The organism is Acinetobacter sp. YH12076, assembly GCF_013419525.1.
GTDB classification, from domain to species: Bacteria; Pseudomonadota; Gammaproteobacteria; order Pseudomonadales; family Moraxellaceae; genus Acinetobacter; species Acinetobacter amyesii.
In genome coordinates this window covers 57,672-173,014 of the sequence record NZ_VOZY01000001.1, presented here as the reverse complement: position 1 = coordinate 173,014, position 115,343 = coordinate 57,672, and the positions used below count along the sequence as shown (strand labels likewise).

The following is a 115,343-nucleotide window of genomic DNA, read 5'->3' as shown; positions in this document are numbered from 1 at the left end:
TATCAGGTGATATATTATCTGCCAGTGTTGAATAATGTAAAGGCAGAATATCTAAATGATGGTTCTTTGCCAAATTACGATTACTGCCAGCACCGCAATAACTTGAGAAATCGATTTTTTCAGCATGTACTGGCTGACACGTGGTGTAGTTACTGATGCCTAAAAATACACGGAATTTTGGCAATTCAGATAACTTTTGCATTAAATCCTGTGTTAAAGAAATAGGTTCAGCTTGAGCTTGCCCCCAGACAATTAAGTCATTTTCTTTAATGATGTTTTTCCAGTCGACAGTCATTACTTTGTTCATCATATTCATTCATTTATACATAAGAACAAAAAAAGGGCTCGTCCTGTTGAGCCCTATTATTTTTAAGATGCTTCGCGAATCATGTTACGGGCAATAATGATTTGCTGAATTTGTGTTGTACCTTCATATAAACGGAATAAGCGTACATCACGGTAGAAGCGTTCAATAGGGTATTCGCTGATATAGCCTGATCCACCTAAAATTTGTACACCGCGGTCTGCTACTCGGCCGCACATTTCAGTGGCAAACATTTTTGCACAAGAGGATTCCGTGCTGACATTTTGTCCCGCATCACGTTTTCTTGCTGCATCTAAAACCATACATTTTGATGCATAAATTTCAGCTTTAGAGTCTGCAAGCATGGCTTGAATCAATTGGAAATTAGCAATTGGCTCGCCAAATTGGGTACGTTCCATTGCATAGCGTAAAGAGTCTTCGAGGATACGCGTTGCTGCACCCGCACTAAGTGCTGCAATATGCAGACGGCCTTTGTCGAGCACTTTCATGGCAGTTTTAAAACCGACCCCTTCAACACCGCCAATCAGGCTTGATGCAGGAATGCGGCAGTTTTCAAAAATAACGTCACAGGTATGCGCGCCTTTTTGCCCCATTTTTTTATCACGCTTACCAAGTGAAATGCCTGGTAATTTACTGTCGATGATAAAAGCCGAAATACCTCCTGCACCTTTAATATCTGGATTAGTACGTGCCATTACTGTAAAGACACCGGCATGCGGGGCATTGGTAATAAATCGCTTCGTACCATTTAAAATATATTCATCACCATCTTTTACTGCTGTTGTTTTTAATGAAGCCGCATCAGAACCCGAGTTAGGTTCAGTCAAACAAAAAGAACCAATGATTTCGCCTGAAGCAAATTTAGGTAAAAATTGCTGTTTTTGTTCTTCTGTGCCATCAATGATTAAACCCGCAGCTCCAATACCGTTATTTGTGCCAATGTACGAACGGAAGGCTGGAGAGGTGCGTCCAAGCTCAAATGCAATGATGACTTCTTCTTCCATGGTTAAGCCAAGACCTTCATATTGATCTGGAATTGTTAAACCAAATAGTCCTAACTCTTTCATTTGCTGAACGACATGCGGTGGCATTTCATCTGTTTCAGCCATTAACTCTTCATTCGGAATTAATACGCCATCAACGAATTGACGAATTGTATCTACCAATTGATCTAATGTTTCTTGATCGCGGATCATGACAGTGGCTCCTTGTGTCATTTATGAACTGTTCTCGTCTGAACAGCTATTCAATTTTGTTTAATTATTTCTCACTTTATACAGTGTCAATGTTATCACTTCAATCAGATTTTAAGATTAAACAGTGAAATTTATATGTTAATTTTTGATCAAAATAATCAAAAATTAATATCCACTTTTAGTCTATTTTTAAAGGTTTCATCATTCCTTTTAAAAATAATCATCTGTATATTGACTTTAAAATTCGCTGTACGGAATACAAAAGAACGGTATGGATATACTTAAAATAGCTGTTAAGAAAGATGGGGTTGCAATTGTTGAATTGCATCGCCCTGAAGCGCGAAATGCTTTAAATTTAGCGCTTAGAGAGGCCTTGGCAAATGCCTTTGATGCTTTAGATGCCGATAAAAATGTAAAAGTGATTGTGTTGACTGGCGGTGAAAAAATCTTTGCTGCTGGTGCTGATGTTAACGATTTTCTAACGGCTACAACTAGCCAAATGTATTTGCGCCACACTGAAAAATACTGGAAAAGTATATCAAATTGCAGCAAGCCTATTATTGCTGCTGTAAATGGCTATGCATTGGGTGGCGGCTGTGAGCTTGCCATGCATGCAGACATTATTATTGCGAGCGAAACAGCAACTTTTGGACAGCCAGAAGTCAAGCTCGGTCTTATGCCGGGAGCAGGCGGTACGCAGCGTTTATTACGTGCTATTGGCAAATATCAAACCATGCTGTTGGTGTTGACAGGAAAATTAATTCCTGCTCAGGAAGCATTGCAAATGGGTTTGGTTTCAGAAGTAACAGCAGGTGATGCGACGCCAAAAGCAATTGAAATAGCAAATACGATTGCTGGTTTTTCAACGATTGCTGTACAGCAGATTAAGGAAGTGACCAATTTAGGACAGGATATGTCTTTAGATGGCGCACTTGCGCTAGAGCGTAAAGCTTTGCAAATTTTATTTGATACGAAGGATCAAAAAGAGGGTGCAAAAGCCTTTTTAGAAAAACGACCAGCTGTGTATCAAGGAGAGTAACACAATGAAAATTGAGAAAATGGCGCTAGTGGGTACTGGCGTAATGGGTATGGGTATTGCGCAAATTGCAGCACAGGCAGGTCTTGAGGTTCGTTTATTTGATGCAAAAGAAGGTGCGGCTCAAGTAGGTTTAAATAAACTTAAAGCTACTTTGGAAAAATTGGTAGCGAAAGGGAAAATTTCTCCAGCTGCTTTTGAGCAAACTATTTCCCGTTTTATTGTGGTTGATCAGTTAGAGCAAGTAGCTGGTGTTGACTTGGTTGTTGAAGCAATTATTGAAAACTTAGAAATTAAACAGACTTTGTTTAAGCATCTGGAAGAAATTGTTTCTGAGTCGGCTATTTTAGTTTCAAATACTTCGTCATTGGTCGTTACAGAAATTGCTGCAAGCTGTAAGCATAAAGAACGCATAGCAGGATTCCATTTTTTCAATCCTGTCCCGCTGATGAAAATTGTAGAAGTGGTCAAAGGTTTATTTACTTCGGATGAAGTCGTTGATTCTTTATTAGAATTGGCAGAGCGCATGGGCCACTTTGGTGTGAAAACTAAGGATACACCAGGATTTTTGGTGAATCATGCAGGACGTGCTTTTGGAACAGAGTCACTTAAAATTTTAGGTGAAGGTGTTGCAACTGTCAGTGAAATGGACCGCATTTTACGTGAGTCTGCAGGTTTTAAAATGGGGCCGTTTGAACTGTATGATTTAACAGGGCTAGATGTTTCTCATCGTGTGATGGAATCCATTTTCAATCAGTATTATCAAGAAGACCGTTACCGTCCAAGTACACTTACTCGTTTAATGCTTTCTGGCAATACAGTAGGCAAAAAAGTTGGGCAAGGTTTCTACCGTTATGATCAAGATACACGTTTAGATCAAGAGCCGCCGCAAGCTGTGCCGAATGTAAAAGAGTTTAATGCAGTTTGGTTGGGTACAGACTTTGAAACGGACCGTGAAATTTTAGCGCAATATGTTCAATCACAAGGCTTAACTTTAGATACTGCAGAAAGTCCTGCTGCTGATAGCCTAATTGTATTGGCTACTTATGGCGAAGACACGACAACTGCAAGCCAGCGTTTTAATGTGGATGCTGCTCGAAGTGTCAGCATTGATATGCTGACTGACTTTAATATGCGTCGCGTATTAATGCCGTCGATTATTACAGATAAAAAATATATTGATCAAGCGCATGCATTATTTGCAAAAAATAATCATGGTGTCAGCGTGATTGAAGAAAGTGTGGGCTTTGTCAGTCAGCGTGTGATTTCAATGATCATTAATTTGGCATGTGATATTGCTCAGCAGCGTATCGCTTCTGCTTCAGATATTGATAAAGCTGTACGTTTAGGTCTCGGTTATCCGCATGGCCCGATCAGCTGGGGCAATGTTCTTGGCGCACATCGTATTTTATTGGTACTTGATCGTATTTACGCAATTACCGGTGATCAGCGTTATCGTCCGAGCCCATGGCTGCAGCGCCGCGCAAAACTTAAATTGGATTTGCTGCACACAGCATCGATTTAACGGATTTATTGATCAATTTTTTAAGAACGAAACAATATTCTGAACGGATTTAGAGGTGATTTATTATGGGTACTTTAGATGGTATTCGCGTACTGGATTTAAGCCGTATTTTAGCAGGCCCTTGGTGTGGTCAAATATTGGCTGACCTTGGCGCTGAAGTGATTAAGGTTGAACGTCCGAGTGTTGGTGATGATACTCGTATGTGGGGGCCGCCTTGGATGAAAAATGACGCTGGGGAAGAGACACGTGAAGGTGCGTATTTCCAAGCTGCAAACCGCAATAAGCATTCAATTACCATTGATATTTCTAAGCCAGAAGGACAGGAGATTATCCGTCAGCTTGCTAAGGATTCAGACGTAGTTATTGAAAACTATAAGGCGGGTTCGTTAAAAAATTACGGTTTAGACTATGAGAGCTTAAAAGAAATTAATCCGGGCTTAGTGTACTGTTCTATTACAGGTTTCGGTCAAGATGGACCGCGTGCAGAAGAGCCGGGTTATGACTACATCATTCAGGGTATTGGCGGTTTGATGTCAGTTACAGGTGATAAAGAGCCGTTAAAAACCAGCGTTGCATTTGCTGACTTAAATACAGGTTTATATTCTGCTATTGCCATTCAAGCGGCAATTATTAACCGCTTTAAGACAGGACAAGGTCAGCATATTGATATGGCGTTGCTGGATGTACAAGTTGCATGTTTAGCCAATATTGGCATGAACTATATTACCTCAGGTGAAATTCCTAAGCGTTATGGCAACCAGCATGCCAATGTTGTTCCATATCAAGTGTTTAAAGCTTCTGATCAAGACTTTATTGTTGCTTGCGGTAATGACAAGCAATATGTGGTGCTGTGTGAAGCCATCGGCTTGCCTGAATTAGCAACAGATCCGCGTTTTGTGACAAACGCACTTCGACTTAAAAACCGTGATGAAATTGTTGAAATTTTAAGTCAGCATTTCTTAACCAATACAGGTAAATACTGGGTAGAAACTATTCAGAAAGTTAAAGTTCCTGTAGGCGTCATCAATAACCTTGAACAGACTTTTGCTGAACCTCAAGTGATTGCCCGCAAAATGCTCGTTGAAATGAAGCATCCAATGAAAGAAAAATTGAAAGTTATTGCTTCGCCAATGAAATTCTCACGCACTCCAGTGCAATACCGTAAGGCACCGCCAACTTTGGGTGAAGACACCGATGCTGTTTTAGAACGATACCTTGGAGCTGAAGAAATTTCTCAGCTGCGTACGAAGGGTATTGTCGGTTAATAAAAAAGTGTTATTTCGCTTAAATTGCCAATTTAAGCGAAAACTAAGTGTTTAAGTTCCCCTGCAATAAAGGCATCAAATTTTTTTATGAAATTTGAAGGGGACATTTGTTTCATGAAATTGAAATAAAAATAAAATTTCATAATAAATTCAAATAAATGGATGTTTAAAAATCACAGGGAGGGCACTATGTTGCCATTTTTAAAATCAAGTTTAGTTGCAGCGCTGAGCAGCTGTTTATTTATTCCAATGACGTATGCAAATACCGATATTCATCAAAAAATTGATGCATTGTATAAAGAAATAGATCAATTAAAAGCAATGGTTGCGCAGCAAAATGCACAACTGCAGCAAAATCAAAATACCACAGCAACACTTGTAGCCAATACAGAAAAAGCCGATAAATCACTTGTTAAAGCAACCTCTAAAGGTGGTGCGGAAGTCACGCTTTATGGTTTTGTCCGTGCGGATGCTGCATATCAATTTGAAGGCGGCAACGGTATTTTTAACCGTATTAACAACGTAACGTTGGATGGTGATGCCAATAAGAAACAAACCGAAAACCGCTTCGATAGCACATTGACTTCATCACGCATTGGGATGGATTTAAAGACTAAACTGGCAGAAAAAGATATTAATGCCAAAGTGGAAGTCGATTTTCGCGGTGGTGATAAAAACGATACCATTCGTATTCGTCATGCTTATTTGGCTTGGGATAATTGGCTGGTTGGTCAAACCACTTCTTCATTTTTATCGACTGAAACGCTGCCAGAACTTTTAGATTTTAATGGTGTTTTGGGTGGTGGTGTTTATCGAACGCCAATGGTTCGCTATAGCCATGCGCTGTCACCAGATACACAGCTTTTGGTCGGAATAGAAAAATCCAGTGATGCCAATGAATTCCCAGCACTGACGGCAAAAGTGAGTCAAAAACTGGCTAATAACAAACTTTTAATTAATGGTCGAATTTTGGCGCAAGAAGTCAGGAATCGTTCCCAACAGAAAGATCTTAATGAATTTGGTTGGGGTGTCGCAGCAGGTCTGCAATATCAACCCGCGAATAATGTGACAGTGAATGCAAACTACTCTCATGTTGTTGGTGATGATAAGTATTTTTTATATAACTCTACAAACAGCTATATTCAAAACAATGATTTGAAATTAGTTGAGTTTGATGCAGTGAGTGCAGGTCTCACGTATCGTATTAATCCTAAATTAAGAAGTAGCTTGGGTTATGGCGCATTGTTTTATGATGAAAATACCATGACTGGAAATGAGAGTTTACAGCAAGCTTGGCTAAACTTAATGTATAACCCATTTAAACCAGTGACTTTTGGTATGGAGTATATTTATGGTGAGCGTGAAACGATGGACAATAAACAAGGTAAAGATAGCCGTTTAGAGTTTATGGCTAAATATGAATTTTAATTAGGTAGTTTTTAAATATCAGGCTATATATTCATATGGCCTGATATTATTTTATTTAAATTATCGTTTGATAATCATTAATGTTGCTGTTCCGTGCGCAAAAACTTTATTATTTTCGTCAACAATTCTTCCTTCTGTCATGACCAAAGTTTTACCTTTATTTATAATGGTTCCAATTCCTCTATAGGTTTTATTTATTTGCATTGGGCGGATCATTTTAATATTGAGGTCAGTTGTGGCAAAGCGGACACCTTTTTCCATAACAGTATGTGCTGCAGCACCAGTGACACTGTCTAATACCGTTGCACAAAAACCACCATGAACACCGCCTTGAAGGTTTATATGTTGTTGATTTGGTTTAACTTCGTAAACAATATACTCGGTTTTTACTTCAACTAATTTCATTGGGATAGTGCTTGCCATTGGAGCATGAGAAATTTCCCCATCTTTGACTGCAGTTAAAAATTCTAAGCCTGTAAGTTGATCTGTAGACATTTTAAATCCTGAATATATTGCTGGTCTAAAAAATATTTAATTTATTTATAGCATAGTTTTTTTTCAATTAAATACAACTTTGTTATTAGGTTGTTTTTTATATAGTGAAAAACTATTGTTGACCGAATAAAATTTTATTATACCTGTGTTGGTGATTTCTGTAGATTTAAGTCTAGAGTTGTTTTATTTAAATTAAAAATTCATTTTATTTTTATGATTTTTAAAAATTAAAACATTGCATTGTGATTTATTTCCAATGTACATCTTCTCTTCATTCTTAATCAGTAGAAATAATATGCGCCAAATTCATAAAATATTAGTTGCGAACCGTGGTGAAATTGCGATTCGTGTCATGCGGGCAGCATCTGAAATGGGTATTCGAACGGTTGCGATTTATGCAGAAGAAGATAAATTTGCAATGCACCGTTTCAAATCAGATGAAGCATACAGAGTCGGAGCTGGTAAGAAACCAATTGCGGCTTACTTAGATATCAAAGATATTATTAGAATTGCAGTAGAAAATAATGTGGATGCCATTCATCCTGGTTATGGGTTTTTATCAGAAAATCCAGATTTTGCAGAAGCTTGTAAAGAAGCTGGAATACTATTTATTGGGCCAGGTGCAGATGTGATGAGACAGCTTGGCAACAAAGTTATGGCGCGTAATGTCGCAGTTATAGCAGGTGTGCCAGTGGTACCCGCAACAAATGCACTGCCAGATTCGATTACAGAATGCCGAGAGATTGCTGCTAAAGTGGGTTATCCATTAATGCTGAAGGCAAGTTGGGGCGGCGGTGGCCGTGGCATGCGGGCAATTGAGCATGAAGGTGAGCTTGAAGATGCTATTCACATTGCACGCCGTGAAGCAAAATCTGCTTTTGGCAATGATGAAATTTATTTAGAGAAGCTGATTCGCCAAGCACGTCATGTTGAGGTGCAGATCCTCGGTGATACGCATAACAATATTGTTCATTTGTTTGAGCGTGATTGTACGGTACAGCGACGCAATCAAAAAGTTGTAGAGCGTGCGCCTGCCCCATATTTGAATGAAGAACAGCGTGAAAAACTCTGTGCAGCAGCCTTAAGGCTTTCAAAGGCGGTGAATTATACGCATGCTGGTACAGTTGAATTTTTAATGGATGCTGAAACAAGTGAGTTTTACTTCATTGAAGTCAATCCGCGTATTCAGGTTGAGCATACAGTCACTGAGGAAATCACAGGCATCGATATTGTTAAAGCTCAGATTCGTATTACTGAAGGGGCGAAGATCGGTGAGAAAGAAAGCTTTGTTCCTGTCCAAGAGCAAATCAAAATGCTTGGTCATGCCGTTCAATGCCGTCTGACTACTGAAGACCCTAAAAATGCTTTTATGCCAGATTATGGCAAGCTGACAGCATATCGTGCAGGGACTGGTTTTGGGGTTCGGGTCGATAGCGGGACAGCTTATACGGGTGCTGTCATCAGTCCATATTATGATTCGCTGCTTGCAAAAGTGACGGTACGTGGTTCATCTATGGATGAAGCCAATTCCCGTATGTTGAGAACCTTAAAAGAATTTAGAATCCGCGGTGTTGCGAATAATTTGGCCTTTTTGGAAAATGTGATTACCCATCCATTATTTAGTTCGGGCCAATGTACGACTAAATTTATTGATACAACACCTGAGCTGTTGAACTTTCCAATTAAACAAGACCGTGCAACAAAGCTCTTAGAGTTTTTAGGTGATATCACAGTTAATGGTCAGCCAGAGTTGAAAGGGCGACAATTATCTCAAATACAGACTTTTTCAGCACCGTTGCCGTCTTGGGAACTTAGCAATGATTCAGGTTTAACAGGTTCTAGAGAGCAATTTAAATTGCTTGGTGCAGATGGTTTCAGTCAATGGATGTTAGATCAGAAACGCGTCTTGATCACCGATACGACCATGCGTGATGCACATCAGTCATTGTTTGCGACGCGAATGCGCAGTGCAGATATGCTTGCCATTGCGCCATATTATTCAAAAATGGCAGATCAGCTATTTTCACTCGAATGCTGGGGCGGGGCGACCTTTGATGTATCGATGCGTTTCCTAAAAGAAGACCCTTGGGAGCGTTTGGAAAAACTGCGAGAAGCCGTACCAAATATTTTATTCCAAATGCTGCTTAGATCTTCAAATGCGGTGGGTTACACCAATTATCCTGATAATGTCGTACGTCATTTTATTCAGCAAGCCGCGCAGTCTGGTATTGATTTATTCCGTGTTTTTGACTCTTTAAATGCAGTGGATAATATGCGCGCAGCGATAGATGCTGTACGTGAAACAGGTATGCTTTGTGAAACCGCGATTTGCTATACCGGCGATATTTTTGATAGCAGTCGCCGCTATGATTTGAAATATTATGTCAATATGGCGAAACAGCTGGAAAAGGCTGGAGCAAATATCCTAGCAATTAAAGATATGGCCGGTATTTGTAAGCCTAAAGCTGCCTTTGAATTGATTAAAACCTTAAAAGAAGAGACAGGTTTGCCAGTTCATTTCCATACACATGATACAAGCGGGATCGCCTCAGCTAGCATTTTAGCTGCAATTGATGCGGGAGTTGATGCTGTAGATACGGCCATGGATGCAATGAGCGGTTTGACCTCACAGCCAAGTATGGGCTCCATCGTTTCGGCATTGCAAAATACTGAGCGTGATACAGGTTTAAATCAGAAAAATCTGCAAGCGTTATCTAGCTATTGGGAAGGCGTACGTAATATTTATACACCATTTGAAGCAGATATGCGTGCAGGTACAGCAGATGTTTATCATCATGAGATGCCAGGCGGTCAATATACTAACCTACGTGAACAGGCGCGCTCTTTAGGCTTAGAAGAGCAATGGTCAGATATCTCAGATGCGTATGCCCAAGTCAATTTACTGTTCGGTGATATCGTTAAAGTCACGCCGACCTCTAAAGTTGTAGGGGATATGGCTTTGTTTATGGTGTCGAATAAGTTGACGACCGAAAATGTAAAAAGCACAGACTATGCAATTGATTTCCCTGAATCTGTGATTTCGCTGTTTAAGGGTGAATTAGGTGTGCCAGCGCATGGTTTTCCTGAAGATTTGCAACGAAAAATTTTAAAAGGTGAACAGCCTTTAAGCGACCGTCCTGGTGCACTTTTGCCTGCAGTTGATTTAGAGGAGGAAAAGAAAAATGTTGAAAAACTTTTAGGCCAACCTATTCGTGAGCAAGAATTTGCTTCTTATTTGATGTATCCAAAAGTATTTATGGAATTTATGCAGCATAAGCAGAAATATGGTGCAGTATCCAATATACCTTCGACTGCATTCTTTTATGGCTTAAAGGAAAATGAAGCTGTTGAAGTTCCGCTTGAAAAAGGCAAAATGCTAGAAATTGAACTTCTAGCGCAATCCCAAGCGAAGAATGGAAACGTTGATTTATTTATTGAATTAAATGGTCAGTTGAGGTTGCTGCAAATTCAGCAAACTGGACAAGTGTCAGAGCAGAGCCGTACTCAAGCTGAATCAGGAAATGCGCAGCATGTTGGAGCACCAATGCCGGGTATGATTAGTACTGTTGCTGTGAAACAAGGGCAGAAAGTAGAGAAAGGAGAAACTTTATTTACTGTTGAGGCAATGAAAATGGAGTTGGCGGTTAAAGCGGAAGTGGATTGTATTATTCAAGACATTTTATTGAATTCGGGTCAATCTGTAAAAACCATGGATTTGGTGATGACATTATCCTAAGAGAAAATAAATTCAAGAAAGCCCAGATTTGCAATCTGGGTTTTCGTTTATACTAATTTATTAATTGAGCCATGTTGTCATTCAATAAGGTGTAATCAGGTGGGGTAGTAGTAGCACCTGAAATAAGCATGTTTTGCTGTCTGTAACATCCAGCATTGTCATTATCAATATTTTTAAGAATTAGTTGATGGATGTTCTGGACTTGCCATTCAGAAAAAGGCTCTTCTTTACGAATAAAGCCTTCTACATAGTAAATCGCATTTCTACGGTTAATTGCCTCGAAATGTGCTCGTAATGCTTTCCCGCCAACAGTAATACCTTCCAACACAACTTTTGTTTCTAGCAATGTCAGTGTATTGGCTGCAATTGCATTTGAATGGTATGTCCAGCGAACAATAAGATTTTTTTTACAATTGCAGGAGAAAGGGGACGATGCTGATCTAATTTTGTTTTTAAAGTATCTATAATGTCAAACATAACTTTTTATCTACAGTTGAATTTTTAAATGATACATATTAAAAGAAATGTTATAACATTTCTTTTAATATTAAATGTATACGTGTTAAAATCAGTACACCATTTCAAATCCTGTTAATGGATTTGAACAAAATAAATTTTGTGATTCAATGCGCTAAATCTAATTTGGGTAAAAAATGGGTACAGGTAAAATGCTATTGACTTTATGGTTCACTAAATCAATAGTTTAGGAGTTGAGTTCAATTGACGCCATCTCCACCAAATTCCTAAAAAAGCCTTTAAGCTTAATGTTTAAAGGCTTTTTTTATTGGCTGTATTGCCTGTCGCTTGAGCAGTGCACCCCAATTTTTGCCTTTTACGGGTAATTATTGGAACAATTTATCCATTTAATTTTTAGTCTAGATAATGGGTATATAGATCAACTCATTGATACGAAATACAGAAAAGCATAGGCCCAAGATAAGTATTACCGCCTTTCAAATAAAAATGGCTTATCACCATTAGTCACAACCATTGGACAAAAATAAAGAAATGTATGCTATACCGTTCAAGGTGAACGCAATTCTGAGTCATTCAGTCTATATCCTGAGGGGGAGTTTAAAGAAAGCAAGAGAGCTTGCCATTGAACTGAAATAAATGTATTACAAGTCAGTCTATTACAAATATATCAAGCTATTTTTTAAAGTGGTCGTTGAGAATCAAAGAATAAATAGTCATGATCTAAAAATGATAATTTGCTTTATTCAACTCTTTTGAGACAACAGTGTAATCTTTAATCCCTTAGGAAAATTCGGCTCAAATTGGATGGTATAAGCATATTGTTTCAGCATTATTTTGACCAAAGATAAGCCCAGTCCATGACCTTTCTGCTGAGCCGATTTACGCCAAAAACGTTGCCCTAAGTAACGAATGTCTTCGGTATTTAAATGTGGACCATTATCTTGAATGCAAAACGTATTTTCCTGCATGCTCACCTCAATCCCATCAGCGTTTGCATGCAATAAGGCATTTTCAAGTAGGTTTTTAACAACGGTATATAAGACAAATTCAGGTAATGCTAAATCACCAAGACTGTGCCAATCGACTTGAATTTTAGAGGTTGCTTCAGGATAAATGAGCGCTAAATCATGAATTACCTGAGCAACAACAGGTTTAATTTGAATGCTTGCTGTGATTTGTTCAAAAGATTGATCGGTATTCGACAGCATCAGTAATTGTTCAAGTAATTCAGAATAACGATGAATACTTTGATTGGCTTGATCCAAGCTATATTGCAATTTCATATTGCCGTCCGTTTTCGCCATCAGTTGTGCCAATTGCACATTGGTTTTAATTGCGGTTAAAGGACTCCGTAATTCATGCGCAGCGTATGCACTAAAGACTTTTTCATTTTCAAGACTTTGATGCAGTTTATGGACTAAGCGATTCGAATTTTGCACAAAAGGGTAGACCTCTGAGGGCATGGTATTGGCATCTAAGCTCGTTAAATATTGGCTTGCCTCATTGAGCGATAAATTTGACTGACTTAAATCGCTTGCAACCTGATCCAAGGCTTTAAATTCTCGACGAATAATCAAAACAATTAAGCCGATACACAACAATAATGACAAGATCAGCGGAATTAAGACCGATTGCAAAATCTGTTTTAGCAAAGACTCCCGCAAAAACATACGCTCTGCAGCCACCACTTGAATCTCACCACGGCGTAACACATAACTGCGCCATTGCGTCTCACCTTGTTGCCAAGTACTAAAACCAACTGCTTGCTGACTTAAATCTTTAGGTGCACCGCGTGTTTTGGCAATCACATGCTGTCCTACACTGATGTCAGAGCTAAATAAAGATACTTCGCAAGCGATCAATGGTTCTTGATCTGTGGAATCAAGTTGTTGGGCTAAGGCAGACTCATCCAAACTTTGCAGTGGTAATTGTTGAATCAGTCGTGCGACCATTTGTGCGGAGGCATGCAAACGTTGATCTAAGGTGTCCTGAAGACGCTTTTGTAAGTCGATATACAGCCAAACAAATACTACACTCCATAAGCCGATCATCAAGGCAAAAAGACTACTGACCAAGCGCCATTTTAAGCTGTGTGATTTTTGCATGGAATTGACTCAGGAATTTTAAACATATAACCGACGCCCCGAATGGTCTGAATATAGTCCGCATTCAATTTTTGCCGTAAATGATAAATATGGACATTCAAGGCATTACTTTCGATAGTGTCTTGAAAGCCGTATAACTTATCTAACAGCACTTCGTTTTTAAGTACTTGATTTGGATGGCTCATCAAGGTTTCAAGCAAACTGTATTCACGTCGTGAAAGCTGAATCATTTGATCTTGATAATGGACTTCTTGAGTGTCTTTATTGAGCTTTAAGTGGTCAAATTGAATGACATTCGATGAAAAACCGCGGTGACGTCGGGTGAGTGCATGAACCCGTGCAATTAGTTCATCCAGTTCAAAAGGCTTGGTTAAATAGTCATCGGCACCGACATTTAATGCCTCAACACATTGTTGGGTCTGTAACCGTGCGGTTAAAACCAAAACAGGGATATGGATCTGATCTCTGCGCCATGATCGCAGTAAGTCTAAACCATCTTGGTCAGGTAAGCCTAAATCCAGCAAACATAGATCGACCGCACTGTGGCGGATAAAATAATCTGCATCACGCGCATGACTCACATGTTCTACTGAAATATTTAAAAAATCCAATGTGGCACAAATACTTGAGGCAATATATGGATCATCTTCAACCAAAACAACAAACATAGCGTTTTCCTGACTTCCTGCCTGTATTTTATAAATGATTTATCTTGTTAATGCTCCCTTAATTTATGCTTTTGCATAATCAACCAAAATAGATTTATGTCGGGTATTAAAGTCATCTATGCGTATAGGGTTAGTAAGGTTGTGTGGAATATTCAGCATTTTGAGTATGCAAAGCGCATTGGCTGATTTTTTACCCCCTGATCAAGCATTTGCTTTTCAGGCTGTATCGACAGCGCAAGACCAAGCCAGCTTCACGTGGCGTATTGCTGATGGTTATTATCTGTATCATGATCAGCTTAAAGTCATTGAAAATGGCAAAGCATTATCACTGCAACTGCCTCGTCCACAGCAAAAAGATGACCCCAATTTCGGCATGACCGACGTACATTATGGGCAAGTGCAAGCGACTGTCGCCATGCAACCGAAGCAAAGCTATAAAATTGAATGGCAAGGCTGTGCCGAAAGTGGCTTATGTTATCCAGTACAGCGTACAACCATTCACACCGATGCCGATGGATTATTGCCTGAAAGCAAGCTGAGTCAGCAAAGTATAACGCAAAAGAAATTATTAGATGCAGTCACATCGTCGTCATTACCCAATACTGCAATGCCTGCAGATCCACAGGCGAAAAACACTGAAACTGTAACAGTTGTAACGCCAGCAAATACAGCAGAAGTCAAAGCGGATGAAAATGGTTTAAGTCCCTCTTCTGAAGTGACTGCTTTAACAGAACCTAGCGAAGCCAGTGCGCCAGAGCTAGATGATTCCTTGATGATGCAGGCAAGTTCTGAATCTGTGACTACAACGAATGGTGAACAGCGTACGAAGCAGGTCGATTGGAACAACGACCAGTACTTCTTTTATTTACTTTCAACAGACAATATTGCACTGAATCTGATCATTTTTTTAGGTTTAGGTGTATTGCTCGCATTCTTACCATGTTCCTTACCACTGATTCCGATCTTATCCAGTATTTTAGTGCAACGTCATCGTGGCTATCGTGCCGGCATGATTGCAGGTGTCTTTGTGGTCGGAATGGCATTGATTTATGCCTTGATGGGTTTAGCTGTGGCAGGACTCGGCTATAACTTCCAACGTTGGTTACAAAGTCCCATATTTATTGGGTTATTTGCCGTGATGTTCGTGCTGTTTGCATTGAATTTATTTGGCGTATTCCAGTTGTCTTTACCACAAGGTGTATTACAGCGTTTAGATCAATGGCAACAACGACAAAAAGATGGAACCTTATGGGGTTCATTCATTATGGGCATGATCTCTGCGCTAATTGTCGGACCCTGTATGAGTGCGCCATTGGCAGGGGCTTTGCTGTTTGTTGCGCAATTGCCTGAACCGTGGATGGGGGCTAGTTACCTGTTTATTCTAGGTCTAGGTGTGGGCTTACCATTGTTGATTGCCTGTGTGTTTGGTGCACAGTACTTACCCAAACCAGGCGTGTGGATGGATCGTCTGAAATTCACTTTCGGTTTTGTCATGCTGTTGTTGGCGGTGTATTTCCTGCGTCCTTTACTGCCGAGCGTGGTTTATTTGACGTTGATGGGACTCTTATTCATCAGTATCACCGTTTACATTTTATGGAAGATACGTCCGCATATTTCGCAGATGCCGACGCAACTACTGTTGATTGCTATGAGCTTAGCTACTGCAATATCGGGTGGATGGTATGTCACGCAAGCATGGTCACAACTGAATACGACACAAGCCACAACATTAGTCGCATGGCAAAAAGTACGTACCCAAGCTGAGCTTGAACAGGCACTCAATCAAGTCAAAGGACAAGCAGTGCTCATAGATGTGTATGCCGATTGGTGTGTGGCTTGTCAGCCGATTGAAAAAGAGGTGTTGCCTCGTGCCGATGTACAAACAGCTTTAGATACTGTTGCTCGAATCAAACTCGATTTAACTGAATATGAAGCAAGTCAAGATATTGTCCTGAAAGACTGGCAGATTTTAGGACCTCCAACCATGATTTTCTTAGATGTACAGCATCAAGAGCAGCGCAATCTACGTTTGACGGGTACCTTTAGTGCAGCGCAAATCTTGAGCCGATTAAACCGAGGTACACCGCCATGATCTCAAGCGAAGCACTGCATCTTGGACCATTCATGTTGCCATGGGGATTGTTATGTTTGGTGTTGGCTTTGCTGATCACTGCCATGGTTGGACGAAAAATCGGGCAACAAGCACAGTGGTCAACCGAAATCCAACAGCGTTTTCAAGATTCGATTTGGAGCAGTGTTTGGATCGGATTAATAGGTGCACGCCTAGTCTTTATTGCATTGAATCTGGAATCTTATCTCGCATCGCCCATTGATATGCTGAAAATTCAAGACAAAGGGTTTCATCTGATTGGCGGGATAATTATTGGAAGTGCATGGTTTTGGTGGCGAAATTCGGCCATTGCGAACAAAGCAAAGGCCACATTATTGCTGATCTTTGTCATGCTCGTGGGGGCAGGATGGACAGCACAAAAAATCACGCATCAAGACAGCCATTATCCAAGTTTAAGTTTTCCAAGTCTGAACCTAGCCAGTCAAGGTCGGTCAGAAATGATTGCGCTAAAACAATTTCAAGGTCAGCCCACGGTTGTGAATTTATGGGCGAGTTGGTGTCCGCCGTGTCATCGTGAAATGCCTGTATTACAGCGTGCGCAGGATCAATATCCTGAGGTGCATTTTGTCATGCTCAATCAAGGTGAAGAGGTCGATACCGTCCGTGCTTATCTCACAAAACATCACTTCAGTTTTAAACACGTTCTGCTAGATGTGCAGGGTGAAATGCCACAAGCAGTGAACAGTTTAGGTTTACCCACTACCTTATTTTTTAATGCACAAGGTCAGTTAATTGAGCGTCATCAAGGCGAACTCAGTCAAGCGATGTTGCAACAATACTTAAAGAAAATGAATCCATAAATTAATCATAGGATATGCGTCATGAATACTTTACTTAAAACCAGTTTATTCATCGGAACACTGTTGACGGTAGCATGTGGTGTCAGTGCTAATCCGAATACTATTAAAAAACAACTCGAAAAAGAAGGCTTTCAATTTGTAAAACAAATTCCTGCACCCGAAGGTTTAACAGGTTGGGTAGGGCATGAAGATCAATATTCCAATACCATTTTTATTTCTAAAGATGGTAAATATTATATAAAAGGTGAGTTGTTTGATGCCCAAGGCAATAATCTTTCAAACACCCAAATTGAAACCCATATGAAAAAAGCCATTTTGGATGATGTATGGAAAACATTAGAAGACTCAACCTGGATTCAAGATGGCAAAACCGATGCGCCACGTATTGTCTATGTATTCTCAGATCCGAATTGCACGTATTGCCATAAATTTTGGCAAGAAGCACGTCCTTGGGTAAAGGCAGGTAAGGTACAATTACGTCATATTCAGGTCGGCATTATTCGTGAAGAAAGTCGTGCTCAGGTGGCAACTTTGCTGATGTCAAAAAATCCAACAGCCGTATTTAATGATATCAATGTCAATCGTGGCAAAAAGCGCCTTAAACCAGCAGAAAATATTCCTTTAGAGATTGCAGAAAAAATTGATTTTAACCAAAGCTTAATGGGCAAATATGGTTTCTTCTCAACACCATCCATTGCTTGGCGTGACAGCAAGGGGAACTTCCAGTCTGCACAAGGGATGCCGAGTGATCTCAAAGAAATATTTGAAAAATAAGGAAAATAGATGCTCACCAAGCCAACACAACAGCGCGTCTAAGATCATGCTAAGCTCAACGTCAACGACTTAAACATCAGGGGGCGCAATGTCAAATTTACAAGATCCACGCGTATTGTTCGCTTTGGAACGTACAGCATTGGCATGGAACCGCAGTGGTTTAGCCCTGATAGCCTTTGGTTTTGTGATTGAAAAATCAAATGTATTGCTACAACTACTGCACCCTGAGGAATATCAGCACAAAATTATCTATGGACAGTGGCTTGGCATTGCCGTGATTGTGTTTGGTTTATTGGTGAACTTTGCCTCAATTTTGCAATATCGTCGAGGATTAAGCTCATTAACCGAACAGGAATTTATTGAGGATTATCATACACAACATCCCGTGTGGCTGAATTTATTGACCATGCTGACTGGGTTTTTGCTGATCATCTCATTTTGGATTTACTAAACTTGGCTGAGCTTCCATACAAAAGCATGCACAAAAATGTTTATTCCTGACAGTACAATTGATACAGCGTTTGCATAATACCCAGCACTTTAGGGTCTGCCAATTGATAAAAAATTTGTTTGCCTTCACGACGTGTCGAGACAATTTTATTGTTCCGTAAAACGGTCAATTGTTGTGATAGGGTCGGCTGATGAATATCAGTACATTCCTCAATTTGCTGAACATTTAATTCGCCATTGATCAACACACATAAAATTTTTAAACGGTCAGGATTTGATAACACTTTCAAACAATTGGAAACGGTATCAACCTGCGTAAATTCAATTTTTAAGTTATCGAATGCGATGTTCATAACGTCTAACCTGAATCATAAAAAGCAAAAGGAGCAAAGTATATCGAGATAATAACATAAAATGACTTGATTAATATATAATATTATATAATATAAGTTTAAATATTGTTTATGGCGCGTTAACTATGCATGATTTTGTGACAGCGTTTCTTGGTGGTGCTCTGTTGGGTATAGCAGTGGTGGGTTATTTGTATGTCCATGGGCGTATTGCAGGCATCAGTGGCTTGATTGCGCAGGTACTGAATCCACAGACGATTTTTAAAACGCCTGCAGTGTGGTTTCTTTCAGGCTTGATCATCACGCCATTTATTTATGGTCTTTTTGTACAACCAGAGATTATCGTGTCTGCTAGCCCAATAATGATGATTATTGCTGGTTTACTAGTGGGTTTTGGTACCCGCTTAGGTTCTGGTTGTACCAGTGGTCACGGTATTTGTGGGATTAGCCGATTATCTAAACGTTCCATCATTGCAACTATGACCTTTATGTTTGCAGGCTTTATTGCTGTATATGTCGTTCGTCACTTGATTGGAGCATTCTAAAATGAAAAACTTTTTAGCTTTTGTATTTGGTTCGCTTTTTTCAGTAGGTTTGATGTTCTCTGGCATGTCTAATCCGCAAAAAGTGATCGATTTTTTAGATATATTTGGTAATTGGGATGCAAGCCTTGCCTTTGTCATGATGGGGGCAATTGCTGTGGCATTTATTCCATTCCAAAAAGCGGTACGTAGCAGTGCACCAACCACAGTATTTAATGAGCAGATTGATTTACCAAGTAACAATAAAATTGATTCAAAGCTTATTATCGGTGCCTTAATATTTGGTGCAGGATGGGGGATTGCCGGCATTTGCCCAGCGCCAAGTTTCACCTTAATTGGCTTAGGACATTATCAAGTTTTATATTTTATAGGGGCGATGCTTGCAGGCGTGTTGATTCACCGTAAATGGTCAGGAGCTTAACTATGCAACAACCGATTGTTCAGGATTTTTTTGATCAAGCGACCAATACATTTAGTTATGTGGTGAGTGATCCGGTAACCAAGCGCTGCGCTATCATTGACAGTGTTTTGGACTATGATGCGGCTTCGGCAACCACCTCGACCACCCATGCTGATGCAATCATTGCATATGTCAAAGTACAAGATTTAAAAGTAGATTGGATTTTGGAAACCCATGTGCATGCCGATCATTTGACTGCAGCACAGTATTTAAAATCTGTACTCGGTGGCAAAATTGCCATGAGTCATCACATTGCCTTGGTGCAAGAAGCCTTTAGTGCCATTTATAATTTAGATATCAAGCAGTTTAATGCTCAACAACCATTTGATTATTTATTTGATGATCATGAGCATTTTCATATTGGTGAGCTAGAGGCATATAACATCCCGACACCAGGTCATACGCCTGCATGTTTAAGTTATGTAGTGGGTGATGCAGTTTTTGTGGGTGATACTTTATTTATGCCAGATTATGGCACAGCACGTTGTGATTTTCCGCGTGGTAGTGCAGATTCCTTATTTGATTCGGTGCAAAAACTGTATCAATTGCCAGCGTCCACCCGGGTGTTCTTGTGCCATGACTATTTGCCAAAAACGCGTGATGAATATCACTGCCAAACCGATATTAAAACGCAAAAAGAGCACAATATTCATATTCATGAGGGAACTACAAAATCTGAATTTGTGCAGATGCGTCATGAGCGGGATGCAACATTAAGTATGCCTAAACTGATTTTGCCGTCGATTCAAATCAATATGAAAGCGGGTCAATTTCCCGAACCTGAAGAAAATGGGGTGTCGTATTTAAAGTTACCGCTTAATTTTTTTAAAACCTAAAAATATTGTATTTCAAATTATTAAAGACTTATTTATGTCTTTATCTTAAAAATTCATATTTATATCTTTAAAGTGAATATTCACTTTAAAGATCTTGGTATTTTAGGTATATTATATTCTATAAAGCTGACTTGTATGATCGGATTTCAAGGAAGCACTGCCTTTTAAGTATTTTTGCTTTCGTTGGCATCTGTTGAGAGAATATGTTGCTAAGACAGAGTGGACTGTTTTTTGCAATTTTAACTTTAGTTTTGCAAATCGCAGTATATTTACAACCACTATTACCCGAAGAATTTCAAATTGCTCCGGTATGTCTCTCTATTACACATAATTTACTGTCCCCAGAAAAGCACAAACACGTACATGAGACGTATAACGAACTTGTTCATCATCTGACCCACGATCATAATCACGACGATCACAATGGACATAACCATCAATGCCAATACTGTACCGTCTATGGTGATGTTGTCCTACCTTTTGATTTTGAGATAGTTGAGATCATCGATAAGATTCAAGTCCGTCTAAGTTTCTATAAAGATGCTTTCCGACATGTATATTTCTCACTGCAAAGGCTTTACTTACTTCCACAAGGTAGGGCACCTCCACACACACTTTAAATCCTAATCAGACCAACAATTTGAATTGTTGATTTACCTTGGTATTTAAAGAGTGATTTTATGAAACTTTATATTTTTGCACCGTTTAGCGGATGCGAACAGAATCGGTTCGCCTATACCATTAGGCTAAAACAATTGATCAAATCCCAACAGATTCACAACAGTCTGCGTCATCGTACTGGTCTATCTTTCCTAAAGCAGTCCCGAAATTATGGGCCGTTTGTGGTTCACCGCATAATTCCACAATAAGGTGATAGACATGGATTTAGGTTTGACAGCACTTGAATTGGCGCGAATTCAATTCGCTTTTACAGTTTCTTTTCATATTATTTTCCCTGCAATTTCCATTGGGCTAGCAAGTTTTCTTGCGGTCTTAGAATGGCGTTGGCTTAAAACACAAGATCCCGTTTACCGTGATCTGTTCCAATTTTGGATCAAGGTGTTTGCATTGTCTTTCGGAATGGGAGTGGTTTCAGGGGTAGTCATGAGCTACCAATTTGGCACCAACTGGAGTGAATTCTCTCGTATTGCGGGTAGTGTCACTGGCCCCTTACTCAGTTATGAGGTCTTGAGTGCCTTCTTCTTAGAAGCGGGTTTCCTAGGCATTATGCTGTTTGGGTGGGGAAGAGTGGGTCCTAAAACCCATTTCTTTGCCACACTGATGGTGGCAATTGGCACCTGTATTTCCATGTTTTGGATTTTATCTTCCAATAGCTGGATGCAAACTCCACAAGGCTTTAGCTTTGAAAATGGCATTATAGTGCCGCAAGATTGGTTTGCTATCGTTTTTAACCCATCATTCCCATATCGCTTAGCGCATATGGCTCTAGCAGCATTCCTTGTATCTGGCTTATTGGTCGCTGCTACTGCAGCATGGCACTTACTTAAAGGTCGCCGTGATGCCTTAGTAAAAAAATCATTTTCTATGGCGATGTGGATGATTCTCGCACTTGCACCTTTACAGGTATTTGTGGGGGATATGCATGGTCTAAATACTTTAGAACATCAACCTGCGAAACTTGCTGCAATTGAAGGACATTGGGAAACTAATAAAGATCATGGCATGCCGTTATATTTGTTCGGTATTCCTGATATGGAGGCGGAAGAAACCAAGTATGCAATTGGCATTCCGAACCTCGGTAGTCTGATCATGACGCACACCTTAGAGGGAGAGGTGAAAGGCTTAAAAGAATTTGCCCCTGAAGATCGACCAAACTCGCTCATAGTATTTTGGAGCTTCCGCATTATGGTCGGTATGGGAGTCTTGATGATTTTGCTTGCTCTGATGGGTGCATGGTTGCGTAAAACTGGGAAATTTTATGAGTCAAAATGGCTCCACAAATTTGCCTTATGTATGGGACCTTCAGGCTTTATTGCCTTGCTTGCTGGTTGGTTTACCACAGAAGTCGGTCGTCAACCTTGGGTCGTGTATGGCGTACTGCGTACCAAAGACGCCTTGTCACCAGTATCGGCAGAACAAGTCGGTTTAACCTTAATAATCTTTGTGATCGTGTACTGCATCGTATTTGGTATTGGGATTTATTACATGCTCAAATTGATGGTTAAAGGACCACAGTTCATTCATTCTCAAGCCCATAGCGATGGTGAGGTCATTCGTGCATCAAATCGTCCAATGAGTACGATTGATGAGTCGCTTGAAGTACAACCACAGGAGAAAAACCATGATTGATTTATCCTTAATTTGGGTAGTAATCATTGCTGTAGGTGTGCTGATTTATGTGGTACTCGATGGCTTTGATTTAGGGATTGGTATCCTTTTTCCTTTAGTAAAAGATCGCCAAGAACGCGATGTGATGATGAATACCGTTGCACCAGTTTGGGATGGCAATGAAACATGGATGGTTTTAGGTGGTGCAGGCTTATTTGCGGCATTTCCATTGGTGTATTCGACTGTACTCTCTGCGCTGTATATGCCGATTATCTTAATGGTCATCTCGCTGATTTTCCGTGGAGTCGCCTTTGAGTTTCGTTTTAAAGCGAACCGCACCAAACATTTATGGGATCAAGCGTTTATTTGGGGCTCGATCTTGGCATCATTTTTCCAAGGTATGATTTTAGGTGCTTATATCCAAGGGATTGAAACCACCAATGGTATTTATAGTGGTGGCGGATTGGATTGGCTGACCCCATTTTCAACTTTTACTGGGATTGCTGTAGTGGTGCTGTATGCCACCTTAGGCTGTGGTTGGCTGATTTTTAAAACGGATGCACGTGTTCAAAATCATATGTTTAGCCTCATGCCAAAACTGATTATCGCCTTATTTGTGATTTTTGCTGCAGTGAGTATTTACACCCCATTGGTACATGCAGAGATTGCAAATCGTTGGTTTAGCTTGCCGCAACTGTACTATTTTAGCCCTGTGCCGATTTTAGTATTGATCTTCACATTATTGGCTTTACGTGCCTGTAAAAGACGTCAGGAATTTGCGCCATTTATTTATACACTTGTCTTAGTTGTGCTGGCATATACAGGGTTCTTAATCAGTCTATGGCCAAATATCATCCCACCATCCGTCACCATTTGGCAGGCAGCAGCACCGCAAAGCAGTCAATTGTTCGCCTTGATTGGAGCATTGGTGCTGATACCAATTATTTTGTTCTATACCGCACTATCGTATTGGGTGTTCCGTGACAAAGTTCGTGTCGGCGATGATGGCTATCATTAAGGAGAATCATCATGAAACTGAATCAAGCAGGCTGGTTTATTGTGCTATGGCTAGGTGGTGTCTTGAGTTTGGCGCTTGTCGCAGGGTTCTTTAGACTGCTGGTGCAGTGGGCTTACTAGAACCTATTCCTTAAATCTGAATCCACTATCTTGCCGGGTAAGATAGTGGATTTTTTTGAGGGACTAAAGGTGAATTGAGTAGGTAGAATATGACAAGTTAAAGTGTCGAAATACATAAAATATATTTTTTTATATTCAATACTTCTTTTGAATGATTTTTCTGTTTTTTTAGCTTCTATATTGTTAAAACTAACATGATGCATTGAAAAAAACTTAAGGAGCGTGAGTGGAACTTAAACAGCTCAAATATTTCATCACCATTGTAGAGTCTGGAAGTTTAGGCAAAGCTGCACAAAAACTTGAGGTTGGCACATCGGCACTCAGTCAACAAATTGCCAAACTTGAAGATGAACTTTGTACACGTTTATTACAGCGAAATTCTACAGGTGTGACGCCCACGCCAGCGGGTTTAGCATTTTTTAAGCAAGCTCAACTTTCTCTACGTCATGTGCAATATGCCATTGAGGCGGCGCACTCATCTCGTCTGACGGGTCATGTCAGCGTTGGATTTTCACCAAGTATAGCGTCAGTTCTGGGCATACCATTTATGCAGCTCATGTCAGAGCGTTATCCTGATATTAAAATTCATTTAGTTGAAAGTCTCTCGGGAAATTTAACCAATTTAGTCAACTCAAGACAGCTCGACATTGCCATTATTTTTACCCAAGATGTCGATGCCAATTGGGCAGTACAACCGTTATTAAAAGAACAAATGTTTCTTATGGCAAATCGTTCTTTACTGAAAGAGTATGGCTTTGAACACTGCATTGAAAATGGAAAAATTGATTTAGAAAATGTGAATCGTTTGCCTCTGGTATTACCAAGCCAACGACATGGTCTACGTAAATTCATAGATCAAAAGGTTGAGGGGCTGGACGTAAATTATGAAGTTGATGGTTTACACTTACTCATGAACTGTGTCAGCAACTTAAATATGGCGACCATTCAACCTGTCAGTGCACATTTTGATTATCTCAAATCAGATATTTGTTTACTCAAAGTAGTCGAACCAGTGCTGGATCGAATTAATTATCTTATTAGTATTGCTGAAGAAGAGCTTTCTCCTGCAAGTCTCGCCACCAAAGTAGCAATTAAAATTTGTGTTAAGCAGCTGATCAATAAAGGATTATGGTCAAGTGCAGAGCTATTAGACTTTTAGCCTATTTAATTTTACTAAACACCTATTTAAAAGTTGCCTATCACAGCGCTAGGCAGTTTTGGTCTTAAATTACATCAAATTCGAAAGGGAAGACATCGAATGCATGATGTAATTGTAATTGGCGGTGGGAATGCCGCTTTATGTGCAGCATTGACAGCAAGGGAGGCTTGCGCTTCAGTTTTATTGTTAGAAGCAGCACCAAAGGAATGGCGCGGTGGAAATTCACAACATACCCGTAACCTGCGTTGTATGCATGATGAACCTCAAGATGTGTTAGTCGATGCCTATCCAGAAGAAGAATATTGGCAGGACTTACTCAAAGTAACTGCAGGTAAAACCAATGAGCATTTAGCGCGTTTAGTGATTCGCACCACGGCAACTTGCCGTAATTGGATGCGTCAACATGGGGTAAATTTTCAACCACCGTTATCAGGTGCATTACATGTTGCACGGACCAATGCTTTTTTTATGGGCGGTGGTAAAGCTTTGGTGAATGCCTATTTTAGAAGTGCAAAAGATTTAGGGGTCGAGATTCGCTACAACACAAAAATCAATGAACTGATTATTGAAGATGGGACATTTATTGCGGCTATCGCTGAAGATGGCACGCGTTTCGAAGGCGCTTCATGTGTATTGGCTGCAGGTGGATTTGAATCCAATCGTGAATGGTTAAAAGAAGCGTGGGGACAAAATGAAAATGGCGAATGGCCTGCAGATCATTTCATTATACGAGGCACACGTTTTAACCAAGGCAACTTATTAAAGTTCATGATTGATCAGGGTGCAGATATTATTGGCGACCCATCTCAATCACATTGTGTCGCAGTTGATGCCCGCGCACCGCTCTACGATGGTGGCATTTGCACCCGTATTGACTGTGTTTCGCTTGGCATCGTGGTTAATAAAAATGCGCAACGTTTTTATGATGAAGGCGAAGATTTCTGGCCGAAACGTTATGCCATTTGGGGGCGTTTAGTTGCAAAACAGCCCAGTCAGATTGCGTATTCAATTATTGATTCAAAATCAGTTGGGCGTTTTATGCCACCTGTTTTTGAAGGTACTAGGGCAGATACGATCGAAGAATTGGCAGAAAAATTAAATCTAGATGTTGCGACTTTAGTTCAAACCGTGAAGGACTATAACCAAGCCTGTGTGGCGGGTGAGTTTAATCACACGGTACTGGATAATTGTCATACCGAAAATTTAACCCCCGCAAAAACACATTGGGCTGTTCCTTTAAACCAACCGCCATATTATGCCTACGCATTACGTCCAGGCATTACTTTCACCTATCTGGGCTTAAAAGTCGAAGATGATGCCGCTGTACGCTTTAAAAATGTCGCGAGTCCAAATCTATTTGTTGCAGGCGAAATGATGGCAGGCAATGTACTTGGGCAAGGCTATACAGCCGGTGTAGGTATGTCGATTGGAACGACATTTGGTCGAATTGCAGGAAAAAATGCGGCTCAAGCTGCGTTTAAACTGGGAGTTTAAAGAATGAATGCAAATGTTAAAAACTTAATTCCAGTTGTACAGCTCACGGATCATGAACAGCAAGTAAAACAGGCTTTACAGATTTGTAATGCATGTCGTTACTGCGAAACATTCTGTGCGGTTTTCCCTGCAATGACCAAAAGACTAGAGTTTACTCAAGCCGATATTCATTACATGGCAAATTTATGTCACAACTGTGGCGCATGTTTACATGCCTGTCAGTATGCGCCTCCGCATGAATTTGGCGTCAATATTCCTCAAGCCATGGCACAAGTTCGCCTAGAAACCTATCAAGAATTTGCAGTTCCTGCATCTTTTGGTGCGATTTATAAAAAGACCGGAATTCCTTTGGTTTCGGCGATGTCAGTATTTTTTGCATTACTGATGCTCTTGGGTGTTTGGCTCAATGGCACCAATATCTTTGGTCAATATCAAGGGGATTTTTATGCAATTTTTCCGCATAACTTTCTTGCCGTGTTATTTGGCTCTGTATTTATCTTAGCTTTTATGCTTTTGGGCTTGGGAATTGCAAAATTTTGGAAACAAACCTCAAAAATTATTCCAGAGGGCGTTGCACAACCTGATATTTTTCAAGCGTCAAAAAATGTCCTGACCTTAAAATATTTAGATGGTGGACATGGTAAAGGTTGTAATGAGGAAGATGATCGTTATACGCAGATCCGCCGAGTTTTGCATCACTTCACCATGTATGGATTTTTACTTTGCTTTATGGCAACTAGTGTCGCGACGATGTATCACTACTTTTTAGGTTTAGAAGCACCGTATGCCTACACCAGTTTACCGGTGATTTTAGGTACATTGGGCGGTATTGGTCTGATCATTGGACCGATCGGGCTGCTACATCTCAATATTAAACGACATCCGATGCATGGGGATGCAAAACAAAAACCTATGGACCGTGGTTTTATCTTCCTTTTATTGCTGATCAGCATTACAGGTCTGGCGCTATTGGCATTTCGCGATAGTTCCGCAATGGCTCTCTTGCTGATTGTTCATCTTGCAACCGTTATGACTTTCTTCTTGACGATCCCTTTTGGTAAGTTTGCGCACGGCTTTTACCGAAGTGCCGCATTACTAAAATTTGCCGTCGAAGAACGTGTCGCAAAACTTAAAACGAATTCAAAAACCAAGTAAGCACCCAAACCACAACCGGACCATGGAGGTCGATGATGGCTATAGGTAAGAAAATTGAATTTTTAAATGGACTACAACGTTATAAGGATATTTTAACAATGAAGAAATTAAAATGGTTAGCCGTCGCTTGCACCAGTATTGCAGTCGTTGGCTGTGGCACAGGCAATGCCTCAAAAGATCCTGGTCATCCAAAACGTGCAGAATGTATTGCACCTGCAAAGCCGGGTGGTGGTTTTGATATGACCTGTAAGCTGATCCAATCCGGCTTTAAAGAAACAGAAGTATTAAAAGATCCGATGCGTGTGACCTATATGCCAGGCGGCGTTGGGGCCGTTGCTTACAATAAAATCGTGAATAATGATCCAGCAAATAACAATGCGGTCATCGCATTTTCAACTGGTTCTTTACTGAATTTGGCTCAAGGTAAATTTGGTAATTTTACTGAGAAGGATGTGAAGTGGCTTTCGGGTGTAGCTGTTGATTACGGTTTAGTGGCAGTGCATAAGGATTCGCCATTAAAAACACTGGATGATCTGATGAAGGCGCTAAAAGAAAATCCAAAAGGGATCAGTTTTGGTGGTGCTGGCAGTGTGGGTGGTCAAGATTGGATGCAAACGGCAATTTTGGCTAAAAAGGCTGGGGTAAATCCTGCCAACTTGAGTTTTGTAGCTCTCGAAGGCGGTGGCGAAGTATTAACAGCCTTGTTAGGTCAACATATTCAAGTGGGCGTGGGGAATGTGAGTGAAATTGGCTCGCATCTCGAAGCGGGTAATATCCGTGTTCTAGCAGTGTTTTCTGATAAACGTTTAGCGGGTAAATTTTCTAAGTTATTAACTGCGAAGGAACAAGGCTACGACTTGGAATGGCCTGTGATTCGTGGTTTCTACATGGGACCAAAGGTCAGTGATGAGGCATATGCATGGTGGAAAAATGCCTTTGATAAAATGATGACTAATCAAAAATTTGATGCCGTTCGAGAAAATCAGGATCTGTTGCCATTTGAATTAACAGGTGAAGAAATTAGTGCTTATGTCTATAAGCAAACGGCTGAAATGCGCCAATTATCAGAAGAATATAAATTATCAAAATAACAAATACGCTGAGTTGAATGCCTTTTCAACTCAGTTTTTTGTTTTCGAGGATAGATGATGAAATCTGAACGGATTCTTACGGCCATCATTGCGGTCTGCGGCTTTTTCTTATTAATTTACGCATGCAATTTTGAAGCGCCTATTTCCTACGATCCTGTAGGACCGAAAGCCTTTCCAATTTTACTGATGGGTTTAATTACAGTGAGTGCCATTTATTTGACTGTGCGCCCAGCCATGATGTTTGAACCTGTTGAACTAGGTTGGACTAAGCATTTAATCGGCAAACTTGTTCTATGCACATTGGCATTATCACTGTATGCGCTTTGCTTCGAATGGTTGGGATTTATCGCAGCAACGCTACTGATGACCATCGCGGTTGGGAAACTTTTTAACGGGAAAACAGTACCAGTTGTTATTACAGGTTTGGTGCTGAGTATGAGTACCTACTATCTGTTTGACCGTGTTTTGGATGTGCCATTGCCACTAGGCTTCTTGGGTTAGGGATGACAACGACATGGACATATTTAATTTCTTAATGACAGGTTTTGAAGTTGCCTTACAACCACAAAACTTACTCATTGCTTTTATTGGTGCATTTATTGGAACGATTGTCGGACTGTTGCCGGGATTGGGTCCAATCAATGGTGTTGCCATCTTATTACCTTTTGCCTATGCCTTAGGATTACCCGTTGATAGTGCCTTAATTTTATTGGCAGCTGTTTATCTCGGTTGTGAGTATGGTGGACGAATTTCCGCAATTTTGCTGAATGTGCCGGGCGATGCGGGTGCAATTATGACCACTTTAGATGGTTATCCTTTGGCTCAGCAAGGTAAGGCAGGTATTGCTTTATCCCTTTCATCTGTTAGCTCATTTATAGGTAGTACGATTGCCTTTATTGGGATTGTTTTATTTGCTCCGATTTTGGCACGATGGGCGGTTTCCTTTGGACCAGCGGAATACTTTGCCTTGATGGTTTTTGCAATTGTGTGCTTGACCGGTTTAGTCAGCACGCAACCATTTAAAACGTTAATCATGGCGCTGATCGGTCTGGCAATTTCGACCGTGGGTATGGATGCGATTACTGGTGTTTATCGTTTTACATTTGATAGTGTGGGTTTAAGTGACGGCATTGCCTTTACAACTGTGGTGATTGGTTTATTTAGTATCAGTGAAATTTTACTGCTGCTTGAACGGACCACGATGGGCAAAGTGGTTTTAGAACAAGGAAAACGCTCATTATTTAATGTTAAAGAGTTTCTGAGTGCCTTAGCCACCATGATTCGTGGATCCTTGATTGGGTTTTTCTCAGGGATTTTACCGGGTGCGGGTGCCAGTGTAGCGAGTGCCATGGCGTATACCACTGAACGTAAAATGGCGGGGGATAGTAGTCAATTTGGTAAAGGTGATCTACGTGGTTTGGCCGCGCCAGAAAGTGCTAATAACGCGGCAGCATGTGGTTCTTTTGTCCCAATGTTGACTTTAGGTGTGCCGGGTTCTGGAACAACTGCGGTCATGATGGGGGCTTTGACCATGTATAACATTACTCCAGGTCCGCAGTTATTTACAGAGCAGCCTGTATTGGTTTGGGCATTGATTGCATCCTTAATGGTGGGGAATATTATCTTATTGGTATTGAACTTACCTTTAGTTGGCTTCTTTGCGCGTTTACTTTCGATTCCAAGCTATATTTTGATTCCTATTATTGCAACCGTCAGCTTTGTTGGGGTATTTGCAATTCATAGCACTGTTTTCGATCTTGTACTTTGTATGGGGCTCGGTATTGTTGGATATATCCTTCGAAAATTTGATTTTCCATTGGCACCTCTGATTCTTGGTTTTGTACTGGGTGAATTGATGGAGTCAAATCTACGACGTGCACTCTCCATTTCTCAAGGTGAGCTCAGTATTCTGTGGAGCAGTAACATCAGTATGGGACTATGGGTCATGTCAGCACTGTTGTTGATCTTGCCAATCGTCCGTAAATATCTATTCATTAAGAAGCAAAAAGCTTAAATGGAGAAGCAATGGTCAGCGAGTCTGACCATTGCTGTTAGATCATATGGAAATCATAAAATTAAATGCCAAAGGATTGGTATGCGCACTGATCGGTGCGCTCATCGCAAATTTACTTCATCTCCCTTTACCGTGGTTGCTCGGGCCATTACTCGCGGCTTTATTGTTTGGTTGTATAGGCCAACCACTCACATGTTCACCGCATTGGCGTAAAGTGGGACAAGTCATTATTGGTATGGTTTTGGGACTATATTTTACCCCAGCGCTAGTCCATGCTATTTCTGCCTATTGGATATTTATCGTACTCGGCATCTTATGGTCATTGATTTTGGGAACACTTATCGCAGGATTACAATATCGTATCAATGGTTTAGATTGGGCAACGGCGTGGTTTTCTTCTGCAATCGGCAGTGCCAGTGAAATGGTGAATATCGCAGAACATCACCATGCGCAAGTAGATAAAGTCGTTGCTGCACATAGTTTGAGAATCGTGGCACTTGTGGTGCTTGTACCAATCGTTTTAGCAGCATTATTTGATATTCATTGGGTGAGTCTAGACCCACACATCATTGATCACTTTGGAATTGTGCAAATTCTTCTTTTATTTGCTCTAGCCTGCTTGATTGCGCAAATATTTCAAAAATTCAATGTATTAAATGCGTGGGTTCTCGGACCATTAGTTATGGTGGGATTTCTTTCATTTTTCGGAGCATTGGAATTAAAATTTCCGACGTGGTTTACGGCCTTTGGACAAATATGTATAGGTTGGTCATTAGGCACAAAGTTTCCTTTTGGCTTTTTAAAAAGCCATAAAAAATTCATCGCCATCACGACCATTTTGAATTTGTTGGCATTAGGATTATCCATCCTGTTTGCATTGTTCTTGATGTATATCAGTCATGCTAATGGGAAGATTTTAGTTTTAGGCTTATCTCCCGGCGGCATTGCAGAAATGTCTTTAATGGCAAAAGCCCTTGGATTAGCTGTGCCTATCGTGGTTGCGTTTCAACTATCACGGCTGATTTTTGTGATATTGACCACCAATTATTTCTATCAATTGAGCAAAAAAATATTTTTTAAAACAACAGATAAGCCTTAATCGTCCACTCAATTCGATCTTTGATTCAGATGAATTAAATAGAACACTTTCTATAGATTGCATTTGAAATAAAGGGGAGTAGAAGTTAGAAAAAAATGAGATTAATGAAAGATAGTTGAGAAAAGGGTCTTAAATGATGGTTTGAAAGTGAAGATGAGCAAGAGGGATCAATTTGATTCAGGACTGCTCTCGTCAGTCCCTTATTATTTTAATGCCGTTTTAGATCAGTAAATTTTAAATTTCATTATTATGCAAAATTCGAAGATTTAAAGATTTAACGTCAAAATTAAATTTCGCGCCAAACTTCATTCTTATCTTTGAATGAAATCATAAAGTTAAATTTGTCATCATTACTTACCAAAAGGCCTTCTGGCGTTTGCATAATCACTTTCAGAACGGTACCAGTTTCAAAAACCAAAGGACTGCAATTTTCTTTATTTAATGTAATTGGTTTGAGTAATTCAACAATTGCACTTTCCATTTTACTTCCCCAAGCATCGGTTGTTAATTGAACTTAGCATATTATTGGTGAAGAAACATGTTTTGTAAATGACGTGAGCTCCATCGCAGAAAATATTTTAGAGATTTCCATAGCTTAAGTTTAAATAATGGTTGAATAAATTATGGTTTTTAATCTGTTGATATCAAAAAAAATTTTAAAATATGACAAACTTTTTAACTCTAATTATATGTCCTAAGATGTGTTTTTTGTTCCACAAACAATGACCAGATCATCAAAAGGGCATGATCAATAATGAATTTAAGGTGAACTTCAGTTTTCATCCTTAAGCTAACCGAAAGATGTGTCGTCTTGTATTTGATTGTTAAATTTCAGATTAAACAGCGTTAAATCTTCAATCTGAACAAGAAAATTAATGAAATAAAACTTATTATCAGCAACTCAATCTAAAAACAAAGATTCAGGGAAATGTAGGACCAATGTTTAAATCTTTTTTTCCAAATCCAAAATGGTTTTTTGGATCATTCCTTATATGGTTCGTCATCAATATTGTCTTGTGGTATAGCGGTGGCAATCGTTGGGGTACGATGTTTGGTTTAGCTGCAAATTATCATCAAGCAGAGCTGCCTATTGGTATTAGCCGATTTTGGAGCCCCAAATTTTTATGGTTCTATACTTGGTTTTTTGTAGCAACGGCGCTTTTTGCAGCCTTTTGGAAGATTAAATCAGATAATCCTTGGCAACGATGGTCTGTGTGGGGAACCGCATTTATCCTGTTTAATGTTTGGTTTAGTGTGGAATGTAATGTCGTAATCAATGCTTGGTATAACCCATTCTATGATCTGATCCAGAAGATGCTTTCAGGTGGTGGGGGTGAAGTGGCGACGCTATATTCAGAGACGCTGACTTTTCTCTATGTGGCCATGGTATATGTCACACTGGCGGTATTGAACCTGTTTTTCGTTAGTCATTATGTTTTTCGTTGGCGTACCGCAATGAATGACTTTTATACTGCACATTGGGAAAAACTGAGAACCATCGAAGGTGCCTCACAGCGTATTCAAGAAGATACGATGCGTTTTGCGAGAACCACAGAGGGACTTGGGGTTAGCTTGGTTGAATCGGTGATGACCTTAATTGCATTTCTACCTGTGCTGTTAACTTTATCAACACATGTAAAGAAATTACCTGTCGTGGGGGAAATCACCTATGCATTAGTTTGGGCGGCAGTCCTTTGGGCAGTATTAGGGACGGTTATTTTAATGCTGGTGGGTTATAAACTACCGGGTTTGGAGTTTAATAATCAAAAAGTCGAAGCAGCATATCGTAAAGAATTAGTTTATGGTGAAGATCATGCAGATCGAGCAGACCCTCTCACATTAAAACAATTATTTGGTAAAGTCCGATTTAATTATTTTAGACTGTATTTTCACTATGCTTATTTCAACCTAGTTCGTATTTGGTATATGCAGCTTGATAATATTTATGGGTTCTTTGTATTGTTTCCAAGTATTGCAGCGGGAACAATCACGCTCGGTATATTAATGCAAATTTTAAATGTCTTTGGGCGTGTACGTGATTCTTTCCAATACCTGATTTCTTCGTGGACAACCATTATTGAATTGATTTCTATTTACAAACGTTTAAAAGCATTTGAAAAAACAATTAATAATTAATTTTTAATCATTAAAAATGACCTGTAATTAATTACAGGTTTTTTTTATGGTTTTAATTAATGAGAATTACAAATAAATAAAATCAATAAATTAAAGAGGTTAGATCTTATTTCATGATTTTATAAAAAAATGTAAATAAAAATACCTATTATGTAATTCTGGTAATTTTACGTATGTATATTGTATCCATATCGATGATTAATTTATAAAAATTACATTTTTGTTGAATTTTATCACATTTTATTTGCTTTTTTTTTTACATTTGAAATGCAAACAAAATCACATATTTTTGGTGTTGATGTGTATTTGTTTGCAAATTCATTCTTTCTGTTTGGCGTGAAGCATCTTAACAATGCGATAAAGAAAAAAACTTTAATATTTTTTTTAACTTTGCTGAACTGTTATATGTCCATTCACATGCCTTTTGATTAATAAGATAAAGCTTGTGGTTAAAAAAAATTTTTAAATCATAAATATATAAATAAACCAGAGGGTAATTGTCATGTTACAAGTCCAAGTTGTGTCAAAAGAACATCATTCTGTTTTAGAAAACATACAAACGAGTAATATTTTATTAAAGGAGGCTTCTGTTGTTGTTATACATACTTCAAAAGAAAATGTTTTAAGTATGGAGAGAAGTGGAAATACTTTAATTATAAAAATGAAAGACGGACAGCAACTAATAATTGAGAATTACTTTACAGATAATCCAAATGAAAACAATGTTGTACTAGAAGAAGATGATAAATTATATCTATTAGAAACAAATCCAAATGAAGCTGGATTATCTGAAATTAACTATAATCCGATCGATGAAATTAATCCTTTACTCTATTCAGATTCAACAGTTGGTTTATGGACGTGGTTATTTCCTTTAGTTACTGCTGGAGGCATTTTAGCTTGGGCAAATAATGATTCAGATAGTTCATCGGGTTCGGGCAACTCAAATCAAGCACTCGATGCGGCAGAAAAAGCGGTAAAAGCAGCAGAAGATGCAAATAAAGCCGCAAAAGATGCTTTGACCGATGCACAAGCGGATGGATTAATTACCCCTGAAGAAAAGACCAAGCTTGAGCAAGCACTTGCCGATGCCAAAGCTGCTGAAGATGCTGCTCAGAAAGCTGTTGACGCATTAAAAGACAGTACTGAAAAAGACGACTTACAAGATCGCCTCGATAACTTAACGGATATCGTCATTCCACCTGTTACTGATGCAGATGGTAATGGCATTAATGATACCGTTGATGCGCAAATTGCCGATGCAGAAGCGGCAGTGAAAGCGGCAGAAGATGCGTATCAAGCCGCAGAAAATGCATTAGAAGAAGCCAATGCAAACGGCTTAATTACCCCAACCGAAAAAGCAGAACTTGAAGAAGCACTCAAAGCGGCACAAGACGCCAAAGACGCAGCGCAAGATGCAGTGGATGCTTTACCGTCTGCACCAGCAGCCGTGCAAGATGCCAAAGATGGTTTGCAAGACCGTATTGATGCGTTGACGGATATCACCATTCCAGCAGTCAACGATGCCAATGAAAACGGAGTTGATGACAGCACAGAAAATCCAGTTGATTTAGCCACAGATCTTGTTGAAGCAGCAGAAGATGCGTATCAAGCAGCAGAAGATGCACTCACTGATGCGAATACAGATGGCTTAATCACACCTGAAGAAAAAGCTGCTTTAGAAGATGCCTTGAAAGATGCGCAAGATGCCAAAGAACTTGCACAAAATGCGGTAGATGCCTTACCAGCAGGAACAGATAAAGACGACTTACAAGATCGTCTCGATAACTTAACGGATATCGTGATTCCACCTGTGACCGATGCAGATGGTAATGGCATTGATGATGCGGTGGATGCGCAAATTACTGATACAGAAGCAGCAGTGAAAGCAGCGGAAGATGCGTACCAAGCAGCAGAAGATGCATTAGAAGAAGCCAATGCAAACGGCTTAATTACCCCAACCGAAAAAGCCGAACTTGAAGATGCACTCAAAGCGGCACAAGATGCCAAAGATGCAGCACAAGACGCGGTGAATGCCTTGCCATCAGCGCCTGCAGCAGTACAAGATGCCAAAGATGGTTTCCAAGACCGTATTGATGCGTTGACGGATATCACCATTCCAGCGGTGACAGATACCGATGGCAACGGTATTGATGATACAGTTGATGCACAAATTGCCGATGCCGAAGCGGCAGTAAAAGCCGCAGAAGATGCGTATCAAGCCGCAGAAGATGCCTTAGCGGATGCAGAATCAAATGGTTTAATCACCCCAACCGAAAAAGCGGAACTTGAAGAAGCACTCAAAGCGGCACAAGACGCCAAAGACGCAGCGCAAGATGCGGTCGATGCTTTACCGTCGGCACCTGCAGCCGTACAAGATGCCAAAGATGGCTTCCAAGACCGTATTGATGCGTTGACGGATATCACTATTCCAGCAGTCAACGATGCCAATGAAAACGGCGTAGATGACAGCACAGAAAATCAAGTTGATTTAGCCACAGATCTTGTTGAAGCGGCAGAAGATGCGTATCAAGCAGCAGAAGATGCACTCACTGATGCGAATACAGATGGCTTAATCACACCTGAAGAAAAAGCGGCCTTAGAAGATGCCTTAAAAGATGCGCAAGATGCTAAAGATGCAGCACAAAATGCAGTGGATGCCTTGCCAGCAGGAACAGATAAAGACGACTTACAAGATCGTCTCGATAACTTAACGGATATCGTGATTCCACCTGTGACCGATGCAGATGGTAATGGCATTGATGATGCGGTGGATGCGCAAATTGCTGATGCCGAAGCAGCAGTGAAAGCAGCGGAAGATGCGTACCAAGCAGCAGAAGATGCACTTTCAGAGGCTGAATCAAATGGCTTAATTACGCCAACCGAAAAAGCCGAACTTGAAGATGCACTCAAAGCGGCACAAGATGCCAAAGCTGCAGCACAAGACGCGGTTGATGCCTTGCCATCTGCACCTGCAGCTGTTCAAGATGCCAAAGATGGCTTCCAAGATCGCCTAGATAACTTAACGGATATCACCATTCCAGCGGTGACAGATACCGATGGCAACGGTATTGATGATGCAGTGGATGCACAAATTGCCGATGCCGAAGCGGCAGTAAAAGCCGCAGAAGATGCGTACCAAGCAGCAGAAGATGCACTTTCAGAGGCTGAATCAAACGGCTTAATCACCCCAACCGAAAAAGCTGAACTTGAAGAAGCCCTCAAAGCGGCACAAGACGCCAAAGACGCAGCGCAAGATGCGGTCGATGCTTTACCGTCGGCACCTGCAGCCGTGCAAGATGCCAAAGATGGCTTCCAAGACCGTATTGATGCGTTGACGGATATCATTATTCCAGCAGTCAACGATGCCAATGAAAACGGAGTTGATGACAGCACAGAAAATCCAGTTGATTTAGCCACAGATCTTGTTGAAGCAGCAGAAGATGCGTATCAAGAAGCAGAAGATGCACTCACTGATGCGAATACAGATGGCTTAATCACACCTGAAGAAAAAGCTGCTTTAGAAGATGCCTTAAAAAATGCGCAAGATGCTAAAGATGTAGCACAAAATGCAGTGGATGCCTTGCCAGACAGTACGGACAAAGATGCACTGCAAGATCGAATTGATGCGTTAACGGATATCGTGATTCCAGCGGTGACGGACAGCAACAACAACGGTGTTGACGATGCAACAGAAATTGCAGCGGTAGAAGACTTGGTAGCAGCGGCAGAGCAAGCGTATCAGGATGCGGCGGATGCCTTGACGGCAGCGCAAGCGGATAACTCAATCAGCCAAGCCGAAGTGGATGCTTTAACCCAAGATCTAGCGGATGCTCAAGCTGCGAAAGCTGCAGCGCAAGCAGCGGTAGATGGCATTGTTGCCGACTTCCCAACAGAAGCAGGCGCATTCCAAGACCGTATTGATGCGTTAACGGATATCGTGATTCCAGCGGTGACGGACAGCAACAACAACGGTGTTGACGATGCAACAGAAATTGCAGCGGTAGAAGACTTGGTAGCAGCGGCAGAGCAAGCGTATCAGGATGCGGCGGATGCCTTGACGGCAGCGCAAGCGGATAACTCAATCAGCCAAGCCGAAGTGGATGCTTTAACCCAAGATCTAGCGGATGCTCAAGCTGCGAAAGCTGCAGCGCAAGCAGCGGTAGATGGCATTGTTGCCGACTTCCCAACAGAAGCAGGCGCATTCCAAGACCGTATTGATGCGTTAACGGATATCGTGATTCCAGCGGTGACTCATAATATCACTGCAGATGACGATCAAAATTCAACAAACTATGAGTTAAGCACAACAGAGAGCAGAGCTGATATCGAAGGAAGTATTTTCACATTAGCGAATGCAGGTGTGCTTGGAGGTATAATTAGTCTTGATTTAAGCACTTCAACAAATCCAAAAATTACAGTTGCAAACAATGAAACACTTAATTTTACGTTGACGGCATCAGGATCAACAGGTCTAACAGCAGGAGCATTGGGGGCACTTGTTGATGCCCTTCTGGCTGGTGGAAGTGTTAACGGCACGATGGATCTCGTGATATTAAAAGACAATGGGGCGGGTAAGTATGAAGTTTATAATGTCCTTGAAAATGTGTACACATTAAATAACGCCTTACTTACATTTACTGCTAGTGGCAGTGCAGCTGTTACATTAAACGAGGCTGGTAATTATAGTTTTGTCCTTGCTCCAAATGGTTCTGAAACGAATAATCTTTTAACGCAACTATTATCGTTGAATGTACTTGGTTCATTGAACTTGGATGCAAATGGCACAGTTATCGCAACCATTAACAATACTGACCCAGTAACAGGCAATGTATTTGATAATGATGTGATTAACCCAGTTGGTCTTGATGTCAAAGTAACCACAGTTACACATGGTGCTGACAACCAAGGTGTAGTTGCTGGAACACCTACAGTAATTGAGGGGCAATATGGCACATTAACGATTAATTCGGATGGTACATATAGCTATCAAATGACTGCGGATGGAACAGCATTAGGTAAAGTGGATACATTTAGTTATACAATTGCGGATGGAGATGGACATAGTTCTGTAGCAAATATTTATATTCGTTTGGATTCGACTCTAGTGAATCTAGATTGGACTGGAAAAACTGGAGCACAAGAGGCAACGAAAGCTACAAATGTTCTGGTCGCAGATGTGGATGGGACAGCAGCAACACTCGCTAACCAATATAATGTAGCTGTAAATGGAAACGGTGATGCAGCTGGATCTGTCTTAACAACGGGTCAAACGACACTAGGCGTACAATCTATTCCTGATGATAGCGGCACATTCACAGTCGCTGCGGGTCAAACGGCATATATTGCGTTTACAACAGTTGTTCCAGCCAATGTAACGCAGGACTTTGGTACGTTTGTTACTAATAATCAAACCACTAACTACACAACTACGGTTACGTTATCTCAAAACGGTGTTTTAATTGGCGGTACTCTGGCGACTTGGACTAGCAATGCGGCTCAAAATGGTACCGTTCATTACTATAAAGTCACCAATACCGGAACATCTGATGCGACGTATTCATTAAAAGTTTCTGGCAGTGATGGTGTAACGCTTTATGACTTTAATAATACCTTGACGGCGCAGTTTGGTATAAATAACATCCAGCTTGATGTGAAAGCGCCAACTTATACTGCAGCTGCGGTGACAGGTAATGTCATTACTGGTACAGATAGTGCTGGTGAGGACACCTTGTATTCTTCTAGCTTCAAGCTCGGAGCTGTAGCGGGTACAACTGAACCAGCTGGCTATAATGTAGGAACTGGAACTGCAATTGTCGGAAGCTATGGCACACTGACAATCAATGCAGACGGTTCATATAGTTACCTTGCAAATGGTAAAGTTAGCGACCTAGGCAAAGTGGATGTCTTTACTTATAAAGTAGAGACTCTAGACGGTTCAAGTGCAAGTTCTACTCTAAGTATTACTCTTGGTAAAGAGTCTGTACTTATTGGAAATCCTACAGGTGGGACGGCTGGTGATGATGTTGCTGTATCGCAGGGTGGAGCAGAAACATTCACCTTAGGCACAGGTCAAGATACATTGATATTTAATGTATTGAATTCGACAGATGCTCTGGGTGGTAATGGCCACGATACTTGGAGTGATTTCAGTAAATCGCAAGGTGATGTCATTGATATTAGTTCATTACTCTCCGGCGCGACTGCAGCCAACATTGCTAGTTATGTGAGCGTTACAACTAGCAATGGCGTTTCGACTATTTCTATTGACCGCGATGGTGCTGGTACAACGTACAATAGTAAAGTTGATTTATTGACTATTAATGAAGCATCGACCCTTGAAGAGCTCATAAAAGGAAATCATCTCATTTATTAATTAATAAAATTAAGCTCTTAGTTAAAGAGCCTCCTCGGAGGCTCTTTTTTATGTTCTTCATAAACACCACTAGATCGAAATGAAATGTGAAATTCATCAAATTAAAATGAACAACATGTGTATAGATCTCAAACGTATGCGATTTTAGTGATTAAATTTATAAAAATAATAAATAAAATCAAGATTATAAAATTGTGAAAGGCACTAAATTACGCTATTTTTTAAGGGTGAAATTTTTGAGATTTTTGCTGTGAATTTAAAGGCAATTTTATGGGTGGGGAGTATTGGATTTGCATTACATGGTTGTACCACCATGCAGAGTTTAAACCCAAATTCATTTAATCATTATGCATCACCACAAGAAGTGATCAATCAAAAAGGGCTAAATAGCTCAAATGGCAAGGCGAAAGAATACGTCTATGATTGGGGACCACAAAAGAAAAATATGGAAGCAGAATCGCTCATACCCAAGCAAAATATGAGCAGTTACTGCCAAGCCAAAAATGGCAAATTTATTCAACTGAATAAAAGCAATTTGAACCAAGTCAAAAATGCATGGAGTCGTAAATTATTAGCGACCTATAGCAGTATAAAACAGAGCACAGGTGTGTTTCAGTGTAGTCAGGCAGATGGACAACGTTGGATGGTTGCTATTGAACCCGTTTCAGAGCGTAAATCGAATGACCGTTCTGAAACCCGCTTAGTGAGTTTGTATACAGCTATTATTGGACCTGAAGAACGTCGCAAAAACTATAATAAACAAGAAGAAACTGTAGTTAAAAAAGCCACACCAAGCAAAGCCAAAGCAACGACAACAAAAAACAATGCGAAAGATGAAGCAAAAAAAGAAGTAGAGACTAAAAAAGAAACTAAAGCCAAAGAGCCTGAAAATAAATCAACGGCGAAGCCAGTTGCAGAAACATCGCAGCAGATACAAATGCGCCTGTATGTGAATGCACGACGTGACTTAAATGCGGGTAAAAACCAAGTTACCGCTTGTAATAATGCACAGCGCGCTTATAGCTATGGCAAATTAAATGGTGCAAATGCCAATAGAGCCTATGCTGAATCAGGCATGCTCGTTGCAAAATGCTTAACGTCAGTGCCTGCTTATAGCAAAAGTTACCCAAACGCCAATGCAAGAGCAAAAGGCATCCTACAAAACTTAGCGACTAACTATAACCATGCAGGGGCAAAAAATATGTTGAATCGTATGAAATAAACCTCAACAGGATAAAAGCCATTTGGGGAAATAAGCTTTTATCCTGATCCAATGATGTATTCAGATAAAGTTTTAAAAATAATAAGGAAAAACCATGAGTTCAGTAAATGAAACTTATTTTAATGCACCATTATTTGATCGGGAATTGGCTGAAATTACAGTCAATATCGAGCAAACACCCTTCTTTTTGAATGATCGTGGGCATCCAACATATTTAGCATCACTTGGGTCAGGGATTCATTTAATTACCGAGTCGGCCACCAATGCGAAAATGACGATGGGAAATGGCTACGAGGTTCCTTCTGAAATTTCGACTAAAATTACCAATTGGGGGGAGCAAACGGAGCTTGATTTTGAAGGGCAACACTTCGAGTTTATGCCATTGGTGGCAACCAAAGAAACCGCGGCAGCTTTTGGTATCACCCTAGTCCATGCAGGTGAAGCGATTCAGATTCATTCAAATCAAAAACTACTGTCAGAAATTCATTATGAATACGGCATGATGGCAGGGCATTATTTGCCTTATGAAAATGCAACATCAAATTTAAATGGCTGTAAAACTTTAACGCCATTTGTCATTACTGATTTAGAACATCATGACTTTCCACATATTTTTAGCGCGACCGATCAGGATCAATTGCCTCTAGTCATCTCAGTGGGACGTTATTTTCCAAATCTAGGTAAGATTTACTTGGCAGATTTATGGGTCAATCCGGGAGATGCTTTATACATTCCTGCAAAACCAAAATATTCGAATCCCGAGTTTATTGACCTACATAATAACCGTAATGCAGCACTAGCCTGTTGGCGAGGTGACAGTAATAAATCGACATTGACCACCCATAGTTTGCTCGATACCCATGGACATTTTTACTGGTATTGGAATAGAAGGCCAACGATTCATCCTCTCATCTATGCACCGACTAGCAAAAATGAATAGTTGAGTTACATAGACCAAACAGCAAATACAGAACTTCATGATACAAAGGTGACTCAAGTTTTAGGAGTTTGGTCTATGGCTTACGGTTTTTCTAAAAAATTACATCTACGTTTTTCACGACCAGCAGGTTTGGCTTTATTGACGCTCATGATGCTCGGGACGACTCAGGTGAGTTTGGCGAGTCCGACGGTGGATCAGCTTAGTCAATGTTTAGTGAAATCGACCACTGCGGCGGATAAAACGGCAGTTCTACAATGGACCTTTTCTGCCTTGGCAGCGCATCCAGATTTAAAACAATACAGTAATGTCAGCGATGCGCAAAAAACGCAACTCGATAAAAATCTGGCTCAAGTGATGCAGCGAATCTTGGTTGAACAATGTTCTACACAAACGCAGGCTGTAATTAAAGCCGACGGTCTACAGGCTGTAGGCGAAAGTTTTCAAGAGCTTGGTAGTATTACTGGGGATGAAATATTAAAGACGCCTGAAATTAAACAACAATTACAAGGCGTACTGCGTTATGTCGATTTGAATAAATTGGTGGCCAAATTTTTAACCCCAGAAATTTGGAATAAACTGGGGATTACTCGATAAGATTTTTAAATTTGAAATACACATTTTAAAGTTAAATAACGATGTAAATGAGCCTGTTTTAGCGCTCATTTACATTTTGGAACAGCTAATTATTATTAAAAAATCAGCGCACTTTTACCTTTGGTATGACCTTCTAAAATATCGCCATAGGCTTGCTGTGCATCCTTAAATGCATATTCACGGCTGACTGTCCACGTAAAACTGCCGTCAGCAATGCCATTAACGACATGCTGTAGGTTTTTTGGGTTACGTTTAACCCATACTGGCTGAATTTTATTGGAAGATAATTTTCTGCCAGCAATACTTCCCATAAATCCGCCAACTTTGACTACAGCAAGAGAGGTTTGAGTCGCTTCTTCCGAGCCAATCATATCGATTGAAACATCAAAAGGTGTTGGATGTACTGCTTTTAGACGTTCAACTAAACCTTCTCCATAGGTGACAGCTATAGCGCCTAATTTGCGAATATAGTCTTGATTGGCAGCCGAGGCCGTTGCTACAACCTCAATGCCTTTTTCTACTGCAAGCTGTACGACAATCGAACCGACACCGCCTGAACCACCATGTACTAGTAAGGACTGAGCAGGGCCCATTTCATCTAAAATGGTCATGGCTGTTTGTGCTGCGCCTGCAATTGTTCCCGCAATAGACCAATCAATATTTTTTGGTTTACGGATTAAATTTGATAGTGGTACATCAATCACGGTGGCATGGGTAAAAGCACCGCCTGAACCCAGCACTTCGTCGCCTACAGCCCATTCATATTGTGAGCCGTCTACTTCTGCAATGATGCCTGCATATTCTGTACCAAAGGTTTGCGGTAGGGCTGCATGTTTAAATTCACCTGTCATGCGGCGGGCATCAATTGGGTTGATACCAGAGGCTTTGACGTGAATACGTGCCATGCCAGAAGCTAATGGTGGTAGTTCGTATTGTGCAAATTCGAGGACTTCGGGTTGGCCGTATTGATGTGCTGCTAAGATGGTTGATTTCATTTTCTTGTGCCTATTTCATTCAGTTTTTTAAATCATGTTTGAATTATAGGTAGGCGATGTTTATGGATTACAGACCGAAATTTGCATTAGATTTTTCTAAAAATAGAACAGTGAAATGCTTTAGATTGTACCGATACATATATCTACAGTAAAAAAATTAATTAAATTGTTTTAAATTTAGATTAATTTTTAATAAAATCAGTCAAATTTTAAACTGGAAGCAGTGGATAATGAAAAAAATATGTATTGTGCTTTTAGTTGCAACAGCACTTACCGGTTGTACAGCAAATGTTGTAAATCAATCAAAAAAATTAATTGGTCATAAGTTATATCAAGATTCTACAGAAGCTTTGACTAGTAGTATTCGGATTGAGCAAGGCCAAAATTTCAGTGTGCGATTATTTCCAAATGGATGTATGACGTCAATGCAGCCTAAGTTTCTCATGTCGCCTGAAGTGGAAAGTGTTAATGGTTTAGGTAGCAATATTCGTTATAAAGTTAAAACATTAAATATGCCATACCCACCTCAAAATATTCAGTTTGCAGAATTTAAATTACCTGCGGAACGTTTTATAGCTTTAAGTGCTTATAAGAGCTGGCATACAGGTGCGGAAATGCGTGGTTGTAGTGTAAATGCTGTTTATAAATTTGCTTCAAATAATAATTATGAATTGTTGGACCAAAAGGGTGGGAATCAATGTTCCCTAGAAGTTCAAGAAATTTTGCCTTCTGGTGAACGAGTTGAAATGAAACCATTAAAGTATTTGCGTAATGTAAATGAGTGGGCGGGGTGTGAAGCTCAGTTGGAAGGGCTTTAAGGTTTATTCTTTATAAAAACTTTATTAATTTTGTCCCAGATGTCTTTATCAAACCTCTCCCTAACCCTCTCCTAAAAGGAGAGGGAACAACGCGTATTGAATTGATGTTGTGACGCGCCCTCTCCCTATGGGAGGGAGAGGGCTGGGGTGAGGGTAATTAGAAGTCACGCATAAAAAATGATTTTAAAGGTTGAACGCGCTCAAATTCTATTAGCTTTCCAAAGCTATCTAAGTATGAAAAGAAAAGTAGTCCTTTTAGTTTTAGTCAAATATTCTGAAAATAGCTAAAAATATACTTTTTATGATAAACCAAATCCCACGCAGGATTAAGTTGAATAAAATTTCAAAGGTTATTTCGACAAGAAATTTGAAGAAATTTTTAACGTTTTTCTTTAAGAATAATAGAAATTGGTTAAATTTATTGAAGATATAACGAATGGGCGAAAACAATCGATACAGAAATTTTACACTCCAAACTTTTTTTAGTTGAGATAATTTAGGTATTAGTTCTCTGTCAGTATTTACAGAGCCATACATCCAAAGAACGAAACAGATGCCTAGTATCGAAAGTAAAATTTGTAGTAGTGACATTTGTTATTCTTTTTTGATAAAGGTTTAATTAGATATTCTCGCTAAGTTTACACATAAAATTCTAATGATCTATTTGAATTTGTTATTATTTTAATTAAAGATTTTAAATCTTACTTACAATAATAGCTTTCTAAAACCTCTCCCTTACACAGCAGTGCTTTTCATCTCTTGAGAAGAGAGGGAACTTTACGGACCTAAAGAATCACATGATACTATCTCTTCCACTGGGGTGAGCAACACTGTTGCGTAAGGTGGGATAAATCACAGCAGATCAGGATAAAACTTTTCAAATACTGGATTCACCGTTTCGCTCCTCAATAAATAGCCTTTAGGCTGAATATAGCTATAAATTTCGCGTGCAGGTTGTTCATGCCAACCAATATTAAAAGCACACAGTTTTGGGAAAAATTGTAGGTGGCTATAGTTCAGATTGTTATGAATCCAATAGGCAAGTTGTTGCCAGTTGGATTGGTCTTTTTCATACAGTTCTAGAAATGAAGGAATGACTATACACGCTGTTGCGCCGTAACCTTTTTCGTCGGGATAGTCCCAAATATGGCTGGCAAAGTTTTTTTCATTGCTAGCACAGTTATGTCCTTTTTCGTTGCCAAGTTGATTCACTTGTGGCGAACGATAAGCGGATCGAATGGTGATGCGTCCAAATTTGTCTTGGAGAGGTTCAAGTAGTTCTTCGCAGAGTCGTGTGCCTGTACGAATCGCAATTTCGGGATGGTCTGGAAAGTTGGGGACACCGTACCAGTTGGTGATTTCGCTACACATGAAGTCGCGCATAAAGAAGGACTTTGAAAGTTGAACACGTCCTAAGTCTTCGAGTTTGGTGAGGGAGGATACTTTTTTTGATACTTATGTTGTTTTAGATATGAAGTGTTTGGATTGATTCTATAAATAAAGTTATGAAAATAAATTAATAATTCTTTCTTAAAAGGAGAGAGAACATTTAATCTATTTTTAGAATTTGAAGTTGTATTTTGCTAACGAATTCGCTGATATTTGTAATAAGGGTATCGATATCTTCTTTTGAGATTCGTATTTTCTTCTGTTCTTTAGTATACCCAGCTCTATGAGCACAATCATGTCTTTTCTCAACGGCTGGCACTAGCCAAGTAGTTTTGGGAATATCACAGTTTAATGTTGTCTTAAATATAGGAATAACAGTTTGAACATTATGGAATGATTTTGTTTTAAGAGAGTCTTCTACTTTTTTTCTAAGAGTATCTTTCCAATTATTTAATTCTTGAATTTTGAATGTTAAATCTTTGGTTGAGCCATCGTTTAAAGCTTGCTTGAGGATAAAGCTATCTGATGAAAGTACAGTTGTAATGAACGTTGTTTCAAGATAATTCTCTAATGTAGCAATAAGAAAACCATGTAGCATTATATTAATATCTTCTTCTAAATCAGCAGGATATTTATGGTTAAGAATTTGCTTAGCTTTCAATATATTTTTTTCAAAAATATCTATAGATTTGGTTTTTTCATATAACCATTGAAACTCTTGTTGAGTAGTAAAACACATCGTCCTTTTAAAGGATTTAATAAAAAAGTTTTCAGTTAGAATCTGATGCTGTAAGTTATTTTTAACAATATCTCTAATTTTTTCGTAAAAGGAACTAAGTAAAGTTAAGTCCTCCGAGAAATAATTTTCTAGATCGAAATAAAAGTGTTCGTATTCTGGCAAAGAAAATAAATTATTTGGTAGTGTGTTTAGAAAGCGTTGTGGGATAGGTAAATCAAAATAGTATTTAAAATATTCTGTTTCAAAAATACTATTTGTTGGTGATTGCGCAAGTTGACCAATTTTAATTATACCAAAACTTTTCTTTATACAAGGGTTCTTAGAATAGTCACAAATATGGATATTAAACGTTGTTTTGTATCCAAAATCATCCCAATTAGAGGGAGAGAGTAAAATGAGATAACCTGAAAAGTTTTCTAATAGCGGGGGTGCACTAGTTTTATTAAAGTAAATTTTAATTTCCATACTTTCTCCCATAAAAAAACCCCGCATTAAGCGAGGTTTTTATAACATGAAATCAAATAATTAGCGAATAGATCAACCAATCAATTTCTTCATCAATTCATTCACTTGAGCAGGGTTGGCTTTACCACGTGACGCTTTCATCACTTGACCAACCAGACCGTTGAAAGCTTTCTCTTTACCAGATTTATACTCTTCAACCATCTTCTCGTTGGCAGCAAGAACTTCCTTAATAATCGCTTCAATCGCGCCTGTATCAGTTTCCTGTTTCAAGCCTTTTTCCGCAATAATCTCGTCCGCAGTTTTGCCTTCTTCCCACATAAAGCCGAACACTTGTTTCGCGATCTTACCGCTGATGGTATTGTCCACAATACGTGCGATCATGCCACCCAGTTTCTCAGCAGATACAGGAGAGTCAGTAAGGTCTAGGCCTGCTTTGTTCAAGGCACCTGAGAATTCACCCATTACCCAGTTTGCAGCAATCTTACCTTGCGCAGCACCGCCAGCAGCCTTAACGACTTCTTCGTAAAATTCTGACATTTCACGAGTCAGTGTCAGTACGTGAGCATCATACTCAGTCACACCGAAGTCAGCCACGAAACGCGCACGACGAGCAGCAGGAAGCTCAGGCATTTGCGCTTTAATCGCTTCGATTTGCGCATCTGGAATCACCACAGGCAACAAGTCTGGATCAGGGAAGTAGCGGTAATCATTCGCTTCTTCTTTAGAACGCATTGAACGGGTTTCCATCTTCACAGGGTCGAACAGACGAGTTTCTTGGTCGATAGTGCCGTCCCATTCTAGGATTTCCATTTGACGTTCAATTTCTACGTTAATCGCTTGTTCAATGAAGCGGAATGAGTTGAGGTTTTTCAACTCGCAGCGTGTACCAAACGGTTGACCCGGACGACGTAAAGACACGTTACAGTCTGCACGGAACGAACCTTCTGCCATGTTGCCGTCAGAAATACCTAACCAACGTACAAGGGTGTGAATCGCTTTAATGTAGGCAACTGCTTCTTCAACCGAACGCATATCAGGTTCAGAGACAATCTCAAGTAAAGGTGTGCCTGCACGGTTTAAATCGATACCAGATTGACCTTCAAATTGGTCATGGATCGATTTACCTGCATCTTCCTCAAGGTGAGCACGGGTTACGCCAATGCGCTTAACCGTACCATCTTCAAGTTGAATGTCGATATGACCCAAGCCCACAATCGGGTTGTCCATTTGGCTAATTTGGTAGCCTTTTGGAGAGTCAGGGTAGAAATAGTTTTTACGTGCAAATACAGAAGCTTGGTCGATGTAAGCATCGATACCCAAACCAAAGCGAATTGCAAGATCAACCACTTCTTTGTTGAGTACAGGCAATACGCCCGGCATTGCAAGGTCAACTAGGCTCGCTTGTGTATTTGGGTCTTGACCAAATGTGGTAGATGAGCCTGAGAAAATTTTGGTATTGGTTGCAAGCTGAGTGTGAATCTCGATACCAATAACAACTTCCCAACCATCAATCAGGTTAGATTTTGGTTTAGCAGCGTTTTTAGACATTATGCATTCTCCTCAGCAATCGCAGCGCGTTGTGTATGCCAATCCGTTGCTTGTTGGTACTGATGCACCACAGACAACAATTGAGATTCTGACCAGTAGTTACCAATCAGCTGTAAGCCAACAGGCAAGTTGTCTTTGTCAAAACCAACAGGCGCGTTAATCGCAGGCAGACCTGCCAAGTTCACCGCGATGGTGTAAATGTCACCCAAGTACATTTCTACAGGAGATAAGTTTGCACCAATCTTGTACGCAGTCGTTGGTGCAGCAGGAGCAGCAATCACGTCTACAGATTCAAATGCTTTTAAGAAATCTTGTTGAATTAAACGACGTACTTTTTGTGCTTTCACATAATAAGCATCGTAGTAACCCGCAGAAAGTGCGTAGGTACCAATCAAGATACGTTGCTGAACTTCCTTACCAAAACCTTCAGAACGTGAACGTTTGTACAAGTCCATCAAATCCACAGGGTTTTCTGCACGGTAGCCATAACGCACGCCGTCATAACGAGAAAGGTTAGACGATGCTTCAGCAGGTGCGATCAAGTAATACGTTGGTACGTAGCTTTCAGTCATGTTCAGGTCAATCTCAACCAAGATTGCGCCCATTTCTTCTAACTTTTTCAACGATTCTTCAACACGTGCTTTCACGTCAGCATCTAAGCCGGCAACGTTAAAGTATTGTTTAGGAATACCAATGCGTAAGCCTTTAACCGCTGTACCGTTCAGGTTCGCCACGTAGTTATCGACGTCTTTTTCAACCGAAGTTGAATCTTTCGCATCATGACCTGCCATCACGTTCATAAGGTAAGCACAGTCTTCAGCCGAACGCGCCATTGGGCCGCCTTGGTCTAAAGATGATGCATACGCGATCATACCGAAGCGTGATACACGACCGTAAGTTGGTTTAAGACCCGTCAAACCACAGAAAGATGCAGGTTGACGGATTGAACCGCCTGTATCTGTACCTGTTGCGAAAGGAGCAAGATCAGCCGCTACCGCAGCAGCAGAACCGCCTGAAGAACCACCCGGAACATGGTTTAAGTTCCAAGGGTTTGCTGTTGCGCCATAAAATGAATTTTCAGAGGTCGAACCCATGGCGAATTCATCCATGTTCACTTTACCTAAAGTGACAAGGCCCGCAGCTTTACCTTTCGCTACAACGGTCGCGTCGTAAGGAGAGATAAAATTGTCCAGCATTTTAGAACCAGCAGTGGTTTTAATGCCTTGGGTACAGAAAATATCTTTATGTGCAATTGGTACACCAGTCAACGCAGTTGCATTGCCTGATTTAATTGCAGCATCAGCCGCATCTGCTTGCGCAAGTGCTTGTTCAGCTGTCACGGTCACGTATGACTTGACTTGAGCATCGATTTTTTCAATGCGTTTTAAATAGTGTTCAGTCAATTCGCGTGAAGAAAATTTAGCGCCAGCCAAACCTTCAGACAATTCACGAATTGATAAGCGATGTAAATCTGTCATGAGAAATATTTCTTTACGTTTAATTTGAAAAAATGTTGATCTGAATAAAAATTATTCAATCACACGCGGAACAAGGTACAAGCCATCCTGTACTGCAGGAGCAACTGCTTGATATGCTTCGCGATGATTGGTCTCAGATACCACGTCTTCACGTAAGGGCTGCGGATTGTCGAATGGACTTTTTAGTGGTTCAACACCGTCAGTATCGATGCCTTTCAGGGTTTCCATCATGCCTAAAATTTTATTTAAACTTTGAGCATAGTCAGCAGATTGCGCTTCATCTAGCGACAATCGAGCCAGATGGGCAATCGCTGAAACTGTTTGTGCATTTAGATCTGCAGAATGCTGTGCATCCGATGTAGACATAACATTACCTAATCAGTATTAAAAAAATTCAAAATATCGTGGCTTATAATAAGCGATTGACTTGTTCAAATCATCACATTTAGTTAAAGTTGCCACCTTGCGTCCATATAAAAGTTTAACTGAGAACGTCCCCGTGATTCTAAAACGACTAATTGGCTTGTTTTCGCCGGATCTTGCCATTGATTTAGGCACTGCAAATACACTTATCTATGCGCCAGGACGAGGCATTATATTAAATGAACCGACGGTGGTGGCAATTCGCCACAGTGGTTCACAAAAAATCGTTGCCGCAGTAGGTCTTGACGCGAAGCAAATGCTAGGTCGTACACCTGCAAATATTTCTGCGATTCGCCCAATGAAAGATGGTGTGATTGCAGATTTTGAAGTCACTGAAACGATGTTGAATCAATTCATTGGCAAAGTGCACGAAAAACGTTTGTTCCCACCTGCACCGCGTGTCGTGGTGTGTGTGCCATGTAAATCGACGTTGGTGGAACGCCGTGCAATCCGTGAAGCTGTATACAATGCAGGTGCACGTGAAGTTCGCTTAATTGAAGAGCCAATGGCTGCTGCAATTGGTGCAGGTATGCCTGTTGAGCAAGCTTGTGGTTCGATGGTTGTCGATGTTGGTGGTGGTACAACTGAAATCGCGATCATTTCACTTCAAGGTTGTGTCTATGCAGACTCACTACGTATCGGTGGTGATGTATTTGATGAACAAATCATTAACTACGTGCGTAAAGCACATGGTTGTGTGATTGGTGAAACCACTGCAGAAAACATCAAAAAAGAAGTTGGTATGGCGCTTCCAGAAGAAGGTGCAAAACCTTTGGAAATCGAAGTCCGTGGTCGTAACTTGGCTGAAGGTGTACCTCGTGCGATTACCGTAACTTCTGACGAAGTGACTCAAGCGATTTCTGATCCACTACAAAACATTGTGTCTGCGGTTAAATCTGCACTAGAGCAAACGCCACCTGAGTTGTCTTCAGACATCGCAGAACGCGGTATTGTGTTGACTGGTGGCGGTGCATTACTTCGCAATCTTGATAAGCTTCTTGCAAAAGAAACGGGTCTTCCTGTCGTGGTTGCAGAAGATCCACTATCATGTGTTACACGTGGTGGCGGTAAGGTTCTCGAATTCTTCGATAACCCTAATCATGACATGTTATTTGTAGGCTAAGAAAAGGACTCGGCGGGTGCAAACGCAACTGTTTTCAAGACAACCGCCATCTTTTCGCTCATTTATCATTGCGGTGATTACATGCTTGGTGGTGCTTTTCTTTGATTGGCGCATGCCACATGTAATTCAACCGGCCAGAGACGTCTTGTATGCGGCATATAATCCAATTTATGCACTAGCAAGCTATCCAGTGTTATCGCGAGAATGGCTGAATCAACAAACCAAGTCTGAAGCTCAATTACGTCGTGAAAATACCGCGATGCAAGCAGAGTTAATTCAGGCTCAAGTCCGTTTACAGAAACTTTCTGAACTTTCTGCTGAAAATACTCGACTGCGTGGACTACTCGATACACCACTCATCATTGATGGTCGTATGGAGATTGCCGAAGTCATTGGTACTGATGCTGATCCCTTACGTCATATTATTGTGATTAACCGTGGAGCCAGCAGTCAGCTTAAAGTGGGACAAACTGTACTTGATGACAAGGGTATTATGGGGCAAATTATCAATGTTTACCCGCATAGTAGCCGTGTCATGTTGCTCTCAGACAAAGAGCACTCTTTATCCGTGCGTATGGAGCATACCGGTATGCGCGCAATCGTTACGGGTACAGGTGACTTAGGTCGACTTAAGATGGAATATGTTCCAACCAGTGCGAATATCAAAGTCGGTGAAAAAGTCTATAGCTCAGGGCTAGGAGCACATTTCCCAGCAGGTTATTTGGTAGGTACAGTGTCGAAAGTCAGTCGTCACAATAGCGGTGAATTTGCCCAAATTGATATCAATCCTGCTGCCCAATTGGCAGGTGGTCATCATGTGGTTGTGCTATTTTCCGATTCTTTAGCGATGGAGCAACCGCATGTCACTCGCTAAGCTTAGTCGTCATACAGAGCGCGACCCATTATTTCCGATTATTTTTTCCATCATTTTGGCATCCGTGCTGATGGTGTATCCGCTTTCTTATGACTTATCGGGTTGGCGCCCATTATTCATGATGATGATCATGCTATTTTGGGTACTTTGTCAGCCGACATGGTGCGGTGTTTGGTTTGCATTTGCCACAGGTCTCTTTACCGACTTATTGACTGATGCGCCTTTTGGCATGAACGCACTGAGTTTTGTGGTCATTGCATTTGTGACACGCTTTTTAACCCGTGAACGTCGTATCCTCACATTTGGTAATTTATGGATTATTGCTGCAATGGCAATTTTCGCGCATTTACTGTTTGTGTGGATTGTTCAAGTGATGGGTGGGGCACAGTTTTCATTTGCTCGCCATTGGCAGCCAATTGTTACTAGCTTACTCATTTGGCCAATCATGTATTACTTCCTGAGAAAATGGCGCATATAATTTTAGCTTCGAGTTCTCCTCGACGACGCGAACTACTGCAACAATTAGGTCTGGAATTTGAAATTTTCAGTCCAGATATTGATGAGTCAGTGTTGGAAGGAGAACCTGTAGCGGATTATGTAGAGCGTTTAGCACGTACCAAAGCTTGCGCAGTACAACAACAATTCCCTAATGCTATCGTTATTGCCGCCGATACCAGTTTAGGCGTAGATGAGCACATTTTAGGAAAACCAGCGTCGAAAGCACATGCTTTTTCTATGTGGGAAATGATCTCTGGACGAAAACATGATGTGTTTTCAGGTGTTTGTGTCAGTACAAAAGATCAAATATACAGTATAGTAGTGCGTACACAGGTTGAATTTCAAACGCTGAGTCTAGCTGACATGGAAAGCTACTGGGCAACAGGTGAACCAATGGGCAAGGCGGGAGCCTACGCCATTCAAGGAATTGCTGCGCGCTATATTCCTTGTATTGAAGGGAGCTACAGCAATGTCGTTGGGCTGCCTTTGCATGAAACCGTACAGTTATTACAGACAGTTAAGGCATTAAATTAACTGCTGCAACACAAGAATTTTTATAATGTTTTGAGTTTTGATATGTCTGACGAGTTGTTGATTAACGTCACACCGATGGAATGTCGTGTGGCGTTGATTCAAAACGGTACGGTCAATGAATTATTTGTTGAACGCACCGTGAAGCGTGGGTTAGTGGGCAATATTTATAAAGGGAAAGTTGTTCGCGTGCTTCCGGGTATGCAGGCTGCTTTTATTGATATTGGATTGTCGAGAACGGCTTTTTTACATATCAATGATATGGTCTGGCAGCGCAATCAACCGACCCCGAACGTTTTTGAGCTGTTACAACCGGGGCAAGTACTCACCGTACAAGTCATGAAAGATATGTTGGGTACCAAAGGTGCACGACTATCGACTGATCTTTCAATTCCTTCCCGTTACCTCGTTTTAATGCCATATGGCAGTCATACCGGTGTTTCACAGCGCATTGAGTCTGAAGAAGAGCGTGACCGCTTGCGTAGCATGATTGAACACATTCAAAAGGAACACAACTTACCGGGTTCAGTCATTGTTCGTACTGCTGCTGAAGGTATTCCTGAATGTGAAATTGCGCAGGACATGGCTTATTTAGCAAAACTGTGGGAATACATTCAACGTAAACAACGCAGTATTGTCGTACCTTCTCTGATTTTTGAAGAGCTGCCTTTACCACAACGCGTCATCCGTGATTTGGCTAATGAAGAGACGTCTAAAATTCAGGTCGACTCACGAGAAGTACATGGCAAATTGCAAGAGTTTGTCCAAGAATTTGTACCGAGTATGCAAAATCGCTTACTGCATTATCCGGGTGAGCGTCCAATTTTTGACTTGTACAATGTCGAAGAAGATATTCAGAAAGCCTTACAGACACGTGTCGCACTTAAGTCTGGCGGCTATCTGATGATCGATCAAACTGAAGCGATGACCACGATTGATGTCAATACTGGCTCCTATGTTGGTGGCCGTTCGCTTGAAGACACTGTGTTTAAAACCAATATGGAAGCCACACAAGTTATTGCACGTCAGCTCCGTCTACGTAATTTGGGCGGGATTATCATTATTGACTTCATTGATATGCAAGAAGCACATCATCGAGAAGAAGTGATGAGCCAGTTTGAGAAAATGCTTGAGCGCGATCATGCTAAAACCAAGATCACTCAAGTATCTGAGCTGGGTTTGGTGGAAATGACCCGTAAACGCACCCGTGAATCTCTGGAGCATCTGCTTTGTGATTCTTGCCCGACCTGTCAGGGGCGTGGTTATGTGAAAACGGCTGAAACAGTTTGCTATGAAATTTTCCGTGAAATCTTGAGATATGCACGTGCTTATGAATCACAAAGTGGTTTCACTGTGGTGGCACATCCGTCGGTGATTGACCGATTGTTAACTGCTGAAGCACCTGCGGTAGCTGATTTAGAGCACTTTATTAGTCGTGTGATCAAGTTCCAAGTAGAAAATTTATATACGCAAGAGCAATACGATATCATTCTGAGCTGAAATTGTAACAGAATATCGTTAAACACTTGTTACAACTGAGATTTTACTTTTGAACTGTTATTTTGAATACTAGACACATCAAATAGCCAAAGCCGTTTTCCCGTAATGAACTTGAAAATGGCTTAGCAAAAAGAGGTGTATTATGGGTGTTAGTAAAACAGTAATGAAAAGTGGTCTTAAAACTGTCGTTGAAACAAAAGCGATCCATTCAGGTTATATCGTGGATGAGCGTGGTAATGAAGTTCAAATTACAGCGTCTATGATTCGCTCTGCTTGTCATCAGTTACTTAAACAGTGCCGAGCAATTAAAGCTTAAATATTGAAATATAAATAATAATGTAATCCAGAGGGTTAAAGCGCTAACGCGCGATTCTAAATTTATTAATGCGCTAAAATTTTATAAAGAATGGAAAATAAACTTAATTATCAGTGCATATCTACAAGTCGTAATTAAACAATAACAACGGATTTGTTCACCTAAATTTTAGCTTATACACATAAATTGCTCCAAAAATCACTCAATGTTCAGAAATTAAAAAACCGTCTAGATTGTTTAATTTAGACGGGTTTTTAATTTTTTGGATGGTTCAATCTGCTGATGAACTGATACTAAGTTGTGAAGCAGGCGGTTAGCTAACCGCCTGTAACTTTGGGGAATCTTGGTTCACAATAGCTTCAAATCGTTGAATTTCTTCTTCCAAATGCGTTAGTAAATTTTGCATTTTGGGAAGCGCATTACGACATGCGGTTAGACCCACTTCAAGCTTATCTAAATAGCTAGTCATGGTGATATTAAGCGCTTGACCATCCAAAACAATGGACGCAGGGTAGAGCGCTTCTAAACGTGCACCATTCCAATATAACGGCTCTTGTGGGCCGGGAACATTTGAAATCACCAAGTTAAAGGCCTGACGTTTTGGCATAAAGCCTGATGCAATATTTAAACCTGCTGCGCTGTAAACGAAAGCACTGTAGTTTAAAATTTGATTCGAGTTCATCCGCTTAAAGCGTTCTTTGGCATTGAGCACACTACGACGCACAATCTTCAAGCGTTCTAGCGGATCTTCTTTATGGGTTCCTAGGTTTGCCAAAATCATGGTAATACGGTTAGACATATCTGAATCATCGGTACGAACAGATGCAGGCACCATGGCAATCAATGGCTTTTTAGGTAAAGCATTTTGTGTAATTAAATACTCACGTAATGCACCTGAACAAATTGCGAGCACAATATCGTTAATTGTTACACCAAGTGACTTGGCAATATGTGACAAACGTGAAAATTCAAAAGACTGAGCAGCGAAACGACGTGAAGAACTGACCCGTTGGTTTAATATTGAACTCGGCGCTTGGAAGCTAGATACATAATCTGGGTTACGCCCCATATCTTTCATTACAGTTTGTGATAGTTCATACAAAACTCGTGGAGTTGAGTCAAGTTGTCCCTTAATGGTTGATAACAAACTTTTCATACGACTGACTTTAGGCTGTTTGAGGCGTTTTGCACGAGGGCCTTCCACACACCATGGCGGTACAATACTTTTAGCATCTGGGTCATGCGAAAGTGATTTTTCAACTAAACGCATACCTGCAATGCCATCGACCATCGCGTGGTGGATTTTGAAGTACATGGCAAAACGATTGCCTTCAATGCCTTCAATAATATGGCAAGTCCAAAGCGGTTTTGCACGGTCAATCAGCGCACTGTGTTCTTGTGAAATATAAGTCAGAAGTTCACGGATACGACCGGGATGCGGCAGTGCGATATGGCGGAAGTGATGATCTAAATCAAACTCTTCGTCTTCATCCCAAAAGAAGCCGTTGAGTTTATTGTTAAAAGGAGGAATAGGAATGGATTTTGAATTACGAATATCTGCGACTAAATCTTGAATAAAAGTATCAGGTGCATTGTCAGGGATCTGAAATAAAAATAGGCCACCTACGTGCATCGGTTGTTGCCGTTTCTCTAAATTTAAGAATATGAAATCAATAGGATGTAATGGACGCATAGCGTTGATTGCCTCACTGCAATTTCTACAGCTGCTCATGTATGAGTAGCATTGTTAGAATTATTAAATTGTCATTTGCAGTATAGCGTTTTTACGTTGAAATGATACGGAATTGTGTGTATCGATGCGTTGAAAAAACCACTGCTGTGCAGTGGTTTTGTGCTCTTTATTTTTTCATATTGCCTGCGTGTAAGCCGCATTCTTTATGGGTTGCATCTTCCCACCACCAGCGACCTTCACGTTCGTGTTGATTCGGTAAAACAGGTCGAGTACATGGTTCACAGCCTATCGAAATAAAGCCACGTTCGTGTAGTGGATTATATGGAATTTCCATTAGACGGATATAGTTCCATACATCAGCACTAGACCAGTTTGCCAAAGGATTGTATTTAATTAATTGCTTGCCCGGACCTGAAAAACCTGGGTCAGCTTGTACTACTGGAATTTCATTACGTGTGCCTGGGCTTTGGTCCTTACGTTGACCAGTGATCCAGCCATCTAAAGTGGCTAGTTTTTTACGCAAAGGTTGTACTTTGCGGATACCACAGCATTCTTTATGTTCATCTTGATAGAAGCTAAAAAAGCCCTTTTCTGTTACTAGTTTTTGTACCGCATCACTTTCTGGGAAACAGATTTCGATATCAATTTTATAATGTTTACGGACAGTATCTAAAAATTGGTAAGTTTCAGGGTGTAAGCGACCGGTATCTAAACTAAATACACGAAATGGAATCCCTAAGTTCGATGCAAGATCTATCAGTACAACATCTTCTGCACCAGAAAAGGAAATCGCAACTTCACCTTGCTGGCTTAGCGCAAGTTTCATAATCTCAGAAGGTGATTTATCTGCATATTCGGATGCAAGTGCATCGACAAGGTCAATAGTAGGGATGGTAGTCATGAATGTCCTGGCTATAGGCTTGGAACGTTAAAACCTATATTAATTTATTTCAGAACTATTTTAATTGAAATGCTAAAACACACTTATCACTAAAAAATAGATACTTATGAAAAAAATAGATTTAAAAAAGAACAATGCATTTTTTTATTCTTCCGCTATGATATTGAAAATTTTTTTCACTTAACAGAGGGTAGAGTGCATGGAAGTCGTTTGTTTAGATCTAGAAGGGGTTTTAGTACCTGAAATTTGGATTAATTTTGCGAAAAAAACAGGCATTAAAGAACTTGAAGCAACGACTCGTGACATTCCAGATTACGATGTGTTGATGACTCAGCGTTTAAATATCCTAAAACAACACGGTTTGGGTTTAAACGATATTCAAGACGTAATCGCAGATATGGGGCCATTTGAAGGTGCAAAAGAGTTTGTAGAGTGGGTACGTACTCATTTTCAATTGATTATTCTTTCAGATACCTTCTATGAGTTTGCACATCCATTAATGCAACAACTTGGTTGGCCAACGATTTTCTGTCACAAGTTAGAAACTGATGAAAATGGTATGATCTCAGCTTATAAGCTTCGTCAACCTGATCAAAAGCGTAAAGCCGTTCAAGCATTGCATGGGTTAAACTTCCGTGTGATTGCAGCAGGTGATTCTTATAACGATACGACGATGCTTGGTGAGGCGGATGCGGGTTTCTTATTTGATGCGCCTGACAATGTGATTGCTGAATTTCCACAGTTCCCACCAATTCATGGCTATGATGCACTAAAAGAAGCGATTCGTAATGCTTCAGTTCGTGATATTCCAGCTTAATTCTGAATAGCAAATTATAGAAAAGGGCGCTTATAGCGCCCTTTCTTGTTTAATCCAAAGTTTTTAAAGCAACTTAGAAACGGTAACCAATTTTCAAGCTATAACCAATTGCATCGTTATCTTCAAAGTTTGCAGCATATTCATCTGTACCGAAATGACTTGCAACTTGTGATTTTGCATCACCTAGCCAGAAGTACTTAACACCGGCTTGTACAAATGTTTGTGGTGTTGGACTAAATTGTCCACCTAAACCGAGGCTCCAATAACCTTCTGTTGGGCCAAGAGTCGATACAGGGTTGCCAGCCCCAGAGTCCCAACCAACCATGACTGTGCCAGCCCATTGTTCATTAAACTTACGTCCGACACCCACATTCGCCGAAATTTGATCCTTCTCGTAGGCAACTAAATCAAAGCCACGTGGGTCACCAATTACTTTGTTTGTTAGAGCAGATGCTAATTGACCAAATTTATTTGGGCGTATTTTAAATTCCGACCAATCTACCCAACGCAATTGAGCAAATGCTACTGTATTGGCCATAATCCCCGTTTGAAAATCTAAATTTACAGACTGTGGTGTGGTTACATCAGTTTTACCCTCTTTAAATTCATAACCATCTACCATAGGTTTAATACCACCTAAGCCGCCCATCAGGGAGTTAGCTGGCATAACTTCATCAGGAGTTACACTATGCTCAATCTCCGAGCGGTAAGTAACTGATGCTTTAAGTGCAATTTCCGGTATTTGAAAAGCAAAGCCAGCAAGCCAACCAACAGAAGAATCTTCTGCTATACGAGCTTCATAACCATTAAATTTATCTTTAGTACCTTGAATTGTGGAATTCAAACTGCAAGCGCTAATCGGACAGTTAACTCCTCCAAATGGACCATAAGCAGAACCACGTAAAGTCACATCACCTTTAACTGTCTGATAAACTGGACCTGCATAAATATTCCAATTTTCATTTGGTTGGTATCCAAAAATAAATGATAAATTTTGTGTATTTACATCAACGGATGTTGCTTCATCTCCGACAGTAAATGCGCCAACTTCATTGGTTTTGAGTGAAACACTATCGGTTTGGCGTTTATCATTTGTTGAATATTTTGCTTTAGCACCAAAAGGCTGGTCGTAAATTAATCCAAATGAAACATTATCTGTCATTTGTACTTTTAATGCAGCATTGTAGAAATGATAGCTCTCTGCCATATCACCAAGTTCAGTACCTTGAATTGATTTTGCTGTATTTGCACCACCACCTGTAACTGTATAATTATCTTTTAATTTGCCAGAAACATCGGCATCTAAAACTGAAATCCCTGCTTCAAAATAATTACCCGGTTGTAAAAATGCAGAAATTGACTGCCCAGAGCGATCCATTGCTGCTGCAAAAGCCCCTGTCATTGGTACGCTGGCAAATAAAATGGCACTTGTTAATGCTTTTAAGTTCATTTTTCTACTTTCCTAGTATAAAAAACGCGTCAATGCGTTAATAAAATTTAAAGATATGTAATTTTTTTAATCATATCTTGCACCAAAAAATAGCATAATAAAAAAAAGAGTAAAGACTCTAAATTTGAACTTAGGGTAAAAAAAAGCTGTTGATTTTAAATAATTAGAATAAATACTTTAATAATTTTTAGATAAACTATTGTTATTAAATATATAAAATAAATATCCATTAAATTATTGATATAAAATCAATTGTTTGAAAAATAAGCAACTTGTATAAAATTCTAAATGTATTGTGTGAAATGGGTCACATGCAAAAATAAAAAAAGCCCCATATAGGAGCTTTTAGTTTTTTAATTCTTAGAAGCGATAGCCAATTTTCATGCCATAACCAAGCGCAGTATTGTCTTTGAATTCGCCAACAACTGTACCGCCAGTTTGCGCTTTCGCATCTCCTAACCAGAAGTATTTCACACCAGCTTGAATGAAATAGTTCTCAGCAGGGCTGTATTGACCGCCTAAACCAACACTCCAGTAGCCTTCAGTTGGGCCAAGTGTTGTTACAGGGTTACCTGCACCAGAGTCATAACCCACAGCTGCAGTACCCGCCCATTTATCATTGAACTTACGAGAAATACCTGTAGTGATTGAGTACTGATCGTCAGAATAATCAATTAAATTGTTGCCGCCTGAACGTTGGAATAATGCTTGTGGTGTTACTGCAAATTGATCCCAATGAACCCAACGAAGGTTAGCAAAAGCTAAAGTGTTTGCAGCAATACCAGTTTGTAAATCTACGTTTACAGATTGCGGTGTAATTGCATCAACACGAGCGTCAGCTAAACCGATCGTAGTACCTGTAGGTAGAGTAACACCAGGAGCAACAGTCATAGGAGATGAAAGCGTATAAGTTTCTTCACCAGTTGCTTTGTGCTTGATTTCTGAACGATACGTTACAGAAGCTTTTAAAGCAATTTCTGGAATAGAGTAGGCGAAACCTGCTAACCAACCATATGCTTCTTCTTCAGCAATCTTGATGTTATAACCAGAAAGGCCTTGGTAAGCTAAACCACGGAGTTTGATATCTGCTTCAACAGTTTGCCATACTGGACCTGCATAGAAGTTCCAGTTCTCTGTTGGTTGGTAACCAATTAACGCTGTTAGGTTTTGTGTATCAACTTCAACACTTGTACCCGTGCCGTTTGAACCGAAGAAAAATGAATTGCTGTCGTATGCTGCATCTGCACCATACGGTTGATCATAGATCAAACCTAAAGAAATTTTATCAGTCGCTTGTACTTTAATTGCTGCTGAAGGGAAGTAGTAGTCTTCACCCATGTCATCAACTTTATTTTTCAGTAAATCTTGACCTTCTACTTTTGGGTCTAAAATAGAAATGCCAGCTTCTGCGTAGTTACCAGGTTGTAAGAATGCTGAAATAGACTGACCTGAACGATCTAGACCCGCTGCAAATAATGATGCTGTTGGTAAAGCGGTAAGTAAAATTGCGTAGCTAAGGTGATTTAAGCGCATACTTTTCCCTGTTTGTAACTTTTGATGTTATTTCAATGTGTGGAAAGTAACATAAATAGAAAAACAGTAAATAAGAGTTGCTACTCTAAAAATGAACTGTATAAGTTAAAAAATAAGCAATGCTAGAGTAATTATTCTAGAAGGTGTTATTTATGTTTATGATTTATAAATAAAAAAATAGAGTATTTAACTTAATGTTTATCTTTGAACTTAAGAAATTCAAATGCTCAATCTATGAACATTTGAATTAAATTATTTTTACAATAGTAGATTGGATATATTTCCAATCTACTAATACCGAGAATTAGAAGCGGTAACCGATTTTTAGACCGTAAGCCCATGCATCGTTATCTTCAAATGATGCTACTGATTCATTTGTACCAAACATTGATGCAGGTTGTGCTTCAGCATCACCTAACATGAAGTATTTAACACCACCTGCTATAAAGTAGTTAGGCGCTGGGCTGAATTGTAAACCTAAGCCAACGTTCCAGTAGCCTTCAGTAGGACCAAGTGTTGATACAGGGTTGCCTGCACCAGAATCCCAACCTACAGAAACGTTACCAGCCCATTGTTCACTCAATTTACGACCTATACCAACTGTAGCATTGATTTGATCGTCAGAATAAGCAACAAGGTCAAATCCACCAACAGGACCACGACCAAGGGCACCTAATGTTTCAGATGCTTTACCAAAAGCGGTTGGGCGAATTGCAAAATTTGACCAATCTACCCAACGTACATTTGCAAATGCGACAGTGTCGGCCATGATACCAGTTTGAAAATCAAGGTTAACAGACTGCGGTGTGGTGATCTTAGTGTCAGCACGCGTTGAAAAAGCACCGCCTAGTAGAGCACTGCTTCCAGTTTCAGTGGTTGCAGCTTCGTGATCAATCTCAGAACGGTAAGTAATAGATGCTTTTAAAGCAATTTCTGGGATTTGGTAAGCTAATCCTGCCAACCAACCAACGGCACTATCTTCTTTCATATTTGCATTATATAAACCGAGAGCTTGGTTTGCGCCATATGCAATACCACGTAGTTGAACATCGCCTTTTACTGTTTGATAAACACCGCCGCCGTAAATGTTAAAATTTTCAATTGGCTGAAAACCTAAGATCATCGAGATATTTTGGGTGTTAACTTCGACTTCAGTCGTTTCGCCCATTAGTTGGAATGCGCCTGGGTTACCTGCGACTGGCAATGTTTTATCTGTGGCACTATATTTAGCTTCTGCACCAAAAGGTTGATCATATAGTAAACCAAAAGAAAAATTATCAGTAAGTTGTAATTTTAATGCTGCTTGTGGAAAATAGTAATCACCCGCCATGTCATCTAGTGATGTATTAGCAAGAGCTCCTAATGTTGGATTGCTTGCAGGAGCAGTGCTGTTCATCTTCCCAGAAACATTCGGATCTAAAACTGAAATACCTGCTTCAAAATAGTTCCCTGGTTGTAAAAATGCAGAAATAGATTGCCCTGAACGATCTAGTGCTGCTGCAAAAGCACCTGTCATTGGAACTGAAGCAAGAATCATGGCTGTAGCTAAAGTTTTTAATTTCATTCTTCGTCATTCCTTGAGATACGAATTTGATTTTTATGGTTACTGCATATATTCGTTATGGAAAACTTTTTAATACTCTTGGGCTTAATTGTTACTCCATGTGACAAAAATAGCACAATTAAAATAAGAGTAAATGCTCTAGATTAAAAAATATGATTGAAAAACGAACTATTTAGAGTAAATGTACTAATTAATACATATAACATTTTGATTATTATTTAATATTTTTAGTTACTGCATTATTTTCTAAACCTAAAAATAATTGAAAATATTTTGATATGGGCAGTCATAAATTGATTTTTTTGGCCTTATAGACCACGCCATGTGTCGTTTTTTGCATTGACAAATAGATGGTTAGGGAATCTAAAGGTGCTATTCAATTCTTCTTAAAAACAAACTCTCAAGAGTAATATCAGTAAAAACAAAGATTAAGTTAAAAAAATCAGAGATGAATTTTGAATTTGAAATGTAAAAATTGGATTTAAGAATTCTGAATTTAGTTTTATTGATAAATGTGAGTTGAACAAATCAGAGAGGTGAGGTGTCTAAAAAATTGTGCGCTCTGCGGGACTCGAACCCACGTCGGTCGCTTAGGAGGCAACTGCTCTATCCGGTTAAGCTAAGAGCGCAAGACGGAGGCTAATGTACTCCTATTTTAGCTAAAAAAAAAGTTATTGCCGAAACAATAACTTTTTAAATTACTTAGTCTTTATGAACTTCATTGGGATCAATGTCGCTCAAATCTTTAGGATTAAGATAGTTAAACATTAATAACATGACTGTAATCCAAACAGGGATCATCAGAACTGATTCCATAAAGCCCTGAGTCCACATAATAAATAGAACTAAAGCAATAAAGATCAGAACGATGTAGTTGCTGACTGGTGCCCAAAGTGCGGGATATGATGTTGTAAAATTCAAAATACGTTTTGCACGACGGAACTGTAAGTGAGTCATGGTAATCATCGCCCAGTTCAGAACAAGCACACCAACAACCACATACATTAAGTGACCAAGCGCATCTTCAGGTACGAAGTAGTTTAAGAGTACACAACCGAAAATCAGTAGTGCAGAAAGTAATACTGCTGGAATTGGCACGCCACTTTTGTTGGTTTTTGCGAAAACTTTTGGGGCATTACCTTGTTTTGCCAAGCTGTAAAGCATACGGCTATTGGCATACATACCGCTGTTATAAACAGACAGTGCTGCAGTTAAAATAATGAAGTTAAGTAAATGTGCAGCCCAATCAATACCCAGTTGGCTAAAGATCATCACAAATGGACTTTTGTCTAGACCACCTAGTTCAAGCTGATTCCATGGCACAAGTGACAATAGAATAGTCAAAGAACCCACGTAGAAAATCAAAATACGAAATACAACTTGGTTAATCGCTTTAGGAATAGTTTCTTTGGGATTTTCAGCTTCGGCCGCCGCCATACCGATCAGTTCAATACCACCGAAGGCGAACATCAAGAAAGCCAGCATGAAGAATAAGCCTTCAAAACCATTTGGGAAGAAACCGCCCTGACTCCATAAGTTGGTAAATGATGCTGTTGAGTTGGCATCTGCCGTCAGTAGCAAATACAAACCAAATACGATCATCGAAATAACCGCAGTGACTTTAATAATCGACAGCCAAAACTCTGATTCACCATAAAACTTCACATTACCTAAGTTTACTAAAGTAATGATCACGAAGAAGAATAGTACAGATGCCCACGCTGGAATATGAGGCCACCAGTAGTTGATGTATTTCGCAACAGCGGTGAGTTCTGTCATTGCCACTAAAATATAGAGAATCCAGTAGTTCCAACCTGTTAAGAAACCTGGAAATTTCCCCCAATATTTATATGCAAAATGGCTAAATGAACCCGCTACAGGTTCATGGACGATCATTTCACCCAACTGACGCATAATTAGAAAGGCGATCAGACCGCCAATGGCGTAGCCGAGAATAATGGATGGTCCAGCAGATTGAATCACATGCGCTGAGCCCAAGAATAAGCCTGTACCAATTGCACCACCCATGGCAATCAATTGAATATGACGATTCTTTAAGCCACGCTTGAGTTCGGAGGAATTGGTAGTCAAGTTACTCTTCCCGAGAATGGTTTAATTTTGGTAATTGTAATGTATAGAGAATGAATAGCCTAGTAGCTCAAAATTGATGAAAAATATTTATAGGTTTAATAACCTATTTTTCGTTTTAAATGCTAAATTAAAAATTTATGAATCAATAGATTAATTTTATTTTAATTGAAATTCTGATGCTTGGCTTTATATGGAAAAGGTATCGAATGTTGTTTTTTTATACTTAAGTCATGTGATTGTTAAAACTTCAATTAAACATTGTATGATGCAAAAGCGCAGAAAAGAACGCTCTGCCAAAACACAATGATAAAGATTAAGGATTCAATAAAAATGAGTTTTGCTCCCCAAATTAAGATTCCAGCGACTTATATGCGTGGTGGTACTAGTAAAGGTGTATTTTTCAAGCTAGATGATTTGCCGCTTGCGGCACAACAAGCTGGAAAAGTTCGCGACCAACTTTTATTGCGTGTGATTGGCAGTCCAGATCCTTATGGCAAACAAATTGATGGGATGGGGGGAGCGACTTCAAGTACCAGTAAAACCGTGATTTTGGCAAAAAGTTCACAGCCTGAGCATGATGTAGACTATCTATTTGGACAAGTGTCGATTGATAAAGCATTTGTCGACTGGAGTGGTAACTGCGGAAACTTAACGGCAGCGGTTGGTGCATTTGCCATTTCAAATGGTTTGGTTGAGGCATCACGTATTCCTGAGAATGGTTTGTGTACGGTTCGTATTTGGCAAGCCAATATTCAAAAAACCATTATTGCGCATGTACCTATTACTGATGGTGCAGTACAAGAAACCGGTGATTTTGAACTAGATGGTGTAACCTTCCCAGCAGCCGAAGTTCAAATTGAATTTTTAGACCCCGCAGATGATGGTGAAGATGGCGGCGCTATGTTCCCTACAGGGAATTTGGTCGATACCTTAACCGTACCCGATGAAGGCAGTTTCCCTGCAACATTTATTAATGCAGGCATTCCAACCATTTTCTTAAATGCAGAAGATATTGGTTATGTCGGCACTGAACTGCAAGATGCGATCAATGGTGATGCCAAGGCATTGGCCCGTTTTGAAAAAATCCGTGCTTATGGTGCGCAGCAAATGGGTTTGATTTCAGATATTGCTGAAGCAGAACAGCGTCAACATACCCCAAAGATTGCATTTGTTTCAAAGCCGAAAGCCTATACATCTTCGAGTTCTAAACATATTTCAGAACAAGATACGGACTTATTGGTTCGCGCCTTATCAATGGGGAAACTGCATCATGCCATGATGGGCACAGCGGCAGTTGCCATTGGTACAGCTGCGGCGATACCGGGGACGCTTGTGAACTTAGCCGCGGGTGGTGGGGAGCGAGAAGCTGTGCGTTTTGGACATCCATCTGGGACGCTACGTGTAGGTGCGCAAGCAATTTATGAAAATGGGCAGTGGGTCGTTAAAAAAGCCGTGATGAGCCGAAGTGCGCGTGTCTTAATGGAAGGCTGGGTGCGTATTCCTGCGGATAGTTTAGATTAAGCATTTAACATCTCATTTGAAATCAGCCTCTGCTTTGCAGGGGCTTTTTTTTGCCTTTATCTTTTATATGAATAAGCAAATCATGAATTGGTATATATTTTTATATAATATGAACTGCATTTAATATTAGAAAGTTTCTGTGATTTATGTCAGATTAATTTTGTTAGCATTTTGCGTAGCTTTACCCTGAAAAAAAGTAGCGAAACCATGCTTAAAAAAGACTTAATAAAATCGGACCTACCTACTGAACAATTGGCTGTATTAGAAGCGTTGCCAATGCCTGCTGCGTTATTTTCTGCGACAGCTGAGCTGATATGCGCCAATCAAATATTTAAACATCGATTTCAGTCAGACTTACAAGAGATCGTATTAAATCACGTGTCTGTGATGCAGCAAAAAACCAAAGCCACAAGTTCTGAGTTTGATTTACGCTGTTTAGAGAACGATAGCATTGAACCCTTTATGTATAGTGAAAATGAACGGCATTATTGGTTTACGCTCAAACCAAAGTTTCAACAAAGTGGCGATTTGGAACATGTGTTGTTGTGCTGTGCGGACATAACGAATTTAAAGCAATTCGAATTATCGCTGTTGAAACATAACCAACAACTCGAACAACAAGTTTATTTTGATTATCTGACAGGGATAAAAAATCGACGAGGTTTTGATTTAGACCTTTCTCAGTGGCAAAAAAGCTTCGCGGTTGAACAAGCCGATGAAATTTGTTTGATGATGCTCGACTTAGACAATTTTAAGCAGATCAATGATATCTACGGCCATGCGTTTGGCGATGAGGTTTTAAGAAAAAGTGCGCAGCTTTTAAGGGGGAAAATTAGTCAACTCGCAGATGCACAAATATATCGCATGGGTGGGGAAGAGTTTGCAATGATTTTGCCACGCACGGCTATATCGACTGCATGTTCGATTGCACAACAATGTTGTGAGCAAATCTATGCTTCTTCGATGAATTATGCAGATAAAGCTTTACAACTGAGTATCTCATGCGGAGTGGCCTTGTGGGATGGAACAGAGTCATTTTTTGAAACATTGGCACGTGCCGATCAGGCTTTGTATCAAGCCAAAAAAGGCTCGAAAAATTGTACCTGTTTTAATGATGGACAAAATGTGGCGCTATTTGAGGAAACGACATTTAAAAAACCATCAGACTGTGGGAAAAATACATAGATTTAGGCCGTAACATAGAGAAAGATTTGAGAAAGCAGTATGATGCAACAGGTCAAAATTGACAGAAAACATTGGCAGTCGATTTGCTAATGAACGAAGCAGTTAAATATTTAAAGTATTTGAGGTGAATGTGTCTTCTTTAACAGACGTTTCCACACATGCCCTGACAGAAGCGCAGCAGCGTATTCAGCAGGATTTACTGACAGCGCTTGATGCATTTTCAATTCCAGAACCCTTAAAAGGGGCGGTGTATCATGCTGTGATGTTGGGTGGAAAACGCGTTCGACCGGCACTTTGTTATGCAACAGCAGCATTAAAACCCAATACCAATTTTGCAGCCGTACGCCGTGCTGCGGTGGCGATTGAATTTATTCATTGCTATTCATTGGCACACGATGATTTGCCGTGTATGGACAATGATTTACTTCGTCGTGGTCAACCAACTTGTCATGTGGCTTTTGGTGAAGATACGGCTTTACTTGCTGGCGATATTTTACAATCGATGGCTTTTGAAGTTTTAGGCAGCCGTCTTTTTGATCAAGGCCCAGCCGTTGAAGCACCGATTATTTTGAAGCAAATGCAAATTTTAGCGACTGCAACTTCAAAAATGGTTAATGGACAAGTTCTAGACTTACAAGCGGAAGGCAAGCATGTCAGTCAGGATGAACTAGAAAACATTCATCGAAATAAAACAGGTGCTTTAATTTCTGCTGCAATCATGATGGCGGCAGTGACGATATTTAATGGTACAGACCAAGCTATTCCTAAACTCCGCGAGTTTGGTCTAGCGATTGGTTTAGCCTTTCAGGTGCAAGATGATATTTTAGATATTATTGCTGACACTGAAGCATTGGGTAAAACAGCGGGTAAAGATCAACAAGTGGATAAATCCACATATCCTGCGTTGATGGGTCTCGATCAAGCGCAAGCTTATGCAGAAGAATTACATGCACAAGCGCTTCAAGCTTTGGATTATTTTGCAGAAGATGCGGCAGAATTACACAAGATCACGCAGTTTTTATTAAAACGTCAAAGTTAATATGACGCAGTAAAAGACCTCAGCCCACACATGTAACATGTTGTGGGCTTTTTTAAATCAAGTACATTTGGAACAGAAGTCAATAAACCATATACGGAATAGCTAAATGGATGACATGATAAAAAACAAAAAAGGACGCTAGGCGTCCTTTTTTGCAGATATTAAAACTTAGAAATTAAATTTAAGTGCTATTGATCTTAAATACTTTCTTTATAGATACGATCTGCTTCTTCAAATTTTTCAGTGACTTCAGCAGATGGCGCTTTGCCCATTAAGCTCACAATGATGATTGCAATGAGTGAGCAGATGAAGCCCGGTATAATTTCATAAACGCCTGTATCGCCCCAGAGGTTTTTCCATAGAATGACCATGACTGCACCAACCACCATACCGGCTAAAGCACCATTGAGTGTCATACGTTTCCAGAACAATGACATGATAATCAGTGGGCCAAATGCAGCACCAAAGCCTGCCCATGCATATGCTACGAGACCAAGGACTTTAGAGTCAGGATTACCCGCCATATAGATCGCAAGCAACGCAATCATTAACACCATAATACGGCCGACCCAAACCAATTCTTTTTGTGAAGCATTTTTACGTAAGAATGATTTATAAAAGTCTTCAGTTAATGTACTTGAGCAGACTAAAAGCTGACAGCTGAGGGTACTCATGATCGCAGCTAAAATCGCAGCCAATACGATACCTGCAACCCATGGGTTAAATAGAATTTTAGTCAATTCCATAAAGACCGTTTCAGGGTTTGCTGTAACGACACCTGCCAGTTCTGGATGCTGTTGGAAATAAGCAATACCGAAGAAGCCTGCTGCAACTGCGCCACCGAGGCAGAGCGTCATCCATGTCATACCAATACGGCGTGCATTGGGAATCGATTTAACAGAATCAGCTGCCATGAAGCGGACTAAGATATGCGGTTGACCAAAATAGCCTAAGCCCCATGCCAATAAAGACATGATTGCGACAAAACTTAAGTCAGCAAATACATTCATCGCTTGAGGGCGTGCTGCTTCTAGTGCCAGAGTGAACTGGCTTAAATCAGAGAATGACAACATGACCACGATAGGGGTAAGTAGCAAGGCAAAAATCATAAAGCCCGCTTGAATGGTATCGGTCCAACTGACAGCAAGGAAGCCACCAATAAACACATAGCTCACCGTTGCAATGGCACTGATCCAAAGCGCAGTGCTATACGACATACCAAACATACTTTCAAATAATCGAGCGCCAGCAACCATGCCTGAAGCACAGTAAATTGCGAAGAAAATCAAAATAATCACAGCAGACACGATACGTAAGATTTTCTTTTGATCGTTAAAACGATTTGAGAAATAGTCAGGTAGGGTCAAGGCATTATTTTGAACTTCGGTATGTACCCGGAGACGACCTGCAACAAGTAGCCAATTGAGCCAAGCACCGATGATCAGACCAATTGCAATCCACATTTCAGATAAACCCGAAAGGTAAATCGCACCCGGAAGACCCATGAGCAACCAACCACTCATATCCGATGCACCTGCAGAAAGGGCAGTGACAAAGCTCCCTAATCGGCGGCCACCTAAAATGTAGTCAGAAAAGTTACTGGTCGCACGGTATGCAAGTAAACCGATCACGACCATGGCGACAATATAAAAGAGAAAGGTAATTAGGGTGGGATTCAGGGAGCTCATACGGTATCCGCTTTGGCGTTGGACAATTGCGTTTAATTAGGGGACTCAATGGGATTTGCCTAAACCAAGTAGGTGAAATCGAACGATAAGTCCTAAAACGTCAAAAAAATAACGTGAAATTTAAACATAAATTGACAAACTTTGCCTTCTTTTTTGTTTTGGGCATAAAAATGGGCCGTAGATCACGACCCATTTTAATTAATGCGGAGATTTAGTTATTACGTCCCATCACACCACGAATCGTATTCAGTACATCCGCAGGTAATACCACAGTTTTGGCATTATTAGATTTAGCCATATCTTGCATGGCTTTGACGTATTGTTCACCCAGTAAGTACGCAACTGGAATTTCTTTATCGCCGACGGCTGAACTCACCATTTCAATTGCACGCTGTGAAGATTCTGCCAGTACCACTTGAGCTTCTGCATCCCGACGAGAGGCTTCTAAACGACCATCAGCTTCTAAAATAGCCGCTTGTTTTTCACCGTCTGCCTTGGTCACAGTTGCACGACGTTGACGTTCAGCGGCCGCTTGCTCTTCCATCGCAGCTTGCATGGTATGAGAAGGTTTAATATCTTGAATTTCTACAGTTTTAAGTGTAATACCCCAGTCAGAGATATCATCAGAAATAGCAGCTTTGAGTTTAGCCTTAATATGATCACGCGATGACAGTGCATCATCGAGGTCCATTTCACCAACAATAGACCGCAAAGAGGTTTGAACTAAGTTTTGAATCGCCCATGTGTAGTTTTCAATACCATAAACTGCTTTTTCAGGCGTGGTTAAGTTGATATAAGCCACAGCATTCATCAGCAGTACCGCATTGTCACGTGTGATCACTTCCTGAGAGGGAATATCTAACACGATATCTTTGGTTGTGACTTTATAAGCCACTTCATCGACATACGGAATCACAAAGTTCAGTCCCGGATTGAGCGTGGTATGGTATTTACCTAAACGCTGAACAATCCATTTATAACCTTGGGGAACAATACGGACACCTTTAAAAATGGTGACGGCTACAAAAACTAAGAGCGCTAAAAAAACAATAGAAACACCAGACATGTCATTTCTCACTTATTTATGGATTGTCAGTGGGGTGGTTGCTGCTGTGCAGTTGGACGACTAAATCATTGCCTAAAATATCGGTCACGCGAACACGATCACCGACTTGAAGTGCATCTTGGGTACGGCAATGCCATTCGTCTGAACCTAAAACAGGCATCGGGAAGCGAACTTTAACGCTGCCATGATTGAGCTGGGTTTGAATCACCATACCCACTTGGCCAATCGTCGCTTCACGCGACAGACCTGCTTTGGTTTTATCAATTGATAAAGGCTTAATAAATTTGAACCACAAAAATGTGCAAAGCACGGCAAAAATAATCCAAACCACAATTTGGACATTAAAGTCCATGGATGGAAAGATCCAATATAAGATCCCAACCAAAATTGCAGAAACGCCAAACCATAGCGCAGCAAAAGACGGCAAAATTAGTTCAAAAAGCATCAAAGCGACGCCCAATACAAACCAGTGCCAAGGTTCTAAAATAAATTCCATACATCTACTCTTATATAAGGGTGAATTGATATAGATGAACCAGTATCTATATCAATGTAGCAGATGTATAACTCAATGAATATAAAAAAAATCGTTGAATTATATTTTCGCTTTTGGTGCTGGTTTAAAGGCCGCAGGGGACTGTTTAAAGTTATCGATCGCCTTAATAATGCTATTCACTTTGAGCTGTGCGGCTTTTTCACCTTCTAAAATCGTCGCATTGCTCGACTTCAAATCGAGTGTGCCGATATGTCCCACTTTAGGTTGAATCACGAAATTAGCATTTTTCAGTTCTTCATTAATACTTTGTTGTCCCATGATGTTAATGGTTTGATCGAGTAAACCAAACATGCTTACGGCTTTGCTACCGTCAGGACGCGCAGAAATATCAACCGCAATCACGATATCTGCACCCATATCACGTGCCGTTTTCACCGGAATCGGGCTGACTAAGCCACCATCGACATATTTCACCCCTGCAATGGTTGCAGGTACAAATACATTTGGAATGCTGCACGATGCACGTACCGCTTGGCCTGCATTACCACGGTTAAATTCAGTTTTACTGCCATTATCCAAACGGGTGGCTACAGCAGCAAAGCGTTTTGGAAACTGTTCAATTGATTTATTGCCGACGTTTTTATTAACAAAGTCTTGCAATTTTTGCCCTTGAATAATGCCTTGGCTATTTAAGGTTAAGTCACGAATATCAGACTCTTTAAAGTTCAGGGCCAATTGCTGCATTTGATAAGGCGTTTTACCGCTGGCGTACAAGCTGCCAACAAAACTACCCGCACTGGTCCCAGTCACAATCTTAGGTTTAATACCATGTGAATCGAGTACTTTAAGCACACCAATATGTGCAAAACCTTTGGCACCGCCGCCACCGAGCGCAATCGCGATCACCGGTTCACGTGCTTTGGCAGGTGTAGGTGTCGTGGTCGCAGGTGTTTTGGTTGCAGAATCACAGCCAGTGAGTGCCAATACAAAGAGGCTAGGAATCAGGTATTGCAAAAGTTTCATGGGTGAAATCTGATGGTTAAATATACAAAGTGCACATCACATCAAAAAAATAGCCATTTGACTAGGGCTTTTTCCAGTGCTTTTGTAACGGCAATGCCAACCATTCGGGATTTTTCGGGGAAAATTTGCCATCATAAATCTTCAAAATTTTTTCAAGATCAGTTTCAAAATCTCCACTCGGTTCAAAAACACCCAAGCAATGAATGGTTTTCTTTGCATAATCAAAGCTAAACATCACAATAGGTATCTGTGCTTCATAGGCAATATAGTAAAAACCACTACGGATTTTATCGGCTTTTTTTCGTGTTCCCTCAGGTGCCATTCCAATCCAAATTTGATCTGTCGCTTGGACAATCTCAGCAATTTCACGCGTAAGCCCATGTGGGTTTTCACGCTGCACTGGGATCACGCCGACCCAATCCAAAAGTGGTTTTAAGGGGGTATCAAAAAGGGTGTTTTTGCCAAAAATGGTTATTTTTATCCCGATTCCAAGCAAGGCGAGAAAGCCGTGCCATGCATCTATATTAGAAGTATGCGGAGAAATGATCGCTACAGCTTTGGCAAGGTTGGGAAATTCGCCGTCAAATTTCCATCCTTGTGCCAAAAAAAGTTTTTTAAAAATTGTTCGGCTCAGGATGGAACCGCGTGATGGAACTTGATCGGGCAAAACTGGAAATAATTGAGTCTTTTGATTCATTGCATATTCTTATATAAGTGAAATCCATTTTTGATGTGATGCACATTTAAAAGTACGGTATCAGCATTGACCTTATCTTAGGTCGATGATTTTTTTAGATCATTGGCAAAATAGCCGTATTTTGACTACTCTAAATGTAACTTCAGCGCATTCAACATTTAGGAACTTATGATCCAGCTTCGTCAGCTCTATCTTTTACTGTTTTCCTTATATTGGGCGCAAGGGTTACCTGTCGGTTTTATGACGCATGCTTTACCAGTGATTTTAAGAGCGCAAGGTGTGTCTTTGGCACATATTGGTGGCTTTGGATTACTCATGCTGCCATGGTCGATCAAAGTTTTTTGGGCTCCGTGGATTGATCGGCATGGTTCAAGGTCCAAAGGGCACTATCGGAGTTGGATTATTCCAATGCAGTTGTTGTCCGTGGTGGTCTTGGTCTTCCTGTCTTTTTTGCCGATCCAAAGCTTGAATGAACCAATGTATTTGCTGCTGTTTTTTGTGGCTTTACTCAGTATGAATTTGGTCGGTGCAACTCAAGATGTCGCAACCGATGGCTTGGCTGTCAATATTTTAAAAACTGACCAACAGCACTGGGGCAATACCTTTCAGGTGATTGGTTCCAGACTCGGCTTTATTGTCGGTGGTGGTGCTGTGCTTTGGGCCTTGGATTGGTTGGATTGGCAAGCTACATTTCTGTTTTTAGCGGCATTGGTGTTCATCAATACCATTCCTATTTTTATGTATCGAGAACCTTTAAAGCCGCCACTCAACATAAAATCCTCTCAAGAGCATGATAACAACCATAAGCATACTTCAGGCTTGTTCTACGCCATTCGCCAGTATTTGAAGTATTTTACCCAAACTAAAACCCTCACACTGTGGCTGATGATCTTATTGAGTTTTAAGCTTGCAGATGGTCTAGCAGGACCCTTACTTAGGCCGCTGATGGTTGATTTGGGATTGAGTTTTAGTCAAATCGGTCTATATGTCACCATGCTAGGTGCAGTGGCTGCTTTAATTGGGGCGGGGCTTGCAGGTCTTAGCTTGAAGTATATTTTTCGGGCGCAGGCCTTGGTTTTCTATTCGGTATTGAAAATATTCAGTTTATTGGCCTATGCATGGCTGGCTTTGCAGTTCGAGGCAAAACGGCCCGTCCATGAATGGCTGATCTATGGGATCAATGCTGCCGAAGACATGATTTCAGCCATGCTGCTCGTGATCATGCTAACTTTGGTGATGCAATATAGTCGTAAAGCATTTGCAGCAACGGACTTTACATTTCAGGTTGCCATTATGGCTACGGTGAGTGGGGGGCTGTATAGCATCAGTGGCATAGTGGCCGATCAGTTGGGTTATAGCACTTATTTATTTTGGATCACAGGTTTGGCTGCATTGAGCTTAGTCCCGATTCTATTTTGGGGAAAAGCATCAAAAAATGACCAAAATCACTTCTAAATCATGATTTTGGTTGTTTTTTATCAGCTAAAGCACTAAAAGAGCAATGCAAATATTATTTTAATAATTTTGTAATATGTTTCGCGTGTGTAATATCTGTTACAAAATAATTTAAGGAAAATTTTTGATGAAAACTAAGTTAGCAGCGGCTATCGCATTGAGCCTTTTGGCTGGGTCAACCTTTGCAGCACCAACCTTCTACGGTGAAATTGATGCGTCTGTTGATTATTTACCTGAAGATAATAAAACGGGTGTTTCAGACAAAGATGTCGTTGAAATCAGTTCAAACAGTTCTTTCTTGGGTTTAAAGGGCGATGAAAAACTGACTGACCGTTTAAGCGCAGTTTATGCAATTGAATGGGCATTTAACTCAGACGGCGAAGGCGATGACTGGTCTAAGCGTAACCGCTTCGTTGGTTTGAAAGATGCGAAACTTGGTACATTGAAAGTCGGTGCACACGATACACCATTAAAACAATTGTCTAGTCCGGTTGATACATTCAACAACTACGTGGGTAACCGTGCTGATGTTACAGGCATCATGACGGGTGAAAACCGTGTAGATAACGTTGTTGTCTATGAATCACCAGCTTTTAAAATTGCTGAAGGTGCAATTAAAGTTAATGCATTGCTTGCAACAGGCGAATCTTCAGGAATCAAGAGCGACAAAGGTGTAGTAAAAACTGCAGGTCGTGGTCTTGGCGATGCTTGGTCGGCGTCTGTTGTCTATGATAGCCCCGTTGTTGTTGCAGGTTTAGCCTATGATAAAGCCATTCCATCGAACTTTGGTGGTGTAGGGATCTTAAATGCTCAAACTCCTGAAGTTACAGGTACCAAAGTTTTTGCTGCCGCAAATACCGTTCGTGCGATCGGTCGTGTAAATCTTGAGGGTGGTTTGGCACTGAAAGCTTTATATCAAACGTCTGAAGTAGAAAAAACACCATATTCAAGCAAAGAAGACACAAACACGAATGCAGAGAATGCAGCAAATATTGATGATGCTCAAGGTTGGTTAGTCGGCGCAGAATACAATCTACCTTCTGCAAAAGCTTGGACAGTCAAAGCACAATATAGTCAAAATACCACGACTTATAAAGCAGGTGAGGATTACGAAGCTCAGCAATTCATAGCAGGTGCGGATTATGCATTTAGCAAACAAGTGAAAGCTTATGGTTATGCAGGTTACTTAGCACTTGAAAAAGGTTCGAATGAAAGTGAACAACCTGTTCTAGGTACAGGTCTAGAATTTAAATTCTAAGACCTTGATTTAAGTTGTTCAAAAGGCGATGTTTTACATCGCCTTTTTTGATTTTTCTTGCTTGGTTTTGATCAGTTTTAAGTGATTTTTAAGTTTGAATTTTTAGATTAGGGCATCAAAGATCAATAATTGATGCCAATATGCTTCAGGTCATAGCTAAAATACAGCAAAAAATTCCAAGACTTAGTTTAAGTCAATTTAACCTCGTGCTTGCCTTATGGCTTGGGGTGGTTTTGAACCTCGCGTTTTATCAGCAAATCCAGCAGCTCACACCTTATACGGGTGTGAAGGCCGGACTATTTTTGGCGGCAACCGTACTGGTGGTGGTGGCACTTTATAATGTGCTGATGCAACTCCTGCAATGGCGATGGAATTCAAAACTTTTGGCGATTGTTTTGCTGATCATTGGTGGCTTGAGTGCTTATTTCGTCAATAGTTTAGGCGTGACCATTACATCTGACCAAGTGCAGAACATGATGCAAACAGATGTAAAGGAAGTGCAGGATTTAATCTCGCCACAATTTTTTATCTGGGTCTTTGGACTGGTTATTTTGCCAGTGCTATTGATCTGGCTTTTGCCACTGCATAAAGAAGCCCTAAGCACGGTCGTAGCCAAAAAGGGTCTACATATAGTGCTATCGCTCATCCTTTTGGGTGCTTTGCTGTTTGTTTATTTTGTCGATTATGCTGCGATCTTTCGTGAGCATCGTGACTTAAAAGGCATGCTCTCACCACAAAACACTATCGCTTCGACATTTTCCTATTATCACAAAAAAGCACCGAAACAGAATTTGCCATTGTTGATCTATGGTGAAGATGCACATATGGTTGAAAACGTAAGCGCCAAAAGCTTACCAAAATTGATGGTCTTGGTGGTTGGTGAAACTGCGCGCGCGGAAAGTTTTTCACTCAATGGCTATGCTAAAAATACCAATCCTGAACTCAGTCAGCAAAATATTATCAATTTTAGCCAAGTCAGTTCATGTGGCACCGCAACCGCTGTGTCTGTTCCTTGTATGTTCTCGGGCATGCCGAGAACCGAATATGACGAACAGCTTGCAAGTCATCGCGAAGGTTTACTCGATATTGCACAGCGTGCAGGCTATAAGGTGACGTGGCTAGATAATAATTCAGGCTGTAAGGGTACATGCACACGTGTTGAAAAATATGAATTTCCTGAAGCATTGAAGAAAAAGTGGTGTGATGTCGATGGCGAATGTCATGATGAAATCTTAGTGGATGGTTTGAAGGCATATTTGGCTTCGATTCCCAAAGCAGATCAAACTCCCCGTTTACTTGTGTTACACCAAATGGGCAGTCATGGCCCTGCCTATTTCAAACGAAGTACCACAGCGTTTCAAAAATTTAAGCCAACCTGTAATAGCAATGCCATACAGGGATGTAGCTCGACGGAATTAATAAATAGTTATGACAACAGTATTGTCTATACTGACCATGTGCTGAGTGAATTGATTAACACCTTAAAAGTGACTAACAACTATCAAACAGGACTGTGGTATTTGTCCGATCATGGTGAGTCGACAGGTGAACATGGCTTATATTTACACGGTTCTCCATACGCAATTGCACCGTCACAGCAAACCCATGTACCGATGTTGATGTGGTTTTCACCGGCGTGGCAAAAAAATAATTCAGCGCAATATACTTGTTTAATGGCACAAAAAAGCAAAAAATTAAGTCAGGATAATCTATTTCCATCGCTATTGAGTTTGCTCGATGTGCAGACTCAAGTGATTGATGAAAAAAACAATATGTTGCAACAATGTACTTCAGTACAGCGTAGGACTTAAGCCATGCACAAAATACTTATTATTGAAGATGATTTCATGATTGCCGAATCGACCAAAACTTTGTTGAACTATCAACAGTTTGAAGTCGAGTGGGTGAATAATGGCATCGATGGCTTAAAGCTCATAATGCAAGGGGGGATTGATATCGTCTTGCTAGATCTGGGTTTGCCGATGATGGATGGTATGCAAGTCTTGAAACAAATTCGTCAAATGCAGCCTAAATTGCCGGTCTTAATCATCTCGGCACGTGATCAATTACAAAATCGTGTAGATGGTTTAAACCATGGGGCAGATGACTATCTGATTAAGCCTTATGAGTTTGATGAATTACTTGCACGGATTCATGCGCTCCTTCGACGCACAGGGCTGAGTTCAGTCGAAGCACCACAGAAAATTTTAAAACATGGTGAATTGATTTTAGATATTGAGCAGCATCTTGCACGCTATAAGGGGCAATATGTTGATTTATCTAACCGTGAATGGGCCATATTGATACCACTAGTGACGCATCCGAATAAGATTTTTTCGAAAGCTAATTTAGAAGATAAGCTTTATGATTTTGATAGTGATATCAGCAGTAATACCATTGAAGTGTATGTGCATCATCTTAGAACAAAATTAGACAAAGATTTTATTCGCACCATTCGTGGTTTAGGTTATCGACTCGGTTAAGGCAAAGGAATTATCAACCATGCAACAGCCTTATTCTCTGAAAAAGAGACTAATTATTTATGTGTCTGTTTTCAGTATGCTTTTGGGCTGTCTTTTGGTGTTTTCAGCTTATCGAATTGCACTTGAAGAAATTAATGAAATTTTAGATGCGCAAATGCAAAATTTGGCGGAACGTGTTGCAGAGCATGATCCGCAGCCCATTCGCAGTGAATTTGATCAACATAAGCGTTATCACGAAGAAGATTTATTTGTCGATGTGTGGACCTATCAATCCAATGCGCATCAAACCCATCAATTAAAATTATTGGTCGCGCCTCAGCCCAAAGCCGGTTTTTATACCCACAATACCCAACAAGATGAGTGGCATACCTATATTTTGCCACTCGCAGATCGGCAAATTCAGGTCAGTCAGCAAGAATCGGTTCGACAGCATCTTGCAGCAGAATTGGCCAGTAGTATGTTTATTCCCTATTTGGTTTTTATACCTTTTGCATTAATCGCTTTGGGATGGTTGATTCAACGCAGCTTAAACCCACTGGAAAAATTTAAAAAAGAACTGGCAAAACGGGATGCCTTTGAACTTTCTCCAATCTCTCAAATGCCGTATCCAGAGGAAATTGCACCGACTATTATTGAAATGAACCAGTTGTTTGAACGAATTTCATTGTCACAGCAGGAACAGCGCCAGTTTATTGCTGACGCAGCGCATGAGTTACGGACCCCGATTACCGCACTGAATTTGCAAATGCAGATTTTGCTACAAAAATTTCCACAAGATGACGCTCTACAAAATTTGAGTAAAGGTTTAATTCGTATTCAGCATTTGGTGAGTCAATTATTGAGTTTGGCAAAACAAGATGCCTCGGTCTTTGAACTTGAGCGCAAACAACATTTTGATCTTAAGCAAGTTGCAACCAATTGCGTGGAGCAACTGGTGCATTTGGCCATGCAAAAAGATATTGACCTTGGCATGGAGCAACAACAAAGCATTGCCTTATATAGTCTTGAGCCAACGGTACATTCAATTATTTTTAATTTGATTGATAATGCCATTAAATATACCCCTGCACAGGGCATGATTAATGTCTCCGTCTTTGAACATGTGGGGCAGGCGGTTGTACAGGTTGAAGATAGTGGGCCTGGCATCGACCCAGCTTTATATGAGCAAATTCGAAAACGCTTTTATCGAATTTATAATCATGAAGAAATTGGAAGTGGTTTAGGCTTGGCGATCGTGGATAAGGCCGCTGCGCATATTGGTGCACGTTTAGATTTTGCGAAAAGTGAAACGCTGGGTGGGTTGAAAGTAACGATTCAGATTCCGCTAAGACTTTTAAACTCCTAATTATTTTAATTTACTCCTTGCGAATAAAGCCTATATCCATTCAAAGTGTTTATAGGCAGTTTTGATTTTTTCTGTGGGTAGATAACGACAGCCAAATGTATAAATGACTGTGTTAAAGGCCCAAATAAACCATGCTGTCCATAGATTATGACTGAGAAAATGTGCACCCCGCATCATTTGCGCCCAGCCAAAAGCAAAGCCTAAAATCAGCCCAGCAGATAAAAAGAAATAGGCACGGGCAGGTCGATGTATTCGATAAACAAAATATCCCGTAATTAAGGCAAAACCAGTCGCAGCATGGCCACCGGGGAAGCAGTGTCCTTGGCGTGCTGAAAAATCCCAAGAAAAGCCTTGGGCTGTGGCGACGGTCATATTCCAAGGGCAGGCATGTGCAGATTGTGATTTGAGTAAACCAATCATTGCCGTGCTGAGTAGAGCCACCACGATAAAATAGCCAAATTCAAACTTACGTGCTTTCAGATGCGGATATTTAAAACTGCATATCCACGCTGCGATATAGAGAACATACACCCCTATGACGATATTCTTGATATAGCGATGGTTCAGCACCGCAAGTGCCCAATCATTACGATGAGGAAAACCACCATGTAGGTCGATCCAAGGCTGAATAAAAGCTTGGTCGAGCGAACCACCGACGGGGAAAACATAAAGGAGGCCAACCAAACTGAGTGTGAGCAGAAGCGCTTGTCGTAATAAAAAGGAACGGTTCGAGAGCATAAGTCGTGTGATGTGCTGAAATTATTTTGTTTGAATGCTGCTATTTGAAACCACAAAACTTAAATCAGACTTAATCGGCTATTTGAACTGTATTGATATCGATAGTGAAGAAGGTGCATAAAGCAAAACGGGCATTGTGTTAAAGTTTTTGAAAACTCAGTAATAAAGATTTATGAGCATACGTGCAGTCCTTTTTGATTTAGATAATACTTTGACTCATCGAGATCACAGCGTTCAGGCCTATACGCAGTATTTAGCCGAGTCTTATCAGTCGACGCTGGTGGAGGTAGACCTTGTACAGATTAAACGTATTATTAATCGTATAGATAATGGGGGATATCCAAAAAAAGAACTCCTTACTCATCCGAGTATTGGGGCATCTGTCGCTTATGCCCTACAAACAGAGCTAAGTTGGATACATCAACCCGATTTTGATGAGCTCACACAATTTTGGTTTCAGCACTTTGGTCAGTTCGCCGTGGCGATGCCGGGAGCATTGACCTTGCTGCAGCAACTAAAACAGCAGCAGTATAAACTGGCGGTGGTGTCGAATGGTGGACATGCCACACGCCTGAATATTTTGAATGGACTAGGTTTTGCATCGTATTTTGATCAGATCATCAGCTCGGAAAGTGCAGGCATCAGTAAGCCCAAAGTTGAAATATTTCAGCATAGTTGTCATGAGTTGGGCGTGATGGAAACCGAGTGTTTATTTATTGGTGATCATCCTGTCAATGATATTTATGGTGCGAGCCAAGCAGGGATGTCTGCCGTATTGCTTGAAGGCTTTCATGCTTTAAGTGCTGAACAACAGCACAGCATTCCGAATAAAATTCAGCATTTGGATCAGGTCTTAGATTTTCTAAAATAAGGTGATTTAAACTCAAGCTTTAAGTGAAGTTCAGGGTTAAAAAAAGCGGCTTAAAAGCCGCTTTAGATTGTGTTGTTTAGAACATGTTTTCTTCAGAGTTTGCCGAAATACGGTGAATACTTAAGTCTGCACCACGGAATTCTTCTTCTTGATCTAGGCGAATGCCCATCGTTACTTTGAGTAGACCATAAATGATGAATCCACCAGCCAATGCAATCACGATCGCGAGCAGCGTACCGATACATTGAGAGATCATTGAAATACCGCCTAAACCGCCCAACCATTTTTGTCCAAATACACCCACTGCAATACCACCGAAAGCACCACAAACACCGTGTAGTGGCCATACGCCAAGTACATCATCGACTTTGAGTTTGTTTTGAGTGTATGTAAATAGTTTGACAAAGATCAGACCTGCGACAGCGCCGATAATTAACGCACCGACAGGATGAACTACATCTGAGCCTGCACAGATTGCAACCAAACCTGCTAAGGGACCGTTATGTAAGAAACCGGGGTCATTTTTACCCATAAAGTTTGCTGCAAGCGTGCCGCCCACCATTGCCATCAGAGAGTTAATTGCAACCAGTCCTGAAATGGCATCTAAACGTTGCGCACTCATCACGTTAAAGCCAAACCAGCCGACGATTAAAATCCAAGAACCTAAGGCAAGGAATGGAATACTTGAAGGGGGGTGAGCGCTGATACGACCGTCTTTTTTATAGCGTCCATGACGTGCGCCAAGTAAAAGTACTGCAGCTAAAGCGATCCAACCGCCCATCGCATGTACCACGACCGAACCTGCAAAATCATGAAATGCTGCGCCAAATGTGCGTTCTAACCATGCTTGTAGCCCAAAATTACCATTCCATGCCATGCCTTCAAAGAATGGATAGACCAAAGCGACCAATAATAATGTGGCAATCGCTTGAGTCCGCATTTTTGCACGTTCAGCAATACCACCTGAAATAATCGCTGGAATGGCTGCGGCAAAAGTCAGCAGGAAGAAACAACGCATTAAGTTGTAGCCATGATCGGCTGCTAAAGTGTCCCCAATATGAAAAAAGTGCTGACCATAAGAGATGTAATAACCCACAAAAAAGTATGCAATTGCGGAAATAGAAAAGTCAGTCAAAATTTTACTCAGCGCATTGACCTGATTTTTATGTCGTACTGTACCCAATTCTAAAAATGCAAAGCCAGCATGCATGGCAAGAACCAAGACTGCACCAAGAAGGAGAAAGAGGAGATCTATATTTTGCATAAGGTGTTCCAGTTTAGTGCGCTAGTTCACGAAAAGAACTTCAGTATATCGAGCGAAAAAAAATGGAAAAGAGATTGGCGCTAGGGAAATTTTGATTAAAAAAACTAAAAAATGTAGAAGACTCGATATAAAGCAAAGACTTGCTTGAGTATGATAATAATGCACTAAAATGGTGCAATGATGATTTGCAATGACAAAATTAAATGAATGATTATTAAGTGAAAAACTATGTTTTTAGAATCTGTTTAAAAAATGAAAAACAAATAGCACCATTTCTGAGTTAATTCAGGGCAATTCATTATTTTGTATTTTTATCTGATTGATAGATGTTAGCGCGATAATGGAACTGAAAATTTACGAATGATACATTTTTGGGAGTCTGTCTGAGCATCTTGTGGTCTTCAAAAGATGAAAGCTGGATGTCTTGCCTGAACTGAAATGATGCACAGATATTAACCAATGAAATCTCTGCTGCTGCACTTTTAGATGGCGAATAAAACATTCAAGGGTGGGGCTGTGGTGATAGTCGTTGGATCTGACTGTATTTGATGAAGTGTTAAATTTAAGCGGTACAGAATTTTAAAATTTAAGCCTTGAATGATTAAGCTAAACGCTGTGTATTAATCGCTTCAGCCCAGTCACAACATCCGCAGCGCGGGCAGGCATCCTGTGCACCGTGAATGTACATGGTTTTGCCACAATGCGTACAGGCGTACAAATGATGCATTTTGATATCGCGAACCGCTTTATAGGGTTTCGGAAATAGTGGCAGTCCATAACGTACCTGCTCTGGTGGATAAAATAAAATACTAAATTTGCCATCACTTTCTAATAAGCCAACTCGAACTTGTCCTAGATGTTCAACATTTTGCTGACGCATTTCAGAGAAGAATTCATCATGTGACATTTTACCTTGCTTAATCTTTTCTAAGACCAATTCACCATCTTCCACAATGTAGAGGGCTTTGCCTTCAATTAAATCTTCAAAAGGTTGGTATTTCATCATGAGCCAAGTGATAACTCGGTATAAACCAATCACCACCGTCATTACAATGAGCGCTTGTAAGAGGGGGAGTTCCTCATCAAACATTGGGTCGCCTGCAATAGAACCCAAAGCAAGGAGTATCGCAACTTCAAAGATGGATAACTGTCGCACCCCGCGTTTGCCCGTTAGGCGTAAGAATACGATGATTAAAACGAACATAATGACGCTACGCAAAATCACTTCGGCAGCAAAAGTCCATGTAGTGTCATGGATGAATATTTGATTTAAATCCATGTCTCAACCTTTTTTATCGTTATATGTTTTAACTTAGCAAAGCGCTAGGCGATAAAGCAGCTCAATTGTGTTAATTTTTAAGCATTATTTGAAAATGGATTTCATGCTAACGGTATTGTATGCATGAGATATTTGATGAAAAAAAGTGCTTTAAAATAGCCATAAAAAAAGCACCGACGAATCGATGCTTTTGATGTGGTCTGGCAATTTTTAAAGATGTTCAGTTATTTAATATGTTCTGCAATATCCGTAAAGATTACACCTAAACCATGTGCGCCAGCATCAGGGTAACCCAGACTGCGGTCGCCCACAGTTCCTGCACGTCCCATACGCGCTACGATCTCTTTGGTATTTTCAGCGCCTTGAACCGCCGCTTTTGCACCAAGTACAAAGTTTTCTTTAAAGGATTTGTCGCCATGGGCAGACCAAGAATCTGCGCATGGTACAAGTGCATCAATCAGGGTTTTATCACCCACCACTGCGCCGCGTTCAAATGAACGCTCACCTGTAGTTTGAATGCCTTTGACCGCTGCTTGCAGCATCTCTGAGAAATCAGCGACAGTTAAAACTGATTTGCCTTGAATTGATTTCGCTGCCGCACGGAATGCTGAACCCCAGATTGGGCCAGACGCGCCACCACAATGTTCCATAATGATCATTGAGCAGTTCAGCATGAATTCATCCATCTGCTGCGCTTGAATCAGACTTTGCCATTCACGTTTTAATTGCTTAAAGCCTTTCGCCACGCTCATACCGAAGTCGCCGTCACCAGCATGCGCGTCCAGCTCACAGAATGGCACTTCATTTCTAATGATACAGGCAGACATCACATCCACCACATAACGCATGTTTTCGATGGTGAATTGCTCATTGCTAATCACCGCATGTTCAGGCTGTGTTTCAACTTGGGTGTTTACTACAGCTTCGGCTGAAGCATCTTTGGATACAAAAGTTAAAGGCTGTGCTGCTGAACCATCCATTTTAAATGCAGGGGTATTGGCTGCTGCATCGAGGTAGGTTTTCAATTCATCATCGACAGCAAGCAAGGACACAGATGCACCATTCATGTCGATACTGGTCATATAGTTGCCGACAAATGTGCAGTAAATTTTAATGCCTTTACGTGCAAGGTGTTCGCATACATCATGGTTAAAGACATACAACTCTTGCAGCGGTGTGCTACCAAAGCCATTGACCAAGACTGCAACTTCTTTCATGTCTGGGCGGTCAAGGAACAGGTCATCCACGATGCGCTGTGCCATTTTTTTGGATGGCAAGATTTTTTCACGACGGATACCGGGTTCACCGTGAATGCCGACGCCATATTCCATTTCGTCATCAGCCAAAGTAAACGTTGGCGTGCCTTTGGCTGGAACAGTACATGAGCTATAAGCAAAACCAAGGCTAATGACGTTGTCCGCAGCTTTTTGAGCAATCGCTTTTACGTCTGCAAGTTCTAAGCCTTTTGATGCTGCTGCGCCTGCAATCTTATGTACAAATACTGTGCCTGCAACACCACGACGACCGACTGTATATAGGCTGTCTTTAACCGCAATGTCATCTGCCACTTTTACATAGTCAACTTTAATGCCGTCTTCAGTCGCAAGGGCTGCCCCATTCTGGAAATTCATCATATCGCCAGAATAGTTTTTGATGATCATCAGCACGCCTTTATCAGTCGCGACTTGCTGTAAGGCTTTATAGACCTGAATTTGCGATGGAGATGCAAATACGTCACCACATACGGCAGCATCGAGCATACCTGTGCCGACAAAACCTGCATGGGCAGGTTCGTGACCGCTACCACCGCCACTGATCAATGCCACGTTGTTGTGTTTTTCTTTACGTGAAATGATTTTGTGTGACTCGTTAAATGCGAGTTCAGGATGTGCCAGGACAAAGCCTTTGCACATTTCAACAACGATGTTTTCTGCACCGTTCATGAGTTTTTTCATGGATGTACCAATCTGTATTTATAGGGGAGAATGTAAAAAGTTTATTATTATCGAAAAACATAATGTTTGCTGACATAAAAGTGTAAAAAAGCAATTTTTTGATTAAAGGTTGAGTTTTTATATTGAATAACATTCTAAAAAATAAAGACTTACGATATCAGATAAGGAAAATCTCAAAATTACAAAGTGCTTAAATAATTTGTTTAAAAGTGGTCTAAAGTTTTGCAGATCAGCATTGGTAATGGTGCTATAAAGAAAAGGAATCCTTAAATCTGAATAAAAGGATATCAGTTGTGAAAACCATTTAATTTTTTGATTTATAAATATATATGGGCAAAATGCTAAGAATAAAAAATAAAATAAGTGAAAATTTTAAGTCTTTGAAATTTCATTTATTTGAGACAGACAATGTATTCATTTACTGGCCAGACTTTAATAAGGGCATACTTTTACTTGTATTTGCGCTGCTGATCTTGCTTGGGCATTTGGGTTGGTATGTGGTGAATTACGAGTCTGCAAAGCAAATTTGGTTTAGTCAGAGCTATCATGATGAGCGTATTTTTACCACATGGTGTCAGATATTTTTAACCGCCTTTGTACTTTTGCTTGCTTTAGCATTTAAGGGAAATGCGAAGTTTCGTTATTTTATGGGCTGGTTTATTCCGCTATTTTTTGGGCTACTGCTGCTGTATTCAGCCAAAAGTGTGGGTCTTTATAGCCCTGCATCTATGGTCGGAATATTGAATATTTTGCTGATTGGTTTTGTAATTTATAAACCCAAAGTCATTTATAGCATTATGGTGATTGTGACTTTGGTTTTTGGGGCGATGTGTTATTTCACCGCCATTGGTACATTGGCTTATGCACCTTTATTTAGTGATCAGCTAAATCAAAGTGATTTGTACAGCAATAGTTTTTGGCTTAAAAGTATGTTCATCCTTTACTCACCGATATTAATTACTTCGGCATTATTTTTTGAAATATTGCTGCGCCAGTGGCGTAATCGAGATCAGAAAATTGAAATTTTGAGCCGAATTGATGGTTTAACGGGGGTATACAACCGTCGTTATTTATCTGAATTTGTGAATAAAAGACATCAAAAGAATTTCCAAAAATATTCGATGATTCTTTTGGATTTAGATCATTTTAAAAAAATTAATGATAGTTATGGGCATGAAGCGGGTGACTTAGTATTGCGCCTAGTAGCTCATGTGCTCAGACATGCGGTTCGAGAGCAAGATAAGGTTGGTCGTTTTGGTGGAGAAGAGTTTTCTCTAGTTCTAGCCGATCAGGACTTGTCAAAGGCTTTAGAAATTGCGGAACGCTGTCGTCAGGCTATTGAAGCATTGGAGATCACACTGCCAGATCAAAGTGTTTTGAAAGTGACGGCGAGTTTTGGTATTGCGACTGCGCATGAAGGTATGAGTATGGATGAAGTGACGCGTTTGGCGGATCAGGCGCTATATAAATCGAAAGAAAATGGGCGGAATCAGGTGCAGTTTTCTGTATTAGCATGATTGATTTATCTTGCTAGCCCATCCGCTTCATTTTAATGCAGTGCTTTAAAACTTGCTCAGGAGAGGGAACTCCATTATTAAATTTATGTGGATATCTAATTCGTACTGAAAGCTCCCTCTCCCATTGGGAGAGGGGTTGAACTATGGTGATTGAATAATTGAGTAAGATTGAAATTAGCTCTATTTTGAGGAATTTTAACGAAAATGAATTCTTATTCTGGGGGCATTACAATTTCGATAATTCGAGAGTTCTTTGTTAAATTTACCTCAATAGGAAATGTTACTTGAATGTCTACTTTAGTTGGGTCGTTAGGATTGAGGTTAACAAATACATTAGAAATTGATTCAGGTGTAACTTTTTCTAAAGTGATATTTTTTATTGTATGGCTCCCCATAATATAAGCAGTACATTCTTTGGGTAGATTGTAAATATATTTAAAAATAGTTTTTCCAACTTTATAATGTTGATAATTTTCTTTATCTTCAATGTGGTATGGGAAATTCCTTGTCTTATAAGCATTGTGTCGCATAAAATTCAATAGTTTAGGGTTTCTAAAAAAAACTACAGGTGATGCAAAAGCATAGCTCCGCAATAAAATTTTTAATAGCAATTTTGCAGGGTCATTCTCATAATAATATTCTGTAAGTTTGTCTTGTTTTAAAGCTTGATAAATTGATGAATCAATTAGTGAGCTGTAATAGCTAGGTTTGAAATAATTATCAAGGTCTATATCATATTCAGTAGTTAAATACTTAGATGGTAGTGAGTTTGAAATTTTAAACGTTTTAACTTCATTTTTATAATTAATAATTTTATTTGAAATTAATATGGAAAATGAGGATTCATTTAAACAGCTTTCTAAATCTTTTAAGTAAAAAGTATTATCTGAAATTTGATTTTTTACTTTATCATCGTCTAGTTTGATAGAATTAAATTTAGCGGAATTAGTCTCTTTAGCTATCTCAATAATTTTTTCAATATAAGTAAGCACTTTGATTTTGGATAATGCTAATTTTTTTTCGTCCCAATGTAATGACTGATAATCGTTAAAACACTGTATTTGTATTTTGATTTTTTTAACAATATCAATTGAATTTTCAATTTTTGATATTGATAAAGCACTCAAAGCTTTCTTCCATTCATAGGTATTAGGTTGGGTTTTAGAATTGTCTAGGAGTAGTAATTGAATAGTTGAATAACTAATTCGACTTTCTAAGTCTGGAATCCATCCCCCATACATTAGTCCAGTTATTTCAATTACACGATCTGAGTTTTCTAAAATATCATTAAAAAAATGTTTATATATTGTGTTTGTTAGTAATCTGAGATAACAATATAAAAGATCATCTAAATGATTGAAAGAGTATGAGTGTGATTTTAGATCTGTTGTTTTTATAAGAGTTGCCCCTTTTATAAGGACTTTATAGTATTTAGATAATGTAGGAATATCGAAATCTTGCTTTCTAATTAAATGAAAAGCAATCAATTTAATTTCACTAACAAAGTTAGCCAAATTTTGTTTATTTTCCTCATCATATATTGTTTGCAAAAGATTGCTTGGGTCAAGATAATTAGGCATATCTTTAGCTTCACTTTCCCAACGGCTTAAGCAGTCACAAAAGTAATCGAGCCCTCTAAGGTTCTTTTCTTTAGTAAAAAAATCAATAACTTGGAGGGTGAATATTAAGTGATTTTTAAAAATTAAAAATAGTGTACCTGACTCTAGTTTTTGATACGGTGTAATCCATTTATACCAAGACGAAACATAATCATTAATTATTTGTGGGTTTTGATCAGTTTTTTGATTAGATATCAAATAGCATTGGTGATAATGTGCTTTTAATAAATCAAAAATAGTTTTCTCTTCTAAATGGTTAAAATTTTTATAAAATATATAAAAATATATAGATTTTATGTTTTGATAATAATGTCTTTCTGTGTGCTCTATAGCATTTTTAATATTAGTTTCAATAAGTGAAGTGATTTTTGAAAATTTAGTGCTGAATAAATCGTGATCTATAGATTGATGCAAGTCAGAGGAAATACTGTTTTTTACATTTTTTGTGGAAGTGATGATAATGATATTTATGAATTCCATGAAAAAATTTAAATTTTTTTCAAAGGCATTAAGATCATTATTTTTAATATCTTCGTTAAGTCTATTTGATAGGATACTTAATATATTAATTGATTCATCATGGGTATTGCTATTCATGTAATGCTTAAGCAAAATTTTATTGGTGCCTTTAGTTGTTGTAAAAGAAATCGTTTTTTCAAGAAAAAACAGAGTTACAATCAGTGCGTCAATGAATGTGATAGCCAAAGTTACATTTAAGGCTCTTCTAATTTGTTCTGATAATGAGGAGTCATATAAGAAAAAAAAGCTTATTACATAGAATAGCAACGTAATAAATGAGCCACGGTATAAGGTTTTTGCATTTGTATTGGCAATATAGATTTTAAATATAGAATCAAAGTCATTCTTTTTACTATATAAAATTCCGATCAAAGTTAAAATAATTGGAAAAATTAAAGCAATGATCGTGACTTGTGCTGCAAAAATATAAAGTGTTTCGTTTTCTAGTTTTGGTAAAGGAATAAAATTAGAAAATATAACGAGAAAGATAGTAAGACTAATAATAATCCCTATTCTTTTGAACGGAAAATACTTGGAATTCGTCTCTATTTCAAAATACATTCTGTAAATAAAAGAGTAGGTATGTTCTTGGGTTAAATTTTTTTGTAGTTCTTCTAATTTCATAATATACCTAAAGAAGAGGTGGTGTCTTACACCACCTCACATGATTGCCTTAAACTACAGAATCATCCAAATTCGGCGCTAACCAGCGTTTCGCTTCATCCAAAGTCCAGCCTTTACGCTTTGCATAATCCTCAAGCTGATCGCCTGCGATTTTACCCACGTTAAAGTATTGGCTTTCAGGGTTTGCATAGTAGAAACCGCTGACTGATGAAGGTGGCCACATTGCAAAACTAGAAGTCAATTGCGTACCAATCTTATCGGTAGAACCTAACCAATCAAAGAGTGGCGCTTTTTCAGAATGCTCAGGGCAAGCAGGGTAGCCCGGCGCAGGACGGATGCCTACATACTTCTCTTTAATCAATTCTTCATTGCTTAAGGTTTCAGACGCTTGGTTGCCCCAGAACTCTTTACGGATGCGCTCATGCAAATGTTCTGCAAAAGCTTCCGCAAAACGGTCACCCAAAGATTGCGCCAAAATCGCTGAGTAGTCATCGCCTTTGGCTTTGTACTCATTGGCCATTTCTTCTGCACCAAAGATGGATACCGTGAAACCGCCCAAGTAGTCTTCTGCGACACCTTTAGGCGCAATAAAGTCCGCTAATGACAAGTTCGGTTTACCAGTAACTTTGTCAGACTGCTGACGAATATGCTCAAAAGTATGCGTCACTGTTTTCGCAGTTTCATCAAACACTTGAACCGTGTCCGCACCTGAACGGGCAGCAGGGTAAATACCAAACACAGCACGAGCATCAAAACGCTTATTGTCGATGATGTCTTTTAGCATGGTTTGTGCTTGTTCATACAAGTCAGTCGCTGCTTCACCCACAACTTCATCCGTTAAGATAGCAGGGAATTTACCTGCCAAACTCCAAGAAATGAAGAACGGTGTCCAGTCAAAGTATTCAACCAAAGTTTCCAATGGATAATTGGTCAGCGTTTGCGTACCAATAAAGTTTGGCTTCGCAGGCGCATTGGCAGCAAAGTCAATTTTTAAGCCATTTTCTACAGATTCAGCATACGTCAGTTTGGCCGCTTTTGGCTGTTTATTGGCAATACGCTCACGGACTTTTTCATATTCAGCACGGGTTTCTGCAACAAACTTCGGTTTCATTTCTTTAGAAAGTAAAGTTGTTGCTACACCCACCGCACGAGATGCATCGGCAACATAAATCACCGCATCATTTGAATATTGCGGATCAATTTTTACTGCTGTATGTGCTTTAGATGTGGTTGCACCGCCAATCATCAATGGAATATTAAAGCCTTTGCGTTGCATTTCTTTCGCAACAAAAACCATTTCATCTAAAGACGGTGTGATCAGACCTGATAGACCAATAATGTCGACTTTTTCATCAATCGCAGTTTGCAGAATCTTCTCGCAAGGCACCATCACGCCAAGGTCGATGATGTCATAGCCGTTACAGCCCAGCACCACGCCCACGATATTTTTACCGATGTCATGTACGTCACCTTTCACGGTTGCCATCAGGACTTTACCCTTAGATTGGCCAGCTGTTTTTTCCGCTTCAATGAACGGATTCAGCCAAGCTACAGCCTGTTTCATGACACGTGCAGATTTCACGACTTGCGGCAGGAACATTTTGCCTGAACCGAACAAATCACCTACCACATTCATGCCGTCCATCAGCGGACCTTCAATCACATCGAGTGGAAGTTTAGCTTTCAGGCGTGCTTCTTCAGTATCTTCATCAATAAAGGTGGTGATGCCTTTAACCAAAGCGTGTTCAAGACGTTTTTCAACTGGAAGTTCACGCCATTCCAAGTTTTCAACTTGTTTTTGCGCAGCGCCTTGACCACGGTATTTCTCAGCAACTTCAAGCAGCTTTTCTGTAGCTTCTTGATGGCTTTCACCTTGGTTTTGGTTCAAGATCACATCTTCAACCGCAGCTTTCAGTTCAGAATCAATATCATCATAAATCGCCATTTGACCTGCGTTGACGATACCCATAGTCATGCCTTGCTGAATGGCATGGTATAAGAACACTGAGTGAATCGCTTCACGTACAGGCTCGTTACCGCGGAAAGAGAACGATACGTTAGACACACCGCCTGAAATCATCGCATGTGGTAAGTTTTGCTTGATCCAACCTGTCGCTTCAATAAAGTCCACAGCATAGTTGTTGTGTTCTTCGATACCTGTTGCCACTGCAAACACGTTCGGGTCAAAAATGATGTCTTCAGCAGGGAAGCCAACTTCATTCACTAACACGTCATAAGAGCGCTTACAGATTTCTTTTTTACGTGCAGCAGTGTCGGCCTGACCATTTTCGTCAAAGGCCATCACAATTACGGCAGCGCCATACTGACGGCACAAACGCGCTTTTGCAACGAACTCGTCATAGCCTTCTTTTAAGGAAATCGAGTTAACAACTGCTTTACCTTGTACACATTTTAAGCCCGCTTCAATGATTTCCCATTTAGATGAGTCAATCATGATCGGCACACGTGAAATTTCAGGTTCAGAGGCTACAAGATTCAGGAAGTGCACCATTGCGCCTTCTGAATCCAGCATGCCTTCATCCATATTGATGTCGATAATCTGAGCACCGGCTTCAACTTGCTGCTGTGCAACTTCTAAAGCTTCGGCAAAGTTTTCTTCACGGATTAAACGTAGGAATTTTTTAGAACCTGTCACGTTGGTACGTTCACCGACGTTTACAAACAGCGAATCTTCTGTAATGTTGAACGGCTCTAAACCGCTTAAACGGCAAGCAGGCTTAGTTTCTGGCACTTGGCGTGGCTTAATGTCTTTTACGGCATTGGCAATAGCACGGATGTGATCCGGCGTTGTACCGCAGCAGCCGCCAGTGATGTTAATCAAGCCACTTTCTGCAAATTCTTTAATAAAGGCAGCTGTTTCTTCAGGGGTTTCATCATAACCGCCGAAGGCATTTGGTAAGCCAGCGTTCGGATGCGCCGAAACAAAAGTATCGGCAACGTCAGCAATGGTTTTTACATGCGGACGCATGGCATCTGCACCTAGGGCACAGTTAAAGCCAATCGACAATAAGTCACCATGACGCACAGAGTTCCAGAACGCTTCAGCAGTTTGGCCAGTTAAAGTTCGGCCAGAGGCATCGGTAATGGTGCCTGAAATCATCAATGGCAATTCGTAGCCAATTTGGTTGAAGACTTCTTTCACTGCAAAAATGGCAGCTTTACAGTTTAAGGTATCGAATACAGTTTCAATGAGTAGAATATCCGCACCGCCTTCAATCAGGGCATGCGCAGCTTCAATATAGTTTTCTTTTAGCTCATCAAAAGTGATGTTACGGAATGCTGGGTCATTTACATTTGGCGAGATCGAGCAAGTGCGTGAAGTCGGCCCAAGCACACCTGCAACAAAACGCGGTTTTTCAGGCGTAGAGTATTTTTCACAAGCGGCTTTAGCAATACGCGCTGCTTCACGGTTGATCTCTGATACCAAATCTTCCATGTGGTAGTCAGACATTGAAACTTTAGTGCCGTTAAAGCTGTTGGTTTCAATAATGTCTGCGCCAGCATCGAGGTAGGCTTCATGAATGCCTTGGATAATTTGCGGCTGCGTCAACACCAATAGGTCATTATTGCCTTTGAGGTCAGATGCCCAATCTGCAAAACGCTCACCACGGTAGTCAGCTTCTTCGAGTTTATGACGCTGAATCATGGTGCCCATTGCACCGTCGATAATCAGAATCCGTTGAGCGAGCAGCTCTTTTAGGGTGGCAAGCGTGGACATAAATAACCCCAATCCGATGGAATATAAAATCGGCAAATATATTAACAGAATTCATTGCAGTTTTATTGATATTCAACCATCTTTACAGCGCGCAATTATTAGCTTGTTGAATTAATGAGCAATATTGCAACTTGTTAATTTCATATACCAATTTCATATAAATGTATGGAAAGCTTCATGAATTTGTCATATTGCTCAGGCAAGCTTGAAAAACAAACAGTAGGGCTATGCAATATGAAAAAAAAGATGACAGATGAAATATAAGTTGAAACATTGGGTTTCAAAGAAATTAAAGTTTGAATATGAAGCTTAAACAACTGATTTACTTTATGAAAGTAGAGTATAAAAGTCGGTTTTTAACACTTTAAAAAAACAAATAAAGCATGAAAAATTGCTTTATATGACACCGCTTTGTCATATAATTGTCATAATTAAATTGAACAATATGGGGATTTTAAAATCCTCTATTCCTGCCTGCATGAATTCTAAACAAACTCCCGTAGATTCAGCGCACACGTCGACTACTCAAAAGTCTACGAATGTTCATGTGCCTACACCGAAATTCTTTATGCCGGTATTTTTAACGGTGATTATTTCAACGTTGATTTATATTGGTTTTCAGGTGACTGCCGATTTAGCGCATGTTCCGCCTTTAAGTCTTTATTCAATGATTTTATTGGGCACAGCCTTATTCATCGCACTTGGCTTTGAATTTGTAAATGGCTTCCATGACACTGCAAATGCAGTAGCAACAGTGATTTATACCAACGCCTTGTCAGCACCGGTTGCGGTAATGTGGGCGGGTTTCTGTAATTTTCTAGGTGTAATGGTTGCCAGTGGTGCAGTTGCTTACGGCATTATTGCTTTATTACCTGTTGAATTGATTATGAACGTTGGTTCAGGTGCAGGTTTTGCCATGGTTTTCGCTATGCTGATTGCAGCGATTTTGTGGAATTTAGGGACTTGGTTCTTAGGCATCCCGGCGTCTAGTTCGCATACTTTGATTGGTTCTATTCTTGGCGTTGGCATCATGAACTACCTGTTAAATGCAGGCGGTGGTGCGAGCGGTGTAGATATGGAGCAGGTGCTTAAAGTCGGTAAGGCGTTATTGTTCTCGCCACTGATTGGTTTTGCATTTGCGGCTCTCGTTTTCTTATTGGTCAAGCGTATTTTCCGCAAACAGCTAGAATTGTTTCAGCCACCAGAAGGCAATAAGCCGCCACCACCACTGATTCGTGCAATTTTGATCTTTACCTGTACAGGTGTAAGTTTTGCGCACGGTTCAAATGATGGTCAAAAAGGTATGGGGCTGATCATGCTGATTTTGATCGGATGTGTGCCATTGGCTTATTCATTGAATAAGAACTTAGATAATCAACATATTCAATCTTTCCATCAGTTATCTGCTCAAACTGCGACTGCGATCTACGCAGAGCATAATGACATTCCTGATGCACAAGCGCGTGATGTACTCACCAAATACATTCAAACCAAAGAAGTCAGCCCAGAAGTTGTGCCAGCTTTAGCAAGTTTGACCGATCATTTAGGTGAGCGTGTTGCACAGTATGGCGACTTAAAAGATATTCCTGAACAAGAAGTATCTTCGATTCGTAATGACATGTACCTCAGTACCACTGCTTTTAAACGTCTAGATAAAGCTGAACAACTACCAGCAATGGCAGAAGCTGAACAAAAGACTGTGAAGGAATATCGTAGTCACTTAGACTCCTTCTTACAATACATTCCAACATGGGTGAAAGTCGCTGTTGCATTAGCACTGGGTCTTGGAACCATGGTGGGTTGGAAACGTATTGTCGTGACTGTAGGTGAGCGTATTGGTAAAAACCACATGACCTATGGTCAGGGTATGTCTGCCGAGCTTGTTGCTATGTCAACGATTGCTGCTGCGGATGGTTTTGGTATGCCTGTATCGACTACACACGTACTTAACTCTGCGGTTGCAGGTACTATGGTCGCGAATAAATCAGGTCTGAACTTTGCAACAGTGAAAACCATTCTATCGGCTTGGATCTTCACTTTACCTGCAACGATCTGTCTATCAGGCTGCTTGTACTGGTTATTCTTGAAAGTGTTCTAAGCAACTCAAATTTTAGGTATAAAAAAACGCTGCTTCGGCAGCGTTTTTTTAAGGCTTTATCTCAGACATCACCGATTTGAATGGGATGGCTGAGCTGAAATGGAATAGTCAAACTACCAAGTTGAAGCTTTGAAAAGTTCTACACTTATTTGAACCAATGCAGTTACGCTTTTTTAAACAGTCCCAATACTTTTTTCACGGGCAATTTCTCTTCAGCAAAACCATACAGCGCTGCAAAAGGTAAGGCAGTACGTGCCAAATAAGCTACACGCCATAAGCCACCATGGTTGGCACCATGCATCAAGAGTTCTAATGGATGGTCTAGCGCTGTTTCAGGGTTAGCAACCGATTGAGGGTTTCTCAAGTCATGAATCCATAAAGCCGCCATGAGTGCATTGGTGGTTTCAGGTTGGAAGGATTCCACATCAAATAAACTCGCACCATTAAATGCTGCCTTTAATAATGGGTTCTTCGTCACTGAGCGGGTCGTGGTGGATGGCGCAATATTGATACTAACCCGCTGACCATTTTGACGTGCGACAGTTGCGCGCCATTGTTGAATACGTTTTGCGAGTGCGTAGTTTGGACCTTGTTCCACCACCAGACAGTCAGCAATACCATAGGATTTTCCATTGTCTGCTGTGGTGGTTTGCTCATTATTTTGCTTAAAGAAATGCTGACCTGTGACTTTGGCAATACTTTGTGTCAATAGTTTTTGTGCAGAAGCACGGTTTTGGAATTTGGCTTGCGCTGCCGTAACAATCTCTTCTGGCACCGCATAGACATCGGTCGGAGTACACATAAACATCAAGCTGGTGTCGGCTTTTTGTTGGCTGACATAGGCCATGATGCTGTCCATTGCCATTGCAACACGAACATGCTTTTCACCATCTAAATAGGCAATTGCAGCTAGATCTAGTTGATGTTCACTTTGTGCAAGCCACTGTGCAATTTCAGGAATGTGTGTCAGTAAATTGGCACCCAATTTGTGTTTTAGTTCTTGAATGGGTGTGTCTTCATGCACAGCGTCGAGACTTGGCGCATATAAAGTGGCATTACCGGCCTGAACCGTGCTTAAGATTCGATCCCAAACACGTTCATTATTCAGGTCAATTGCCACAATATTGGCTTTCCATTTTGCTAACCACGTCAGAGGGCCAGCTTCGGAAGCAGCACCAAAAAGCACCATAGTCCGATCTGACAAATCGAACCATTCTGGGTGGGCAATGGCTTCACGTAATGCGTCGGCATGACTGGCTTCAATGATGCCAGCATCTTGCCATTTTTGAATCTGAGCCAGTAACGCCTCACCTTGCAGTTTTTGGCCATGATAGGGCACATACCACTCAGGCGCTGCGTCACTTTCACCTTTTAATTTCACGGTATGCAGTGGATGTGCAGTTAAAGCCACTGCATCTTTGAGCGTATGCTTTTCTTGATCACGATAAAATTCAAAGACGTGATGCGCTTTATTTAAACCTTGCTCAGCAATGTTGATCGCTGCTTCAGATGATTGAATCCCTTGTTCAACCAAGGCTTTAAAATATTCAGGATATTTTTTACGCCAGTTTTTTTCTTGTTTTGCACGTACAGAAAACTGATGGTCAACTGCAGCTAAGGCTTCAGCGATAATTTCACGACCGGTTTTAGATGTACTCGGCTTTTGGTTTGAAGCCGAAATGGGAAATTGAAGACCTTCAGTTGAACTCGACATGCAAAATATCTCAGCTAATTTTGTCATTAATATACAGATGTATACATTATCTATGCCAAATTAAAAAACAGGGTGGCATAAAATGCCAGATTTATATGATTTGTCATGTGCTTTTGTGAACTTTCGTAGAATATACAGCTTCAAATTTTACTGACGGAATTGAAAAAGCCTTCGGTTTGAAGGCTTAAAAGAAGAGGGCATTAAATCAATAACGGCAAATCAACAACGGCCTTTTTTAGCCTGTCCGGGCGGGCAAAAGTCGCCATGGCGATCTGGGTAATTATAAGGATAGTGATTACGATCTGGGTCGACCACGATACTGCCTTCACGAGTGTGAACGGCACAAGCACTCAACACGCAGGTCAACAGCAAACTTGAGAACATCAGGACTATTTTCATTGGAATTTTCCTTTTTTATTCTGTGTCATTTCAGTTTAAATCAGGGCAAGGGTAGATAGCGTTTCAATCTGCTGTGAAATTGTATAGCTCGATATTCAAAGTGCGGTGCTGTAAATGTGGGAAATTGGCTAAAGAAAAAAATTAAAGGACATTTCGATTTAACGCAGCACAATAAAAAAGCCTAAACTGAAACGGTTTAGGCTGTCATTTTTACAGCTTAAATTAGGCTGATTTTTTAGACTTAACGTTTAGAAAGGAACGTTTAATAACTGACTTAAGAAATGTGGAATGAGTTTCGGTTCAAGAATAATCGTCATGATTACACCATACGCTGCGCCCCAAAGGTGTGCGCTGTGGTTAATGTTGCTGTTGCCACGTTTACCTGACCAGATACTATAAGCCACATAAAGCACGGCAAAAATAATTGCAGGAACAGGAATAAAGAATACAAAAATCAGTTTCCACGGTTCAAACAAGATATACGCAAAAAGTACCGCAGATACCGCCCCAGAAGCCCCTAAACTTGCCCAATGGGTATCATGCTTATGTTTTAAATAACTCGGAATAATCGCAGCGATCAAACCGCCCAAGTAAAACAGCACAAAGCCCATGTCGAAAAAATATTGGCGATAAAAACTTTCAATCACGCTACCAAAGAAAAATAAGGTAATCATGTTGAATAATAGGTGCGCACCATCTGCATGAATAAAGCCATGGCTAATAAATCGGTCATACTCGCCACGACTGAGGGCTGGCGGCCAAAATAACAAACGATTCATCACTTTCTGATTTGAAAATGCAATCAGTGAAATCACCACCGTAATCAGGATAATGGTCACGGTGTGGTTAAAGGGTAGGCCCAACATATATGACTATTCTACTTGTTAAAATTTATGCTCAATAATGCCATTAAATCTGCCTAAAGCGTGAACTTTCAGAATAATTCCGACAATTTTAGTTGATTTTTTTCTAATGCCCCGCATCTTAAGTTAAAATAGCGACTTCAGCTTGAGGAAATATTGTAATGTCGACTGAGAACAACAGCACAGCAGTTGCTGAAGAAATTCCAAACCTATTGATCACTCCAAATGCCCAAGAGTATTTGAAAGATCTTTTGGATAAACAAAATACACCGGGCATTGGTGTACGTGTTTTTGTGGAAAATCCGGGTACGCCACGTGCTGAATGTTGTATGGCTTACAGTGCACCAGAAGAAGTTGTGCCTACAGACTATAAACAAGACTATCCAGATTTCCCTGCATTTATTGACACACCGTCTATTCCATATCTTTTGGATGCGGTGATTGACTATAACAAAGACCGTTTTGGTGGTCAGTTAACATTCCGTGCACCAAACTCAAAAGTGCCACGTGTGGGTCCAGATGCCTCTGTAGAAGAGCGTATCACTTATGTTCTACAGTCAGAAATTAACCCTGGCCTTGCAGGTCATGGTGGTAACTGTGCATTGGTAGAAGTGGTTGAAGATGCAGAACATGGTTTAACTGCAGTGCTTAAATTCGGTGGTGGTTGTCAAGGTTGTTCTTCAATCGATTTAACCTTGAAACAAGGTGTTGAAACAACATTGAAGCAGCATGTACCTGAGTTAATGCGTGTTGTTGACCAAACGGATCACAGTAATACTGAAGGTGCTTATTTCAAATAAGTTCAGTATTTTTATAAAAAGCCGCAATGATGCGGCTTTTTTATTGTCTAAATCAAATAAAACGAAGATTTTTAAATGGTTTCTGAGGTTTTTACAGTGAGATGATAAGCGATATCACAAATATAAATGAGAATGATTATTAAAATTAATTGCAATATTGTTTGTGATGGTTACAATGTGCAACACATTATTCTAGATTTCTCCATAAATACGTTTATTTGGAAGCACTCAATGGCCAAACAACTATTAAAATCAACGCTTACACTTTCAATACTCTGTGCATTGGTAAGTTTGACGCATGCAAAAGATGTGCACACTGAAGCATCAGATGAATCCGTAACGAAGATGGAAACCATTGTTGTTACTGCAGCAGAACAAGTTAAACAATCATTAGGTGCCTCAAAAATTACGGCAGAAGATTTAGAAAAGATGCCGGTTGTGAATGATATTTCGGAGTATGTGCGCCGTATGCCGGGTGTAAATTTGACTGGTAACAGTGCCACAGGCCAGCGAGGGAATAACCGTCAGATTGATATCCGTGGAATGGGGCCTGAAAACACGTTGATCTTAATTGATGGTAAGCCTGTAAATTCGAGAAACTCAGTACGTTATGGCTGGCGCGGTGAGCGTGATACACGTGGCGATTCGAACTGGGTACCTGCAGATGCTATTGAATCGATTGAAGTGCTGCGTGGTCCAGCAGCAGCGCGTTATGGTTCAGGTGCGATGGGTGGTGTGGTCAATATTAAAACCAAGAAAGTGACCAACGACGTGCATGGTTCTGTGGAGGTTTTTACTAATCAGCCCGAAGACGCTAAAGAGGGCGCAAGTCACCGTGAGAGCTTTAACTTAAGCGGGCCAATTCTTAAAGATGTCCTTTCATATCGTTTATACGGTAGTTATAACAAAACCGATTCAGATGCTGCGGATATTAATGCTCTAATGGATAATGGTGCGCGTATGGCGGGTCGAGAAGGCGTTGAAAATAAAGATATTGCAGGGCGCTTGGCTTGGCAGTTGAACGATCAACAAGTCTTGATGTTTGACGCAAGTGTTGGCCGCCAAGGTAACCGTTTTGCAGGAGACAGTCAAAACAGTGTATTTGATCCAGCCGATCCAAACAAAGCACCAATTTTATCTGCTTTAATTGGTGAAGAAACCAATACCATTTATCGTGATAGTTTTGCATTAACCCATGAAGGTACGTGGGGTTGGGGTGATAGTAAACTCATAGCGCAATATGACAAAACCAAAAATAAGCGCTTACCTGAAGGTACAGGCGGTAGTACAGAGGGTCAGATTAATAATCTCGAGAATAAACAAACGTCACATCTAGAAACCATTCGCTTTAATGCAGAAGCCAATCTGCCGTTCCAATGGTATGTTCCACAGGTATTAACTTTAGGCACTGAGTGGGTCGAAGATGACTTTACCGATACGGTTAATACACAAGCTGGCGCAGGCGGTTTTGGTGATGCGCTGACTTCAGGTGACCGTTCACACATGGATTCACGGATTGCATCGGCTTATATTGAAAACAATATGAACTTGGGCGAGAGCACCGATGTCGTTTTGGCACTACGCTATGATAATCATAGTAAATCGGGTGATAGCTGGAGTCCAAGTCTGAATATTACGCAAAAGCTTGGCGACTATTGGACATTAAAAGGTGGTGTGGCTAAGGCGTATAAAGCACCTAATATGTACCAAAATGCGGAAGGTTATCTGTTAAGCACTCGCGGTAATGGCTGTCCGATTGGGCTGAGCCAATGTCTATTACAAGGTAATGGCGATCTCAAACCTGAAACTTCAGTGAATAAAGAATTAGGTGTACAGTTTGAAAAAGACATCGTAAATGCAAGCTTTGCATGGTTCCGTAATGATTATAAAAATAAGATCGTTGCAGGGGATACACGTCTAGAAGAACTAGAAGTAAATGGAACAACATATAATGTACTGCGTTGGATGAATACGCCAGAAGCCTTGGTGGAAGGTGTTGAAGGAAGTATTTCTTTGGACTGGGGTGATATCACGTGGACCAATAACGTCACCTATATGATCAACTCTGAAGATAAACGTACTGGCAATCCACTTTCAGTGATTCCAAATTACACCATAAACTCTATTTTGAACTACAACATCACGGATCGATTAGACAGTAACTTTGTCTATACCCAATATGGTCGTCAAAAACCACGTCAATATGCAGAAACCAGTCTTGAAAGCAAAAATGGCTTGGCGATGGATAGCGTGAAAAGTTATGGCATTGCAGGCATTAACTTTGGTTATAAATTTAATGCGGCTTTAAGTGCTCGTATCGGTGTGAATAACCTATTTGATGAGCAAAAACTGCGTGATAAAACGGTCAACCAAACATATAACGAGCCGGGTCGAGCTTATTATGCAAGTTTGAAATACCAGTTCTAAGTATGTCCAAAAGAAAAGCCGCTTAACGCGGCTTTTTTTATGTTGGGATATTTAAAATTTTCAGTGCTTCACTTGAGTAGTAGAATTGTTCTAAATAGAGACGTGAACGCTCACGCAAATAACCCGACTCAATCATTTGTTGAACGATAGGATTGAGTAAGTTTTGAAGTTCATGCTGAATCAGTGCTTCATCAATATTTAAATCACGTAGCAATAAATCAAAAGGGCGTTCTGCATTGCGCACGTACCAAGCGTATACGCCATCATGCACTTGCTGTTTCATATACTCAGACTGTCGCATAAAGTCCCAAATTTCATGACCCATGGCAACTGTTTGCGGCAAGTCCTGAACTTCAACATAGTTCTTTAATACTGAAACTGGCAGCGCTTTAATTTTATGCCACAAATTGGCTTGAAAATGGTACAGCTTATGATCATCAAAGTGCTGATTTAACACGGTTTCACTCATTTGACTGAGCTTTAAAATATTCTTTTGTAAGTATTTGCTGACTGCATTATCTAAATTGGTATCTGTGACATTTTCCAGTACCGATTTCCCCATTTTCATAAATCGTGAAACACCGGGGACAGATTTCGCAATCACTGAGTTGTCTAAATAATCTTGTATCGCATGTTGAATCAACTGACTGATCATGGCTGAAAATGCAGGATTGTTGACCATGGTATGAATTAAACGTTGACGATGTCCCTGTTTACTCGCCACATACTGCGCAATTTTATCAATGGTCAACACAGGAATGATTTCGGCAATCGTGGTGCTGTCATTTGCAGGATGAATCAGTGCAAATTTGATATGTTCAGCAATTTGCTCAATCAGAAATTGACTTGCAGGGGTATTTAAAATTTGTTTTTGCAACAAAGCATTGATTTGATCAAAACTCCAAATCTGCTGCAAAGATTGTTTACGAAACCATTGATAAAAGTGGGTGAATTCAGTGGCTACGGTATCATTGTGTGAAAAGCTCTGATCTAAAAAGTTCAGTTGAGCGTCAATCAACTGCTCAATCATCGGATTTTTCTGCATACTTTCCCTGAAGTCCCAGTCATGGGTATCTAAAAATGGCGAATGCTCAGTTTAACTGAATCAGTTTATCTACCAAAGGGTTTTTAAACTTTTGACTTTTCGCAAGGAAAGGCAAGTAATGCTCTGCAACTTGTTGTTCAGCTTCTAAGATTGGCATATGACCGACGTTATTTAAAATCACTGGGGTTTCTGCACGTTTCAGTAACGACTTGAGTTCGCCAGCCACTTCAACATTAAAGATTTTATCTTGTTTGCCCCAAAGGATCAGGGTTGGGGCTTCTACTGTTCGTGTTAAACGAGCAAAAGTTTCAGGGGTGTAGATTCGATTGAGCGTGACAACTTGATCGATCATTTTACTGGTGAAGGGCGCACGCGCAATTAAGATATTCTCCTGCGCTTCTTTAAGCTGTGTCGGAACATTGGGCGGATTTTGCATGAGTTTATGCATGACATCATCTAAATCCCCCGGTTTTGAAACGATTAAATTTTTAAGTTTATACGGGTCGCGGGTGTAACTGGTATTGGCCTGTTTATAAATGCCCGCGCTGTTGAGTAAAAATAAACTTTGGGTATCAAAAGGATATTGAGAGGCATATACCGTGGCAATGGAACCACCCAATGAGTGACCTGCAACATTCAGTTTATCTTCAATATCTATTTTAAGGACAAACTGGCGTAGTTGTTCCGTGACATTCGGCACTGAGACATCAAAATCGACAGGGACATGGGTATCGCCATTGGCCGGAAGGTCAGGGATGATCACGTGATAGTTCGGTGTTAAATAATGCGCAACACGATTCCAATTATCACGTGTGCCGCCTAAACCATGAATCAGCAAGATGGTGGGTTTAGAGCGTTGACCACCTTCGCTATAACTCCAATTCACATTGCCGACTTGAACGCTATGTGTAACTAAACCAGCCGCTTTACGTTCTTGGCTCAAATAGTTTTGCACGATAGAGGGTACAGCCAGGTTTTTGCTGATGGGAGACGGATTTGCAGCCAAAGCATGGTTGGCAGTAAACGTCATACAGCAAATTGTTGCTAGCTTGAAAAAGTCAAAAACGCGTGAATGATGTCCTTTCATTGACGTTTACCCCAGTTAAATCGAATAGATATATTTTTTAGATCATTTATATGACTATTATCAGAATGGGCTGAAATAGCAAAAGCGTATATTTATGAAATATATTGTAAATTAAAAATGACCTTTGTCATCCATTGCTTTTTTGATGTGGTTAAACTTGCGTTTTAATAATGTGAACCATTACAGAAAAAATATTTTTTTTTGATGAATGTAGACTAGCATTTTCTATCAAGTTGCATCGTCGTAGAAAAAAATCACAGCAATTGTTTTTGCAAGTGACAATCGATTCGACTGGGATTAAAATATTGCAACTTCGGATAAGGGTAATTAGAACATGCTAACAGCAGCAGAAGCTTTAGATCGTTTAAAAAAAGGGAATCAACGTTTTGTAGACGGTGAAACGAATCACCCAAAGCTTTTGACGCATCAACAACGTGCTGAAATGGCCGAAAGCCAAGAACCTTTTGCGATTATTTTAGGGTGTTCAGACTCACGTGTTCCTGCTGAAATGGTATTTGACCAAGGCTTAGGCGATTTATTCGTGATTCGTGTTGCAGGTAATATTGTGGCACCGTCTCAAGTCGGTAGCGTGGAATTTGCAGCAGAAAGCTTCGGTTGTCCTGTGGTCATTGTACTGGGCCATACACACTGTGGCGCGATTCATTCTACGATTGAAGCTTTAACTAACCCTGCGACACCACCATCAGCGAACTTGATGTCAATTGTGAATCGCGTTCGTCCATCTGTAGAAATACTTATGCAAACTGAATTGAAAGATGACCTTGAAAAACTTTCAATGCATGCAGTACGTTCAAACGTTTTTGCCTCAGTAAATCAACTGCGTCATGGTTCAGCAGTCCTTGAAAACTTAATTGCGCAAGGCAAATTAAAAGTGGTGGGCGCTGAGTATTCACTCGAAACGGGTGAAGTAAGCTTCTACGATTTCTAAGCAAACTACAGTAAATACAAGATTTAAAAAAAGGCGCTCAAATGAAGCGCCTTTTTTAACGAATCCATTTTCACCAACTAAATTTATAAGCTGGCTTTAATCAATGGATAAGCATTATTCAGCAAAATTGGTTGCGCTTTGGCATTTGGGTGAATTTGATCTTGTTGCATCAAATTTTTATGCCCCGCCACGCCTTGCATAAAGAAAGGCAATAATTTGACTTTGTACTGTTTGCTCAGCACTTGATAGTTATTTTCAAAAGCTTGGCTATATGCCTTGCCATAATTCGGTGGAATTTTCATTCCAAATAAAATCACTTTCGATTTGGCCTGTTGGCTTTTTTGAATCAGCTGCGCTAAGTTTTTTTGAATTTGTGCAGGGGGCTGTCCGCGTAAACCATCATTACCACCTAATTCAATCACCACAAGGTCTGGACGATGAGTTTGGAACAGTTTAGGCAGTCGTGCCAAAGCTCCACTGGTGGTTTCACCGCTGACACTTGCATTGACCACTTTATGATGTTTCGGATACTGTTGGTCTAGACGTTTTTGTAATAAGTGGACCCAACCTTGCTGCACTGAAACACCATAACCTGCACTTAAGCTATCGCCCAAAATCATAATGGTTTTGGCAGAGAGCAGCATCGGGCAGAACATCAGTGCAATAGCCAGCAAGTAACTCAATAGACGATTATTTTGAATGCGATTTTGCATATAGGGAAGATATGACCCAACTCACGACAGATGTTGACATCATGCCACAGGCGATTATTTCTGCACAGCAATTGACACAAAAGATACAACTTCCACAAAAACAGTTATCGATCTTTGAACACCTCGATCTTGAAATCTTTGCCGGGGAACAAGTTGCGATCACTGGTCGTTCTGGTTCAGGTAAATCCACCTTGTTGGGGATTTTGGCGACCTTAGATCAAGCCAGTTCTGGACAGTTACGGGTCTGTGGTCAGGACATTCATCTATTAAATGAAGAACAGCGTGCTCAAGTCCGTTTGGCCCATATTGGTTTTGTCTTTCAGTCTTTCCAGTTGTTGCCACATTTAACGGCTCTGGAAAATGTCATGCTGCCGCTACGGTTACAAGCAAATTTTCAGGTCAAAGCTGCCGAAGAAAAAGCATTAAAACTGTTAGCAAAGGTCGGACTAGAACGCCAAGCGCATCAAGCCCCTAAAGTTTTATCGGGTGGTGAGCAGCAACGGGTTGCGATTGCCCGTGCTTTGGTGAGTGAACCCGATCTGATCTTTGCAGATGAACCGACAGGTAATTTAGACAGTGCAACGGCACAGGAAATTGAACAACTGTTATTTCAGTTAAATCGTGAAATGGGAACCACTTTGGTATTGGTGACGCATGATGCCGATTTGGCCCGTCAATGTCAGCGCCATTTTGAATTGGTCAATGGTCAATTGATTGAGCATCGAACAGGAGATGCTGCATGAATCTTTTGGTACTGTTTCGACCACTCTTACAGCTGAGTTTTAAAACCACGGGTGTGTATTTATTATTGATCGCACTGACCTTGGCGATCAGTGCCACCACGGCTTTAAAGTTTAGTAATGTACAAATTCAAAATGCTGTAGCGCTACAAGCTGCTGAAATGTTGGCAGCAGATTTGGCGCTGACAGCCAATGAACCAATTCCACAAGAGTGGCAACAACAAGCCAAAGCACAACAATTAAAACATTCGAATGTCACGCTATTTAGCAGCATGGCGCACACTGATCAGCAATTTGTCATGGTCAATGTCAAGGCCGTTGATGCCGCATTTCCATTAAGAGGTGAAATCGAAACAGAACCGAAACTAAACCGCTCCATACAAGCAGGTGAGGTTTGGTTAAGTCCGCGTGCCATGGATTTGTTGGGTGTTAAGGTTGGAGATCAGATCAATATTGCTGATGCTGCTTTTCAAGTCAGTGCCAAAATCATCCATGACACCAATCAGGAACTCGGTTTCAGTGGTTTTTCACCGACAGTTATGATTGCGCAGTCTGAGGTGGCGAGAACCAATGCCATCCAAGTCGGGAGTCGGATTGAATATCGCCTGTTAATGGCAGGAGATGCACAAAATACCCAGCGCTTTGAAAAACTGTATAAGCAGAAATTTGGTGATCAAAGCGAAGACAGTGCTGCTAAATCAAATAATGCTCAGGTTCAAGATGCAGCTCAAAGCAGTTTAAAACTGAGAAATGCCAGTGAAGGCAATACCCGATTGATGAAACCGATTGCCAATCTTGAAACGTTTTTACAGCTGGCGAATATTTTAACCATTCTACTTTGTGGTATCGCCATCGCATTAACCAGTCAGCGCTATGTCCAACAAAATCAGGATGCCATTGCACTGATGCGCTGTATTGGATCGACCAAACAGCAAATATTAAGTGCTTATCTGGCTTTACTGTTGGTTGTACTCGGGCTTTCAATCCTGTTTGGAAGTATGATTGGTCTGGGATTGGGCTATGGCTTATTGCAACTCATGCTACAGCTGATTCCTAATTTACAATTAGAGTTTTCAGCCCTGTCTATGCTACTTGGTCCGCTTCCAATTGCAATATTCACCAGTGCGATTGTGTTATTAGGATTTGTTCTTCCAAGTCTTTGGCAATTATTAGGGACACCGCCGGCACGCGTGATACGACAACAAGAGCGTTCTGTACGTTCCATGCTTTGGATGCTCAGTTTCGGAACACTCAGTTTGGTGGTGTTTTGTGTGGTTTTAACTGAAAATTTACAACTCACCCTGTGGCTGGTTTGCGCCATCATCTTCCTGTGTGTTGGCCTATATATGATGGTCTGGCTCAGTTTAAAGGCCTTGAAAAGTTGGGGGACGAAAATCTCAGCGTATATACGTACACCGTATCAAACGGCATTTCAAATTACTGCCTTGGCATTGGGGCTGAGTCTGATCACGGTTCTAGCGGTATTACGTACAGATTTACTGGAACGTTGGCAACAGCAATTGCCCCACGGAACACCTAACCAATTTGTCTATGGATTACCACCATTTGAGTTGCAGGATTTTAATCAACAACTCAAGCTGCATGGTTGGCAAGGGACGCCGATGTACCCGAATATTCGTGGGCGTTTAATTGCCAAAAATGATCTCCCTTTTTCGGATGCTTTAATTAAAAGCAATAATTCATTACGCCGTGAATTGAATCTTACGCAGGCCGCAACTTTTCCAAAAGATAATCAAATCATCGCGGGCAATCAGCAGTTTCAACAGGTCAATGAAGTATCGGTAGAAGTGAAAACCGCACAAGAACTGGGTATTCAAATTGGAGATCGATTGAGTTTTAGCCTTCCTGAAGGGATTTTACAAGCCAAGGTGATCAACCTTCGCAGTGTGGAGTGGGAAAGCTTTAGTCCAAACTTCTTCTTTATTTTTTCTCCCAAAACCATGGATGAAAATGCAGGCAGCTATTTGGGGAGTTTCTATGTTCCACCGCAAGATAAAAATCAGTTAATTGGTCTGATTCAGCAGTTTTCGAATACCGTGTTTATTGATGTTAGTCTGATTTTGGATGAGATCAAACGCATCGTCAGTGTATTGGTTCAGATTATTACCATCTTGGCGCTGTTGGTGAGTATTTCAGGCATTTTAGTTTTGGTTGCATGTTTGAACTTATTTATGGATGAACGCAAAAAAGAAGTGGCATTACTGCGTTCCTTCGGCAGTTCCAAGCAAAAACTAAAGTCGATGCTCAGTTTGGAAGTAGGGCTAATGGGACTAATTTCAGGTGTTGTGGCATGTATTTTTGCCGAAGTGATCAGTGCGATTGTCAGTTATAAAATGGAATTGGTCATCCAGCTACATGCAGAAATTTGGTTGATCCTCCCACTGGTCATGACTTTAGTCTGTACATTGATCGGACGTTATCGCTTAAGTTATCTTTGCGACATCCCACCCTTAGAAAGTTTGCGTGAACTGAATAGTTAAGGGGGGAGATGTTTAACAGCCGAGCAAGTTAAGAGTGGAGCAGGAACCCAGTGCGCAGTTCAGGTTTAGACATGATTTGACGTGTTTTCAACATGTCTGTGTTGATAGCCACAGGGTTCATTCCACTGTTTAACGTGCTGCGAGAGATTGCTTCATCAGCAGGATAAAGTGTTCCCAAAGCGGTAATATCGGTTGGATTAATTGTTGGCAATGTAGATAAAACAGATAGCATCCGACAACTGCGGCGATTAGACCGATCATTTGAATGATTAGGGATTGATGTAATTTTTGTCCTAGATACCAAATAAAAGCCAATGCAGCACCCATCAACATGCCGCCAATATGCGCGGCATTATTAATTCCACTAATCATAAAGCCCATCGCGAGGTTAATACCCATTACCATCAATAAGGTTTTTTTATCCAGATAAAATTGTTGTTTAGGTAACATCGGAAGCAGCGAAATAATCGTCAACGCTGCACCCAGTCCCATCACTGCACCCGATGCACCTGCACCAATACTCGGGAAAAGCTGCTGATTGGCTGCACCTTCGGCCAATAATGCATAGCTGTCTTGAATGGTTAAATACCCACTCAACAAACTTCCCATCAGTCCGGCTAAAATATACAGGCCGAGGAAGTAGAAACGACCTAACATTTGCTCGGCAACACTGCCAAAAATATACAAAGCCCACATATTCAACATCAGGTGAATCAGGCCAAAATGAAAAAACATACTGCTGAATAAGCGGATGGGTTCCTCTAAAAAGGTTAAAGGTGCATAATCAGCACCCCAACGCAAAGCATCCAGTGTGTCGGGTTGGCTTACGTTCATTCCATGCAACACTTGCCAGCCAAAGAGTCCAACATTGATGGTAATTAAGAGTGCAGTGATCCACCACAGTTGGATTTGCAGCTTACGGGTTGATACAGCAGGAGGGCTGAGTTCAGACATGCTATTCTTGTACTGTGTCAAAATATTTAAAAATAAGCTTAACATGAAAAAACAGAATTTCTGGAGTAACACACTGACATGAAAGCCTTTATTGTTCGTACATTGTTAATTCTTGTCAGTCTTGTGCTTTTGGTACAGCTTTGGATCTTTGGTAGTCTGGTGTGGTGGCGTACACATCCTGTGGAATCGACGATGATGATGCGATTAGATTATTGGTCTGAGCCGTCTAAACCGATTAAACACGAATGGCGTGATTATGACCAAATCAGTGATTATGTCAAACATGCTGTTGTTGCCGCGGAAGATGGCAAGTTTTTACAACACAAAGGTTTTGATTGGGAAGGCATGCAAAATGCCTTAGAACGCAATAAAGATAAAGGCAAAGTAGTCGCAGGTGGGTCTACCATTTCTCAGCAATTGGCAAAAAACTTATTTTTATATAACAAGCGTTCATTTATCCGAAAAGGACAGGAAGCCGTTGCAACATGGATGATGGAACGCATGTGGACGAAGCAGCGCATTTTAGAGGTATATCTCAACTCGGTTGAGTTTGGGGACAACATTTACGGCGTAGAAGCTGCAACACAGCACTATTTTGGTAAAAGTTCACGGAGTTTGAGTCGAGAACAAGCAGCGTTTATTGCGGCTATTTTACCTAATCCAAAATATTATGATGAAAATCGACAAGATCGTAAGCTAAATTATCGTAAGCGCATGATCCAAAAATATATGCGTTATAGCCATATCCCAGATTAAGAACAATCGACACACCCGTCAAATGGCATGGTAGCGATTTGAATTACAACAAAAAGCTCATCTTTATGGGCTTTTTTTATGAAATTGTCATAAATTTGAAGCATACTAAACTGAGTACAGCACACATTTTTTATATGGGTTTGAGATGAATACCGCAGCTGAAGTCGCGCAAGTACCAACTGAATATACTTATAATGATCGTTATATCAATCGAGAGTTATCGATTCTCGACTTTCATCTGCGTGTACTCGAACAAGCGGTTGATCCGATACACCCCTTACTTGAACGCATGAATTTCTTGCTGATCTTTTCGCGCAACTTAGATGAATTTTTTGAAATTCGTGTTGCGGGAATGATGGAACAGCTAGACTTAGGCAATGAAAGCCGTAGTCCAGATGGTTTGACACCAAAACAAGTATTAGATGAAATTTCTGCGACAGCGCATGCGGCCATAGAGCGCCAGTATCGTATTTTAAATCAAGAAATTTTACCCAAACTGCGTGAAGAAGACATTTGCTTCTTACGTCGTGGTGAGTTAACCCCTGCACAATCGGCATGGGTAAAAAAATATTTCCAAGAACAAGTTGCACCAGTTTTAACCCCAATTAGTTTAGATCCAGCACATCCATTCCCTCGCTTGGTCAACAAGTCATTGAATTTTATTGTGACTTTAGAAGGGAAGGATGCTTTTGGTCGTCAGATTGACTTAGCCGTTGTACCTGCACCACGTTCGCTGCCACGTGTCGTTCGGCTTCCTGATGAATTAACCGGTGGCAAAGAGCATCATGTGATGCTATCGGCAATTATTCATGAACATGTCTCTGATTTGTTCCCCGGCATGACGGCGACGGGTTGCTACCAATTCCGCGTGACGCGTAATGCCGATTTGGCTTTAAATGAAGATGTTGAAGATTTGGCTAAAGCCCTCAAAGGTGAGTTGAATTCACGTCGTTTTGGTCGCGCCGTTCGCTTGGAAGTGACAGAAAATTGTCCGCAGCATATTTATGAATATTTGCTTGATGAGTTCGATTTGGAAGAAGAGCAACTCTATAAAGTAGATGGACCAGTTAACCTTGCACGTTTACTGTCAAACTTTAAACGTCCACATCTACGTTATGACGCGCATATTCCGGTTATACCGAAAGTACTCAAAAAATCTGAAAACATTTTTAGTGCGATGCAAAAGCAAGATATTTTGCTGCACCATCCCTTTGAATCATTCGCACCGGTAATTAATTTACTGCGTGAAGCTGCACGTGATCCACAAGTTTTGGCCATTAAACAAACGCTTTATCGAAGTGGCGCAGATTCGGAGATTGTGCAAGTTTTAGCGGAAGCAGCACGTAATGGTAAAGAAGTCACCGCTGTAATTGAGCTTCGAGCACGATTTGATGAAGAATCAAACATTGCTGTGGCCAATGTATTACAAGAAGCTGGCGCAGTTGTCGTGTATGGCATCGTGGGCTATAAAACTCATGCCAAAATGATTTTGGTGGTACGCCGCGAAAACAATAAATTGGTGCGATATGTGCATTTAGGTACGGGCAACTATCATGCGGGAAATGCGCGTATATACACGGATTACGGTCTATTAACCACAGATAAAGAACTCTGTGAAGATGTACATCGTATTTTCCAAGAATTGACCGGTATGGGTAAAATGGCGAAGCTAAAAAAACTGCTGCATGCACCATTTACCTTACATACTCAACTCATCAATTATATTGATAATGAAATTACTAATGCTAAAGCGGGCAAGTCTGCGCAAATTATAGTCAAGGTTAATGCATTAACAGAAGTTCAGTTGATCAATAAACTGTACGAAGCGTCACAAGCAGGTGTACAGATTGATTTAATTATTCGTTCTATTTGTTGTTTGCGTCCAGGTTTACCGGGGCTGTCTGAAAATATTCGTGTACGTTCTATTGTTGGCCGTTTCTTAGAACATACCCGAGTTTATTATTTCAGTAATAATGGTGATTCACGTATTTTCTGTTCAAGTGCAGACTGGATGGATCGTAATTTATTTAATCGCGTGGAAGCCTGTTTTCCAATTGAAGATCCAGCGTTGAAAAAGCGTATTTATCAATTAGGTTTAGTGAATTACTTAAAAGATAATCAGCAAGCTTGGTTACTCCAAAGCGATGGGCGCTGGATTCGTACGCATGTTCAAGAGGGTGAGGAAGCACATAATTCACAGCATGTGCTTATAGAAGCATTTAAATAAATGCGTTAGAAAAGTAAAAGGGAGCAATGCTCCCTTTATTTTTTTAATTTATAAGTTTTTTTGAATCATTTATCTGAACTAAATTTAGCTGTAGCTACTAATTTTTCGGTAGATATTTTTAACAAAACCATCAATTTGATACGTTGAAAGTTTTAACTCACGGACCATCTGCTCTTGAGTCGCGCTATGGCTGACCATATCTAAAATTTGGTATTCAGCTGGATTTAGACTGAGTTGTTTCGGCGCTGCATTTTGCGGACTAAAAGTTTCACTCAATAAAAATTTAGCAAAAGTTGGGTGCAGGGCAGCACCACCTCTTAAAATGGTTTTCAGCTGGTTATAAGTGTCTTCAATTGGTTGTTGAATCAACATATAGGCAGTTGCACCTAACTGAATGGCATGTAAGGTTAAATCTGTAGATTGTTCATTGACTAAAATGATGAGATTACTCGAAGGATAAATCTTTTTGATTTTATGGATGAAAGAGATATCAGACTGCTGAGTGATCACAAAAAAAATTAAATTGGGTAATTGATTGAAAATTTGTTGTTCTGCATCTGCTAAGTTTTCTGTAAATGTGATGAGATCTTCAGGATAACCGAGGTCTCCTAAGATGTTAAACAGCACTGTTTTTGAAG

The 115,343-nt window shown here is 40.3% G+C and carries 92 protein-coding genes, 1 tRNA gene and 1 pseudogene (2 of these 94 cut by a window edge); 54 read left to right on the top strand and 40 right to left on the bottom strand.

The window, feature by feature from the left end; translation table 11 throughout:
* Together FTU22_RS16445 and FTU22_RS00700 are read right to left on the bottom strand one after the other, a co-directional pair.
* Positions 1-310 carry the start of an acetyl-CoA hydrolase/transferase family protein gene (locus FTU22_RS16445; RefSeq protein WP_373687079.1) on the bottom strand. The gene continues 932 nt to the left of window position 1, outside the view, so 310 of the gene's 1,242 nt are visible here — the first part of the coding sequence; the start codon lies at positions 308-310; the stop codon falls past the left edge of the window.
* Positions 311-369: 59 nt separating this feature from the next.
* Positions 370-1,521 (bottom strand): acyl-CoA dehydrogenase family protein, encoded by a 1,152-nt coding sequence (locus FTU22_RS00700; RefSeq protein WP_180007406.1) that lies wholly within the window; start codon positions 1,519-1,521, stop codon positions 370-372.
* A gap of 271 nt (positions 1,522-1,792) precedes the next feature.
* Between FTU22_RS00700 and FTU22_RS00695 the strand changes: the two genes are divergently transcribed.
* From FTU22_RS00695 to FTU22_RS00680, 4 genes are all read left to right on the top strand, one after another.
* Positions 1,793-2,560, top strand: coding sequence for an enoyl-CoA hydratase-related protein (locus FTU22_RS00695; protein ID WP_180007407.1), 768 nt, complete (start codon positions 1,793-1,795; stop codon positions 2,558-2,560).
* A 4-nt stretch (positions 2,561-2,564) separates the two neighbouring features.
* A complete protein-coding gene (locus tag FTU22_RS00690) occupies positions 2,565-4,082 on the top strand; it encodes a 3-hydroxyacyl-CoA dehydrogenase (RefSeq protein WP_180007408.1) in 1,518 nt (505 codons plus the stop codon).
* Between the two features lie 65 nt (positions 4,083-4,147).
* Positions 4,148-5,347 carry a CaiB/BaiF CoA-transferase family protein gene (locus tag FTU22_RS00685; protein WP_180007409.1) on the top strand — a complete coding sequence of 400 codons (1,200 nt, stop codon included), beginning with the start codon at positions 4,148-4,150 and terminating at the stop codon, positions 5,345-5,347.
* A gap of 189 nt (positions 5,348-5,536) precedes the next feature.
* On the top strand, positions 5,537-6,775 hold the full coding sequence (locus FTU22_RS00680) for a DcaP family trimeric outer membrane transporter (RefSeq protein ID WP_257224551.1): 1,239 nt from the start codon (positions 5,537-5,539) through the stop codon (positions 6,773-6,775).
* 60 nt (positions 6,776-6,835) lie between these two features.
* On the opposite strand, the gene FTU22_RS00675 is transcribed toward FTU22_RS00680, so the two are convergent.
* Positions 6,836-7,270 carry a PaaI family thioesterase gene (locus tag FTU22_RS00675; RefSeq protein ID WP_180007410.1) on the bottom strand — a complete coding sequence of 145 codons (435 nt, stop codon included), beginning with the start codon at positions 7,268-7,270 and terminating at the stop codon, positions 6,836-6,838.
* A gap of 295 nt (positions 7,271-7,565) precedes the next feature.
* Between FTU22_RS00675 and FTU22_RS00670 the strand changes: the two genes are divergently transcribed.
* Positions 7,566-11,006 carry a pyruvate carboxylase gene (locus FTU22_RS00670; protein ID WP_180007411.1) on the top strand — a complete coding sequence of 1,147 codons (3,441 nt, stop codon included), beginning with the start codon at positions 7,566-7,568 and terminating at the stop codon, positions 11,004-11,006.
* A gap of 55 nt (positions 11,007-11,061) precedes the next feature.
* Here the strand turns inward: FTU22_RS00670 and FTU22_RS00665 are convergent.
* From FTU22_RS00665 to FTU22_RS00655, 3 genes and pseudogenes are all read right to left on the bottom strand, one after another.
* A pseudogene (locus FTU22_RS00665) lies at positions 11,062-11,483 on the bottom strand (Fic family protein); the annotation flags it as partial.
* Positions 11,484-12,226: 743 nt separating this feature from the next.
* A complete protein-coding gene (locus FTU22_RS00660) occupies positions 12,227-13,588 on the bottom strand; it encodes an ATP-binding protein (RefSeq protein ID WP_180092336.1) in 1,362 nt (453 codons plus the stop codon).
* A complete protein-coding gene (locus FTU22_RS00655) occupies positions 13,567-14,256 on the bottom strand; it encodes a response regulator transcription factor (protein ID WP_180092333.1) in 690 nt (229 codons plus the stop codon). Before FTU22_RS00655 ends, FTU22_RS00660 begins: the two co-directional genes overlap by 22 nt.
* Before the next feature lie 166 nt (positions 14,257-14,422).
* Between FTU22_RS00655 and dsbD the strand changes: the two genes are divergently transcribed.
* From dsbD to FTU22_RS00635, 4 genes are all read left to right on the top strand, one after another.
* Positions 14,423-16,348, top strand: a complete 1,926-nt coding sequence (gene dsbD, locus FTU22_RS00650; protein ID WP_257225859.1) for a protein-disulfide reductase DsbD — start codon at positions 14,423-14,425, stop codon at positions 16,346-16,348.
* Positions 16,345-17,187: a TlpA disulfide reductase family protein gene (locus tag FTU22_RS00645; protein ID WP_180092327.1), complete on the top strand. Its 843-nt coding sequence runs from the start codon at positions 16,345-16,347 to the stop codon at positions 17,185-17,187. The genes dsbD and FTU22_RS00645 overlap by 4 nt, the downstream gene beginning before the upstream one ends.
* 21 nt (positions 17,188-17,208) lie before the next feature.
* Positions 17,209-17,961 carry a thiol:disulfide interchange protein DsbG gene (gene dsbG / locus FTU22_RS00640; RefSeq protein WP_180092324.1) on the top strand — a complete coding sequence of 251 codons (753 nt, stop codon included), beginning with the start codon at positions 17,209-17,211 and terminating at the stop codon, positions 17,959-17,961.
* Between the two features lie 88 nt (positions 17,962-18,049).
* Entirely contained in the window at positions 18,050-18,412 is a 363-nt protein-coding gene (locus FTU22_RS00635; protein ID WP_180035492.1) for a YidH family protein, read from the top strand.
* A gap of 40 nt (positions 18,413-18,452) precedes the next feature.
* Here the strand turns inward: FTU22_RS00635 and FTU22_RS00630 are convergent, their stop codons facing one another.
* Complete coding sequence (locus FTU22_RS00630) at positions 18,453-18,764, bottom strand: metalloregulator ArsR/SmtB family transcription factor (RefSeq protein ID WP_078193081.1); 312 nt, start codon at positions 18,762-18,764, stop codon at positions 18,453-18,455.
* A 125-nt stretch (positions 18,765-18,889) separates the two neighbouring features.
* Between FTU22_RS00630 and FTU22_RS00625 the strand changes: the two genes are divergently transcribed.
* From FTU22_RS00625 to FTU22_RS00565, 14 genes are all read left to right on the top strand, one after another.
* Entirely contained in the window at positions 18,890-19,306 is a 417-nt protein-coding gene (locus tag FTU22_RS00625; RefSeq protein ID WP_180035493.1) for a YeeE/YedE family protein, read from the top strand.
* Between the two features lies 1 nt (position 19,307).
* Entirely contained in the window at positions 19,308-19,724 is a 417-nt protein-coding gene (locus tag FTU22_RS00620) for a DUF6691 family protein (RefSeq protein WP_180092321.1), read from the top strand.
* A 2-nt stretch (positions 19,725-19,726) separates the two neighbouring features.
* Positions 19,727-20,599, top strand: a complete 873-nt coding sequence (locus tag FTU22_RS00615) for an MBL fold metallo-hydrolase (protein WP_180092317.1) — start codon at positions 19,727-19,729, stop codon at positions 20,597-20,599.
* 206 nt (positions 20,600-20,805) lie between these two features.
* Positions 20,806-21,219, top strand: a complete 414-nt coding sequence (locus FTU22_RS16255) for a DUF2946 domain-containing protein (protein WP_078193302.1) — start codon at positions 20,806-20,808, stop codon at positions 21,217-21,219.
* Between the two features lie 259 nt (positions 21,220-21,478).
* Entirely contained in the window at positions 21,479-22,909 is a 1,431-nt protein-coding gene (locus tag FTU22_RS00610; protein ID WP_180035495.1) for a cytochrome ubiquinol oxidase subunit I, read from the top strand.
* Positions 22,902-23,906 carry a cytochrome d ubiquinol oxidase subunit II gene (gene cydB, locus FTU22_RS00605; protein WP_180092314.1) on the top strand — a complete coding sequence of 335 codons (1,005 nt, stop codon included), beginning with the start codon at positions 22,902-22,904 and terminating at the stop codon, positions 23,904-23,906. The genes FTU22_RS00610 and cydB overlap by 8 nt, the downstream gene beginning before the upstream one ends.
* A gap of 11 nt (positions 23,907-23,917) precedes the next feature.
* Positions 23,918-24,025, top strand: coding sequence for a DUF2474 family protein (locus FTU22_RS00600; RefSeq protein ID WP_111886050.1), 108 nt, complete (start codon positions 23,918-23,920; stop codon positions 24,023-24,025).
* A 226-nt stretch (positions 24,026-24,251) separates the two neighbouring features.
* Positions 24,252-25,184 (top strand): LysR family transcriptional regulator, encoded by a 933-nt coding sequence (locus tag FTU22_RS00595; RefSeq protein ID WP_180077346.1) that lies wholly within the window; start codon positions 24,252-24,254, stop codon positions 25,182-25,184.
* A gap of 99 nt (positions 25,185-25,283) precedes the next feature.
* Positions 25,284-26,678 carry an FAD-dependent tricarballylate dehydrogenase TcuA gene (tcuA, locus tag FTU22_RS00590; RefSeq protein ID WP_180092310.1) on the top strand — a complete coding sequence of 465 codons (1,395 nt, stop codon included), beginning with the start codon at positions 25,284-25,286 and terminating at the stop codon, positions 26,676-26,678.
* A 3-nt stretch (positions 26,679-26,681) separates the two neighbouring features.
* Positions 26,682-27,833, top strand: a complete 1,152-nt coding sequence (gene tcuB, locus FTU22_RS00585; RefSeq protein ID WP_180092308.1) for a tricarballylate utilization 4Fe-4S protein TcuB — start codon at positions 26,682-26,684, stop codon at positions 27,831-27,833.
* 35 nt (positions 27,834-27,868) lie between these two features.
* Complete coding sequence (locus tag FTU22_RS00580; protein ID WP_180077340.1) at positions 27,869-28,924, top strand: tripartite tricarboxylate transporter substrate binding protein; 1,056 nt, start codon at positions 27,869-27,871, stop codon at positions 28,922-28,924.
* A gap of 54 nt (positions 28,925-28,978) precedes the next feature.
* Complete coding sequence (locus FTU22_RS00575; protein ID WP_180024036.1) at positions 28,979-29,425, top strand: tripartite tricarboxylate transporter TctB family protein; 447 nt, start codon at positions 28,979-28,981, stop codon at positions 29,423-29,425.
* A gap of 13 nt (positions 29,426-29,438) precedes the next feature.
* Complete coding sequence (locus FTU22_RS00570) at positions 29,439-30,938, top strand: tripartite tricarboxylate transporter permease (protein WP_180024037.1); 1,500 nt, start codon at positions 29,439-29,441, stop codon at positions 30,936-30,938.
* Between the two features lie 46 nt (positions 30,939-30,984).
* The gene (locus tag FTU22_RS00565) at positions 30,985-32,037 is read left to right on the top strand and encodes an AbrB family transcriptional regulator (RefSeq protein ID WP_180092305.1); all 1,053 of its coding nucleotides are present in this window, start codon (positions 30,985-30,987) and stop codon (positions 32,035-32,037) included.
* A 286-nt stretch (positions 32,038-32,323) separates the two neighbouring features.
* Here FTU22_RS00565 and FTU22_RS00560 read toward each other — a convergent pair whose 3' ends face one another.
* The gene (locus FTU22_RS00560; RefSeq protein WP_180092302.1) at positions 32,324-32,518 is read right to left on the bottom strand and encodes a hypothetical protein; all 195 of its coding nucleotides are present in this window, start codon (positions 32,516-32,518) and stop codon (positions 32,324-32,326) included.
* A 458-nt stretch (positions 32,519-32,976) separates the two neighbouring features.
* On the opposite strand from FTU22_RS00560, the gene sbmA reads away from it, so the two are divergent.
* From sbmA to FTU22_RS00530, 5 genes are all read left to right on the top strand, one after another.
* Positions 32,977-34,173, top strand: a complete 1,197-nt coding sequence (gene sbmA / locus FTU22_RS00555; RefSeq protein WP_180092299.1) for a peptide antibiotic transporter SbmA — start codon at positions 32,977-32,979, stop codon at positions 34,171-34,173.
* 502 nt (positions 34,174-34,675) lie between these two features.
* Complete coding sequence (locus FTU22_RS00545; RefSeq protein ID WP_257225858.1) at positions 34,676-40,549, top strand: BapA/Bap/LapF family large adhesin; 5,874 nt, start codon at positions 34,676-34,678, stop codon at positions 40,547-40,549.
* A gap of 250 nt (positions 40,550-40,799) precedes the next feature.
* Positions 40,800-41,771 (top strand): hypothetical protein, encoded by a 972-nt coding sequence (locus FTU22_RS00540; RefSeq protein ID WP_180092296.1) that lies wholly within the window; start codon positions 40,800-40,802, stop codon positions 41,769-41,771.
* Between the two features lie 94 nt (positions 41,772-41,865).
* Positions 41,866-42,711, top strand: a complete 846-nt coding sequence (locus FTU22_RS00535) for a hypothetical protein (RefSeq protein ID WP_180092293.1) — start codon at positions 41,866-41,868, stop codon at positions 42,709-42,711.
* A gap of 147 nt (positions 42,712-42,858) precedes the next feature.
* A complete protein-coding gene (locus FTU22_RS00530; protein WP_180092575.1) occupies positions 42,859-43,305 on the top strand; it encodes a hypothetical protein in 447 nt (148 codons plus the stop codon).
* A gap of 95 nt (positions 43,306-43,400) precedes the next feature.
* On the opposite strand, the gene FTU22_RS00525 is transcribed toward FTU22_RS00530, so the two are convergent.
* Positions 43,401-44,300, bottom strand: a complete 900-nt coding sequence (locus FTU22_RS00525) for an NADP-dependent oxidoreductase (RefSeq protein ID WP_180092290.1) — start codon at positions 44,298-44,300, stop codon at positions 43,401-43,403.
* Positions 44,301-44,530: 230 nt separating this feature from the next.
* On the opposite strand from FTU22_RS00525, the gene FTU22_RS00520 reads away from it, so the two are divergent.
* Complete coding sequence (locus FTU22_RS00520; RefSeq protein ID WP_180092287.1) at positions 44,531-45,118, top strand: hypothetical protein; 588 nt, start codon at positions 44,531-44,533, stop codon at positions 45,116-45,118.
* Between the two features lie 852 nt (positions 45,119-45,970).
* On the opposite strand, the gene FTU22_RS00515 is transcribed toward FTU22_RS00520, so the two are convergent.
* The 5 genes from FTU22_RS00515 to gatC all read right to left on the bottom strand — a co-directional run bounded on the left by FTU22_RS00515 (position 45,971) and on the right by gatC (position 51,103).
* A complete protein-coding gene (locus FTU22_RS00515; protein WP_257225857.1) occupies positions 45,971-46,489 on the bottom strand; it encodes a hypothetical protein in 519 nt (172 codons plus the stop codon).
* Positions 46,490-46,667: 178 nt separating this feature from the next.
* Complete coding sequence (locus FTU22_RS00510; protein WP_180092285.1) at positions 46,668-47,711, bottom strand: hypothetical protein; 1,044 nt, start codon at positions 47,709-47,711, stop codon at positions 46,668-46,670.
* A 72-nt stretch (positions 47,712-47,783) separates the two neighbouring features.
* A complete protein-coding gene (gene gatB / locus FTU22_RS00505) occupies positions 47,784-49,259 on the bottom strand; it encodes an Asp-tRNA(Asn)/Glu-tRNA(Gln) amidotransferase subunit GatB (protein ID WP_180092282.1) in 1,476 nt (491 codons plus the stop codon).
* Positions 49,259-50,737: an Asp-tRNA(Asn)/Glu-tRNA(Gln) amidotransferase subunit GatA gene (gene gatA, locus FTU22_RS00500; RefSeq protein ID WP_180092279.1), complete on the bottom strand. Its 1,479-nt coding sequence runs from the start codon at positions 50,735-50,737 to the stop codon at positions 49,259-49,261. Before gatA ends, gatB begins: the two co-directional genes overlap by 1 nt.
* A 51-nt stretch (positions 50,738-50,788) precedes the next feature.
* Positions 50,789-51,103, bottom strand: a complete 315-nt coding sequence (gene gatC / locus FTU22_RS00495) for an Asp-tRNA(Asn)/Glu-tRNA(Gln) amidotransferase subunit GatC (protein ID WP_078189985.1) — start codon at positions 51,101-51,103, stop codon at positions 50,789-50,791.
* A 133-nt stretch (positions 51,104-51,236) separates the two neighbouring features.
* Here gatC and FTU22_RS00490 point away from each other — a divergent pair, with 133 nt between their 5' ends.
* From FTU22_RS00490 to FTU22_RS00465, 6 genes are all read left to right on the top strand, one after another.
* Complete coding sequence (locus FTU22_RS00490) at positions 51,237-52,283, top strand: rod shape-determining protein (protein WP_078193300.1); 1,047 nt, start codon at positions 51,237-51,239, stop codon at positions 52,281-52,283.
* Positions 52,284-52,299: 16 nt separating this feature from the next.
* Entirely contained in the window at positions 52,300-53,157 is an 858-nt protein-coding gene (gene mreC / locus FTU22_RS00485) for a rod shape-determining protein MreC (RefSeq protein WP_078189984.1), read from the top strand.
* Positions 53,144-53,635 (top strand): rod shape-determining protein MreD, encoded by a 492-nt coding sequence (gene mreD, locus FTU22_RS00480; RefSeq protein WP_168379038.1) that lies wholly within the window; start codon positions 53,144-53,146, stop codon positions 53,633-53,635. Before mreC ends, mreD begins: the two co-directional genes overlap by 14 nt.
* Positions 53,623-54,189: a Maf-like protein gene (locus FTU22_RS00475; protein WP_180092276.1), complete on the top strand. Its 567-nt coding sequence runs from the start codon at positions 53,623-53,625 to the stop codon at positions 54,187-54,189. The genes mreD and FTU22_RS00475 overlap by 13 nt, the downstream gene beginning before the upstream one ends.
* A 42-nt stretch (positions 54,190-54,231) precedes the next feature.
* Positions 54,232-55,686, top strand: coding sequence for a ribonuclease G (gene rng / locus FTU22_RS00470; RefSeq protein ID WP_180035510.1), 1,455 nt, complete (start codon positions 54,232-54,234; stop codon positions 55,684-55,686).
* A gap of 142 nt (positions 55,687-55,828) precedes the next feature.
* Positions 55,829-56,002: a PA1571 family protein gene (locus FTU22_RS00465; protein WP_180092273.1), complete on the top strand. Its 174-nt coding sequence runs from the start codon at positions 55,829-55,831 to the stop codon at positions 56,000-56,002.
* A 313-nt stretch (positions 56,003-56,315) separates the two neighbouring features.
* On the opposite strand, the gene FTU22_RS00460 is transcribed toward FTU22_RS00465, so the two are convergent.
* Positions 56,316-57,695 (bottom strand): wax ester/triacylglycerol synthase family O-acyltransferase, encoded by a 1,380-nt coding sequence (locus FTU22_RS00460; RefSeq protein WP_180035511.1) that lies wholly within the window; start codon positions 57,693-57,695, stop codon positions 56,316-56,318.
* 166 nt (positions 57,696-57,861) lie between these two features.
* Positions 57,862-58,596: a phosphoadenylyl-sulfate reductase gene (locus FTU22_RS00455; RefSeq protein WP_168379034.1), complete on the bottom strand. Its 735-nt coding sequence runs from the start codon at positions 58,594-58,596 to the stop codon at positions 57,862-57,864.
* A 199-nt stretch (positions 58,597-58,795) separates the two neighbouring features.
* On the opposite strand from FTU22_RS00455, the gene thrH reads away from it, so the two are divergent.
* Positions 58,796-59,413, top strand: coding sequence for a bifunctional phosphoserine phosphatase/homoserine phosphotransferase ThrH (gene thrH / locus FTU22_RS00450; protein WP_180077308.1), 618 nt, complete (start codon positions 58,796-58,798; stop codon positions 59,411-59,413).
* A gap of 73 nt (positions 59,414-59,486) precedes the next feature.
* Here the strand turns inward: thrH and FTU22_RS00445 are convergent, their stop codons facing one another.
* From FTU22_RS00445 to FTU22_RS00425, 5 genes are all read right to left on the bottom strand, one after another.
* Positions 59,487-60,863 (bottom strand): OmpP1/FadL family transporter, encoded by a 1,377-nt coding sequence (locus FTU22_RS00445; RefSeq protein ID WP_180024054.1) that lies wholly within the window; start codon positions 60,861-60,863, stop codon positions 59,487-59,489.
* 360 nt (positions 60,864-61,223) lie between these two features.
* The gene (locus tag FTU22_RS00440) at positions 61,224-62,396 is read right to left on the bottom strand and encodes an OmpP1/FadL family transporter (RefSeq protein ID WP_180092270.1); all 1,173 of its coding nucleotides are present in this window, start codon (positions 62,394-62,396) and stop codon (positions 61,224-61,226) included.
* Positions 62,397-62,700: 304 nt separating this feature from the next.
* The gene (locus FTU22_RS00435; RefSeq protein ID WP_180092267.1) at positions 62,701-63,960 is read right to left on the bottom strand and encodes an OmpP1/FadL family transporter; all 1,260 of its coding nucleotides are present in this window, start codon (positions 63,958-63,960) and stop codon (positions 62,701-62,703) included.
* 556 nt (positions 63,961-64,516) lie between these two features.
* A tRNA-Arg gene (locus FTU22_RS00430) sits at positions 64,517-64,589 on the bottom strand.
* Positions 64,590-64,662: 73 nt separating this feature from the next.
* Complete coding sequence (locus tag FTU22_RS00425) at positions 64,663-66,051, bottom strand: amino acid permease (RefSeq protein ID WP_180092264.1); 1,389 nt, start codon at positions 66,049-66,051, stop codon at positions 64,663-64,665.
* A 330-nt stretch (positions 66,052-66,381) separates the two neighbouring features.
* Here FTU22_RS00425 and prpF point away from each other — a divergent pair, with 330 nt between their 5' ends.
* From prpF to FTU22_RS00410, 3 genes are all read left to right on the top strand, one after another.
* Positions 66,382-67,572, top strand: a complete 1,191-nt coding sequence (gene prpF / locus FTU22_RS00420; protein ID WP_180035516.1) for a 2-methylaconitate cis-trans isomerase PrpF — start codon at positions 66,382-66,384, stop codon at positions 67,570-67,572.
* Positions 67,573-67,779: 207 nt separating this feature from the next.
* A complete protein-coding gene (locus FTU22_RS00415; protein ID WP_180092261.1) occupies positions 67,780-68,757 on the top strand; it encodes a GGDEF domain-containing protein in 978 nt (325 codons plus the stop codon).
* A 130-nt stretch (positions 68,758-68,887) separates the two neighbouring features.
* Complete coding sequence (locus FTU22_RS00410; RefSeq protein ID WP_180004317.1) at positions 68,888-69,796, top strand: polyprenyl synthetase family protein; 909 nt, start codon at positions 68,888-68,890, stop codon at positions 69,794-69,796.
* Between the two features lie 197 nt (positions 69,797-69,993).
* Here FTU22_RS00410 and putP read toward each other — a convergent pair whose 3' ends face one another.
* From putP to FTU22_RS00385, 5 genes are all read right to left on the bottom strand, one after another.
* Complete coding sequence (putP, locus tag FTU22_RS00405; RefSeq protein WP_078193047.1) at positions 69,994-71,484, bottom strand: sodium/proline symporter PutP; 1,491 nt, start codon at positions 71,482-71,484, stop codon at positions 69,994-69,996.
* Between the two features lie 211 nt (positions 71,485-71,695).
* Positions 71,696-72,550: an SPFH domain-containing protein gene (locus FTU22_RS00400; protein ID WP_078189969.1), complete on the bottom strand. Its 855-nt coding sequence runs from the start codon at positions 72,548-72,550 to the stop codon at positions 71,696-71,698.
* Between the two features lie 16 nt (positions 72,551-72,566).
* The gene (locus FTU22_RS00395) at positions 72,567-73,046 is read right to left on the bottom strand and encodes an NfeD family protein (protein WP_078189968.1); all 480 of its coding nucleotides are present in this window, start codon (positions 73,044-73,046) and stop codon (positions 72,567-72,569) included.
* Between the two features lie 99 nt (positions 73,047-73,145).
* Entirely contained in the window at positions 73,146-74,069 is a 924-nt protein-coding gene (locus FTU22_RS00390) for a patatin-like phospholipase family protein (protein WP_180092258.1), read from the bottom strand.
* 61 nt (positions 74,070-74,130) lie between these two features.
* Positions 74,131-74,766: a 1-acyl-sn-glycerol-3-phosphate acyltransferase gene (locus FTU22_RS00385; RefSeq protein WP_180092254.1), complete on the bottom strand. Its 636-nt coding sequence runs from the start codon at positions 74,764-74,766 to the stop codon at positions 74,131-74,133.
* Between the two features lie 168 nt (positions 74,767-74,934).
* Here FTU22_RS00385 and FTU22_RS00380 point away from each other — a divergent pair, with 168 nt between their 5' ends.
* From FTU22_RS00380 to FTU22_RS00360, 5 genes are all read left to right on the top strand, one after another.
* Complete coding sequence (locus FTU22_RS00380) at positions 74,935-76,221, top strand: MFS transporter (RefSeq protein WP_180092252.1); 1,287 nt, start codon at positions 74,935-74,937, stop codon at positions 76,219-76,221.
* 127 nt (positions 76,222-76,348) lie between these two features.
* Positions 76,349-77,479 (top strand): porin, encoded by a 1,131-nt coding sequence (locus FTU22_RS00375; protein WP_180092249.1) that lies wholly within the window; start codon positions 76,349-76,351, stop codon positions 77,477-77,479.
* 140 nt (positions 77,480-77,619) lie between these two features.
* Positions 77,620-79,290 carry a phosphoethanolamine transferase gene (locus FTU22_RS00370; protein ID WP_180092246.1) on the top strand — a complete coding sequence of 557 codons (1,671 nt, stop codon included), beginning with the start codon at positions 77,620-77,622 and terminating at the stop codon, positions 79,288-79,290.
* A gap of 3 nt (positions 79,291-79,293) precedes the next feature.
* Positions 79,294-79,962, top strand: a complete 669-nt coding sequence (locus FTU22_RS00365; RefSeq protein WP_078189962.1) for a response regulator transcription factor — start codon at positions 79,294-79,296, stop codon at positions 79,960-79,962.
* Positions 79,963-79,981: 19 nt separating this feature from the next.
* A complete protein-coding gene (locus tag FTU22_RS00360; protein ID WP_180092243.1) occupies positions 79,982-81,307 on the top strand; it encodes an ATP-binding protein in 1,326 nt (441 codons plus the stop codon).
* Positions 81,308-81,337: 30 nt separating this feature from the next.
* On the opposite strand, the gene FTU22_RS00355 is transcribed toward FTU22_RS00360, so the two are convergent.
* Positions 81,338-82,045 (bottom strand): phosphatase PAP2 family protein, encoded by a 708-nt coding sequence (locus FTU22_RS00355; protein WP_180092240.1) that lies wholly within the window; start codon positions 82,043-82,045, stop codon positions 81,338-81,340.
* A 172-nt stretch (positions 82,046-82,217) separates the two neighbouring features.
* Between FTU22_RS00355 and FTU22_RS00350 the strand changes: the two genes are divergently transcribed.
* Positions 82,218-82,916 (top strand): HAD family hydrolase, encoded by a 699-nt coding sequence (locus FTU22_RS00350; RefSeq protein ID WP_180092237.1) that lies wholly within the window; start codon positions 82,218-82,220, stop codon positions 82,914-82,916.
* 76 nt (positions 82,917-82,992) lie between these two features.
* Here the strand turns inward: FTU22_RS00350 and FTU22_RS00345 are convergent, their stop codons facing one another.
* From FTU22_RS00345 to dhaK, 3 genes are all read right to left on the bottom strand, one after another.
* Positions 82,993-84,180, bottom strand: coding sequence for an ammonium transporter (locus FTU22_RS00345; protein ID WP_180092233.1), 1,188 nt, complete (start codon positions 84,178-84,180; stop codon positions 82,993-82,995).
* Between the two features lie 601 nt (positions 84,181-84,781).
* Complete coding sequence (locus FTU22_RS00340) at positions 84,782-85,459, bottom strand: DUF421 domain-containing protein (RefSeq protein WP_180092230.1); 678 nt, start codon at positions 85,457-85,459, stop codon at positions 84,782-84,784.
* Between the two features lie 224 nt (positions 85,460-85,683).
* Positions 85,684-87,414, bottom strand: coding sequence for a dihydroxyacetone kinase subunit DhaK (gene dhaK, locus FTU22_RS00335; RefSeq protein ID WP_180092227.1), 1,731 nt, complete (start codon positions 87,412-87,414; stop codon positions 85,684-85,686).
* Between the two features lie 380 nt (positions 87,415-87,794).
* On the opposite strand from dhaK, the gene FTU22_RS00330 reads away from it, so the two are divergent.
* The gene (locus FTU22_RS00330; protein WP_180092224.1) at positions 87,795-88,931 is read left to right on the top strand and encodes a GGDEF domain-containing protein; all 1,137 of its coding nucleotides are present in this window, start codon (positions 87,795-87,797) and stop codon (positions 88,929-88,931) included.
* Positions 88,932-89,143: 212 nt separating this feature from the next.
* Here the strand turns inward: FTU22_RS00330 and FTU22_RS00325 are convergent, their stop codons facing one another.
* Positions 89,144-91,693, bottom strand: a complete 2,550-nt coding sequence (locus FTU22_RS00325; protein WP_180092221.1) for a hypothetical protein — start codon at positions 91,691-91,693, stop codon at positions 89,144-89,146.
* 49 nt (positions 91,694-91,742) lie between these two features.
* Positions 91,743-95,432 (bottom strand): methionine synthase, encoded by a 3,690-nt coding sequence (gene metH, locus FTU22_RS00320; protein WP_180092218.1) that lies wholly within the window; start codon positions 95,430-95,432, stop codon positions 91,743-91,745.
* A gap of 478 nt (positions 95,433-95,910) precedes the next feature.
* On the opposite strand from metH, the gene FTU22_RS00315 reads away from it, so the two are divergent.
* Positions 95,911-97,530: an inorganic phosphate transporter gene (locus tag FTU22_RS00315; protein ID WP_180051075.1), complete on the top strand. Its 1,620-nt coding sequence runs from the start codon at positions 95,911-95,913 to the stop codon at positions 97,528-97,530.
* A 163-nt stretch (positions 97,531-97,693) separates the two neighbouring features.
* On the opposite strand, the gene FTU22_RS00310 is transcribed toward FTU22_RS00315, so the two are convergent.
* The 3 genes from FTU22_RS00310 to FTU22_RS00300 all read right to left on the bottom strand — a co-directional run bounded on the left by FTU22_RS00310 (position 97,694) and on the right by FTU22_RS00300 (position 100,509).
* The gene (locus FTU22_RS00310; RefSeq protein ID WP_180092215.1) at positions 97,694-99,244 is read right to left on the bottom strand and encodes a hypothetical protein; all 1,551 of its coding nucleotides are present in this window, start codon (positions 99,242-99,244) and stop codon (positions 97,694-97,696) included.
* Between the two features lie 219 nt (positions 99,245-99,463).
* Positions 99,464-99,643: a hypothetical protein gene (locus FTU22_RS00305; protein ID WP_180005268.1), complete on the bottom strand. Its 180-nt coding sequence runs from the start codon at positions 99,641-99,643 to the stop codon at positions 99,464-99,466.
* Between the two features lie 248 nt (positions 99,644-99,891).
* Positions 99,892-100,509: a rhomboid family intramembrane serine protease gene (locus tag FTU22_RS00300; protein ID WP_111884441.1), complete on the bottom strand. Its 618-nt coding sequence runs from the start codon at positions 100,507-100,509 to the stop codon at positions 99,892-99,894.
* Positions 100,510-100,667: 158 nt separating this feature from the next.
* Here FTU22_RS00300 and nfuA point away from each other — a divergent pair, with 158 nt between their 5' ends.
* Positions 100,668-101,306, top strand: a complete 639-nt coding sequence (gene nfuA, locus FTU22_RS00295) for a Fe-S biogenesis protein NfuA (RefSeq protein WP_078189947.1) — start codon at positions 100,668-100,670, stop codon at positions 101,304-101,306.
* 231 nt (positions 101,307-101,537) lie between these two features.
* The gene (locus tag FTU22_RS00290; RefSeq protein WP_180092212.1) at positions 101,538-103,733 is read left to right on the top strand and encodes a TonB-dependent siderophore receptor; all 2,196 of its coding nucleotides are present in this window, start codon (positions 101,538-101,540) and stop codon (positions 103,731-103,733) included.
* A 37-nt stretch (positions 103,734-103,770) separates the two neighbouring features.
* Here FTU22_RS00290 and FTU22_RS00285 read toward each other — a convergent pair whose 3' ends face one another.
* Together FTU22_RS00285 and FTU22_RS00280 are read right to left on the bottom strand one after the other, a co-directional pair.
* Entirely contained in the window at positions 103,771-104,778 is a 1,008-nt protein-coding gene (locus FTU22_RS00285) for a hypothetical protein (protein WP_180024089.1), read from the bottom strand.
* 46 nt (positions 104,779-104,824) lie between these two features.
* A complete protein-coding gene (locus FTU22_RS00280; RefSeq protein WP_373886224.1) occupies positions 104,825-105,865 on the bottom strand; it encodes an alpha/beta fold hydrolase in 1,041 nt (346 codons plus the stop codon).
* A gap of 334 nt (positions 105,866-106,199) precedes the next feature.
* On the opposite strand from FTU22_RS00280, the gene FTU22_RS00275 reads away from it, so the two are divergent.
* Positions 106,200-106,814 (top strand): carbonic anhydrase, encoded by a 615-nt coding sequence (locus FTU22_RS00275; RefSeq protein ID WP_111884438.1) that lies wholly within the window; start codon positions 106,200-106,202, stop codon positions 106,812-106,814.
* Positions 106,815-106,897: 83 nt separating this feature from the next.
* Here the strand turns inward: FTU22_RS00275 and FTU22_RS00270 are convergent, their stop codons facing one another.
* Positions 106,898-107,527 (bottom strand): arylesterase, encoded by a 630-nt coding sequence (locus FTU22_RS00270; RefSeq protein WP_180092209.1) that lies wholly within the window; start codon positions 107,525-107,527, stop codon positions 106,898-106,900.
* A gap of 11 nt (positions 107,528-107,538) precedes the next feature.
* Here FTU22_RS00270 and FTU22_RS00265 point away from each other — a divergent pair, with 11 nt between their 5' ends.
* On the top strand, positions 107,539-108,270 hold the full coding sequence (locus tag FTU22_RS00265; protein WP_180024091.1) for an ABC transporter ATP-binding protein: 732 nt from the start codon (positions 107,539-107,541) through the stop codon (positions 108,268-108,270).
* Complete coding sequence (locus FTU22_RS00260; protein WP_180092206.1) at positions 108,267-110,768, top strand: ABC transporter permease; 2,502 nt, start codon at positions 108,267-108,269, stop codon at positions 110,766-110,768. The genes FTU22_RS00265 and FTU22_RS00260 overlap by 4 nt, the downstream gene beginning before the upstream one ends.
* Positions 110,769-110,897: 129 nt before the next feature.
* Here the strand turns inward: FTU22_RS00260 and FTU22_RS00255 are convergent, their stop codons facing one another.
* Positions 110,898-111,722: a rhomboid family intramembrane serine protease gene (locus FTU22_RS00255; protein WP_180092203.1), complete on the bottom strand. Its 825-nt coding sequence runs from the start codon at positions 111,720-111,722 to the stop codon at positions 110,898-110,900.
* A gap of 78 nt (positions 111,723-111,800) precedes the next feature.
* Here FTU22_RS00255 and mtgA point away from each other — a divergent pair, with 78 nt between their 5' ends.
* The gene (mtgA, locus tag FTU22_RS00250; RefSeq protein ID WP_078193019.1) at positions 111,801-112,478 is read left to right on the top strand and encodes a monofunctional biosynthetic peptidoglycan transglycosylase; all 678 of its coding nucleotides are present in this window, start codon (positions 111,801-111,803) and stop codon (positions 112,476-112,478) included.
* A gap of 145 nt (positions 112,479-112,623) precedes the next feature.
* Positions 112,624-114,705 carry a polyphosphate kinase 1 gene (ppk1, locus tag FTU22_RS00245; protein ID WP_111884435.1) on the top strand — a complete coding sequence of 694 codons (2,082 nt, stop codon included), beginning with the start codon at positions 112,624-112,626 and terminating at the stop codon, positions 114,703-114,705.
* Between the two features lie 84 nt (positions 114,706-114,789).
* Here ppk1 and FTU22_RS00240 read toward each other — a convergent pair whose 3' ends face one another.
* Positions 114,790-115,343, bottom strand: partial view of a response regulator transcription factor gene (locus tag FTU22_RS00240; protein ID WP_180092200.1) — the 3' portion only. The gene runs 58 nt beyond the window's last position; only the last 554 of its 612 coding nucleotides appear in the window; its start codon lies off the right edge, out of view — the gene reads right to left on this strand; it ends in the stop codon at positions 114,790-114,792.

Excerpts from the sequence above, each read along its gene's own strand:
- FTU22_RS00700 (WP_180007406.1), bottom strand. The coding sequence starts at position 1,521 with ATGATCCGCGATCAAGAAACATTAGATCAATTGGTAGATACAATTCGT.
- FTU22_RS00695 (WP_180007407.1), top strand. The coding sequence starts at position 1,793 with ATGGATATACTTAAAATAGCTGTTAAGAAAGATGGGGTTGCAATTGTT.
- FTU22_RS00690 (WP_180007408.1), top strand. The coding sequence starts at position 2,565 with ATGAAAATTGAGAAAATGGCGCTAGTGGGTACTGGCGTAATGGGTATG.
- FTU22_RS00685 (WP_180007409.1), top strand. The coding sequence starts at position 4,148 with ATGGGTACTTTAGATGGTATTCGCGTACTGGATTTAAGCCGTATTTTA.
- FTU22_RS00680 (WP_257224551.1), top strand. The coding sequence starts at position 5,537 with ATGTTGCCATTTTTAAAATCAAGTTTAGTTGCAGCGCTGAGCAGCTGT.
- FTU22_RS00675 (WP_180007410.1), bottom strand. The coding sequence starts at position 7,270 with ATGTCTACAGATCAACTTACAGGCTTAGAATTTTTAACTGCAGTCAAA.
- FTU22_RS00670 (WP_180007411.1), top strand. The coding sequence starts at position 7,566 with ATGCGCCAAATTCATAAAATATTAGTTGCGAACCGTGGTGAAATTGCG.
- FTU22_RS00660 (WP_180092336.1), bottom strand. The coding sequence starts at position 13,588 with ATGCAAAAATCACACAGCTTAAAATGGCGCTTGGTCAGTAGTCTTTTT.
- FTU22_RS00655 (WP_180092333.1), bottom strand. The coding sequence starts at position 14,256 with ATGTTTGTTGTTTTGGTTGAAGATGATCCATATATTGCCTCAAGTATT.
- dsbD (WP_257225859.1), top strand. The coding sequence starts at position 14,423 with ATGCAAAGCGCATTGGCTGATTTTTTACCCCCTGATCAAGCATTTGCT.
- FTU22_RS00645 (WP_180092327.1), top strand. The coding sequence starts at position 16,345 with ATGATCTCAAGCGAAGCACTGCATCTTGGACCATTCATGTTGCCATGG.
- dsbG (WP_180092324.1), top strand. The coding sequence starts at position 17,209 with ATGAATACTTTACTTAAAACCAGTTTATTCATCGGAACACTGTTGACG.
- FTU22_RS00635 (WP_180035492.1), top strand. The coding sequence starts at position 18,050 with ATGTCAAATTTACAAGATCCACGCGTATTGTTCGCTTTGGAACGTACA.
- FTU22_RS00630 (WP_078193081.1), bottom strand. The coding sequence starts at position 18,764 with ATGAACATCGCATTCGATAACTTAAAAATTGAATTTACGCAGGTTGAT.
- FTU22_RS00625 (WP_180035493.1), top strand. The coding sequence starts at position 18,890 with ATGCATGATTTTGTGACAGCGTTTCTTGGTGGTGCTCTGTTGGGTATA.
- FTU22_RS00620 (WP_180092321.1), top strand. The coding sequence starts at position 19,308 with ATGAAAAACTTTTTAGCTTTTGTATTTGGTTCGCTTTTTTCAGTAGGT.
- FTU22_RS00615 (WP_180092317.1), top strand. The coding sequence starts at position 19,727 with ATGCAACAACCGATTGTTCAGGATTTTTTTGATCAAGCGACCAATACA.
- FTU22_RS00610 (WP_180035495.1), top strand. The coding sequence starts at position 21,479 with ATGGATTTAGGTTTGACAGCACTTGAATTGGCGCGAATTCAATTCGCT.
- cydB (WP_180092314.1), top strand. The coding sequence starts at position 22,902 with ATGATTGATTTATCCTTAATTTGGGTAGTAATCATTGCTGTAGGTGTG.
- FTU22_RS00600 (WP_111886050.1), top strand. The coding sequence starts at position 23,918 with ATGAAACTGAATCAAGCAGGCTGGTTTATTGTGCTATGGCTAGGTGGT.
- tcuA (WP_180092310.1), top strand. The coding sequence starts at position 25,284 with ATGCATGATGTAATTGTAATTGGCGGTGGGAATGCCGCTTTATGTGCA.
- tcuB (WP_180092308.1), top strand. The coding sequence starts at position 26,682 with ATGAATGCAAATGTTAAAAACTTAATTCCAGTTGTACAGCTCACGGAT.
- FTU22_RS00580 (WP_180077340.1), top strand. The coding sequence starts at position 27,869 with ATGGCTATAGGTAAGAAAATTGAATTTTTAAATGGACTACAACGTTAT.
- FTU22_RS00575 (WP_180024036.1), top strand. The coding sequence starts at position 28,979 with ATGATGAAATCTGAACGGATTCTTACGGCCATCATTGCGGTCTGCGGC.
- FTU22_RS00570 (WP_180024037.1), top strand. The coding sequence starts at position 29,439 with ATGGACATATTTAATTTCTTAATGACAGGTTTTGAAGTTGCCTTACAA.
- FTU22_RS00565 (WP_180092305.1), top strand. The coding sequence starts at position 30,985 with ATGGAAATCATAAAATTAAATGCCAAAGGATTGGTATGCGCACTGATC.
- FTU22_RS00560 (WP_180092302.1), bottom strand. The coding sequence starts at position 32,518 with ATGGAAAGTGCAATTGTTGAATTACTCAAACCAATTACATTAAATAAA.
- sbmA (WP_180092299.1), top strand. The coding sequence starts at position 32,977 with ATGTTTAAATCTTTTTTTCCAAATCCAAAATGGTTTTTTGGATCATTC.
- FTU22_RS00545 (WP_257225858.1), top strand. The coding sequence starts at position 34,676 with ATGTTACAAGTCCAAGTTGTGTCAAAAGAACATCATTCTGTTTTAGAA.
- FTU22_RS00535 (WP_180092293.1), top strand. The coding sequence starts at position 41,866 with ATGAGTTCAGTAAATGAAACTTATTTTAATGCACCATTATTTGATCGG.
- FTU22_RS00530 (WP_180092575.1), top strand. The coding sequence starts at position 42,859 with ATGATGCTCGGGACGACTCAGGTGAGTTTGGCGAGTCCGACGGTGGAT.
- FTU22_RS00525 (WP_180092290.1), bottom strand. The coding sequence starts at position 44,300 with ATGAAATCAACCATCTTAGCAGCACATCAATACGGCCAACCCGAAGTC.
- FTU22_RS00520 (WP_180092287.1), top strand. The coding sequence starts at position 44,531 with ATGAAAAAAATATGTATTGTGCTTTTAGTTGCAACAGCACTTACCGGT.
- FTU22_RS00515 (WP_257225857.1), bottom strand. The coding sequence starts at position 46,489 with ATGTGTAGCGAAATCACCAACTGGTACGGTGTCCCCAACTTTCCAGAC.
- FTU22_RS00510 (WP_180092285.1), bottom strand. The coding sequence starts at position 47,711 with ATGGAAATTAAAATTTACTTTAATAAAACTAGTGCACCCCCGCTATTA.
- gatB (WP_180092282.1), bottom strand. The coding sequence starts at position 49,259 with ATGTCTAAAAACGCTGCTAAACCAAAATCTAACCTGATTGATGGTTGG.
- gatA (WP_180092279.1), bottom strand. The coding sequence starts at position 50,737 with ATGACAGATTTACATCGCTTATCAATTCGTGAATTGTCTGAAGGTTTG.
- gatC (WP_078189985.1), bottom strand. The coding sequence starts at position 51,103 with ATGTCTACATCGGATGCACAGCATTCTGCAGATCTAAATGCACAAACA.
- mreD (WP_168379038.1), top strand. The coding sequence starts at position 53,144 with ATGTCACTCGCTAAGCTTAGTCGTCATACAGAGCGCGACCCATTATTT.
- FTU22_RS00475 (WP_180092276.1), top strand. The coding sequence starts at position 53,623 with ATGGCGCATATAATTTTAGCTTCGAGTTCTCCTCGACGACGCGAACTA.
- rng (WP_180035510.1), top strand. The coding sequence starts at position 54,232 with ATGTCTGACGAGTTGTTGATTAACGTCACACCGATGGAATGTCGTGTG.
- FTU22_RS00465 (WP_180092273.1), top strand. The coding sequence starts at position 55,829 with ATGGGTGTTAGTAAAACAGTAATGAAAAGTGGTCTTAAAACTGTCGTT.
- FTU22_RS00460 (WP_180035511.1), bottom strand. The coding sequence starts at position 57,695 with ATGCGTCCATTACATCCTATTGATTTCATATTCTTAAATTTAGAGAAA.
- FTU22_RS00455 (WP_168379034.1), bottom strand. The coding sequence starts at position 58,596 with ATGACTACCATCCCTACTATTGACCTTGTCGATGCACTTGCATCCGAA.
- thrH (WP_180077308.1), top strand. The coding sequence starts at position 58,796 with ATGGAAGTCGTTTGTTTAGATCTAGAAGGGGTTTTAGTACCTGAAATT.
- FTU22_RS00445 (WP_180024054.1), bottom strand. The coding sequence starts at position 60,863 with ATGAACTTAAAAGCATTAACAAGTGCCATTTTATTTGCCAGCGTACCA.
- FTU22_RS00440 (WP_180092270.1), bottom strand. The coding sequence starts at position 62,396 with ATGCGCTTAAATCACCTTAGCTACGCAATTTTACTTACCGCTTTACCA.
- FTU22_RS00435 (WP_180092267.1), bottom strand. The coding sequence starts at position 63,960 with ATGAAATTAAAAACTTTAGCTACAGCCATGATTCTTGCTTCAGTTCCA.
- prpF (WP_180035516.1), top strand. The coding sequence starts at position 66,382 with ATGAGTTTTGCTCCCCAAATTAAGATTCCAGCGACTTATATGCGTGGT.
- FTU22_RS00415 (WP_180092261.1), top strand. The coding sequence starts at position 67,780 with ATGCTTAAAAAAGACTTAATAAAATCGGACCTACCTACTGAACAATTG.
- putP (WP_078193047.1), bottom strand. The coding sequence starts at position 71,484 with ATGAGCTCCCTGAATCCCACCCTAATTACCTTTCTCTTTTATATTGTC.
- FTU22_RS00400 (WP_078189969.1), bottom strand. The coding sequence starts at position 72,550 with ATGTCTGGTGTTTCTATTGTTTTTTTAGCGCTCTTAGTTTTTGTAGCC.
- FTU22_RS00395 (WP_078189968.1), bottom strand. The coding sequence starts at position 73,046 with ATGGAATTTATTTTAGAACCTTGGCACTGGTTTGTATTGGGCGTCGCT.
- FTU22_RS00390 (WP_180092258.1), bottom strand. The coding sequence starts at position 74,069 with ATGAAACTTTTGCAATACCTGATTCCTAGCCTCTTTGTATTGGCACTC.
- FTU22_RS00385 (WP_180092254.1), bottom strand. The coding sequence starts at position 74,766 with ATGAATCAAAAGACTCAATTATTTCCAGTTTTGCCCGATCAAGTTCCA.
- FTU22_RS00380 (WP_180092252.1), top strand. The coding sequence starts at position 74,935 with ATGATCCAGCTTCGTCAGCTCTATCTTTTACTGTTTTCCTTATATTGG.
- FTU22_RS00375 (WP_180092249.1), top strand. The coding sequence starts at position 76,349 with ATGAAAACTAAGTTAGCAGCGGCTATCGCATTGAGCCTTTTGGCTGGG.
- FTU22_RS00370 (WP_180092246.1), top strand. The coding sequence starts at position 77,620 with ATGCTTCAGGTCATAGCTAAAATACAGCAAAAAATTCCAAGACTTAGT.
- FTU22_RS00365 (WP_078189962.1), top strand. The coding sequence starts at position 79,294 with ATGCACAAAATACTTATTATTGAAGATGATTTCATGATTGCCGAATCG.
- FTU22_RS00360 (WP_180092243.1), top strand. The coding sequence starts at position 79,982 with ATGCAACAGCCTTATTCTCTGAAAAAGAGACTAATTATTTATGTGTCT.
- FTU22_RS00355 (WP_180092240.1), bottom strand. The coding sequence starts at position 82,045 with ATGCTCTCGAACCGTTCCTTTTTATTACGACAAGCGCTTCTGCTCACA.
- FTU22_RS00350 (WP_180092237.1), top strand. The coding sequence starts at position 82,218 with ATGAGCATACGTGCAGTCCTTTTTGATTTAGATAATACTTTGACTCAT.
- FTU22_RS00345 (WP_180092233.1), bottom strand. The coding sequence starts at position 84,180 with ATGCAAAATATAGATCTCCTCTTTCTCCTTCTTGGTGCAGTCTTGGTT.
- FTU22_RS00340 (WP_180092230.1), bottom strand. The coding sequence starts at position 85,459 with ATGGATTTAAATCAAATATTCATCCATGACACTACATGGACTTTTGCT.
- dhaK (WP_180092227.1), bottom strand. The coding sequence starts at position 87,414 with ATGAAAAAACTCATGAACGGTGCAGAAAACATCGTTGTTGAAATGTGC.
- FTU22_RS00325 (WP_180092221.1), bottom strand. The coding sequence starts at position 91,693 with ATGAAATTAGAAGAACTACAAAAAAATTTAACCCAAGAACATACCTAC.
- metH (WP_180092218.1), bottom strand. The coding sequence starts at position 95,432 with ATGTCCACGCTTGCCACCCTAAAAGAGCTGCTCGCTCAACGGATTCTG.
- FTU22_RS00315 (WP_180051075.1), top strand. The coding sequence starts at position 95,911 with ATGAATTCTAAACAAACTCCCGTAGATTCAGCGCACACGTCGACTACT.
- FTU22_RS00310 (WP_180092215.1), bottom strand. The coding sequence starts at position 99,244 with ATGTCGAGTTCAACTGAAGGTCTTCAATTTCCCATTTCGGCTTCAAAC.
- FTU22_RS00305 (WP_180005268.1), bottom strand. The coding sequence starts at position 99,643 with ATGAAAATAGTCCTGATGTTCTCAAGTTTGCTGTTGACCTGCGTGTTG.
- FTU22_RS00300 (WP_111884441.1), bottom strand. The coding sequence starts at position 100,509 with ATGTTGGGCCTACCCTTTAACCACACCGTGACCATTATCCTGATTACG.
- nfuA (WP_078189947.1), top strand. The coding sequence starts at position 100,668 with ATGTCGACTGAGAACAACAGCACAGCAGTTGCTGAAGAAATTCCAAAC.
- FTU22_RS00290 (WP_180092212.1), top strand. The coding sequence starts at position 101,538 with ATGGCCAAACAACTATTAAAATCAACGCTTACACTTTCAATACTCTGT.
- FTU22_RS00285 (WP_180024089.1), bottom strand. The coding sequence starts at position 104,778 with ATGCAGAAAAATCCGATGATTGAGCAGTTGATTGACGCTCAACTGAAC.
- FTU22_RS00280 (WP_373886224.1), bottom strand. The coding sequence starts at position 105,865 with ATGAAAGGACATCATTCACGCGTTTTTGACTTTTTCAAGCTAGCAACA.
- FTU22_RS00275 (WP_111884438.1), top strand. The coding sequence starts at position 106,200 with ATGCTAACAGCAGCAGAAGCTTTAGATCGTTTAAAAAAAGGGAATCAA.
- FTU22_RS00270 (WP_180092209.1), bottom strand. The coding sequence starts at position 107,527 with ATGCAAAATCGCATTCAAAATAATCGTCTATTGAGTTACTTGCTGGCT.
- FTU22_RS00265 (WP_180024091.1), top strand. The coding sequence starts at position 107,539 with ATGACCCAACTCACGACAGATGTTGACATCATGCCACAGGCGATTATT.
- FTU22_RS00260 (WP_180092206.1), top strand. The coding sequence starts at position 108,267 with ATGAATCTTTTGGTACTGTTTCGACCACTCTTACAGCTGAGTTTTAAA.
- FTU22_RS00255 (WP_180092203.1), bottom strand. The coding sequence starts at position 111,722 with ATGTCTGAACTCAGCCCTCCTGCTGTATCAACCCGTAAGCTGCAAATC.
- mtgA (WP_078193019.1), top strand. The coding sequence starts at position 111,801 with ATGAAAGCCTTTATTGTTCGTACATTGTTAATTCTTGTCAGTCTTGTG.
- ppk1 (WP_111884435.1), top strand. The coding sequence starts at position 112,624 with ATGAATACCGCAGCTGAAGTCGCGCAAGTACCAACTGAATATACTTAT.